The following is a 115343-nucleotide window of genomic DNA, read 5'->3' on the forward strand; positions in this document are numbered from 1 at the left end:
CATGAACCGATATTAGTTAAGGAAAAAGAACAGCTTGCAGAAGAGAAACGATTATTAAAACACGAGCTGTCAGGCTCCTTCAGTAAAAGAGATACCGATCAATTAATCGAGTTAGAGAAAAAACTGGCAAGAGTATTGGAGAAAATTCGCCTAAAAGAGATGCAATTCGTAAAAGAGGCGAAAATCATTGGTACGACATTGGCTAAAGCCGCAAATGATGAAACGGTTTATCAAAAGGAGTATGATCTGGTTATCTTGGACGAAGCAAGTATGGCTTACGTACCACAGGTGGCTTTTGCAGCAGCGATATCAAAACATATAATCGTTTGCGGTGATTTCAAACAATTGCCACCGATTGCTTCGGCACGTGATTCCCTCGTGAAACTTTGGCTGAAAGAAGACATCTTTCATCGGGCAGGTGTCGCTCAGTCAGTGGAGGAAGGGGAACTTCACCCTCATTTATTCCTATTGAAAGAACAGCGCCGCATGCATCCTGATATTTCAGCATTTACTAATCGTGTCGTCTATAACAATTTTGTCGGTGATCATGAAAGTGTTTCAACTAGCAGGGAGAGCATAATGGTGGCTGAACCTTTCGCCAATAAGGCAGCAGTACTTGTCGATACCAGCTTATCTGGGGAATATTGCATCACTGAACGTACTTCTCACTCGCGAATGAATCTTTGGCAATTACTTTTATCTTTTCAACTGATTCATGAGGCCTATGTTGGCGGGGCAAGGTCCATTGGTTATGTGGCTCCTTATCGTGCACAGTCAGACTTGATGGAAAAATTATTGGATGATTTATATGAAAAAGAACGGCAAACATCTGATATCATCGCTGCAACTGTACATCGTTTCCAGGGTAGTGAACGTGATATGATGATTTTTGACTCAGTTGATAGTTATCCGCAAAACAGGGCGGGAATGCTATTGACTGGAAGAGAAAGTGAAAGGCTGATAAATGTGGCGATAACAAGGACAAAAGGGAAGTTCGTGCATGTTAGTGACACTTCTTTTGTTAATAAACACGTTTATCGCAGTAAAACCCTTCGTCAGCTTGTCGATCATCAAATTCAAAATGATCAACTTGTGGCAAAGAAAGACATTGGGAAATGGGTTAACCATCAGCACCCGAAATTACGGTGGATGCATGCCCGGAAATTGGGGGATTTTTTAGAAGATATCGAATCCTCAAAACAAGAGATCGTTATGGCAGTGCCTGATTTGAACAGCCTGTCAGAAGAATGGCAGCAATATTTGATGAAACGAAACCCCGAAGTGAAATTTACGATCATTTCATCAAAAAGAAATCCTGATGTCATCTCAAATCAATTCATTTGTTTGCCCGTTTCCTTTTCATTTTTTATCTTGGATAAACGAGTTATCTGGTTAGGTTTGCCTGTTGAGGCGAATGATCGGGTTCAGCCCCCTTTTTTAGCGGCTCGCTTGGATTCGCCAATAATGGCTGATGAATTACTATCTCAATTCAAAAAAAGTGAATAGTACTTTGAAAGACCCTATTTTCAGGGTCTTTTTGTCATAACGTGTATATTCCTTAAAAGACCTCGTAAGAATATAGGCTAATTGTGAGTTACATACGAATATAACATATTGAAACAATAACCTCGCTAGAATATATAATACACTCTTACTCTCAAATCTCGTTTTAACTCCTAATAAAATCAGCTAAAGGCTGCAAACTAAAATATCCAAGCAAGCTTTTTAAGCGACTTTCGATTGGTTATGTTTTACCATTATGTTACGAAAGAAAAGAGGGGGCGCAAAAATGAAGCTAAGCATTTTAGATCAATCACCAATTGCAACCGGTCAAACAGCTCAAGAAGCATTGCAGGCATCACTTCAACTTGCACAGGAAGGAGACAGGCTTGGTTACAGCAGGATCTGGTTAACTGAACATCATGACCTGCCGGGACTAGCCTGTTCCGTTCCGGAGGTTTTGATCAGCTACATAGGTGCACAAACAAAAAATATTCGAATTGGATCAGGTGCAGTGCTGCTTCCGCATTATAAGCCATTTCGGGTAGCAGAGACCTATAATATGCTTGCCACTCTTTTTCCAGGCAGGATTGATATGGGACTGGGGCGTGCTCCTGGGGGATCTGCCGAAGCTACGATGGCATTATCCGATAATTTTCTGCAGAATGTTTACAAAATGCCTGAACTAGTTAAGGAACTGTTGCATTTTCTAAGAGATGATTTTCCGACAGGCCATTTGTTTACAAAGACCTCTGCTGCTCCTGTCCCACAGATTTCTCCTGAACCATGGATATTGGGAACAAGCGAAAAAAGTGCAAAACTTGCTGCAGAGAATGGTACTGCATACGCATTTGGTGAATTTATGAGTGAAAATGATGGAATGCAAAGTTTTCAGCAGTATCGAGAACACTTTCAATCAAAAGGAGTGCTTAAGGGGTCAAAAACGATCGTTGCTGTTTCGGCCATATGTGCAGAAACCGAGGAACATGCGAAAGAAATCGCTCTTAGCGAGACACTATGGAAAATTCAAAGTGGTCATGGGGAAAGAAAACAGGTACCAAGTATAGAAGAGGTAAGGGAACATGTTTGGAGTGAAAAAGAAATAGTACAGAAGGAAACTATGCAAAAAAAACTGATATTTGGTACACCTTCTCAAGTGAAGTCTCGCCTTTTGGAAATTCAGGAGGCATATCAAGCAGATGAAATAATGATCATAACCATCACTCATAAGTTGGAGGATAGGCTGAATTCGTATCGATTGATCGCTAGGGAACTACTGAACAGCTAATCACTTCGAGCATTTTGTGTGCATTTTTTCTGCATTTTCTATATGATGGCTTTGCGTCCTTTTAAACATAAATAAGAGAAAGAAGTTGAAGATATGAATGCTGATCACCATGCAAAAAAACTTAGCGACATTTCTTATTCCGTTCTGGACCTGGCTTCTATTGTCGAGGGTGGTACAGTTTCGGGAGCTTTTAAAAATACAGTCGAATTGGCTAAACATGCGGAGCAATGGAATTACAATCGTTTCTGGGTTGCCGAACACCATAGCATGCCTGGGATCGCAAGTTCTGCAACGTCAGTGCTAATAGGGTATGTTGCTGGAAGGACAGAAAGAATTCGCGTGGGTTCAGGCGGCATAATGCTACCGAATCACGCACCACTGGTTATCGCAGAACAATTTGGAACATTGGAAGCAATGTATCCTGGTAGAATAGATTTGGGGCTTGGTCGTGCTCCAGGAAGCGACCAATTTACTGCCATGGCACTCCGGGGCGATGTGCGAAATAACGGTCAGGATTTCCCGGAACAATTGGCACAGCTACGGAGTTATTTAGATGCAGATTCAAAACATAATCGAGTCCGTGCCATCCCTGGTGAGGGACAGGACATCCCGATTTGGCTGCTTGGGTCTAGTGGTTTCAGTGCAGCATTATCAGCACAGTTAGGTCTGCCATTTTCTTTTGCAAGCCATTTTTCCCCTGAAAATACTCAACCAGCTTTAGCTCGTTATCGCAATAATTTCCAGCCATCAGAAGTTCTGGATAAACCGTATGTGATGGTAGGCGTCAATGTTTTTGCAGCTGATACATCTGCAGAAGCGCAAAGGATTGCTACATCTTATCAACAGCAGTTCTTGAATTTGATACGGAACACGCCTGGTCAACTTGCTCCTCCAGTTGATACGATGGAAGGCATTTGGACAGAATATGAAAAGTCCATTGTCATGAAACAGCTGAATGCTTCGATCATAGGAAACAAGGAAGAGGTAAAAGAACAGTTGCAGACCTTTTTAAATGAAACACAGGCAGATGAAATGATAATAAACTCTGCCATATATGATCAGGATGCACGCCTTCGTTCTTATGAAATCATTGCAGAAGTTACTGGAATGAAATAAGTGTCAATGAGCTTGCAGATGATGTGTCTGCAAGCTTTTTTATAAAATACATAACGATAGACCTATGAAAAAGGCAGGAGAGAAGAATGAAACGAGAAGATCCTATATCATTAATATTTCACTTCACTGATAAACAAGGAGACAGCAAACCGCTATATTTTACGAACCCGAAAGAAGTGTGTATTGCCCATTCAATCGATGAAGTCCTTCCTCAATTTCAAAAAGTCCAGGAAGCGATTGAACAGGGATATTATGCAGCAGGATATGTTTCGTATGAAGCGGCACCTGCTTTTGAAAAGTCTTTTAAGGTAAAAAACGGAGCCACAATGCCTTTATTATGGTTCGGGATTTTTGAGAATCCGGAAGAATTACCGGAAAAAATGCCCGGTACTTTTCAATTGGCTGATTGGAAATCCGAAACGGATTCAAAAACCTATCATTCAGGATTTGAAAAGATAAAGTCCGAAATCGAGATAGGGAATACGTATCAGGTGAATTATACTATGCGTTTGCAATCCATGTTCGAAGGGGACGATTTTGCCTTTTTCGAACGCTTAAAGAGAGCACAACGATCGAACTACAGTGCTTATTTGAATGTGGGAACACATCGAATACTCTCAGCTTCCCCCGAGTTATTTTTCCGTTGGGAAGATGATCAGCTAATTACCCGACCTATGAAAGGAACGGTGAAGCGGGGAACGACACTAAAAATGGATCAGGTCAATGCAGACTGGTTAGCAGCCTCAGAAAAGAATCAAGCTGAGAACTATATGATTGTTGACCTGCTCAGAAATGACCTGGGTATGATTGCAGAACAAGGAAGCGTAGAGGTTCCAAAACTTAAGGAAATTGAAAAATATCCGACCGTATGGCAGATGACATCCACGATAACAGCTAAAACGAAAACAGAAACAACAATCATTGATATATTCAAGGCGCTTTTTCCATGTGGATCCATTACAGGAGCACCTAAAATAAAAACGATGGAAATCATCTCTGAAATAGAGAATTCACCGCGTGAAGTGTATTGCGGTGCAATTGGATTCATCACTCCGGAGTCCGAAGCTGTTTTTAATGTGCCGATTCGTACGGTTGTAATCGAAAAGGGGACAGGTAAAGCTGAGTATGGAGTAGGCGGTGGAATCACTTGGGATTCTGAGCTATTGGAAGAATATGACGAAGCCTTTTTAAAGGCCAAATTATTGACTGTGGAAAGGCCCGCTTTCGAACTTTTGGAATCGATGAAGCTCAGCGATGGAGAATATTATTTGTTGAATGATCATATCGATCGAATGAAACAATCTGCTGATTACTTCAATTATCGGTTCCCTGAATTGGATCTTAGAGATCAACTGCAAAAGTATGCGGATTTAAATCAAGGAACAGTGCAAAAAGTAAGGGTATTACTTAATGAAAATGGGGATTTTGAAGTATCCGGACAAGCAATCAAGCCCCTCGATTCAGAATTAAAGGTCATCGTGGCTGAAACTCCCATATCAAGTGGAAATCCATTTCTTTTTCATAAGACGACGAATCGTGAAGTATATGAAAGTTTTCAAAAGTATAATCCTGACTTCTATGACGTTCTGCTTTGGAATGAAGAAGGAGACATCACGGAATTCACGAATGGAAATGTTGTGGTGAAGATAAATGGGGACCTTTATACCCCTCCGGTTGAATCAGGTTTACTTGCTGGCACTTTTCGAGAGGACTTAATAAGGAAGAAGGAAATCAAGGAAAAACTAATTTCAAAGGCTGATCTTAATATGGCTGAGGAAATTTGGTTTATTAATAGTGTGCGGGGGAGATTAAAAGTACATTTAACATTCTAAATGGATATGTAGTGCTGAAAAAGAATAGTTAGATATGCATAGCAATTTGTTGAGTTATAGTTGATGATGAAGGCTAGATATCCATTACTAAAAAAACTATGGAGATGGATGAAGTCTTCTTGGTGAATCCAGATTACGGTTCTAATCAGGAAAACACAGTCGTTCAAGCAGAACATGGCTGAAGACAGCTAGGATAGGTTTGCAGATTTTATCGTTGAGGCTTTTCCCGAAACCAGGCGGATGGAGGGGATCATTGAATCACCATTAGCAGAGATTCCTTCCATGCAATAAAAGGTCTTCGGAATAAGTTTCAAAATTGATGACCCCCATTCTAAGCTGTAGCTACCATACAGGATAGTGGGTTATTTGAACTGCTCTGAAAAAAGGGCTGAGATAGAGGGGTATTTTTTAGAGCTTTCTGCTCTCGCAGGTGCATTTGGTCCCGTCCAACTTTTGTCACATTTGGAAGAAAGGGAATATCTTATGAAACAAAAACTGTTGGATAAAATGAACCAGTCCACTCATATCATTTGGACGACATACGGCAGCATGGTACCAAAAGCTATGATGGGACAATATTTATCTAAAAGATAAAAAAATGTCCAAAGTGTTGATTTTCTCAGTTTAAAGACAAAAGGGTTTTGGAATGGTCTCATTCCGAAACCCTTTTGATTTTTTTATTGGATTTGAAGCAGGTTGGAATGAATAAGCAAATTGTTTTGTACGTTCGTATTTGTCGCACTTACGTATCAAAACTTTTTTTTGAAGTGGTCTTTACGGTCTTCGTTCATCTTATTTTGGAGTTTTTGATAAGCACCCGTTTCTTCTGATCAATCCGCTTTTCAAATTTACGCTTATTCCATTCGCCTTCAATTGTGTGGAATCAACGAAAACGTGTTTCTGTACCAAGTAGCTGTATCTCTTTAGCACTCTTTAAAGTGACGCTCGTAGTTTTTACAGAAGAGAAACTTTATCATGAAAGCCGGTACCCAAAACAAGCGATAGGCTTTGTCCGTATATATCTCTTTATTGGCCTTAGACTCCTTCGGGAAAAGTGCGTCCAAGGGGAGACCCCACAGGCGCAAAGGCGCCATGGAGGCTGCCTACCGCCCATGGAAAAAGCGAGCGTTTGCAATGGAAATCAACGTTCAAATAGAACAAGCCATAAAAAAACTGTAGGCAAACTCGATTTTCAGCGAGTTTGTCTACAGTCTGAGAAGATCACAGTCGTGAACTTTTTGTTCTTTATAAACCCCATGAGTTCAATAAAAGGTGAATCGCTTTTTCCAATTCAGATTCTGGGATCCCTGCAAAGCCCAATATGATTTTGGGAGGATGTTCGTCAAATTTTTCAATTGAATATGAGGATAAGCCATAAATTTTAATATGGTGTTCGTTTGCCTTTTGAATGAGTGTTTGCTCATCCATGCCGTTCTTCACGATCAGGACGATATGTAAACCTGACCGCTCACCAATGATGGATATTTGTGAATGGGGCTTAAACAAATCGATCACTTTATCCAACTTGCGCCGGTATACTTTCCGCATCCGGTTTAAATGCTTTTCGAAATCCCCTTCCTTCATGAACTGTGTCAATACATGTTGATCAATCCTTGAAACGGTAGAATGGTAAAAAGATAATTCCTGTTGATGCCTTTGTAACAACGGAGCGGGAAGAACCATATAACTGATCCGAATGGAAGGCATCAATGATTTGGAGAATGATCCTAAGTAAACCACCTTTTCTCCAGCATCCATACTTTGTAAGGAAGGAATTGTTTTTCCACTATAACGAAATTCACTATCATAATCGTCTTCGATTATATAACGGTTTGCTGCTCCTTGAGCCCAGTTCAACAATCGCGTCCTTCTGTTAACGGAAAGGATCGTCCCATAGGGAAAGTGATGGGATGGCGTGACATACACTACGTCGATATTTGAATCTTCAATTGGGTTGACCTTTACACCTTCCTCATCAATTTGCAGGGGATGGACTTCATTAGGGTAGCTTCGTAAAATCCGGTGTATCAAGTGATAACCAGGATCTTCTACACCATATATCGTATTTTTATCGAAAAGAAGGACAAGCTGCTGCAATAAAATTTCCATTCCTGCGCCAATGATGATCTGTTCAGGGACACATTGAACACCACGTGCATGATACAAATAATGCGCAATTTCACACCGCAATTCATATTCCCCTTGGGAATCGCCCAGTAAAAGCAAATCTTGATGTGATTCATCGATTTTATTTTTTGTATATTTTCGCCATTTTTCAAATGGGAAGTTTTCCGTGTCAATTTGGCTGGGATGAAAATGATACAGCAACTCCCCTTCAGTACGATTCATTTGTTCCAAGGAAACTTGGTTCGTTTGCGTATACTCCAAATCTTCGTACGTTTGAATATAGTACCCTTTTCTTGGTATGACTTCAACATATCCTTCAGCAGTTAACTGTTCATATGCAGTTTCGACAGTATTTTGACTGATCTGAAGGAACTCTGCCAATTTACGTTTTGAAGGCAGCTTTGTACCAAAAAGAAGACGGCCATCAATAATCTCTTTTTTAATATGTGAATATAATTGTTCGTACAAAGGTACATCACTAAACCGATTTAAATCGCATGAAAGCATATTCATTTTGTTTCCACCTTTTTAGATAAAATATACTGAACCTATTAAATTTATTAAAACTGACACTTTCAATGCGGTCAACATTTTTTTATACTAAGCCTAACAAATCTAAAAAATGCAAATATTAGGGGGAAGAGAAATGGAAAAATTATTAGGAACTGAAACAGTAAAAAGAGGAATGGCACAAATGCAAAAAGGTGGCGTAATTATGGACGTCATTAATGCCGAACAAGCAAAAATCGCAGAAGCATCTGGTGCTGTTGCAGTTATGGCATTGGAAAGGGTACCTTCAGATATTCGTGCTGCTGGTGGAGTAGCAAGAATGGCAGATCCGCGAATTGTCGAGGAAGTAATGAATGCTGTTTCCATACCTGTCATGGCTAAAGCAAGAATTGGTCATATTGTAGAATCAAGGATCCTGGAATCAATGGGAGTGGATTATATCGATGAAAGTGAAGTGCTGACTCCTGCTGATGAAGAATACCATATTCTAAAAAGTGATTTCACAGTTCCTTTCGTTTGTGGTTGTCGTGATTTAGGTGAAGCTGCACGCCGTATTGGCGAAGGAGCATCGATGCTTCGTACAAAAGGAGAACCAGGAACAGGGAATATTGTGGAAGCTGTGCGTCATATGAGAAAGGTACAGTCACAAATTCGTAAAGTAAGTATCATGAGTGAAGATGAATTAATGACAGAAGCAAAAAATATTGGTGCCCCTTTTGAAATTTTAAGAGAAATCAAACGGACAGGTAAATTGCCGGTAGTTAACTTTGCAGCTGGCGGAATTGCCACTCCTGCAGATGCAGCACTGATGATGGAATTGGGAGCAGATGGCGTATTTGTCGGATCTGGTATTTTTAAATCGGATAATCCAGAAAAATTCGCATCGGCAATCGTTCAAGCGACTACATATTTCACTGATTATGAATTGATAGGCCGATTGTCTAAAGAGTTGGGCAGTGCAATGAAAGGAATTGATATTTCCAAACTAGCTCCAGCAGAACGGATGCAGGAACGTGGTTGGTAATATGATAACGATCGGTGTTTTGGGATTACAGGGTGCAGTTGAAGAACACTTGAACCAAATCAAAGCTGCTGGCGAACAAGCAATCATAGTAAAAAAACCAGAACAGTTGGAAGAAATCGATGGCTTAATCATTCCAGGCGGAGAAAGCACTACGATGAGAAAACTAATGGATCGATACGGATTTATGGAACCAATTAAAACTTTCTTCGAAGATAAAAAACCTATTTTCGGTACATGTGCGGGGATGGTATTGGCGGCCAATCACTTGACTGGTGATGAGGATGCCTATCTTGAACTAATGGACATTTCCGTGAAAAGGAACGGATTTGGACGTCAACGGGATAGTTTCGAGGCCGATCTTTCAATCGAAGGATTGGATGAACCATTTAAAGCTGTTTTCATCCGAGCGCCATTCGCGGAGGGTATTGGAGAAGATGTAGAAATATTGGCAGTATATGAAGAGAATGTTGTGGCTGCGAGACAAGAACATGTCCTTGTCAGTGCGTTTCATCCAGAATTAACAGGGGATGATCGTTTTATGCAACTTTTTATTCAAATGGTAAAGACATCTATAAATAAAGCTGAATTGAAAACCTGCTAAACATCATAAAGCTGTCCTATTATTAGGACAGCTTTTGTATGCTCCTATCCAAAAAGGGTACGATAAAAATAAATATATTGCTTGAATTTACCATTCGATAAATCTATACTAAATAAGTGAGTGGTCACTCACATATTTAGTATAGATCATTGAAGAGGACCATGTCGTTGTAGCATATATTAATGAAAAAATGGAGCGGGATACTCGTTTTAATCAAGGTTATAAAGAATGCAAGAGATATGCGCGGAATAATAATGTGCCCTGAAGCGATTGCAAAGTCTGTCTATCTTAAAAAACGGATATGATCAGTTGAAGCGTAGTCATGGTTGATGATGGCTATGCATCTTATACATGATTTTTTGGAAAAGAAAACATTTCATAGACACTCTTTTCTACAAATGGGATCTCTCAAAGATCAAAGGTAATAATGACCGTTAAGTACCATATAAGAATAATGAAAAAATGATGGGTGAAACGGATTTATCTTTTTAAAAGAAGGTTGATATTTTTGAAAAAAGGGCAGCAAACTAAAGAACGTATCATTAATGTAGCCCGGACTCTTTTTGCCACTAAAGGTTTTGATATGACCAGGACGAATGAAATTGCCTCTGCGTGCAATGTTTCCGAAGCTACTATTTACAAATATTTTGTTAGTAAAAAAGATTTACTTTTGGCTACAATTACACCTAATGAAAAAGAAGAGTCTGAAGAAGGGATCAGCCATCTATCTACAGATGATCTTATGGAGAATCACGTTTCCACAATGATAAAGAAAATTCTTGAAAATAAAGAACAGTTTTCAATATTATTCAGGGAAACACAACTCGATCAAGATATTTCAAAACAATATATTGAACAAATTTTTAAGCCGAATGCCAAGCATCTTGAAATACAGAGGAGAATAGATAACGGAGAGATACAATATATCTCTGATATCACCCTATTTAATGTTGGGATTATTTCTTTTACATTGGCATTATCAACTCATAATGAGATCCATCACCAGAAAAAGGAACCATATTTTAGTTCTGAACGAATCAATAGCATTGCTCAGCTTTTAGTTTATGGTATCCATGGAAAATAAAATCATACATAATGAAACGGTCATATTAAAGGCATGGGGATCATGCCACAAATATGACCGTTTTTTCGATTAGGTAGCAATCAAGCAAGCTGATGAACTGGTGAAATCCGTGCCAATATCAATAAACTGGAGTTTAAGATTTGACATATATTTTTCAGACTATTACGATAAATGCATGCTTCATGAAAAGCTATTTAGAGAATTCTTATCAGGAAATCATGCAAAATAGGGGGATAAATATGAGCGATATCGTAATTTTATCAGGAAGCCCAGCGATTCCATCAAGAACGGACATTTCACTGAAACATATTCAATCATTGGTTGAAAAAGAAGGGTTTACCACGGCATATTTCTCAATTACGGATTTTTCAGCAGATGATTTATTCCAAGGGCGATATAATAGCGAAGATATTTTAAAGCTTTCCGAAAAAATTTCAGGAGCTAGAGGAATTATTATTGGTTCACCGGTATATAAAGCTTCTTACACAGGTGTGTTGAAAGCCTTGATTGATTTGCTGCCTGAAGGAGCTTTTAAGGGAAAGCCTGTGCTGCCAATTATGATTGGTGGAAGTAACAGGCATCTATTGGCAATTGACTATGCACTTAAACCATTAATTTCTATATTAAAAGGTGAGCCGTTGCAGGGCATCTATTTTGTAGATAAGGAAATTGATAAACAGGATCCGGAAAGTCCTATTAAGGATATGAATTTAGTTGATCGCGTTCAGAGTCAGGTTCAAGAATTTGTAGAAGCGATTCAGATAAGGAATATTTGAGTGTTTATACTTTAAATGATTGCCAGAATTGTAAAATAGACTCATTTTTTTGGAGGATTTCTCTAAAAAAATGAGTCTATTTTCATATGAAAAAGAACATATAATTACACGTGGAATAGTGTGTATAATAATAACAGTTCATCCATTTTATAAATCCAAGTTACTTTATAAGAAAACTCCATTGACAAGGAATAAATTTATGTTAATATTTAAAATAATAAAACTTATCCAGAGCGACGGAGGGAATTGGCCCTTTGAAGTCCAGCAACCTGCATGATGGATGCAAGGTGCTACATCCAACAAAATGTTGATCATTTTGGAAGATAAGGTAAAGAATATTTACCTAGGAATCTTTCCATCATGGAAAGATTTTTGTTTTTGAAAAAATCATTGGTAAACCATAACAATGTAAGGTTGTTTGGAATTATATAAATTTAAGAATTCAATTAATCAGCGGTGAAATAAATGATTCGCGGATTTTCTTAAAGGAGGAACAGGTTTGGAAAAAGAGAATCAGCTTGAAGAAATATTTGAACGACTTCAAGAAATGCTTCATTCAATGAAATATGGGTCCATCACACTAATTGTCCAGGATGGTAAAATCATTCAAATGGAAAGAAATGAAAAGCTGAGAATTAAATAAGGTATCTGCTGACTAGAAAAACTAGAGGCGTGTTTAACTAATATATAGAGAGTATTGGTTAAATTCGTCTCTTTTTCCTAGAGTCATATAAACTTGAGAAGATTACAGCGGATATTGATCACCAGTTACTCTAACCAGTGAAACATACTGCAAGTTTTTAGAGGGGGCAATAAAGTTGGCTGCATTAATAAACTATGAAAATTTCAACACTGAAGTTTTACCTGCTTTTCCTGAGGATAGTGAGACAAAAGGGGCTTTGGAAGTTCTGCAATGGGCAAATGAACAATATGGCAATAAACTCATATATGCATGTAGCTTTGGAATTGAAGGAATAGTCCTTACGGATTTATTGGCAAAGGTCAATCCTTCGGCCAAGATTGTTTTCCTGGATACCGATGTTCATTTTGAGGAAACTTACCAATTGATCGACCAAGTGAAAAAGCGATATCCAAAGCTTTCCATAGAGATGAAGAAACCTGCATTGACGCTTGAGGAACAAGCAGCGGAATTTGGAGATGAATTATGGCTGAATGATTCCAACAAGTGTTGCAATATCCGTAAAATCATTCCGCTTACCGATGTGCTATCAACGGCGACAGCTTGGCTTTCAGGACTGAGGCGGGAGCAATCAGAAACAAGGGCTCTTACCGAGTATGTCAATAAAGATAATAAATTCAAGTCAGTTAAGATATGTCCACTCATTCATTGGACATGGAAAGATGTTTGGCGTTATGCGCACAAAAATGGACTTCCATATAATATCCTACATGATAATGGATATCCGAGCATTGGCTGTAAAACGTGTACGGCACCAGCCATCAGTGCAGAGGACTTACGCTCAGGCCGTTGGCAAGGGGCTCAAAAAACAGAATGCGGATTACATTTATCTTAAATAAATAGAAACCATAGGGGGAAATTAGCATGACAACCAGTTTACCGCACGGAGGAACATTAATTGATCTTTGGGAACCAAAATATGATTTTAGTAAAATAACAAATTCAATCGAAATTGATGAAATTGCTTTAAGTGATCTTGAATTGATAGGCACTGGTGCCTACAGTCCGATTAAAGGATTTTTCACAAAAAGTGACTATGAGGCAGTTGTCAAGGATATGAGGCTTAGCAGCGGTCATGTATGGAGCATACCGATTACACTGCCGTTAACCGAAGAATCTGCAAAAACAATCACTATCGGAGAAGAAGTAAAGTTGAATCATGAAGGTGAAACGTACGGAGTTCTCCTTGTTTCCGATATTTTCACTCCTGATAAACAATTGGAAGCAACTTTAGTATATCAAACGGATGATGAGAAGCATCCAGGTGTGAAAAATTTATATAACCGCGGAAATGTATATGTTGGTGGAGAAATAAAATTAGTTAAGAGAATCGAGCGTCCGTTATTTCAAGATCATTATTTGGATCCTGTTGAGACAAGGAAAGCTTTTGCAGAAAAAGGATGGGAAACGGTTGTTGGATTCCAAACGAGGAACCCTGTTCACCGTGCACATGAATATATACAAAAGACAGCACTGGAGATTGTCGACGGTTTATTCTTGAATCCTCTTGTAGGTGCCACAAAATCCGATGATATTCCAGCAGATGTACGAATGGAGAGCTATAAAGTTCTGCTTGAAAAATATTATCCTAAGGATCGCGTCTCCCTTGCCGTTTTCCCTGCTGCAATGCGTTATGCAGGACCGAGGGAAGCCATTTTCCATGCGATGGTCCGTAAAAATTATGGTTGCACCCATTTTATTGTCGGACGTGATCATGCAGGTGTGGGCGATTATTATGGCACATATGATGCTCAAAAAATCTTTGGGAATTTTAACGCTGATGAGTTAGGGATCACGCTATTATTCTTTGAACATAGTTTTTATTGTAAAGCATGTGGCAATATGGCTTCTGCTAAAACTTGTCCGCATGGTAAGGAAGACCATGTCATCCTCTCCGGTACGAAGGTTAGGGAAATGTTACGTAATGGTGAAATTCCTCCAGCTACCTTTAGTCGTAAAGAAGTCATCGAGGTGTTGATCAAAGGTCTAAAGAAGAATGAAGTTTTTAACTAAATAGTTTCAAATTGAAGGAATGAAGTAAGAGGGGGATAATAATGAATAAAAATACTAACGTAACTTGGCATGAATCGTCATTGACCAAGGAACTTCGCCGAAAACAGAACGGTCATGAGAGTACTGTTCTATGGTTCACAGGACTGTCTGGGTCAGGGAAATCAACGATTGCGAATGCAGTGGCTAAGGAGTTATATAACCGGAATATTAGAAGTTATGTTTTGGATGGGGATAATATCCGTCATGGTTTAAATAAAGATTTGGGTTTTTCTGAAGAGGATCGAACAGAAAACATTAGGCGGATCGGTGAGGTTTCCAAGTTATTCGTGGATAGTGGACAGTTCGTATTAACCGCTTTTATATCACCTTTTCGGGCAGATCGCCAGATTGTGCGTGATTTACTTGAAGACGGGGAGTTTATTGAAGTATACATAAAGTGTCCAATCGAAGAGTGTGAAGTGCGGGATCCAAAAGGTCTTTATGACAAGGCGCGTAAGGGAATCATTAAAGATTTTACCGGTATCGATTCTCCATACGAAGTACCTGAACAGCCAGAAATCATTTTAGAATCCGACCAATACAGTATTGAAGAGTGTGTTGAACAGGTAATCGGTTATTTGACATCAAAGAAAGCGATTTAATCAAGGAGGAAATGTAATGGTTTACGAGAAATTTTGGTCGGAAAATCCACTAATCGCTAAAAATAAAACGGAAATCTGGAAATTGGAAAAAGACGGATTGAAGATATTTGATGATATTCCACATTACGCTGAAAATGGTTTTGAATCCATCCCTAAAGAGAATTGGGATATGTTCAAGTGGGCAGGTCTATACTTGCAACGGCCAAAAGAAGCCGGTTATTGGATGATGCGTGTCGTTATTCCCGGAGGTATCCTGACATATGATCAACAGATAACTCTAGCTAACATCGCTAAAGATTATGGGAGGGATGTATATGACATTACAACCCGTCAAGCCATTCAATTCCACTGGTTGACCATCGAACAAGTCCCGGATATCTTGAATCGTTTGGAAAAGGTTGGAATGACTACGGCCGGTGCATGTGGTGATATCACACGTAATATAATCGGGAATGCATTAGCTGGTCTCGATCCTGACGAACTTTTTGATACACGCGATGTACTATATGATGTATTTGAGTATTTCCGCCTTAACGAAGACTATTCAAACCTTCCAAGGAAATATAAAATGTCCATTAGTGCTAATATTCACAATGCTTCCAATGCTGAAATCAACTGTGTCTCATTCAATCCAGCTACTAAAGTAATTGATGGAGTAACGGAAGTTGGTTTTCACGTAAAAGTGGGGGGTGGGCTATCCTCCGTTCCGATGCTGGCAGAAGAACTTGATTTATTCATTTTACCTGAAAAAACAGTCGAAGTGGCGGCCGCCATCACGACGATATTCCGTGACTTTGGGTACCGTGAAAAACGTCATCGCTCGAGATTGAAATTCCTTGTAGCTGACTGGGGTCCTGAACAATTCAAGGAAAAATTACTGGAATACACCGGTCCGCTTCCTGAAAAAGGAGAAAGTGCAGTAAAGGGATGGAATGCAGGTTATTTCTACGGCATCCATAAACAAAAGCAAGAAGGACTCAACTATGTTGGAGTCAATATTCCAGTTGGTCGTCTAACTCCAGACGAAGTTATTGAGTTTGCAGAACTTGCTAAAAAATATGGAAATGGTGAAATCCGCAACTGTAATTCTCAAAATCTAATCATTCCCAATGTGCCGGATGCAAAACTTGAGGAATTAAAACAGGAACCCATCTTTGAAAGATTTCCTTATCAACCAAAAAAATTCATTGGTTATTCCGTATCTTGTACAGGCATCGAGTATTGTAACCTTGCACTCGTCGAAACAAAAAACAGAATGAGGACCATTTCTGAAACACTTGATAAGGAAATCGATCTGGATGTACCAGTAAGGATGCATATGGTAGGTTGTCCTAATAACTGTGGTCAAAGAGCGATTGCCGAAATAGGACTGCAAGGCATAAAAATGAAAAACCAGGAAAAACAGATGGTGGAAGCTTTTGAGATATACATCGGTGGTACCCTGAATGAGGGCGGTAAGTTTAATGAAAAACTTAAAGGGAAAGTGGAGGCTGAACAGCTCTATTATGTTCTGAAAGAACTTATCCTATTTTTCAAAGAAACAAAGCTTCTCTCCGAAACCTTCCTAGACTTTGTGGAAAGGGTAGGGAAAACAGAGTTACAAAGCAAGCTTGATGATATATTAGAAGAAGTGGCCGTATAATAGGGAAGGTAAGCTATTTATGAATCTATATCGTTTTGAAGTCACGATCAATGAAGAACCAATCCATGTCATCATTGTCGCCGATTCAGATGAACAAGCGTTTCAGCTTGTTGATATTGAGCTGGAAAAGCATTATTTGAAAATGCCGGCAGTTGATGATATCTCTTTATATGAAAAAAAGAAAATTAAAAATGGAGCAGGTTTCGTTTTAGCGGAATTCGAAACAATTCTCTAAGGGAGGGCAGGTTGCAAAAATGGGAAAAGTCTATCTAGTAGGAGCCGGTCCCGGAGATCCAGATTTAATTACATTAAAAGGATTAAAATGTATTCAAGAAGCTGATGTCATTTTATATGATCGACTTGTCAATAAGGAACTGCTAAATTATGCAAAAGACGGCGTGGAATTGATTAATTGCGGTAAACTGCCAAATTATCATTTGTTGCAGCAAGAAACGATCAATCGATTCTTAGTCAAATTTGCAAAAAAAGGAAAAGTCGTCACCCGATTGAAAGGTGGCGATCCATTTGTCTTTGGACGAGGTGGAGAGGAAGCGGAAGCCCTTGCCAAAAGTGGTGTGAGCTTTGAAATCGTACCAGGAATTACGGCTGGAATTGCTGCTTCCGCCTATGCAGGAATTCCAGTTACCCATAGAGACCACGCTTCATCCTTCGCGATTGTTACCGGTCATCGAAAAAAGGATGAAGAGGATAATATCAAGTGGGAGTCCCTGGCAAAAGGGATCGATACATTAGCCATTTACATGGGAGTAAAAAACCTGCCATATATTCAAGGGAAACTTTTGGAGCATGGTAAAAGTCCAGAAACCCCTGTAGCTCTTATTCACTGGGGGACATTAAAAACGCAAAAAACGGCTGTCAGTACATTGGCTAAGGTATTGGAAACGGCCAATGACGAACAGATTTCCAACCCTTGCATGATAGTAGTGGGCGATGTCGTTCATTTACGAGAAAAAATCAAATGGTTTGAAGCAAAACAAGCCGAAAATTTGTTGGCAAATGAGGCCTATTAATGGAAGCCATTTTATATATTTGTCATGGCAGCCGCGTTAAAGAAGCTTCAGCCCAAGCCATTGATTTTATTAAAGTTTGTATGGAAGCACAGCCAAATGCCATTCAGGAGTATTGCTTCTTAGAATTGGAAACTCCTACGATCAAAGAAGCTTACGAAAGATGTATACAACAAGGTGCGACTAGAATCATTGCCATTCCAGTTCTATTGCTAACTGCTGTACATGCAAAATATGATATTCCGGTCATTTTGAACAAAATGAAACAACGGTACCCAAATGTAGTCTTGAAATACGGAAGACCAATAGGTGTCAGTGAAAAAATGGTTGACATTTTAGTGGAACGGTTGGAAGAAACAAATGAAAAGGTTACGGAGGATTCATTGGTTTTATTGGTTGGAAGGGGCAGCAGTGATCCCGATGTAAAACGGGATTTAGGTCAAATTGCGGATTTACTAAGGAACAGGTTACCAAAAAGCAAAGTGGAAGAATGTTATTTGACCGCTGCATCACCAAGCTTTGCAGAAGCATTGGATATTGCAGAGAATTCTCAATCAAACCAAATATTTATCATTCCGTATCTATTGTTTACCGGTATCTTAATGCAGTCCATCCAAAGCAGTTTGAAGAAAATCCAGAAAAAGGGAGAACAACAAATCATACTTTGCCGTTATCTGGGTTATCATCCAAAGATTGAACAAGCTATATCGGAACGAATTCATGAAGTGAGTGGGGAGGAAGCTTATGTATCCAATTACGCTTAATATTGAAAACAGAAAGTGTGTCATCATCGGCGGTGGTAAAATAGGTTACTTTAAAGCTGGCCCCTTAATAGAAGCTGGTGCTGAAGTGACAGTCGTAAGTCCTGAGATATGCGAAGGATTTCAACGGTTGGAAAAAGAAGGGAAAGTTCATATTTTACTTAGAGAAGTGGAAAAGTATGACTATAAAGATGCTTTTTTAATCATTGTTGCAACAGATTCTACTGAAGTTAATGAACTAGTGTATGAGAATGCATCTCAAAATCAATTGATCAATGTAATTAGTAATCATGAGCTGGGTAATTTTCATATACCAGCAACATTGAATAGGGGTATGCTTTCCATAAGCGTTTCTACTCAAGGTGCAAGTCCGGCGCTCGCAAAAAAAATCCGGAATAACTTAGGGGACATGTATGATGAGTCATATGAAGAATATCTTGAATTTCTTTTCGAAGCAAGGATGATCATTAAAAAGGGTTCTTTTTCAAAAGAGGAAAAATCTAAGTTGTTGAGAGATTCCATAGAGGATATTTATAAATATTCATATAAAGAAAGATATCGTTTTTTAGCCAGGCTTTTGCCAGTAGAAACTGAATAAAATCATTGGGCTGATCAGAAAAACTGAAGGCACCTAACCAACATGTGTTTCACATTGGTTAGGTGCCTTTTGTGTCTGAAATGAAATCTGAATGTTCTTTTCAGGCAAACTGAACCGCCATCCGGATCTATGATATCAAGGTTCTATTTTAGTGAAAAAAGGGGAAGGTCATGAAAAAGTTAATCGTTTTAGCCTTTATCGGGTTTTTAGCCCAATTAATCGATGGTTCACTTGGAATGGGGTATGGAGTGAGTTCCACTTCCCTTTTGTTGACATTTGGGATTGCCCCTGCAGTAGCATCAGCATCTGTTCATTTATCGGAAGTAGTTACGACAGCTGTGTCAGGAGCATCCCACATAAAGTTTGGGAACGTGGATAAGAACATGGTCTACCGTTTGATCATTCCAGGTTCGGTAGGCGCTTTTGTAGGTGCATGCTTCCTGAGCAATCTGCCTGCCGAATTAGCTAAACCGTATATTGCCATATTTTTATTTGTTCTGGGGGTATACGTTTTGTTCCGCTTTTTATTTATTTTTAAACCGTCAAAGGAAAATGAAACCGTAAAACCATTAACAGCGAAACAATCCATTCCATTAGGACTTTTTGCAGGTTTTTGTGATGCAACAGGCGGAGGTGGTTGGGGCCCGATCGCAACGCCCGTTTTATTGTCGAAAAAAGGCATGACTGCTAGAAAAGCCGTAGGGACTGTAGATACGAGTGAATTTGCCATTGCCTTTTTCGGAAGTCTCGGTTTTATCATTTCTCTTGGATGGGAAGCGGTCAATTGGCTTTGGGTAGTAGCATTGATAATAGGTGGTGTGGTTGCCGCACCAATCGCAGCTTGGCTCGTCAGGATGCTTCCTGCTCAACTAATGGGTGTCTTAGTAGGTGGCTTCATTATATTAATCAATGTTCGAACACTATTAACTGCATGGGTTCCGGTTGAATCCCATATATATATCTATACTGGTATTGTGATTTTTTGGATTTCGGGAATCCTTTTTACCATCAATAAGATGTCCACAGCAAAAAAACATGGTCATATCGAACAACAGCGGAATGCCTCCTAAAAACCGAGGTGTACAGTGGCAGCTTTTATGTAAATAATCATAGGTTCATAGAATACCTACGAGAAAAGTCATTTAATGAAAGGTTTGTAAGTGGGTTCCTAGATTCGTTTCATAGATAGAATCCCTATAGTTCCTAATATAGATCATAGCAGTGTTAGATCATATTGATATTTTTCTCGCTTTTTGGCTGTCTTGAAAATGGAGAAACTTCTGCCGCTAGTTTCTATATAGCTTTATTCTCCTAATAAAGCATGAAAAGCTCCCCTATCCTAAAATCAGCACAACTTTATCTATCCCATATATGGAATATGCAGCAGGACCATTAGTTTATGGCCTGCTGCTGTTCAAATGATTGAATTGTACTTTCATATAATTCAATAAGCGGTAATATGTTTTTTTTACTATCGAATTGTTTTACTACCAACTTTCTTAAATCCTTGCCTGTTTGAACACCGGTATTTGATTGATGAAGGTTGCGTAAGTCCTGATATAGAATGGCTTGGTTACACGTTTGTTTTGCCGCGTGATCCCCAAAGTAGCACTCCCACGCTTGTTGAAAATTATTCCCATCTACCGTTCCGAAGTAGCCGTGATTTCCACAAGAAATGATGGGTTTTTCGCATGCCATTGCTTCCAATGCCACTCTCCCCGTACCAACGACATAGTCAGCAAATGCATAATAGTCCCTTACATTCTTTTGTTCCCCAGTGAAATGAATGAATTCCTCCTTACATGAAGATTGGATACTTGCTGCCATATTCTTTATATCCTTGAGTTGGCTACCGTCACCGACGATGATTACATGGAGATTGGAAATATCGTTTAATTTTAAATCCCTGCAAGCTTTGATTAAAAGCATACAGATTTTTGCTTTATGACGAGTTATCCTGCTACAGTAAACAATTACTTTAGCATTCAGAGGAATATTCATTTTTTTTCTTAATTCCAATGAAGGGGAAGGGGAAAAATCGGTAATATCAATTCCATTAGCAATTACTGATATATTCTTAGGGAAAAAAGGCTGAATATATTTTTTCACCGGTTCACTTACGGCTATCGCGGCATCTGTAAACTGTAAGACACTTCTAATCTCCCAATCAGGGAAGTATGTCCCGTGAAGTGTGAAAACGAACGGAATATTGGAGATTTTCGCTGCCTTGGCAGAGATGTGGCCGGAAGTAATCTGGTGACCGTGCACTAGTGTTATCCGTTCTTGACGTATTAAATCAACTAGCCCTTTTAACAATAGAGATTCCGTCTCTGGTTTAAGTGTTAATGTGGCGGGGAAATTCATTTCATGAATGGTACATCCCGTTTCACGTAATCGACTTATCATGCTTCCATTTCCAGTAAGTACCGCTGTGTATATCCCTCTAGACTGTAATTCCTTCACAAGACTTAGCACATGCGTTTCCGTTCCACTTACATCCATTGTATCTAACACCATCAGAACTCTTGTGGCCTTCATGATATCTTACCTATTAGGCAAAATTCGTCCGATTCATGAAATGAATGTACTTTTATTTGAGTTGAACCTTTTTTAATGAAGAATTTAGTGAGGGCATCTTGAACCATCCCATTTATTAAGGCGCAACCATTATTACCGTCCGCATAATCTGTTGGAACAATGCTTTCGTAATCCTTTATTCGTTTATATGTCACCATTATCATCACCTCAACCGTATCATATTCAGTTCTTTAAGAATTGGACATGGTTTTGTAAAACCTTCAAATATAAATTCAAGTAATGAAAAAAAGGGTGGTTTAGTCCAAGCCAAAAAGATAAGACATCAATATACTACTTTTGAAGCTATATAAGAAAGGAGCAGCAAATATCAAGATCCTCAAAGAAATCAAGTGACTCTAGTGGATCAGGGAATTCAAGAAGATCGAATCTAGGCAAAAATCGAAGCACAAATCCAGACTGAAAATTCATTTTTGGTTTGATCCATACCAGCATTCACATTTTCGATCGAGAATGAGTTCATTGCTGTATTAAAGAAAAGAAAGGGGGACCGAAAGGAAGATTAGAAAAAGAAATGCGAGCATTAAGGTAAAGAAATAAAATAGACAATCAAAAAGGTGGTAAAAAAATGAGCAACGAGAAGCAAAGTGAGAAGCAATGTACAAACAATACCCCAGACTATCTCTTCTATAAATGGCTTGTTGAAAATGGTCGTCCGGGGAGACCTGGAACTCCTGAAACAGGTGAATCGTATCATGATTTAAAAAAGGTTTTAAAAGAATTAATAGGAAGAACAGTAACGGTTTCCACTGATTTTGCCCCAGTGACCGGGATCTTAAGTGCTATTGAAAAGGATTATATCGTAATTAGCGAAGCCATCGGAACTGTTGTATTTGTTCCACTAAGAGAAATCAATTCAGTTAGAGAGCCTATATAAGGAGGAGAAAGCATTGTTATCTAGTATTTTTTATAGACAATTAAGACATTACATTGGAAACACGGTCACAGTGGCTACGGGCAGTGATTTATTTGAAGGAGTGTTACACGCGGTAACCGACGAAATCATTCGAATAACAGAATCGGCCCCAGGTTATGAAAATAATTTGGATATCATTACCATCCCGTTAGATAAAATAAAATATGTTCGCGTAGATAACGCGCAATAGTTTATATGAAGAAGCAGCCATCTATCAGGTGGCTGTTTCTTATGTTCATTATAAGTCAATATTTCAATGGTGTTAGAACTTTTTTCTTGTATATAAGCGTAAGGTACTGAGAAATGGTGGAAAAGGTAGTTAAATATTTTTCAGTTTTGTACAATAATTAGATTAGGGATTAGAAAAGGAGTTAAAAAAATGAAGGGCATACCCGATCATATAAAGGAAAATCTGGAAATATTATTTGTTGGATTCAATCCAAGTATCCGGTCAGGAGAGACAGGTCATCATTATGCGAATCCTAACAACCGTTTTTGGAAAATCCTCTTCGAGTCAGGGCTGACACCAAGGAAATATCACCCAACTGAGGATTCTTCATTACTGGATTTAGGTTATGGTTTTACAAATATCGTTTCCAGGCCTACAAAAGGTGCTGACGAAATCACAAAAAAAGAGTACATAAAAGGAAGGAAGCAGTTAAAAAGGAAAATTGAAAAGTATGAACCTAAACTTGTCTGTTTCGTAGGCAAGGGGGTTTATCAGGAATATCGGCAATTACGTAAAGTCGCATGGGGGCTGCAAGAAGATCCTTTATCAAAAAGGAGCATGGAATTCGTTGCCCCTTCATCCAGTGGATTAGTGAGAATGCGGATAGAAGAAATCATTGAAATATATAGGGAGTTGCCGATTCTGCTCCACAAGTTGGAATCCCGTTAACGGAATTTATTAAAAGATGAGATGGATCAGGATAAAGCTGAAAGGAAAAGTGGTGGCATATCCGAGGTCATTATTTAGGCCACATTTGGCCCTCTCCAAGTCCATTTGCAATGGACTGCGTTAAGGAGACTAAAAAATTGTCGATACATGCGATGCTTGCTTTCGCTACCGTGTATGTAGACTGTAGACAAACTCGATAATAATGAGTTTGTCTACAGTTTTTTTAGGTTTTTAAAATTTGACCGTTGATTTCCACTCCAGGCACTCGCTTTCCGCGGGCGGTCCGGGAGCCTCCTCGGCGCCCTGCGCCTGCGGGGTCTCCCTTGTACGCGTATTCCCGCAGGAGTCTCGCACCTTCCGTTCCAAACAACTTTGTATGAGATAGAACTCCTTTTGCCTACAAACTCGATAATAATTGATATTGTTATAGACTTATTGAGTGTATGTAAAATTTGACCGTTGATTTCCACTCCAGGCACTCGCTTTCCGCGGGCGGTCCGGGAGCCTCCTCGGCGCCCTGCGCCTGCGGGGTCTCCCTTGGACGCGTATTCCCGCAGGAGTCTCGCACCTTCCGTTCCAAACAACTTTGTTATAACAGTTAGATAGAAATCCTATTTCCTACAAACTTGATAATAATTGATATTGACTACAGTTTAATTGAGTTTTTATAAAATTTGAGCGTTGATATCCGCTCCGGTGACTCGCTTTCCTAGGGAGGTCAGGGAAGCCTCCTCGGCGCCGTCACCCTCGGACGCGTTTTCCCCGCAGGAGTCTTGAACACCCGTTCCAATCAACTTTGTTTTAACAGTTAGTTCTTTTGCATACGGTCTTTTTTGTTTTAAATAGAAGCATTAAAACTTGTGGTGATGGAGATGGTAAAAAAGCAAAGAAACGATAGAGCGTATATTCGCAGTTGCAAAAGAAAAGCATCTTCACAAGCTTCTAGTTGAATCAGTTCAAATTGGCTAGGCATATAACGCTTTTTAATGAACATTGGAAGCTTGATTATCAAAAAGGGCAGTGATTACATAAACTAGGGTGAATGAACTTCTGAAACGTCAGTTTAGCTTAACTGAATTGAAAGCGCTTCTAATTTAAAATGAATGAACCAACGTTTAGAAAACGGCAGTCTGTCAACAATGGGAATAAGCAAGTAACTATGGAGGTGTTCAATTAATGAATATAAATGGTGCCCTAGAGGTTCTTGATCGTATGCGGCTTCCTAATGGTGCGTACACTGCGAGCGTTTCCAATGATTATAATTATGTCTGGATAAGGGATGTCGTTTATACAGTATTGCCTTTTATAAATGACCCATCCAATCGTTATGAGAAAGCATATCACGCTTTATTCGACTTATTTCAATCCTATGAGTGGAAGATAGATATTCATACTGAACAGAAACCGCAATATCTATATGAATATATCCATGCCCGATACTCCCCTGAGCTGAAAGAGCTGCCTGATGAGTGGGGGCATGCTCAAAATGATGCGGTAGGTGCCTTTTTATGGGGTGTTGGAGAAGGATACAGGCATGGGAAAAGAGTGATAAGAAATGAACGTGATTTACAAATCGTTCAAAAGTTGGTCAATTACTTGGAATGCCTGCATTATTGGCAGTCGGAAGATAACGGAATGTGGGAGGAAAATGTCGAAATTCACGCCTCAAGCATCGGTGCATGTGTCGCTGGTCTGAATTCAGTCAAGATGCTGGTCAACGTAAAGGAGGAACTAATTAAAAAGGGAGAAGAAACACTCCGTTTCCTACTTCCAAGAGAAAGTTACTCAAAAGATACGGATTTAGCTCTTTTATCCTTAATTTATCCTTATCGACTCGTCGATCGAAATATTGCGCTTAAAATATTGAAGGATGTCACAGAGCGGCTTGAGAGAACAAACGGCTGTATACGATATGAAAAGGACCTTTATTATAATGAAGGCCAAGAGGCGGAATGGTGCTTCGGACTTCCGTGGTTGGGGTTGTGCTATCATGAACTTGGTTTAATGAACAAAGTAAAGGAATATATAGATAAAACGAAAATGATCATTCCAGAAAATTGGGAAGTCCCTGAGTTATATATTGGAGGCAGTAATATTCCTAACAGGAATACTCCCTTGGCATGGTCCGTCTCTTTATCTTATTTATTCTTAACGAAAACTCACATGATTCGCAACGAACAAGTAACATGAAGTATTCATACTGGATTACGTAGAGCTCTTCCTAAAAAATAGGGAGAGCTTTTATTGAAATAACATTATTTTTACATAAAATGGCTATTTTTCTCAAAAAAATGTTTTAATTTTGAAAAAAACGGGCATTTATTACAATAACTTCACCTCCATTTGAAGGATTAACATCATTTTCACCGAATATATATAATAACTGGGGAAGGATGGTTAAAATACTTTCGAGTTCATATTTATGGAGGGGTTTTATTGAATACAATTATCGACCAGCTACAAGAGAACTATCCAAGCGATTTTGATTTGTTTTTATTTCATGAAGGCACCCTTAATGAAAGTTATAAAATGCTTGGGGCACACATTGTAACATCATTAGGTAAAGAAGGAGTAAGATTCGCCGTTTGGGCCCCCCATGCCAAGCAAGTCTCAGTAGTCGGTAATTTTAATGATTGGGACGGAAAAGATCATGCGATGAAACGGATCGAGCGTTCAGGTATCTGGGTGTTGTTCGTACCAGGATTACAAGAAGGGGAACTTTATAAATACGAAATACATACACCTGGAAATAAACGTATCCTTAAAGCCGATCCATATGCCTTTTATTCGGAAGTCAGACCAAAAACAGCCTCGATCATTAAAAGGCTGGATAATTTTGAATGGCAAGATTCGAAGTGGATAGCTGATAGGAAAAAGGAAAATATTTATCATAAACCCATGTCCATTTATGAAGTGCACCCCGGTACATGGAAACAGACGGAAAGCGGTGAATTTTACTCGTACCGTGATTTAGCTGATAGATTAGTTGATTATGTGATTGATAATAGTTTTACACACATAGAAATAATGGCCATAATGGAACACCCATTTGATAAATCTTGGGGATACCAGGTTACGGGCTATTATTCTGTAACTAGTCGTTACGGTTCACCGGAAGATTTTAAGTATTTGATTAACCTTTGCCACCAGAATGGCATAGGTGTCATCTTAGACTGGGTTCCAGCCCATTTTTGTAAAGACGATCATGGACTTTCCCGTTTTGATGGTACCCCTCTTTATGAACCAATCGATCATAACAGAGCAGATCGGCCGTTATGGGGGACATATAACTTTGATTTCACCAAACCGGAAGTGGTCAGTTTCCTAATATCGAATGTAATGTTTTGGATGGATGTATACCATGTTGATGGGGTACGTGTCGATGCTGTATCGTCAATGGTTTACTTAAATCATGACAACCCTTTGCCGGTCAAGCTAAAAAACCAGTTTGGCGGTGAGGAAAATCTGGAGGCCATACAATTCTTGCAAAAACTTAATGAAGTGGTTTTCAAGAAATATCCCAATGCATTAATGATGGCTGAAGAAGCAACAGATCGGCCACTTATCACTTCACCTACCGATATAGGCGGTCTAGGGTTTAATTACAAGTGGAATATGGGATGGACCAACGATATCCTGCGATATATGAAACTTGAAACTGGTGAAAGGCCATATCACCATAGTCTCTTAACATTCTCATTTTTCTATGCTTTTTCAGAAAATTTCGTATTACCCTTTTCACATGATGAAGTAGTTCATGGCAAGAGGTCTTTATTAAATAAGATGCCTGGTGACTATTGGCAGAAATTTGCGAATTTGCGTTTGCTCTTTGGATATTTCATGACGCATCCTGGAAAGAAGCTTCTCTTTATGGGCGGTGAATTTGGCCAGTTCATAGAATGGAAAGATGAGGAACAATTGGATTGGCTGCTGTTGGAATATGAATCTCATGAAAAACTGTCCTATTACTTCCGCACCCTACAGAAATTTTATAGAGAAACTTCCTCCTTGTGGAGACTTGATCATGTCCAGGAGGGTTTTGAATGGATAGATCCAAACAATAGTAGTCAGAGTATCATTACCTTTATGAGAAAAGGTAAACGCAAAGGCGATTATTGTATTGTGGTCTGTAATTTTTCTGCACAGACTCATACTCATTATAAAATTGGTGTACCATCTCAGGGGAAATATATTGAGGTGTTCAATAGTGACTCAGCAGCTTTCGGAGGATCTGGTCAGGTGAATGAAGAACCCATTAATGTCAAAAAAGAAGCTTATCATAATCAACCATTCAGTATGGAAATAACTGTACCTCCACTAGGCATTTCGATCTATATGAAGCAAACAAAAAAAAGACGGGGGAGAGTGAACGAATAGTGGGAGCGAAAAAATGGATAGCAATGTTATTGGCAGGAGGCCAGGGTTCAAGGTTAGGTGAATTAACCATTGGTTTGGCAAAACCAGCTGTTCCCTTCGGCGGTAAATATAGAATCATCGATTTTCCATTAAGTAACTGCACTCATTCTGGTATTGATACGGTTGGGGTACTGACCCAATATCAGCCATTAATTCTAAATGATTATGTTGGGAACGGTAAAGCTTGGGATTTGGATTTGGATGTTGGCGGAGTTTCCGTTCTTCCCCCTTATCAAGGGAAAGAAGGCGGTGAGTGGTATAAAGGAACGGCAAATGCCGTTTATCAAAATATTCAATATATTGATAACTATGATCCGGAACATGTGCTGATTCTCTCTGGTGACCATATTTATAAGATGGACTACAGTAAGATGCTGGATTATCATATCGAAAAAAATGCAGAGGCTACCATAGCTGTCATTCAAGTGCCATGGCAAGAAGCAAGTCGTTTTGGAATCATGAATACTAATGATGATGATAAGGTCACCCAATTCGACGAAAAACCAAAATATCCAAAAAGCAACCTCGCTTCCATGGGTGTTTACCTTTTCAATTGGAAGACTTTAAGGCGTTATTTAATAAACGATGAAAAAGATGCAACTTCTTCTAATGATTTCGGTAGCAATATCATTCCAAAAATGCTTGAAGATCGAAAAAAGCTATATGCTTATCGTTTTAATGATTATTGGAAAGATGTTGGTACGGTCGAGAGCCTTTGGCAGGCCCATATGGATTTATTGGAGGAAACGCCAAACTTTCAGTTGGATGATCAGCAATGGAAAATTTTTGCCCGTAATGCAAATCATCCTCCGCAATATATTTCATCAGATGCTGAGGTTAGTCAGTCGCTTATCAATGAAGGGTGCATGATACATGGTAAGATTGAACATTCTGTTTTATCCTATAATGTACAGGTGGGCTATGGCTCAACCATAAAAGATTCAGTCATCATGCCTAATGTTACGATTGGTGAAAACGTTCATATAGAAAGAAGCATCATAGCCAGCAATTGTATTATTGAAAATGGTGCCGTAGTTGGTAATTCAGCGGTTACATCCGATATTACTTTAATCGGCGAAAATCAAACCATTATAAATCCAAACAAAAAAAAGATTACTCTTAACTAGAAAAAGGGGAAGATGCTATGGAAAATGTGTTGGGTATTATTAACTTAATCAATGAAAAACAACATTTAAAAGAGCTGACCGCTCACCGTAATGTAGCATCTGTGCCATTTGGTGGACGCTACCGTTTGATTGACTTTACGATGTCGAACTTTATAAATGCAGATGTATCAAAAGTAGCCGTTTTTCCAAAAGAAAAATATCTTTCAGTTATGGATCATCTAGGTTCAGGAAAAGAGTGGAACCTAGATCGGCGGTCAGGAGGATTACACATCTTGCCACCGATCCATCCGGATGAAAAAGTAACAGGAGATATGAAGCAATTCTATGATCACCTTAGCTTTTTCGAGCGGGCAGAGGCAGATACTGTCATCATTTCCCCTGGATGCCATGTGTGTAAATTGGATTTTAATGAAGTGCTTGATTACCATAAAAAACATAAAGCGGATATCACAGTCGTATATAAGGATTATGTAGGGGAGCTAATTGAAAAACCAATCTATAACACCTGCTCAGTAGATTCCGATGAAGATATCACGGACATTAGCTTTTATACCATTCCAAAACCTGGTGACCATGTTTGTTTAGAAACCTTTGTCATTAGTAAAGCCCTATTGGTGAACTTGATCAAAAGTTGTGTTGCCAGTGGAGAATATGACTTTTTGAAAGATGCTGTGAAAGCCAATCTCCATCGTTTTACAGTCAAAGGATACAATTTTACTGGAGATATGCCATTCATCCATTCCATTGAAAGTTTTCATTCCAGTAATATGAATTTCTTGAACCCTACGGTCATCCGTTCTTTCTTTGGTGATACATGGGATGTTTATACTAAGATCAAACATGAAGCACCGACAAAATATTCACGATCTTCAAAGGTTACCAATTCTTTGATAGCGAACGGTTGTGTTATTGAAGGAACTGTCGAAAACAGTATCCTCTTCCGAGGGGTGAAGGTGAAAAAGGGCGCGATCATAAGAAATAGCATCATCATGCAAAAAGGTGAGATTGAAGAGGATGCTATAGTAGAAAATATCATAACTGATAAAGAAGTGAAAATTACGAGTGAAAAAACAGTCATTGGTTTGAAACAGCCGACTGTAATAAAAAAAGCGGAAGTAATTTAATAGAGGAGGTGCGGCAATGAACGTTGTATTTGCTGCTTCAGAATGCGCCCCTTTTATAAAAACGGGAGGGCTCGGAGACGTAATAGGCGCGCTCCCGAAAGCGCTAAAAAAACAGGGAGTCCATGTAAGTGTCATCCTACCTAAATATGGGGATCTTCCTGACCATTACAAACAAGAACTGAAGCATATGACGAGTATCGAAGTTCCAGTTGGCTGGCGCCAGCAATTTTGCGGGATAGAAAAACTTGTTGCAAACGGAATTACATATTACTTTTTGGATAATGAATATTATTTCAAAAGACATGGGAGTTATGGTTTTTTCGATGATGGCGAAAGATTCGCATTCTTTTCCCGTGCGATATTGGAGGCTTTACCCTATTTAGAAGAAAAGCCGGATATCATTCACTGTCATGATTGGCAAACCGGACTTGTCAGTGTATTACTGAAAGCCCATTATCAAAATCATCCTTTCTACAAGGATATTAAAACGATATTTACCATACATAATTTACGCTATCAAGGAGTTTATTCTAAATCTGTTTTAGCAGAATTACTGGATTTGAGTGAGCTATATTTTAATATCGATGGTCTTGAATTCCATGGAAATGTCAGTTATTTGAAAGCAGGCTTAGCCTTCTCTAACATAGTCACAACTGTAAGCCAAAGTTATGCAGAAGAAATTCAAAGTCCCTATTTTGGGGAGAATTTGGATGGTTTTTTACGGAAAAGAAATGGTGACCTTAAAGGTATAGTCAATGGAATTGATTATGATGAATATAATCCTGCCGCAGATGAATACCTTGCAGTTCCTTTCGATACCTATGAGGGGAAGATGGAGAATAAACGTCAGTTACAAGAATCGTTGAATCTTCCAGTCAATGATGGCATTCCGGTTATATCGATGGTGACCAGGCTAGTTGATCAAAAAGGAATAGACCTTATCCTCCATGTTTTCCATGAAATGATGAACCAAGGAATACAATTCATTCTTTTAGGAACTGGTGAAGAGCAATATGAATCAGCTTTTCGTCATTTAGCTGAGCAGTATCCAAATCAAGTTTCGGTAAATACATATTTTGATGAGGGTTTAGCTAGGCGCATATATGCAGGATCTGATTTATTTCTGATGCCATCGCAATTCGAACCGTGTGGCATTGGCCAACTTCTGGCGCTGCGTTATGGGACTCTGCCATTGGTGAGAGAGACAGGTGGACTTCGTGATACAGTCATCCCCTATAATCAATTTACTGGTGAAGGGAATGGCTTCAGTTTTACGAATTATAATGCACATGACATGCTCCATACAATTGAACAATCTGTTGGGCTCTACAAATTCCAGCCGAAGAGATGGAGGAAGCTGACCGAAAATGCAATGAAGTTGGACTTCAGTTGGACATCATCATCCTTAAAATATATGGAGCTTTATGAAAGCTTGACTCCTGTATTGAAGTGATAATTGGATAGGCATTACACAAAGCACTTGCGAAAATAAGCCTTCGCGAGTGTTTTGTTTTTTTACCATCAAATATGGGTATATGTATAGATATATATAAAATATTGCTGTGTAGGAGAATGAAAAGATGAAAAGAAGAAGAATGGAGTTCGTATTTTTATTTATTTTAATTGCTGCAGTGTATATGATCCTATTTACTGAAGTTAGCTTCGACGTGAAGCTATTTTTTATTGGATTATATATTTTTGTTATGTTTATTACGCTGTTTTCACTCATGCTGGAAAACAGATTTGCTCACGAAACGCTTTTATGGATGTATGTGCTTTTGTTTATTCCGGTATTTGGATATATGTTTTATCTATTTTCTGGTCAGCTCTATTTAAAGGGGTATTTGTTTCAAAGCAAAAGGAAAAAGGACCGGGAAGAATGGAAGAGTCTTGTCACGCATGTAACTTCACCAGATTTATCGTTCTTGAATAATCATCAGCAATCATTTGCTGATTTTGCCAAAAATGCATCTGAGACGACCATAAGTACATCATCGCAAACAGAAGTTTTGAAAAATGGCAATGAAACATTTACAGAAATCATTAAGCAGTTAAAAAAGGCTGAAAAATTCATCCATATTGAATATTATATTTTTAGATCGGACAGGCTTGGAACGGAAATTATAGATATCCTGATTGAAAAAGCAAAAGATGGTGTGGAAGTTTTATTCATTTTTGATGCCGCCGGCAGTTTAAGCCTTTCAAATAATGAAGTTAAGCGAATGAAAAATGCAGGGATAAAAGCTTATCCATTTTCCCCCTTGAAACACGGTTTTTTCAATCAAAAGTTTAATTTCAGGAATCACCGAAAAATTATCATCGTTGATGGCGAAATTGGCTTTGTCGGAGGTTTGAACGTAGGTGAGGAGTATTTAGGAAGAAATAAAAACATTGGATTTTGGAGAGATACACACATGGTCCTTAAAGGGGAAGCTGTATATATGCTTCATACTGTTTTCCTTATGGATTGGGAATATGTCAGCGGGGAAGGTGTATTGCAAGAACGTCCGGAAATTAAAAATAAAATCGAAAAAGGGGATGGAGCTGTACAGGTTGTAGCAAGCGGACCGGATACACAACAGGGAATCATGAGTGATTTTTACTATTCACTTATCACTAGTGCTACTGAATCAATCTGGATTGCAAGTCCATACTTCGTACCTAACCAAGCGATTAAAGCGGCAATCAAACATGCCGCCATAAAGGGGATACAAGTTAGACTTATGGTTCCGGCCGTAAATGATGGTTTTTTAACCCAATATGGAAGTCGCTCCTATTTCGGTGAGCTACTTCAATTCGGTGTAGAGGTATACTCATATAAAAAAGGTTTTTTACATCAAAAGCTTATCATTGTTGATGGTGATACCGCTTCTATAGGTACGGCAAACATGGATATGAGGAGTTTTCATTTGAATTTCGAAGTGAATGTCTTTCTTATGGGAACACGTTCCATAGATGACCTTGTCAACCATTACAAAGAGGATATGAAGGATAGCGACAAACTGGATCCAATCATGTATAACAATCGCGGGCTGCTTGAACGTTCAAAAGAATCATTTGCCAGGTTGTTTTCGAATGTACTCTAATGGGAAAAATACAAGAACAATAGTATAGTTGATATGTAATGAAATCATCAGTTTGCTATAAGGAGAATAAGAGAGATTATGAAATTGGTTTCCTGGAATGTTAATGGAATTAGAGCGTGTGTTAAAAAAGGGTTTTTAGATTACTTTAAAGAAGTGGATGCCGATATTTTTTGCCTTCAAGAAACTAAGCTGCAAGAAGGACAAATTTCGCTTGAATTGGAAGGATATCATCAATATTGGAATTATGCATTGAAAAAAGGATATTCCGGTACAGCCATATTCACTAAGGAAAAACCACTTTCAGTGAAATATGGTGTAGGAGGGCAGGATGAGGAACCGGAGGGAAGAATCATAACCCTGGAGTACGAGAAATTTTATATGGTGAATGTTTATACACCCAATGCCAAAAGGGATTTATCGAGACTTGATTACCGGCTTGAATGGGAAGATGAGATGATTGCTTACCTTAAAGGACTGGATAAAGTGAAACCAGTTATCTTTTGTGGCGATTTAAATGTCGCACACCAGGAAATCGACTTGAAGAACCCAAAACCTAATATTGGGAATTCCGGTTTCACTACTGAGGAACGCGGGAAGATGTCTGAATTACTTGATGCAGGTTTTATCGATACGTTCCGCCATTTTTATCCGAACCAGGAAGGTGCCTATACTTGGTGGTCTTATATGAGTAAAGTAAGAGAGCGGAATATTGGGTGGAGAATCGATTATTTCATTGTTTCAAAACGTTTGTCTGATTCTCTAATAGAGTCTAACATTCACTGCGATATAATGGGCAGTGATCATTGCCCGGTTGTCTTGGAAACAAACCTTTAAAATCGAATAATTTCGGTTAAATGGGGATACTATTTGTTATCCATATTCAACAGGAGGTTAGATTATGAACACATTCATCGTGAGCTTTCATCAAGAAGATAATGTAGACACCATGCAAGTGCAAAAACTGACGGCAGCTGAGTTTGAAAAAACAACATCGCGTGGATTTCGCAGATTATTCGAATTGGATACAAATATTGGGTATTTCGTCTTTTTTGATGCAGAAGATGATGAGGGGGATTTATCTCATCTAGTTTTACAGTATGAAGAAGATAATCAAGATCCAAGTGATTGTTACTCCTTTTCTAAAAATGATTTTTATGAATTCATGGCCCTTTATTTACAAGGCATGGATGAAGATGAAGCGGAAGATGATGAAGATGAGGACAACGAAGAGTATGGGCCAATCCATCATCTTGCCCATTTGATGTTTCATATTGTCGAAGAAGGAAAATCCGTAAAGCCGTAACGGCCTTGTGATGTGATGAAAGGTACTTGTGAGCTTTGTAACAGGATTGAGATTGAATTGACCGTTCATCATTTAACACCTAGAGAGGAAGGCGGCAGCCATTTACCAATCGCCTATCTCTGTAAATCTTGTCATAAACAGATACACGCCTTGTACTCAAACCGAGAGCTAGCCATCCGACTATATAACGTAGATTTGCTAAAAGATGATGAATCATTAAAAAAATATGTAAAGTGGATTAAAAAGCAACCTGCAACGAAGGCAGTCAAGTTAAGAAAATCAAAAAACAAATAAAGGCAAAAGCCCATCTTTAAAATGTTGGACTTTTGCCTTTTATTTTAGCTTGCTTTATTTTTCAACCGGTCCAGTAAAAATCCTCCTTTAAAATAACGGGGTTCATATGAAATGATAAAGGCCTTAGGTTCAAACTTTTCAACGGTTGCTATCAATTCTTGTTCTCGGTTTCGTTTTGTCAAGATCTCCATCCGATAACGGTTGCTATCCCTGCCCTCGCCCGTATAAAGAGTGACACCAAATCCGTTGTTCCTCAATGTATCAACTAACTGTTCATTTTTGGTTTGAGTATTAACGGTTACATTAATAAAACCGATGGCGAGTTTTTGCTCAATTTTCGTACCAAAAATTATTCCGATTCCAAAACCGACTGCATATACAACCATGGCGAGTATGCTTTGGTCACCGCCAAATACTAGGGATAAACCAAAAACGTATATTAACATTTCTGCGATACCCAGTATCGAGGCAAGTATGGTAATATTTTTTACTAAGAAAATGGTTCGCAGCGTGTAAATCGGAACATAAATAAGTTGCAATAGTAGAATCAGAAGTATTTCTTTCAATTGAGCACCTCACCAATATCTTCCAGTATTATTAGATGTTTCATCTTGGGTTATGTTCATTCCATAAGTAACATCTTCCATAATCTAACCACATTATAATAGGAGAATTCAATGGGGAATATTATGTATTTTTTGTGTCATATCCATGAACACAGAATTAAAATAATATAAGATTTTTCAATATTCTTTTTTTTATTAATTTGGTATCATTATCCTTATTAATTCATTTGGGGGAATGATGATGTTTAATTATGATGGGCGGATATTCAAAGCTAAAGTCAATTCAGAGAATGGAGAAGTGTCAGGAAATACTACCTTTCATTATTCACAAGAAGGCTCTATTCTTACAGCAAGTTATCAGGGTGGAGAGATTGTTAAAGGGACATTAATAGGGCTTGTCAATAAGGATGAATCTCTAGAATTTAGGTATAATCATATCAATGAAAAAGGTGAAATTAGAGGAGGCAGCTGTCTTTCCACGCCAGAAATGTTGCCTGATGGAAGGATACGCTTGCATGAAAAATGGAAATGGTCAGATCTCGAGCAAAGTGAAGGGCATTCCATCATTGAAGAAATAATAAAATAAACTATTAAAGAGAGGCTTGATGACAATTACTACTATTTGTTTAGTGCGGCATGGTCAAACCGATTGGAATGCCCAGGGGAAATTGCAAGGACAGACTGATATTCCATTAAATGAACTAGGAAAAATACAGGCACATCAATGTGGTGAATTTTTGTCTAAAGAGGATTGGGATGTAATTATTTCAAGCCCACTAAAAAGAGCAAGGGAAACGGCAGAAATCATTGCCCATTATATTGATGGTACGGTGATTGAAAAAAATGAATTCATTGAAAAGAATTTTGGCGTCGCTGAAGGGTTGACAGCAGCTGAAAGGGAAGAGAAATACATAGATAAAGCATATCCTGGTCAGGAAAGCCAGGAATCCTTACGAAACAGGCTGATGAAGGGGCTCCAAGAAATTCAAAAAGAGTTTCCAAAGAAAAGAGTTATACTTGTTGCACATGGCGCTGTGATTCATTTTATTTTACGGTTGATGTCAAACGAGTCAATCGTATCCACCGAAATGCGATTGTTTAATGCATGTTTGAGTACGATTAGATTCGAGGCCGATTCTTGGATCATAGATGACTTTAATCAAGTAACTCATTTATCATAGTTAAAACCCCAAGAGATAAAATGAGAATTAAATGAATGGATATTTTGCAGCAGCTTAAAAAGGAAAGTAGGAAATCATGACTAATAAGACGGCATTGGTTTTAGGGGCCACTGGCTTGGTTGGTACCCAGCTGGTTAAAGAGATAAACAACAGCGAAATCTATAAGGAAGTCCACTTGTTGACAAGAAGGAAAATGGAATGTAAAGAACCCAAATGCAAAGTACATATTGCAGACTTCGATAAATTATCAAACTATGCCGATTCATTTAACGTGACCGATGTTTTTATTTGTTTAGGCACAACAATCAAGAAGGCTAAATCGAAAGAAGCTTTTTGTAAAGTGGATTTTGAGTATGTTATTGAAGCAGCGAAAGTAGCAAAAACATCCAATGTTGAGAAATTACTCGTCATAACAGCAATGGGGGCAAATTCCAAATCAAAGTTTTTCTACAGTCGTGTAAAAGGCGATGTGGAAGGAGCACTGCAACAACTAGAGATGAATTCTGTACATATATTTCGCCCTTCCTTACTTCTTGGCGAACGAAAGGAATATAGGGCCGGTGAAAAGATTTCCGGTATGCTTAGCTCCTTTACTAAATTTCTTTTTGTTGGCCCTTTACGTCCATATCGTGCCATAGAAGCAAAGAATGTAGCTGCTGCAATGTATGCTGCCGCCCAAACGAAGAACCTCGGGTATCACTATTACAATTCTGATGAAATAGAGAAACTTGCACAAGGAGTTTCTATCTAACCGAAAAACAAAGTGGAGTGGAACGGGTGAACGAGACTCCTGCGGGAATACGCGTCCAAGGGAGTGGAAATCAACGTTGGATTCAAGATAGTTTGAATACAAAAGGGGTTTTATCTATATTTCTAAAACAAAGTGGAGTGGAAATCTAATTTTTATTAACCCTCAAAAAAACAGTAGGCAAACTTGATTTTCATCGAGGTTGCTTACTGTCTGAAACGAGTCTCCAATAGGCTCGTTTTTTTATATAAAAGCAAATTTTCATGCCCGCTAAAAGGAAAAAGGGATTCGTGTTAGATGCGTCTGTCAGCGGAGGAACATTTGGAACTGAAAAAAGGAAATGGAGTGTAAAAGCAGGTGCGAACGAGAAACACTTGTAAAAGTCAGAAAGCCAATTAAGCCTATCAATTGTTTGCTGTTATTCTTCCAATAAGGGGTACAAATTCTATGGAGCAGGATCTAAAGTGATTCGTTCTCCTAATCTTCCGGATGAAACTTGATTGTAATAAGGAATTCCACTACAATTTGTAGTGGGGTGATAAAAGATGAATATTAAAAATTTTAAATATGATGAAGTTGGACTGAATCGTTTCTTTGGTCCATTGGAAGCCAATATTATGGAATATTTATGGGAAAACAATGAACAGAGTATTAAATCGGTACAGCAGTCTTTGGAGGTTGACAAGCCTATCAATTTTAATACTGTAATGACAGTCATGAATCGTCTAGTTGAAAAAGGCATACTTGGAAAGAGGTCTGAAGGAAGGCTTTCACTATTTCGCCCTGTGCAGTCTAAAGCGGAGTTTTTAGAAGAGCAGTCAAAGAAACTGACTGAGAATTTGCTGGATGAATTTGGGGGTGCCGTCATTAGCCATATGCTTGATGCCATGAAGGACGCCGACCAAGCTTTAATTGAGAAATTGGAACAAAAAATTAAATCGTTAAAAAAGGATAAATTATAATGTGGAAGAAAAAGTCTTATTTTGTGATAAGTCTGAGTCTTTTAATTGCCTGTGTAGTATGGAGCCAAATGGGCGCGTTTTTGGTACACATCTTTTTTGGGGTGAATATTAAAGCTAACTTTTTTAAATTTTGCTTTAGTCTATTCAAGGAAGGGTCAGTATACTACTTTGTGGTCATCACACTGATCAATATATTGATATCCTATAGTATTTTGAGCACCTTATTCAAAATAGCAGAGCAATACCTCCTGTCCAGAAGGTTTAAACAAAAGCTTTTTATCCATAAAAACGTTGAAAAAACAAGATCTATAAATGAAACATTCAAACAGGTCAACAAAGATATTTTAGTTGTGAATGCGGATCAACCTCTTGCGTTTACCATCGGTTTCAGACGACCTTTCATTGTTTTCAGTACTGGCTTAATCGAATTATTGGACTTTGACGAGCTACAGGCAGTAGTAGAGCATGAATCTTATCACCAAAAAAAATATGATCCATTGGTCATCTTTATTTTACAGGTGATCGCACATGCATTATGGTTTGTCCCACTAACAAAATGGTGTTATGAAAATCATAAAATCATAAGTGAATTATTAGCCGATGAACACGCCATACATAAAACGGGGACTGAATTAGGTATAAGCGCTGCTTTGTTAAAGCTAATTAAACATGGTTGCTTTGATAAATCCGCTCCTGTCCTTGTACACTTCTCGAATGAATCAGTTAACTATAGACTTCAGCAATTGGTTGATCCTCAAAGAACAATTCCTTTGAGGGCTGATATTACCACGATTTCTGTATCTATATATGTTTTGATTATTCTATTGGGAATATCTATAGTGATTGTCGGATGACTTTCACTTGATTTTTTTACAATTTTACACTACACTTTGTAGTGTAAAATATAATAAAAGGAGATGTAAAATGAATAAACAAGAAATCGGTACCTTTTTATTAAGAGTAATGTTGGGATTTACATTTTTGATGCATGGTTTGTCAAAATTCCAAGGTGGTTTGGGAAACATTTCTGGATGGTTTCAAAGTATAGGTATTCCGGGATTCATGGCGTATGTAGTGGGTACAATTGAGTTGGTTGGAGGAATTGCTTTAATTTTTGGTCTCGGAACAAGAATAATTTCTGTCCTCCTTATATTCATTATGGCTGGTGCTATTTTATATGTGAAATTACCAGCAGGCTTTATGGGAAATGGAGAAGGTACAGGATTCGAACTAGACCTCGTTCTAATGATAATTGCACTTCACTTAGGCTTAAATGGAAGCAGCTTTCTATCTATAGACTCTAAGTTACCAAATCGTAAAAGAGGACAAGTTTCAGATAAAATGGCGAGTTAATAAGATTAAACATCGTCACATGGCATTTCCAGCGATAATTTGTACAATAGAAAGAGGCTTATGATGAGCTCAGGCCATCATTAAGCCTCTTCGTTTGTATATTATTTAACATTAGGCTGAAACTATGGATTAAGGAATATTGGGAACTCCGTTAGTAACAACATTTTTCTGGGGAAAATAGTGAGGTTCTTTCCAATTCTCTAGAAGACCAAGATGTGTTGGTATCGCTCCAGTTGATCTTAAGTAATCATTTCAAGTTGATCTGAAAGCTTCCATATCAACTCAAGTTTTAATCCTTCTATTTTTTTAAAACTGTAGGCAATATGAGTTTTATCTACTTGTTCAAACAAAGTGGATTGGAACGGAAGGTACGAGATTCCTGTGGAATACGTGTCCAAGGGAGACCCCGCAGGCGCAAAGTGAGTGCACTACACTCCAATCAACGGTCATATTTTTAAAAGCCTAAAAAAACTGTAGACAAACGCCATTATTATCGAGTTTGTCTACATTATGGGATAACCGCCTTGATTAGGCGGTTATCCTGATGGGTTTTTATTCCATTTAAAAAAGTCATAATTGAATCAGAATACATATTTATTTAACAGGAAGCTGAATATGAAAGGTAGTTCCTTTTCCAACGACACTTTGTACTGAGATATTTCCTCCATGTTTATGTATCGTTGTAAATACTTGCGTTAGGCCTAAACCTGTTCCTTCGCTTTTGGTGGAAAAGAATGGTGTTCCTAGCAGCTTTACCTTATCTTCAGATATTCCAACTCCTGTATCACTCACTTTTATATGAATCTGTCCACTTTTATAATAATGTTCAATTCTAATTTTCCCCTTCCCTTGAATCCCCTCAATCGCATTCTTCATCAGATTAAAAAAGGCTTTCAGAAATAAATTTCTCTTTCCAAATACTTTTTTCTCTGAGTCTCTTAAATCCCATTCAATTTCCACGTTATAAAGTTTTTCTTGGAATAAAAATAAAACAGAGGTTAATTCCTTACATAAATCAATGGGAACAAAAGGTTCCTCATGTAAATCAGGTTTAGAAACATGTAATAGGTTTTCCAGAGTCTCTAATGCTTTTTCTAATTCAGCTTCCATCGTATTGATATAAGGATGAGGCTGGGATTCTTTTAAAAGCTGTAGAAATCCCTTTACTGATGTAAGAGGGTTTTTAACTTCATGAACAATTCCAGCCGCTATTTGGCCAATTGAGGCTAATTTTACTCTTTCTTTCAAAAGAGTCTCTGTTCTTTTACGATCTGTAATGTCTCGAATAATGACTTGAGTCAAGATCATGTCTTTTAAATAATAAGGGGCAGCCGTTATTTCAATATCAATAACCTCTCCATCGCTACAAATCATTTTTTGCTCCGCCCGTTCTACTATCTCTTGCTTTTGAAGGACCCTTTTTAATCGTTCTTTACAACCAGCATGGATATCTGAGGGGAGAAAGTCATACAAGTTTTTATATAAAATGTCCTCAGTAGAAGCAAACTTTAGCAATTCCAAACAAGCTCTATTACAGTAAACGATTTTTCCTTCTTGACTTACAATCCAAATCGAATTGAGTGAATACTCTATCAATTGATGAAAATCAATGTCAGTTGCTTCAATTTTTAATCCCAAGTAAATCACTCCGTTTTCTTATTTACCATAGTATATCAGGAAATATCCTTAACTTGAATACAAATTTTACGTAGTGATTTTATAATCATGTGAAGAAATCCCTTTCATATACCTCGAGAATCTCGAAAGCTACTTAGTTTATAAACTATTTTTCTAAAAAAATAGAACCCCATTTATGATCGTTTATGTTGTATTAATCATTTTAAGTAGTAATATGATTTAGGTACGAACGTTAAGGAGGCACAACCATGAAACAAATTTCTCGAACAAATACAGCGTTACTGCTGATATTTCTTGTAACTGTGTGGGGCGTCAATTGGCCATTATCTAAAATGGCTCTTTACTATACACCCCCGATATTATTTGCGGGAATTAGAACTGTATTGGGTGGTCTGATTTTACTGATTTTTGCACTACCGAGATATGAAAGACTTCGGTTTAAAGAAACATGGCATTTTTACCTAATTTCTGCTTCTCTTAACATTATTCTCTTTTACGGCCTTCAAACGGTAGGTCTGGGATATGCACCAGCAGGATTGTTTTCGGCCATTGTGTTTATTGAGCCTGTTATACTGGGGATATTCTGTTGGGTTTGGTTAGGGGAATCGATGTATGGATTAAAAATTATCGGATTGATTCTTGGCTTCGCAGGAGTTGCCATTATAAGTGCAGGAGGATTTACAGGAGATGTTTCAACAATTGGAATCATTCTTGCCCTTGGCTCGGCATTATCCTGGGGATTAGGTACTGTTTTTATTAAGAAAACAGGTGATCGTGTTGATTCAATTTGGATGGTTACGTTACAACTTATTATGGGAGGGCTTTTTTTATTAAGTGTAGGTACCAGTGTAGAAAGCTGGTCAAATATTAAGTGGGAAATGCCGTTTATTGTAAATTTACTCTTCATCTCTATCTTTGTAATTGCATTTGGGTGGCTGGCATTCTTTACACTTGTAGGTTCAGGAGACGCGAGCAAAGTAGGTTCATTTACGTTCCTCATCCCCCTGATTGCGATCCTTTGCAGTTCAGTTATGTTGCATGAAAATATTACACTAAATTTATTAGTTGGTCTTTTATTTATTTTGATTAGCATTTTGTTTGTCAACATAAAGCTAAAATCAAAAAATATACCTGACTCCAATTTTTAAGATAAAGGCAGTTTTCTAGTTAAGTTAATAAAAAAAGCGTACACGGTACGTCTTTGTTTTTTTGGAATGGGAATAGCATTGATAAAATTAATAGTATTGAGATCCGATATTAAGAGTTTTTGTGAACTTGGAGGCGTCACTTTAGAATTAATTTTGCACATATACCTTTAAAACCCAGCAACCTTCACATGAGAAGGTTGCTGGGTTTCTTAATTATTTGCATCCAAATTATTTATAGAGCTTATCGAATCCAACTAGTAAAAAAGAGACTGCTCATTTTTTAGAAATCACGTCCTTTAATGGAATAACTTGATTTTATCCTCATTCTAAAATATTTCATTAGTTCAACTAACTCACTTCTTTAGTTTCATTATGCTTGGGAGGAAAGTGGTGCAATGCCTTATCAGATTCCCCGACCTAATTTGGTACTAATAGACAGTTCTAATCATATTCTTATAAAAGAAAACAATAAGAAGGGGTGCAAGTCATTTGATAAAAGTTAAGGTTGGTTTACGGCCTATTGTAAGTAAGTTAAATTTACCAACTGTTTTGAAAACAACTATACTTCCAGGTGACTCAATTGAAAGATTATTTATTGCAACCCAGGTAGGAGAGATCTTTTACATAGGAGACGGAGTTATAAGGACTTTTTTAGATATTCGCCCGCGAATCCTAAAACTAGGTGTTTCTGGTGGCGGTTATGATGAACGTGGATTGCTAGGGCTAGCATTTCATCCCGAATTTTATAATAACGGTCTGTTTTATCTTCATTATTCAGTAGCTGGAACACAAGGACCAGGTGCTCTTTCTGAATCTATTAATCCTAACCCGTGTGATCCTAGAACTTTAAACCTAAGGTGGATAAATAGAGAAACTTATTTTGATCATATTGATACAGTTGAAGAATGGATTTTACAATCGAATGGTCAACCCCAAAAACGACGGACATTACTTAACTTAAGAAGACCATTTTCAAATCATAATGGGATCAATAGTTTAAACTTTTCACCTGAAACAGGAAAACTTGTTTTAACAACCGGAGATGGTGGATCAGGCTATGATCCATTTAACTTAAGCCAGGATGATCTAGAAATCGCTGGCAAAATAATTGAAATTGATGTAGGTAAGAATATATCCATCAATAATCCACCCATTGTCTCACGTTTTAATGAACTTCCCACAACTATTCAGGAAACGCTCATGGTAATGGCTAAAGGGGTTCGAAATATACCAGGCATTTCATTTCAAAGGTTTTCTAATCAGTATATAAAATATGCGGGAAATGTCGGTCAGGATTTGGTCGAGTCGATTTTTTCATTCGTTCATTATAAACCAATACCGGTTACTCAGCTTATTCAAGCTTCTATCATGAATTCTGAACCTGACAAAGAAGGATTTATTAACTTTGGCTGGCGAGGTTGGGAAGGTGCTTTTCCTACTTCGATTATAAGAGGCTGCACTGAAAATCCGACTTTGGATGAGAAAACAATTGCTTATTACAATGAAGCAGTAGCACTTTCAGAAAGTCGTCTTCAGCCTTTAACTAGCTATTTTCATAAAGATACCAAAACCGGTAAGTTTGAAGGAACTGCACTTACAGGAGTGCAAGCCTATATGGGGAAAAGAATCCCTGGTTTAACAGGAAGCGTTGTGTTTACCGATCTTGCCCGGAAAGAATCTCAACTTCAGGTTAGAGGGGCTTTAGCTTATACCACCGTAATACCAAATGGTGAACAAAATGATTTTAGTGTGATACAAACTAATTATGATTTTGGGTCTCAATCAGCCTATTATGTTAGTTTGGGAACGAATCTGAATCAAACCAAATTATATTTAGCGGTTTATGGCTCTATGAAAGTGACTGATTTTAACCAAGGCAAAGTTTTTGAAATCGTTCCATGAAACATAACGATCAACTACTTAATCTTGATAATTTTCTTACATGGATTTAATGAATCGAAATTTAAACCAAGTGATGGAGAATCACTAAATGATAATCATTTTTAATCTTTTAAAAAGGATTAAAGCAATTTCAACCCATAACCAGCTATAACTGAAAGCAAACAAAAAGCCAATTGTAAGAAATGAAAAGGAAACAGGGGCGGCTGGACCTAAAATTGGAAAGTGAAAAATAAATATTAGACAAATAATTCCTATCATTAAAAGAATTGCACCGGTAGCGATAATACTTAATCTCTTCCTAAAAAAGTAAAAAGATACCCCTATGCCAAGTCCTAACAATCCTGTTGTAAAAGGAAATACAATTAGTTCAGTTGGCTGTAGGATGAATAACAACATAATTGTAAGAAAGTAGGACATTACTCCAATTGGAATGGAAAACATGGAACATAACAGAATAGGTGCAGTGGCTAGCGGACTTAAAAAATATCCGATTCCTGGTAAAAAGCCAGCAGCAGACTGTAGAATAGCAGCAATACAGGCAAAAATAGACCCTAAAATGAGCTTCATCGTTTTTTTATGTTTATTGAATATTATTTGAGATAAACGAACCTCATCAGAAATAGGATTAAAAAAATACACCTTTCCACCTCATTCTATATGGTTTATACGTTACCATACATAATATTATATTTACCATTTATTAGAGGTGGAACAATTATTAATAATCCAAACATCAATATCCTGTGTAATGAAAAATCTCTCTAAAACTTAACCGATCATACAAGTAGGGGAACGTCTGTTTGTTGGGCTGTTATGATGTTGTCTGGGTAATAATAAGTAATCTCCTTTGCCTATTAAAAAGACAAGGCCTAATTGGCCCTGCTTTTTATTTGACCATTACTTTTCCAACCATTCCTTCTTGGAAATGGTACCGGCATATCAGGTCATATGTACCTGGCTGATTCGGTTTCACGGTAATGTTTCTTTCTTGACCTGGCTGGACTTCGGCGTCAATTCCGAGCTTTTCCAGTGTGAAAGTGTGCTTTTTCTTCCCTTTGTTTTTCAATATCAACGTTTTGCTTGTTCCATTCGGAATAGTGATGACTTTCGGATTAAAGTAATCATCGTTCAACTCGACCTCAATCGATTTCTCCGTCTCCACTGGCTGAGTTACAACAACGGATTCGGCAAATACGCAGAGTGAGCCTAGAGTTGTCACAACTACAACCATTGCAAGCACAACGACCAATCCTGTTACCCACTTTTTCACAGACATTCGCATTCCCCCCTTCCTTAAACACTATTTTTTTCCAATTCATAAAATATTATTACTATAAATTTGGTTGCAACGTGCTTTGAAAAATAGTAACTTTTTTATCTGAAACAGTGAAAAGAAAAAGATCGACTCAAATGACGATCTGTTGGAATCTATTCTTATGCAACTGAACTGCCCGTTTGCTCAAATAAGTGTGTTCAGAAAAGGACGAGTTTTGGAACAAATCATAACTTAAATATGATTAGGATTAAAAAAATATTTATAAGGATTGATTGATCTTGAGTGTGAAAGAACCGCTAACCTCAGAACACAGAAAGGAAATTCTGGACCTTATTCATTTATCAGAATTTGAATTTACTTCTTATTAGAGTCGATAGGTCTAGGATATTGATAGTATGAATCGTCATAGAAGAGACCATAATCGTTTGGGGTCCGAACTTCAATTATGCCATCTTAGATACCCTGGTTGTACTGAAACTAATATGTTAGAAATACCGATAACCTTATTACATGTAGTTAAACAAATTGATGTAAATCAACTACAAAGAGGCAGTGCATTCAATAGATTAATCTATGCAATAGTGTATGAAATACGGGCTATTTAACTGAAGGGACAAAGGAATTCAAGAAAAATAAAGACCTAAAAGAAGAATGACTTCCACATATTTTACCTCTAGGGTGGGAACATATTAATTTTCTTGCAGAATATGAATTTGACTCAAATAGATTACCAGAAACTAAGACCCTTAAATGAAAACTAATCTGCAACTCTTAAGTAATTACTAGATGGGAAATGTGAGAATACTATCACAATTTTCTTCTTTAACTGTTTTTTAAGTAAAAGATAGGAGATTTCACTTAGGTATCTTTATTTGTTGAAATAATGAGACAAGATAATCGAACAAAAGGGAACTTTCACCTTCCAGTTATTTAATATGTTGGAGGGAAGAGGCGGTAAAATATAAAAATATTATGTAAATCTAAACTGGATTTCTCTACTAGGGAGACGAGCATGGACTTAAGTTACGGTGCAGATGAATAGAGTACGAAGTAATAGCAGAAGTAAACATCTTGCAAAAGGCTGAAATCGACAAAAAAGAATATCATAAAGCAAGACAGAAGACTAAAATCAAAAGAATTTCGTCAGTATATCGCAAATTCTTTCTAGAAGTCTATGATACTCTAAATAACGAACAGTCACCAAAAAGGGGGTTTTTTAATCAAATCTTATTTTAAGGCATTAAATATTTTAAAAATAACCTCGCCAGAATATACATACAAACCATATTAAGCAGTTAAGTATAAATCATATTCTTTCGTGAGGAATTTTTCAATAAATTAATCAAAGATGAACTCCGGATGGAAAAAATTAGTTTTTTAAAGGGGAATTTAATCTTTTGTTGAAATGAATATCATGGGCAATTTTAGCAGCTCGACCAATTGAAACCGCTTGCAACAATATATCAAACATCATCAATCTTGATCATCGTAGGAGAATATATGATATTTTCACATTGAAGTACTTAACAAAATCATTATATGATGGAGGTAAACCTATGATTAGTACAATGATGATCAATAAGGATAGTTCACGTTCGTTTCTAACCGAGGAACATTTATTTTTTAAGCAGTCATTTCGTGATTTTCTAAACAAGGAAGCTGTCCCATTTTATGATCAGTGGGAAAAAGAGGGGGGAATACCTCACTCTTTTTGGAAAAAGCTTGGGGACAACGGGTTTTTATGTCCTTGGATTGATACAGAATTTGGTGGGTTAGGAATCGATTTTGGATATTCAGTTGTATTGGCAGAAGAATTGGAGACAGTTGGAAGGGATTTAGGGGGAATATCACTGCATTCTGATGTTGTGGCCCCTTATATATCATCATTCGGTACAATTGATCAAAAGCAAAAATATTTACCGAAGTTCATTACAGGAGATTTGATTTCTGCCGTTGCAATGTTAGAGCCAGGCTTGGATTCGGAATTAGCGAATATCCAAACCACAGCCATTAAGAAGGATGGATATTATATCGTCAATGGGGCCAAAACATGTATCACAAATGGCTTTAAAGCGGACTTAATGATTGTAGCATGCAAAACTGCCCTTGATGATGTTCCTTCTTATGACGGGATTAGTTTGTTGCTCATTGACAACGATACACCAGGTTTTTCTAGAGGTAGAAAGTTTGAAAAAGGTGGTCAGGTTAGCTCAGACACAGCAGATCTATTTTTCGATGATGCAATAGTTCCTGTTGGGAACCTCCTTGGGGAGGAAGGAAAAGGTCTTTCATATATCATGCAAAAACTTCAGCAGGAAAGACTTATGTGTGCGATTCAAAATATAGTGACAGCAAAAGACATGTTCCACTTAACAATGAACCATATAAAAGAACGAGAAGCATTTGGAAAGAAAAAAAATCAATGTAAAAATATACAGTTTACCATTGCAGAAGTAGCAACCGATATTCAATTGGGCAGAACGTTTATCGATGATTTGATCTGTAAACATATGGATGGGGAGAATATCTTCACTGAAGTATCGATGGCAAAGTATTGGATCACGGAGATGTCCAAGCGAATATCTGAAAAGTGCATGCAGTTACATGATGCGTACGGAACTATGAGTAACTATAAAATTACACGAAAGTATCGAGATATTCCTGTGACAACCATTTATACAGGTTCGGATGAAATCGTGAAAATCCTCATCACCAAAAATATCGGGTTTTAATTCATTTTTTCTAATAGAAAACAATTAACTATTCCTATCCAATTTATCATGGTAATCGCTGTTTATAGAATAAGGTTAATATAAAGCGTCCAATTAAAAAATCTTAACAAGACAAGGATTTACAAAAACCCTTTAAAAAATGGGGGAATCATCCTATTTTGAGACTACCTTTATCATTATGAGGTAGTTTTTTTATTCCATATATTCAAAATAATTACAAAGGACTAGTTTTTTTATTAAAAAGGTTTAATCGATTTATCATATGGGTAAAAGAGACTGTGCATATAATAGCGAAATGTATTTGTAAAATTTGTAATTGTATGCGAATGATGGAGGTGCTTATTGTGTTAAAAATCGAAAACGTATCGAAAATCTATAAGGGAGGAAAGAAAGCTGTAAATGACATATCATTGGATATTAAAAAAGGGGAGTTCATTTGCTTCATTGGTCCGAGTGGCTGTGGTAAGACAACGACAATGAAAATGATTAACCGTCTAATTGAACCATCTGAAGGTAAGATTCTAATAAACGGTGAAAATATAATGGATAAAGATCCAGTCGAGTTAAGACGACAGATCGGGTACGTAATCCAGCAGATCGGACTTTTCCCTCACATGACGATTCTTGAAAATATCACCCTCGTTCCAAAACTCCTTAAATGGAATGATCAGAAGAAAAAAGAACGTGCACTAGAATTGCTTCAGCTAGTTGATATGGGTCCGGAATACTTAGAAAGGTATCCCTATGAATTGAGCGGCGGGCAGCAACAAAGGATAGGCGTCCTCAGAGCTCTTGCTTCCAATCCACCTCTCATTTTAATGGATGAACCTTTTGGAGCGCTAGATCCGATCACCCGAGATGCCCTTCAGGAGGAATTTAAAAATCTGCAACGCACACTTAATAAAACGATTGTTTTTGTTACCCATGATATGGATGAAGCCATTAAACTAGCCGACAGGATCGTTATATTAAAGGCTGGTGAAATCGTCCAAGTGGGAACACCGGATGAAATCCTCAGAAACCCAGCCAATGAATTCGTTGAAGAATTCATCGGGAAAGATCGATTGCTTCAAACGAGACCTAATGTTGAGTTGGTTGAACAAATCATGAGTCGTAATCCCATATCCATTACAGAGGAAAAGTCACTCACAGATGCTATTACGATCATGCGAGAGAAAAGGGTCGATTCTTTACTGGTGGTCGATGAGCAAAATGTTCTGAAAGGGTTCGTAGATGTAGAAACGATCAGTGAATATCGGAAAAAAGCTAAATTTATCAGTGAAGTCATCAATACTGAAGTCTATTCAGTGAAACAAGATACCCTAATCCGTGATTCCGTTCAGAAAATATTAAAACGGGGATTCAAATACGTGCCGGTAGTTGACCAGAATAAACATTTGGTCGGAATTGTCACCAGGGCAACATTGGTCGACATCGTATATGACAGTATATGGGGAGAGGAAGAAAATCAAATGGCTGAAATGGCTGAAATGTTCTAGGAGGTGTAGAGATGGAAACATTGCTCGTTTTTTTACAAACGAATTGGCAAGAATTGATTTATAAAGCATGGGAGCATTTATACATATCCATGATCGCTGTGTTCCTTGGAATAATCGTCGCAGTACCACTTGGCATTATGTTGACTCGAATGAAAAGGAGCGCCTCCATTATAATTGGAATTGCAAATATTATGCAGACGCTGCCGAGCCTTGCAGTTCTCGCCTTTTTCATTCCTTTCCTCGGTGTCGGGAAAACACCCGCAATTATTGCGTTATTTTTCTATTCTGTTTTACCCATACTCAGGAATACATACACAGGCATCAAAGGCGTAAATGAAAATCTGCTGGAATCCGGACGTGGCATCGGGATGACAAGCTGGGAGAGAATTCGTCTGGTTGAATTCCCGCTTGCGCTCCCCGTCATTATGGCTGGTATCCGAACGGCTTCCGTTTATTTGATTGGATGGGCCACCTTGGCTTCTTTTATTGGAGGCGGAGGACTTGGCGATTACATTTTTATCGGTTTGAATTTATACCAAACAGAATATATCATCGCAGGTGCCGTTCCCGTAATCATCATGGCTATCCTTGTGGATTATGTATTCACGATCATTGAACGAAAAGTCGTACCAAAAGGGTTAAAAGGTATGAAGGATGTTGCTTGAGGAGGGATACCATGTATAAAAAAATAAGAAGTTCAGTTTTAATCGTCCTGATAGTTTGTTCATTAATCATCAGCGGCTGCTCCTTGCCTGGGTTAGGGTCATCTTCCGAAACGACGGTAAAGATTGGTGCTCAAAGTATGACCGAATCCGAAATCCTGGCGAATATGATTGCTCAACTCCTTGAGCGGAATACGGAACATGATACGAAAATCATCAAAAATTTAGGGTCGAATTTCGTTCAGCAAAAAGCGATGGAGAGCGGTGATATAGATATAGCCGCCACACGCTATACGGGAACGGACTTAACGAGCGTTCTTGGACAAGAAATTGAAAAGGATCCAGTAAAGGCAATGGAGATTGTTCAAAGGGAATTTAAAAAACAATATGAATTTAAATTTTTTGATTCTTATGGCTTTGATAATACATATGCCTTTACGATTTCAAATGAATTGGCAGAGAAAAAAGGTTATCAGAAAATATCTGATTTGGAAAAGGATGCCGATCATTTAAGGTTAGGTGTCGATAGCGCTTGGTTGAAAAGAAAAGGGGATGGCTATCAAGGGTTTGTCGATACATATGGTTTAGAATTTGGGGAAACGTATCCGATGCAGATTGGACTGGTATACGATGCAGTCAAAAATGGGCAGATGGATATTGTCCTTGCATATTCCTCAGATGGCCGGATTAAGGTGAATGATTTGAAGCTATTAGAAGATGACAAACAATATTTCCCTCCCTATGATTGTTCTCCAGTCGTTACTGAAGACTTATTGGAACGGTATCCGGAGATAGAAGATGAACTTAACAAGTTAATTGGCGAAATTAATACCGAAACCATGCAGGAATTGAATTATGAAGTCGATGGAAACTTGAAAGAACCATCGGTCGTAGCAACGGAATTCCTCAAAGCACATAAATATTTTGAATAAATGGGAGGTGCAAACTAATGGAAACTTTACAACAGCTGGGAACTTATTATTCCCAAAATTGGATGTATGTACTTACAGAGTTTTATCGTCACTTTTTAATGTCCGCTTATGGTGTATTATTTGCAGCAATCATAGCGATCCCGGTAGGCATTTTCATCGCAAAACATAATAAACTGAGTAAGTGGGTATTTTCGATCACAAATGTCATCCAAACTACACCAGCATTGGCTCTGCTTGCTCTACTTATGCTAGTGATGGGATTAGGAACAAGTACTGTAATTTTGTCATTGTTTTTATACTCCTTGCTGCCAATCATGAGGAACACGTATGTCGGAATTATAAATATAGATCATGCGTATTTAGAATCCGGTAAAGCAATGGGCATGACGAAGTTCCAGTTATTAAGAATGGTCGAACTGCCATTATCCCTATCTGTCATCATGGCTGGTTTACGTACAGCGCTTGTTGTGGCAATAGGAGTAACTGCCGTTGGTACATTCGTAGGTGCAGGCGGTCTCGGGGATATCATTGTCAGGGGAACCAATGCTTCAAATGGGACTGCAATCATACTAGCGGGAGCAATCCCGACGGCTTTGATGGCCATTCTGTCAGATCTTTTACTCGGTTGGCTGGAACGAGTGCTTTCACCGATAAAAAAGAAAAAAATTCATACAGTCTAAACAAAGCACGACAGAAAAAAAGCCATTGCATGTTTCATGCAATGGCTTTTTTCTAACGTATTTTTAGCGAAAATTTCTAGTACCATTAGAAATTGGAAGTTGAACTTATCCTGTCTTGTTTTTTATATTACAAAAAGGGTAACTATAAGGGTAGTCGTAAAAAAAATATAAGGGGAATCGATCATGAAACTAACACCGGAGCAACGAATTGAACTTCATGGATTTAATAATCTTACGAAATCTTTAAGCTTTAATATGTATGATATTTGTTATACAAAAACGAGGGAAGAGAGAGAGGCTTATCTTGATTATATTGATGAACAATACAATGCGGAGAGGCTTTCGAAGATTTTGCATAACGTTTCCGATTTAATTGGAGCGCATGTTTTAAATACGGCCAAGCAGGATTATGTCCCACAAGGCGCCAGTGTAACCATACTTGTTTCAGAAGGTCCTGTCGTTGAGGTACCTACTGGGACTTATGAGGAATCACCAGGGCCTCTACCTGATAATGTGGTCATGCAACTGGACAAAAGCCACATAACTGTACATACATACCCTGAATTTCATCCAAATGAAGGCATTAGCACCTTCAGGGCGGATATCGATGTCTCTACTTGTGGTGAGATTTCTCCGCTTAAAGCCCTTAATTATCTCATACATTCCTTCGATACTGACATTATCACGATCGATTACCGTGTAAGAGGGTTTACCAGAGATAAAAATGGCCGGAAATTGTTTATTGATCATGATATTAATTCGATTCAAAACTATATCCCCGAAGAAGTAAAGGGGTTATATGACATGATAGATGTAAATGTATATCAGGAAAATATATTCCATACGAAATGTAAACTAAAAAGGTTCGATATTAATGATTATTTATTCGGTTATACCGAGGAAAAACTAAATACAGAGGAACGGCAGGAAATAATAGAAAGGCTTCAAACGGAGATGGATGAAATTTTTTATGGTGCAAATGTTCCCCATCCATTAGAGAAAAACAAGCATCCCTAATAAGGGGATGCTTGTTTAGCTAATGTTAATTTAAATGGAAAACCAGGACCAATCCATACCCGAGGCATGTTAATAGAATAGAGCCTATCAGCCCTGCGACAAAAGGTTTTCCGCCATATTTCTTAAAGGTTACAAGGTCAATATTCAATCCTAGTCCGGCCATTGACATAGCCATGAGGATATAAGAAAGCATAACAAGCTTTTCGGCTATAGACTCAGGAACAGCACCTGAGGAATAGAGAGCGCTCATGAATAAAAATCCAAAAATAAACCAAGGTATCTGAATGGATTTCCAAGAAGATTTCTTTCCGTTATCCCGGGATCGCTCTTTCCAATTCATGATGAATCCAATTATCATGGCAACAGGGATAAGTAGGGCCACTCTTGTTAACTTGACCATGACAGCTAAATCCACTGCCTCATTTCCCCCTGGTGCTGCTGCCGCGATGACGTGAGCAATTTCATGGAGTGTCGCACCTGAAAATATACCATATCCATTATTGGATAACTCCAATAATGGATATAGGATCGTATAGCCGAAAGTGAAGGTTGTACCTAATACAGCAACCGTCGCTACAGCTATTGCGGTATCTTTTTCTTTTGCTTTTATTTGAGAGGAGATTGCCAGGATGGCAGCAGCTCCACAAATTCCCGTTCCGCAAGCGGTCAATATGCCTAGCTTTTTCTCAACTTTAAATAGGCGCGTCAGTCCATAAACTACTAATATAGCAAATACAAGACAAATGGCACCAACCGAAAATGTTTTCGGACCGGCATTAAAAATATCCTTTAAGTTCAAGCGCATTCCTAATAAGATAATGCCCATTCTCAAAAGTACTTTACTTGAATAATTTGTCCCTGCAACGGCGTAAGCTGGGACGCCAATTATCGATTTCCAAACAACACCAATCATTATCGCAATGACTAACTGTCCCATTATATGAAGAAATGGAAGCTCAGCTAAGTATTTTGCTGCAAGTGCAATTAGCAAAGTCAATGCTATTCCTTTTGTAAATCCAAGTTTTTTTGTTTTAACGTTTGTTTGTTCCAGTGTGATCACTCCATCAATGTTGATGCCTTAACTTTAATGCTTAATTAAAAATAAGTGAAATATATTTTTGCTATATCAATGATTACTCCTACTTATGATAAAATGAATCGCATAGGTAAATAGGGAGGTAACTATGGATCCGTTAAAAGTATTCGTAACCGTAATCGAACAGAAAAACTTTTCAAGAGCAGGGGATATTCTGAACCTGTCGCAGCCAGGAGTCAGTCTTCATATAAGAAATCTGGAAAACGAGTTAGGAACGAAATTAATTTATCGTTCCCCCAAACAAGTACAAATAACAGAGCCGGGAAAAATTTTGTATAGACATGCAAAGCAAATGCTTAATCATTATGAAACAGCAAAAAGAGAAATAAATGAATTTAATAACGTGGTTAGCGGAACGATGAAAATTGGGGCAAGCTTCACGATAGGGGAATATTACCTTCCAAAAGTTTTAGCAGAATATGCAGCTCAATATCCGCTGGTGGACATACAAATCATCATCTCGAATTCTAATGAAGTCATCCAAGGGATACGTTCCAATCAGATTGATATAGGTTTGATTGAAGGGGAAACGGATTATAAAGATATCGATGTCATCCCATTCATGAAAGACGAAATGATTGTCGTCGTTCCTCCAGTCCATCCACTTTCACAGATGGATATTATTGAGGGTGCCATGCTGCAAAACCAAATATGGATACTTAGGGAGCATGGATCGGGAACTCGTACATATTCGGATAAACTACTGAGCAGCCTGGAGCTAAGCATCAAGCGAAGCTTTATTTTCACCAGTATCCAAGGAGTGAAAGAAGCGGTGATGGCAGGACTTGGCATTGCCCTGTTATCCAGATTGACTGTACAAAAAGAATTGAAATCCAATGAGTTGAAAACCTTTCATGTGAAAAATGAACCCATTATCAGACCTTTTTCCATCGTGAAAAAGAAAGACTTTGAAGCATCAAAAGCCATGGAGTTGTTCTTAAGGAAGGTCGAAGAATATGCGATAAAAGGGCCCTCCTAAAAAAAACCTAAACATTTGCTCATCCTTTCATAATGAAGAGGGTGGGCATTTTTAATGACGAAATATTTTTAAATTTAATGAAAACGTCGAAAGTATTTTGGAATATGTCAATCAATAAGCTAATTTTACGTATTTTCACATTATTGCAAACATATAAATTAAATAGGTAATCTCCAGGAACTTTAAAGTCCCTGTTTGACTATTCCTGATATTAATAATCTTAAAAGGAGCAACCACATTGGCTATAGAGGAGCAGAAAGATAAGCGGATTTCTGTTTTCGACAGGATTATAGGATTCATGCCAAAATTTTATGTGATAGGAACCATTTTAATTTTTGTATATACGCTAGTAGCGATGGCTCATTTAGGTATCCAAACTTTGAATAAGCCAGAGGAAGCCGTGGGTCCTGCCACAAATCCTCCAATTTCTCAGGGCTTTGAATATACATTGATAACATTAATCATCGAACCGATCGTAACGTCTGAATTTTATCAAATCATCTTTAACACTTTATTTCTTTACCTTGTTTGGATACTGCTTTTCCTATTAGCACCGATTGCTTTTTACCGATTAAAGCACTTTAAGTTTTTTAATATCGAAATTGAAATTGAAAAACAAGATGCAGCCGTTTATGAAGTATTCAGCATGAGCAGTTCGAAAATGAAATTTGCAGCGTATTTAACTTCTGAAGAATATCAATTGGAGATATCAGAGGAAATTGCCAATAGCAAGGATTTTAAATCACCCTTAATCTATACACTGGACAGCGCAGTGGACTTTTATTCCAATCAATTGGGACTTACCTTCACTTATGATATATATACCTTGAACCAATTCAAGAAAGCAAAACTGCCTAAATCCATTAAAGCGATGCTTGATAAGTCGATCCAAACTGGAGATCCATGCATCACGAACAAAAGTAACAGTGATAGTGAATATTACAAGAACTTCCTCCTGCATTATTTTGAGAACATGGATGGGAAATTTGTCACCGTCCTTAATAGCTATCAAACGGAATTTGATACGTTCGATAAATCACTACTCAAGATCCTGCAAAATGTCATATACGATTACTATCTTCAGTATAACTATATTTATGAAGTAAGCGAGAAGATGGAGAAGAATGAAGAGATTTCCCAAAGTAAATAAAAAAACCACCCTACAAGTGGTTATTTTTTTTGGAAAGATGATTGTTAATTATATTCTGGACAATTACATTATTACCAATGAGCTCAGACGATTTCTTTACGTGTTGTTCCCGAAAATCCATGTTCTTTATTTTCTTAGACTTTTTCCCATTTTTAAAATTATTGAAGGCATTTAAAAAGGCTATCTGAATCACTCCCCTTATAGATTAGTATATTCATATTTTGGATAAAATTTCATGAAAACCCCCATTTTATTAAAAAATGTTAATGTGGTTTCCTTTATGATGTTCCGCGTTCAATATAGTATGAAAAGATGATTTCCGAAAAATAAAATAAATGTCAATAAAAAAGGAAAATCAAAATATTCATAAAATTTATTTGTTGTATATTGACAGTTGATTAACTAAGGTGGTACTTTATACATAGGATGTTCTTTATAAAGAACAAACTTTGAAAGGTTACAAGAATTATGGTTAGTGAAGTTCTTTTTTAAGTACAAATCTTGTGATTTATTTTATCATGAATGTTCACCGGCAGGAGGAGAAAAATGAGCGCAATCGCTGGCCTCTATCATTTAAACCAAGAACCGATTAATCTCCATCATGGAGAAATATTAATGAAATCATTACATAAATTTCCCGCCGACAGCATTCAAATATGGAATGATGAGAGAGTCCTATTTGGCTGTCATAACCAATGGATTACCCCTGAGTCGGTGAATGAAACTCTGCCGTTTTATGATTATGCGAGACAGCTTGCCATTACTGCCGACGCAATCATTGATAATCGGGAAGAATTATTTGTACGATTACAGGTTAAGAATTCTGACCGACTGAATATGACGGATAGTCAATTAATTCTGCTTGCCTATTATAAGTGGGAAGAGGAAACACCAAAGTATTTAGTGGGTGAATTCGCTTTCATGATTTGGGATCCAAAACAACGTAAATTGTTCGGAGCTCGTGACTTTTCAGGAAGTCGCACTCTTTATTACTTTAAAAATCAAGATAAATTAGCATTTTGTACAACAGTTGAACCGTTGCTTAAATTGCCATATATAGATAAGAGGTTGAATGAGGAGTGGTTATCGGAGTTTTTGGCCATTCCCATTAATGTTGAATCAGTAGATTCCTCTTCAACCGTTTATCAGAACATAAAACAGATACCCCCTTCACATTCAATAACGATCCTTGATGGAAATATAACGTTTTCACGGTATTCCTTTATTAAAAACGAAGTAAAGCTAAAGTTAAAGACCAATGAAGAATATGAGGAAGCTTTCCGAGAAGTTTTCGATAAAGTAGTGAGATCCAAATTAAGGACCACATATAATATTGGTTCACATTTAAGTGGTGGACTAGACTCAGGATCCGTCGTTAGCTTTGCATCCAAGGCTTTAAAGGAGCAAAAAAAACAGTTATATACATACAGCTATATACCAGTTGAGGATTTTGTTGATTGGACATCCAAAAGTAGAGTAGCTGATGAAAGGCCTTTTATTTCTTCTACTGTTGAATATGTAGGAAATATCAAGGATCACTATTTGGATTTTAAAGATAAAAGCCCTTTATCAGAGGTGGATGATTGGCTTGATGTACTTGAAATGCCTTATAAATATTATGAAAATAGTTATTGGCTAAAAGGAATTTATGAGCAGGCAGCACAAGAAAATATCAGAGTGCTTCTTAATGGTCAAAGAGGGAATTGGACCATATCATGGGGCCATGCTTTAGACTATTTAGCTAGTTTATTAAGGCAGTTTAAATGGTTTCATTTATACAAAGAAGTATATTATTTCAGTGAAAATCATGGAGTGAACAAATCAAGAGTTATGACAGCGGTAAGAAAAAAAGCCTTCCCACCATTATCTTCAGCGGAAGCACCGTATCCTATGTTAATCAACCCTGAGTTCGCAAGAAGAACAAAAGTATTTACCAAATTAGAAGAACACAATATTGATGTTGAAGGTATTATCAATACAAATGCATTTGCGATGAAAAAAACGCAATTTGAACAATTATACTATTGGAATATAAACGGTAATATTTCTACGAAGCTATCGTTAAGGCATTCTATAGCTGAGCGTGATCCAACCAACGATCTTCGTATCATCCAATTTTGTAATTCCGTTCCTGAATCACAATACGTCTTAAATGGTCAGGATCGCTCCTTAATTAGAAGAGCCACTAAGGGTTATCTGCCTGATAAAGTTAGGTTGAATGATAAAACCCGCGGGATCCAAGGCTCTGATGGAATTCATAGAATGGCATCATCGTGGAGATCATTTATAGATGAAATGCATAGTCTCAGTAAAGATGAAGTCATGGCTGAATTTTTAAATATGGATGAAGTTAAAAAAGCACTTACTAGCATCGAAGAAAACCCCCTACCAGAAAGAGTATTTGATGATGATTTCAGGATATTAATGCGAACCTTAATCGTTTCACGATTTATAAAAAAACATTTTTGAAGGGAGGTGAAACGATGAAAAAAGAATGGAAAAAACCAAAATTAGAAATACTTAATGTTAATTTGACAATGGCTGGACCAGGACGGAAAACTCCGGATGCGGTTCAACCAGATCCGGATGATCCGGTAAAATTTAGTTAAGTTTAATTTAGAGGATTTAAGCCCTTACACCTTGTAAGTGTAAGGGTTTCTTTTGAAAACAGTGATGATATGTTTGGAGTGAAGAAGAATGCTGAGCACGGAAAAAACATATACGTATACCACATTTGGGTTAATTGCAGAAAGTGTACTTCCCCTTCCTGAATTAGAGAAATTGACAGATATTGAAAAGGAAGCCGATATAACGATTAAAAAGAAAGATTTATCAAATGTTTGGTCAAAAATAAATCCTTTAATTCGTACAGGTTTTGTCGTTGAAGGAAATCGTGTAATGTTCGAAGTGCCGGGATTAGCTGTTTTTTCAATAGAAGATGGGAAATCCATTACGTTTTCAACTTACGACAGTGATAAAGATGATAAGATTCGGCTTTATATTTTAGGAAGCTGTTTAGGAATTTTGTTGATGCAAAGAAAGGTATTACCACTGCATGGAAGTGCAATAGCCATTGAAGGAAAAGCCTATGCTTTTATTGGTGAATCAGGAGCTGGCAAATCTACTCTAGCTTCCTCTTTCGTAAATAAGGGGTATAAACTTTTAAGTGATGATATAGTGGCTATATCTATTACGGAGCAAAACCAGCCATGGGTTACTCCCTCTTATCCACAACAAAAGTTATGGCAGGAAAGTTTAAACGCTTTTGGAATGAATTCAACTGAATACCAACCTTTATTCGATAGAATGACAAAGTTTTCGATACCAGTACAAGCTGATTTCTATAACAAACCATTGCCACTTGGAGGGATATTCGAGTTAGCTGGAGCAGATATAGTTTCGATAGATTTACAACCTATTGAAAAGCTTCATCGATTTCAAGTAATGCTCGAGCATACCTATAGACGATCTCTAATTGAAAGGATGCAGATGATGGATTGGCATTTCAAGATTTGTGCAAAGTGTATGAATTCTGTGCCAATTTATCGATTAAGTCGTCCAGCCTCATCATTCACAGCCCACGATCTTGTAACCACGGTTCTAAGTGTAATCAAAGGAGAGAAAAATAAATGATTAACGCATCAGTACTATCAAAAAATAAAGTAATTACTCAAAATCAAGGAAATATTGTTAGTGATATGGATGGGGAAATAGTCATGCTAAGCATTGAAAAAGGGAATTATTATAATCTGGGTGTTCTTGGTGGGGAAATTTGGAGTTTAATTGAAAAACCAATTACCATTAGTGACTTACTAGATAAATTGATGTCACAGTATGACGTCAGTCAACAAGAATGCGAAGAAGAAGTGTTATCTTTTTTAAGTGATTTATATAATGAGGGGTTAATTATCTTACTAGCTGATATTTAAGCATTTATATTCCAGTTTATATAGGGGCAAAAGATGAATCATTATAAAAAAATTAACACGTTCATATCATTTAATAGGAGCATGAAAGGGTTATTGCTTGAAGCTTTATTTTTTTTAGCAGTGGGCCGTATTTTTAAATTGTTTCCATTTATAAAGAGTGCCCGATTCCTGGGAAATCACATGGAAGAAACCAGTCATTCTTTAAAATATTTAGATAAAGAAGTAATAAAGAACATTTCCGATGCCATACATATCATGAGCCGTTATACATTCTGGGAGAGCCAATGCTTAGTTAAGGCGGTAGCTGGAATGAAAATGCTTGATAGAAGAGGAATGGAAAGTACAGTTTATTTTGGCACGGCAAGAGATGAAAAAGGTGATTTGATTGCTCATGCTTGGTTGCGGTGTGGACCGTATTATGTTACGGGCGCAGAAGAAATGGGTAAATTCATAGTTGTCGGGAAATTCGCTAAAACAAAAAAAGCTTAAAAAGAGGGAATTAAATGAATGACAAAACCATTTTCGATTCTTCAAGTATATCTAATGAATTAAAGTTTTTATTGGATTGTCTGAAAAATGAAACAAATAAGCAGGTTCCAATTAATGTTGAACAAAACCTTGATTGGAATTTGTTTTTGAAACTAGCCAGGCATCATCGGGTTTACCCACTTATATATACAAAACTAAAATCCGCAAATTATATTCCTGCACCTATCACTCAATCGATGTCGTACGATTATCAAAAAAACACCTTTAAAATGTTAAAGCTAAGTGGAGAAATCGAAAGAATTTCCCGAGTTGTTTTTGAAAATGAAATTTCGACGCTTTTTTTAAAAGGACCTATACTGGCAGCTGACTTATATGGAGGTATATCCCAAAGGACGTCAAGTGATGTTGATATTTTGGTCAATATCGATGATCTAAAAAAGATTGAGACTCTTTTAATTCAAATGGGATATGTAAAAGATGAATATATACAAACCGTATTAAATGATTGGAAGTGGCGCCATCATCATTTTGTCTATTTTCATTCTGAGAAAGAGATTAAACTTGAAATTCATTGGCGTTTAAACCCAGGACCAGCAAAGGAACCAACTTTTAATGAATTATGGCAAAGAAAAAAGGTTAGCTCACTAACTACTTCATATCCGATATATTGTTTAGGGAATGAAGATCTCTTTTTATTTCTAACTTCACATGGGGCACGTCATGGATGGTCACGCCTTCGCTGGTTAGTGGATATCGACCGACTTTGCAAAAAAAAATTGGATTGGGATAAAATAATTAGCCTGCTTAAAAAATATCAATATATGCATGTTGCAGGTCAAACATTAGTCCTGACTTCCCAATTGTTAAATACACCGATAAACAAAGAAGTAAACCATCTTACAACAGACTTCCGTTCCAATCGATTGGCGCAAGATGCACTATTTTATATTCAACGATTCATTAACCTTCATGATGAACCACTATCTGAAGAGATTGCAAGTTATCATAAAAAGCATCTTTTTTCACTCATGTCATTTCAGAATAAAATGTTATTCATCCTCAGTTTTCTTCATCCTTATTTTGAGGATACAAAAACCTTGCCGTTGCCGCAAAAGTTCCATTTTTTATATTTTCCTTTACGGCCTTTTTTATGGTTTTGGAGAAAAACGAGAATACGAAATGTCATAGGAGGATAAGATGAAACAGCTGTGGTTCTTTTTCAAAAGGCTATACACGTTCACAGGGAAAATACTCTTTATCAATATGCTAGGAATGGTCATTGTTAGCTTAATGGACAGTGTAGGCATTCTTTTATTAGTTCCAATGATTAGTGTTAGTGGAATAATAGATATAGATCTATCAAATAATCTTCCTTCCATGCTCTCATGGATAGTCGAGATACCTAAAAAGATAAGCCTATCCATTATTTTAGGTTTTTATATTGTTTTAGTGATTCTCCAAAACATCCTTCAACGAAATCTTACAATACGTGATGTGAGAATGCAGCAAGCATATATCAGTCATTTAAGGATTGAATTGTATCAGTCATTATTACATGCCAACTGGGAGTTCTTCATTAAAACACGGAAATCGGATTTAATAAACGTCATGACAAACGATTTAGCACGAGTTAGTGCAGGAATTAATTTAATCTTACAATTATTAGCCTCAGTGATTTTTACTTTCATTCAAATTGGAGTGGCGTTTTGGTTAGCTCCGAAAATTACAATATTCGTTTTGGTTGCAGGTTTGATCCTAGCCTTATTTTCAAGGAAATTCATCCGAAAAGCTAAATCATTAGGAAGTAGGACGTCTCAATTAGCACTCAGATATTTAGCCAGCGTTACCGACCAATTAAATGGAATAAAGGATATAAAAAGCTATCATTTAGAGAAATCACATGTAAATTGGATCAGTTCTTTAACGAAAGAAATGAATGACGAGCAAGTCGAGTATATTAAATTAAACACAAAATCTCAATTATCATATAAAGTATCATCTGCCTTATTAATCGCATCATTCGTTTTTTTATCCATTACCCTTTTTGCTGCTCAACAGGAAGAACTTTTACTCATTATCCTTATTTTTTCAAGGTTATGGCCTAGATTTACAGCCATTCAAAGCAATATGGAAAATATATCTTCAACTTTACCAGCTTTCAAATCCATTCTGAAAATAGAAGGTGATGCGAAAGGCCATAATGAGGCTTTCATTCTTGAGGGAATCAAGCCAATTGTCATCGAACAAAAACTAGAATGTCAGGATCTTTATTTTCGTTATAACAAAACTGAAACAGACTTTACACTGCAAAATATCAATATAGCAATACCCGCTAATAAGATGACGGCTATCGTCGGTCCATCCGGGGCAGGTAAAAGCACATTAATCGATCTAACAATGGGCCTTATGCTCCCTGATGCGGGAGAGATTCAAGTTGATGGTAAAAAACTCTCTAGACAAGATTTAATCGGTTTAAGGAAATCAATAAGTTATGTTTCCCAAGATCCATTTTTATTCAATGGAAGTATAAAGGAGAATATGCTTTTAGTCGATCCGAAGGCAAGCGACCAACAAATATGGGAAGCGTTAGAATTTTCTGCCGCCGCTGATTTTGTTATTAAATTGCCTCAAAATATAGATACGGTAATTGGTGACAGAGGGATTAGGTTATCCGGGGGCGAACGACAGAGACTAGTTCTAGCAAGGGCTATATTACGTAAACCATCAATTCTGGTTTTGGATGAAGCTACCAGTGCCCTTGATAACGACACGGAAGCCAAAATTCAAAAAGCTATCGAAACTTTACAGGGACGTATGACCATCATTGTCATTGCACACCGTTTAAGCACCATAAGGAATGCCGACCAAGTCATCGTACTAGAAAAAGGAGAAATTTTGCAAAATGGTGATTATAGTGAATTAGCTAAAGAAAGAGGATTATTTAAACAATTGCTAACAAGAGAAGTGGATACGATAAATTCATGGAATAATTCTAAAATAAAAGTAGATAACTAGTTGACTCGTTCTTTATAAAGAACTAAAATAAGGATATATTCATAGGAAAATTAACACATAAGAGGAATGATACAGTTTTACATCCATGTTTGTAATATCGTTGTTCTTAATAAAGAAAAGTAAGTTGAAAAAGGTGGTTCAATGACAAATTACTCAAAAAGGAACTTTGAAAATCAACAACCTGCCAAAGAGATAAATGTAAAAGAACTGATCGGAATCATTAGTAGGCGTTTCTGGATCGTCATTATTGTCACACTATTATTCATACTGGCAGGATATTTGAAAACTTTAACAACAACCACACTTTACCAAGCATCTACGAGAATTATTATTGAAGCCAATCAAGATAAAATGAAAACTCTTCAAGTCATAATAAAAGATACTACAGTTTTACAGAAAGTTATTGATGAAATGGAATTATCACTATCTCCAGAAGCATTGGCTGGGGCTATTAACGTAACCAGTGTAGAGGAATCAGAAGTTGTCAGTATCAGCGTCACATCATCCAATCCTTATACAGCTGCCGAGATCGCCAATACGACGGCAAGAGTATTTAAAAATGAGGCTCCAAATATAGTGGACTTTAAAAAAATACGAAATTTGTCCCCGGCCAAGGTTAACTTAGTGCCCATTAATGGAGACAATAATGGAACAATAATAAAAAGCGGAATTATAGGTTTATTTTTGGGCATCGGGCTGACATTTTTATTGAATTCATTGGATTATACAATTCGTAACGAGCAGGAAGTAGAGGATATCATCGGCTTTCCTGTTATAGGACATGTATCAAAAATGAATAAAAAGAATTCGAATGTCAGTAAAAACAATATTAAAAAAATTAAAGAAGTGCAACAAGCTAAACATTCAAAAGAAACAAGAGCAGAATTGTGAGGCGGTTAGAATGACGATGAATAAACAAAAAATCGGAGAAAGACTAAAGAAAAGGAATCTTGTAGCTTTTTCAAGTCCGGATTCTTTAATCTCCGAACAGTATAGAACGATTCGAACAAATATTAAGTTTTCCTCCGTATCGAAAAAACGGAATATCATCATGATAACCTCGCCAACATCTGGAGAAGGTAAATCAACCACTGCTGCAAATCTGGCTGTTTCAATGGCCCAAAACAAAGAAAAGGTTTTACTGATAGATGCTAATTTAAGAAATCCTGCCATTCACTCGATTTTTAAGATTCCAAATAAAGTAGGATTGACAAATATTTTATCTGATTCAAATTTCTCATCTCTTGATAAGACAGTATACAGAACGGGAATGGGTGATTTAGATGTTTTGACAAGTGGCCCTATCCCCTTCAATCCAGGCGAAATAATGGGGTTGCCAGTCATGCAGGACTTCCTTTCTAAGTGTGAAGAGAATTACGATATTGTTCTGATAGACTCCCCATCAATATTGGAGGTTACTGATACAAAAATCTTGGCCAATTATTGCAATGGGATCATTCTCGTGTTCAATAACGGCAAAACGGAGTTAAAAAAAGCTTTAGCTACAAAAAGAATCCTTCAATTTGTTGAAGAGAAGATTGTAGGAGTCATTTTAAACGAAAATCCGGAAAATCGGTTCACCAATTTATTGAAGAGAATTCTATAAAGACGAAAAATTTTTTGTAGCTTCGTTCTTTATTGCGAACAAAGCTAAGGTTAATAAAGTATTTGGTGATGTCTCCTTGCCATTATAAACGGAGGCACTCGATCATGCTGTGGGTTGAATAGACCTTAGACGCCAGTCGTCAAGAGTGTGGGGTGAGGGAGGGTTAAATGCCCTAAATTCTATTAAAGTGCTAATGAATGCTGCCCTTTAACAGGACTTCATTCATTAGCACTTTATCATTGAAATCCATTTAATTAAAACAAAATAAATTGATCCTACAAGGGGGGGGGAATTTTGACTTATCAGCAAAGACTTTCACTGTTTATATTAATAGATTCATGCATCGTCCTATCAGCCATTTTTTTGGGCCGATTTCTAGTGGATGCCAGCATTTATGTTTTTACTATTCCTATCGTGCTCAGCTCTGTTACGATTCTCCTCAGCCATCATATTTTTGCGATTACTTTTCATCTATATAAAAAAGCGTGGGAGTATGCGAGCATTGGTGAGTTAGCCATTATATTCAAAACTGTAACGGCATCAATTTTTATTACATCAATCGTACAGGCACTCCTTTTTCATGATGTTTATTATCGTTTATTGGCAGTAACTTGGCTGCTTCATATGCTATTGATTGGCGGATCAAGATTTTGCTGGAGAATGTATAGAGACCAATACTTAATAAAATATGAAAATAAAAAAAGAACGTTAATAATTGGGGCAGGATCAGCAGGTACAATGGTGGCCCGGCAATTATTGAAAAATAATGATGTTGATTTATTACCTGTAGCATTTATTGATGATAACGCACGAAAACACAATCTTGATATATTGGGAATCCCGGTAGTTGGAGGAGTGGGCAAAATTTCCAGGAAAGTTGAAGCATTAAATATCGATCATATCATCATTGCCATTCCTTCGTTGAACAAACAGGAAATGAATCGAATATTTCAAGAATGTGCAAAGACAAATGCTAAGACTCAAATCCTTCCGATGTTAGAAGATTTGTTAACAGGAAAGCTTTCAGTCAATAAATTTAGAGACGTACAGGTTCAAGATCTTCTTGGTAGAGAACCTGTAGAGCTAGATATCGACATAATTTCAGAATATGTAACGGAAAAGGTCATCTTAGTCACTGGGGCGGGTGGTTCGATTGGATCCGAGATTTGCCGCCAAATTTCTAAATTTAATCCATCAAGGTTAATTCTACTCGGTCATGGTGAAAACAGTATTTATACGATAGAAATGGAATTAAAAGAAACATATAAAAACAGTAAAATTGAGTTTTTAACGGAAATAGCTGACCTTCAAGATCCTAAAAAAATGTTGGCTGTTATGGCTGAATACCAACCAGATGTCGTTTATCATGCTGCAGCACATAAACATGTACCATTAATGGAGCGAAATCCTGAAGAAGCGGTGAAAAATAACCTAATAGGTACCATGAATGCAGCCAATGCGGCAAGTTGGAACGGTGTAAAGACTTTTGTGATGATATCCAGTGATAAGGCAGTCAACCCTACCAGTGTTATGGGCTCCACAAAAAGGCTGGCGGAAATGACGATTCAACAAATTAATAGAGAGAGCAAAACGAAGTTTGTAGCCGTTCGTTTTGGGAATGTGCTGGGGAGCAGAGGAAGTGTCATCCCGCTATTCACCAAACAAATTGAAAAAGGCGGCCCAGTCACAGTGACACATCCTGATATGATTCGTTATTTCATGACGATCCCTGAAGCTTCAAGGCTTGTCATTCAAGCGGGGGCGTTAGCACAAGGCGGTGAAATTTTTGTCCTTGATATGGGCAACCCAGTGAAGATTGTAGATCTCGCTAAAAACTTGATTAAGCTCTCCGGACATTCTGAAGATGATATATCAATAGAATTTACTGGAACTAGACCAGGTGAAAAGCTATTTGAAGAGCTATTGAATCAAGATGAGATTCATGAAAAACAAATTTATCCCAATATTTACATAGGTAAAACAGGAAAACTTTATGCAAAGGAAATTGAGGATATAATAAACAGCTTTTCAGGTATGGATAAAGAATCACTGCGGAAAATACTTGTGGATCTGGCGAATGAACGTGTCACTGCACCTCCCCTTGTGCCAGTTTCAAACTAGAAGATATTTAAAGCACGAATCATAAAATGTAAACAAGGAACAGGATATCGAAAGGATAGTGGATGATGGAGAAGAAAGTCCTATTTTGTGCAACGAAGGATTATCATTTTGAAGCGTTTCACCTGCCATATTTTAAATGGTTTAAAGAGCAGGGGTATAAAGTTCATACAGCAGCACATGGTGATTTGAATCTCCCATTCGTTGATAAAAAGCACGTTATTCCCATTCAGAGGTCTCCATTTAAAAAAGAAAACATTATGGCATACAAAGAACTGAAGTACATCATCGATAACAATAATTTTCAAATCATTCATTGTCATACGCCAATGGGGGGAGTTCTAGGCAGACTTGCTGGTCGGAAAGCGAGAGAACGTGATACAAAAATGCTTTATACGGCACACGGCTTCCATTTTTTCAAAGGCGCTCCTATCCTAAACTGGCTGGTCTACTATCCAATTGAAAAATTTTTAGCAAGAATGACAGATTGTTTGATTACGATTAATAATGAAGATTTTCAACTTGCCATACAAAGTAACTTTAAGGCACAGGAGATTACTCATATCCTTGGAGTTGGAGTTGATACAAATCAATATCATCCTGTTTCCACAAATGAGAAAACTGAACTAAGGTTACTAAAAGGGTATTGTGAAGAGGATTTCCTTATGTTTTATGCTGCCGAGTTCAATAAAAACAAAAACCAGCAGCTATTGCTTCGGGCTTTTTCCTTGATTAAAGATGAGGTTTCAAAAGCAAGGTTACTATTGGCCGGAGATGGACCTTTATTAGACGAATGCAAGAAGCTTGCTGATTCTTTAGGAATTAGAAATCAGGTTGATTTTCTTGGGTTTCGGAAAGATATTGATGAATTATTGAAAATCAGTGATCTCGCTGTAGCGTCAAGCTTGAGAGAAGGACTCCCGGTAAATATCATGGAAGCAATGGCTTGTGGGCTACCAATAATTGCTAATGAAAATAGAGGCCATAGGGAGTTGGTCTACAATGGGCAAAATGGGTGGTTAATTAGGAGGAATGATGAAAAATCGTTTTCTGAAAAGATCATTAAGATTGCTGGAAATATGAGTATGAGAAAAATGCTTGGTGAAAGTAGCCATAAAATGGTGGAAAGAAAATATAGTACAAAAAAAATCCTGGAAGCTAAAAGCGAACTTTATAAATCATACATGGAAGATACGGAGGAAAGAGTATGGGGAATCCACTAAGAATCCTGCATGTTGTCGTCAATATGAATAGGGGTGGAGCGGAAACCTTGATCATGAACTTATATCGCAATATGGACCGCACAAAAATTCAATTTGATTTTCTTACATCCAAAGAAGGCGTATTTGATAATGAAATCGTAAGACTTGGAGGTAAGATTCATAGAATTCCTTATATTTCTGATGTAGGGCACTTTGCATATAAAAAACATTTAGATGGATTCTTTAGGGAAAATCATTCCTATAAAGTCGTTCATGCCCATATGGATAAAATGAGCGGAATAGTTCTTCAGGCAGCTAAAAAAGCAGGAATTCCAAAAAGAATTTCACATAGCCATAACACTCAAAGTGAAGGAGGCCTAGCTTCCAGAATTTATAAATGGTATGCAGGGACATTGATCCTGCCCAATGCTACAAATTTATTAGCTTGTTCTAATCAGGCAGCACAGTGGTTATTTAAAGATAAGACAAATACTGCGAATATTTTAAAAAACGGCATTGAATTTCAATTATTTTCTTTCTCGACTGCGACAAGAAGTAAAGTGAGAAATGAATTAAATATCGAAAGTGATGCATGTGTTTTAGGACACGTGGGAAGATTTGCTCATCAAAAAAACCATGAGTTTTTGATTGATATCTTTGCAAATTTTATTAGCGAAAAGGAAAATTCCTACTTGATTTTAGTCGGAGATGGACCATTGAAACCAGAAATTTCAGCAAAAGTTAAAGCTCATAAATTAGAAAAAAAAGTTAAATTCCTTGGGATACGGAGTGATATAAATCGAGTCCTACAAGCCTTCGATGTTTTTGTCTTTCCTTCTTTACATGAAGGATTGCCAGTTTCCCTTATCGAAGCTCAGGCAGCTGGACTGCCGTGTTTAATCTCGGACCAAATATCCAAAGAGGTAGATTTGGGTATCAATCTAATCCGATTTTTACCTATTGATGATAGTACAGTATGGATTTCCCATTTAATGAAATTGACCTCCACCAATATGAAAAGAAGTATACAACCGGATTCATTATCCAAACAGGGATATTCGATAAATGAAACAGCCAATGAACTAAAAGATTTTTATCTATCAATGTCAGGATGATTCATATGAAAACTTTAACCGTGTTTACACCAACCTATAATAGGGCTTATTGTCTCGAAAAATGTTATCAGAGCTTAGTACGTCAAAACAATAAAGATTTTATTTGGTTAATTATTGATGATGGATCAACAGATCATACAAAAGAAATGGCCAGTCAATGGATTCAGGAAAAGAAAATTGATATGAAGTATTACTGGCAAGAAAATCAAGGAATGCATGGTGCTCATAATACAGCCTATAAACTGATCGAGACGGAATTGAATGTTTGTATAGATTCAGATGACTTTATGGCGGATGGGGCAGTTGAAAGTATCCTTTCTTTTTGGAGAAAGCATGGTAATGCCAATGTAAGTGGAATAGCAGCTCTGGATGCGACGATCGATAACCAAATCATCGGAACAAGGTTACCTGAGAAATTAAAAAGTTCTACATTATTTGATCTCTATAACAAATATGGTGTAACAGGAGACAAGAAATTGGTTTATCGAACAGAATTGACGAAGCAATATCCCTATCCTGTTTTTAAAAACGAGAAGTATGTTGGCCTTGCTTATAAATACTATATGCTAGATAAGCAATACGAAATGTTACTGATGAATGAAGTACTGTGTCATGTTGAATACCTTCCTGATGGATCCTCTCGAAATATGTATAACCAATATCTTAAAAATCCTAGGGGTTTCTCATTTTACCGGAAAGAGCTTATGAAGTTACCTTTTGGAGGAAAAATTTTCAAATATAAGCAAGCCATTCATTACGTATCTAGCAACCTACTAATGAAAAACCCGAAACTGTTCATTGAAACACCTAAGAAAGCACTCACGGTTTTGGCCTTTCCATTAGGCATACTTTTATATGCTTTCATCATTAGTAAAACTAGGACTAGGTTAATTGAAAGGAATTAATGATAAATGACCATACTTTGGATCAATCTTGCCATCGTATTTATTTTTTCATATTTAGGTAGGTATTTTTCAACATATTCACTTATCACACCGACTGGATTATATGGCTTTAAACCAAATAAGATGTTGGTTTTTTTAGCTGTTATATGTTTAGTTTGTGTTTCGGGACTCAGGACAAATATTGGAGATACTTTCAATTATAAAAATATTTATATTGAAAATGACTTTACTTGGGAGTATATATCTTCACAAAAGGATATGGGATTCGGCATTCTGCAGATGTTATTAAAGCAATTCTCGGATGACCCTCAGATCTTGATTTTTACAACTGCTATGGTCACAAATGTTTTAATTGTCATGGTTTTATATAAATATTCACGACTTTTTGAACTAAGCACCTATGTATATATTACAGGTGGGTTGCACTTAGTATCAATGAATGGAATACGGCAAGTACTTGCAGCTGCCATTATTTTTACAGCTACCAAATATTTATTAAACGGAAATTTTGTAAAATACTCATTAATTGTTTTAATAGCATCTACATTTCATCAGAGCGCACTTATCCTTATACCCATTTATTTTTTAGTTAGAACAAAAGCATGGACAAAATCCACTCTTGCCTGGTTATCTTTTTCGGTCATTGTTGTATTGGGTTACGAGCAATTCTCTTCCCTATTATTTTCAGCTATAGAGGACTCCCAATACAGTGACTATTCTAAATTTAATGAAGGGGGAGCTAATATACTGAGAGTAGCAGTAAGTGCTGCTCCCTTGATTATTGCCTATTTAGGTAAAGATAAACTTCGCGAAATATTTCCAAAAAGTGACTATATAGTGAATATGGCATTGTTGGGTCTGATTTTTATGATTGTTTCAACTCAACAATGGATATTTGCAAGGATTTCCATTTACTTTAATTTATATCAACTCATTCTGATTTCCTGGCTTATTGAGCTATTCAGTAATAAAGATCAAAAACTATTATATTATTCGATACTTGTTTTATTTTTGGTTCTTTATTTTTATGAAAATGTTACCAGTTTGAATATTTTGTATAAAAGTGATGTTTTAGAAAGCTTATTTTAATAGTGGGGAGGCTATATTAGGTGAAGAAATCAAAGTCCCCAAATAGAGTTTTACATATTGTCAGTTCAATGGATCGTGGCGGGGCAGAAACCATTATTATGAACATTTATAGGAATCTGGACAGGGAAAAGGTTCAATTTGACTTTGTTACACATTCAAATAAGAAAGAAGATTTCGAAGATGAAATAATAAGATTAGGTGGAAACTTGTTTAAAATACCAAGCTTAGGAAAAGTTGGTCCAATATCCTATCTTAAAGAACTAAATAGAATCATGTCTTCCCATCCATACCAAGCTGTTCATGCCCATACGGATTATCAAGCAGGCTTTCCAGCATTAGCAGCAAAAATTGCTGGTATTAAAATAAGGATCTGCCATTCACACAGTAATAATTGGGCAAAAGGAAACCATTTTAAAGAAAGATTTACGCTTAAGGCCCTTCAAACAATCATGAAAATTTCTGCCAATAGATTTTGCGGATGCAGTCCTGAGGCGGCTCAATTCATGTTTGGTAAACAAAGAGTAAAAAATGGAAAAGTCACGATATTAAAGAATGGAATAAATGTAAACGACTTTGCTGAAACAAATATAAATAGTAGGGATAGTATCATTAGAGAGTTTGGCTTAAGCGAAGATGTAAAAATCATTGGACATGTGGGGAGGTTTTCGGATTCGAAAAACCACCTTTTTATTTTGCATTTTTTTAAAGCGTTATTAAAGAAAGATAAAAGTTTTATGATTCTTTTAATAGGCGATGGACCATTGAAATTGGAAATAGAGAAAAAAGCAGCAGCTTTAGGTATTAAAGACAGGATAAGGTTTTTAGGAGTAAGAAAAGACATTCCTAGATTAATGAAAGCTTTTGATGTATTTTTATTTCCATCTATATTTGAAGGCTTTGGAATTGCCGCTTTAGAAGCACAAGGATCAGGGACACCTTGTATTATGTCAGATACTTTATCCAAAAGTATCGATATGGGCTTAGGCTTAACATCCTTTATTAGTTTGCAAGAACCTCTTGAAGTATGGTGTGAAGAAGTAATTAATTCCTTATTGATTGCTACCCCTGACACTGAAACGATTAAAAGAAGAATATCGACTAATGGATATGATATACAGGGGAATGTTAGGGATTGGTTAAAGCTATATGAAGTATCTTGAAAAAGAGGTCTTTAGAATGAAGAAAAAGATATTGATTACATCTTTTGACTTAGCAATTGGAGGAGTCGAAAGAAGTCTAATAGGATTGTTAAATCAAATCGATTATGCTAAATATGATGTCGATTTATTATTGTTTAAACATGAAGGTGAATTCCTCTCATATATCCCGGACGGTCCAAATTTATTACCGGAAGAACCATCGTATACAACCTTTAGAAAATCCATTCAACAAATAGTAAAAGAGGGTTTTTACCCTATTGCTATCTCTAGAGTCATCGCCAAGTATTCAGGAGTATTTCATGGAAAAGTAAAAAAGGTTGAAGAACCAGGTTATTTATCCATTCAGTACGGTTGGGAGCTAACTACCCGTCATTTGCCAAAACTTAATAAGGAATATGATGTGGCCATAGGATTTTTATGGCCACATCATTTTATCGGGGATAAGGTCAAAGCCAAGAAGAAAATCGGCTGGATTCATACCGATTATTCCAATATTTATGTGAATAAGAAAATAGAGAAGAAAATGTGGAGGAAAATAGATGATATCGTAGTGGTTTCTGAAGAATGTTCACAAACATTTTTAGATGTTTTTCCTGACTTCAAGGAAAAAACAACGGTAATTGAAAATATTCTTTCCCCAGATTTTGTTAGAGAACAAGCGAAGGCAGATATTCCAAAAGAAATCAGTAATCTACCTGGAAAAACCATATTAGTAACAGTGGGACGTTTAACACATGCAAAAGGATTAGATGAAGCAATAAGAGCTTGTAAGAAATTAATAGACGAGGGATTTGACATTCAGTGGTATGTGGTGGGTTATGGACCTCTCGAAAACGAGTTAAGAAACTTAATAATGAAATTAGGCATTGAAAAGCAATTTATTTTATTGGGGAAGAAAACCAATCCATATCCATATATTGCAGCTTGTGATATATATGTTCAACCTTCACGTTATGAAGGTAAAGCAGTAACAATACGTGAAGCACAAGTGCTAGGAAAACCAGTTGTGATTACCAATTTTCCTACCGCTAAAAGCCAAGCGGAGAATGGGTTTGATGCTTTAATAACAGAGTGCGGTCAGAATGGAATTGCCAGAGGGATTGCAAAAATGATTGTAGATGATGAATTTAGGGGGGCAATAGTATCGAACGTACTTTCAAAGGATTACGGCAATGAAAATGAAATCAATAAAATCTATGGATTAATCAACAATTAAATTTAAATGAAGGCGAGGTAATCCATAAATGGCAATACTGGTCACCGGCGGAGCTGGTTTCATCGGCAGCCATACATGCATAGAGCTCTTGAATGAAGGCTATGAGATTATTGTGGTAGATAATTTTTCTAATAGTAAACCAGAATCGCTAAATCGTGTTTGTGAAATAACAGGAAAATCCATCATGATTTATCACTTGAATCTTTTAGATTTGGAATCTTTAGAAAAAGTGTTCCTAGTCAATCAAATTGAAGCAGTTATCCACTTTGCCGGACTAAAAGCAGTAGGTGAATCCATTAAAGATTCTCTGAAATATTATAAAAACAATATCACCACTACCATTATAATTTGTGAACTTATGCAAAAATATAATGTTAAAAAATTGGTATTTAGCTCTTCTGCCACTGTATATGGGCTCCCGGATACAGTCCCAATAACAGAAGGTTCTCCCGTACAGGCTATAAACCCATATGGCAGAACAAAATTAATGATAGAGGAAATTCTTCAGGACTTATATATATCTGACAATGAATGGAGCATTACGATCCTAAGATATTTCAATCCGATAGGTGCACATGAAAGTGGGTTGATTGGTGAAGATCCCAGTGGTATTCCGAATAACTTAATGCCATACATCACTAAAGTAGCGGTAGGCCAATTAAAAGAACTTCAAATTTTCGGGAAAAGTTATTCGACAGTGGATGGTACAGGTGTCAGGGACTATATCCATGTAGTTGATCTTGCAATTGGACATGTACTTGCACTCGACAAAACGCTAAAGACATCCGGAGTTAAAATTTATAATCTTGGAACGGGAAAAGGATATAGTGTGTTAGAAGTAGTATCAGCATTTGAAGCAGCTACCGGAGTGAAAATACCCTTTAAAATTACACAACCCAGGACAGGTGATGCTGCCATTTGCTATGCAAATCCATCAAAAGCAGAAAAAGAATTAAACTGGATTGCAAAGAAAAGCATTCAAGATATGTGTGAGGACTCTTGGAGGTGGCAATCACGTAATCCTAATGGGTATACAAAGAATGAAGAATTGGAAAATCCCCGCTTGATCCGAAGCGAGGTTTTTTTAATGCCAAAAAATTAGAAATATGGGGATAAGGATGAAGTCAGAAAAAATTACATTGGAAAATTTTAAAGATATTTTATTGTACGCCTATAATTTGGGTAATGAATCAGAAGTTATGAAGGCATCTATTTTAATAGAAGAAATCAAGCAACAGTTAGTAATCACAAATTGTAAATAAAGAATCCCGGAAGTGAAAACATGAAGAGAACATTTGATTTACTAATTTCAATTATTTTGCTAGTTATCCTTAGCCCAATAATATTGATAATAGGAGCTTTAATACAGATTAATCTTGGAACGCCCATTCTTTTTAAACAGATGAGACCAGGACTAAATGGAAAGCCATTTATTCTCTACAAATTTCGTTCCATGAAGAATGAAAAAGATGCACATGGCAGACCACTACCTGATCACCAAAGATTAACTGGATTTGGAAATGCACTTAGAAAGTTAAGTCTAGATGAATTACCGCAGCTAGTGAATGTTGTCAAGGGAGATCTTAGCTTGGTCGGTCCACGGCCATTATTAATGGAATATCTTCCATTATATACGGACGATCAAGCTAAACGCCATCAAGTTCGTCCTGGCATTACTGGTTGGGCACAAGTAAATGGGAGAAATGCGATATCATGGGAAGAAAAATTCAAATTAGATGTTTGGTATGTAAATCATCAATCATTTTTGCTCGATGTCAAAATATTATTATTCACGATCGTAAAAGTGGTTAGATCTGAAGGAGTAAATTCAGAGAAAAATGTAACGATGATTCCTTTTAGGGGAGAAGACAATAAAGAAAGAGAGGAGCAGGGATGAGAATTGTCATAGTTGGCGAAGGTGGGCATAGTAAAGTCATTAAAGACATCATTGAATCTATTAAAGAATTCGAGTTACTTGGATATCTAGACGACAAGTATCAAGAAAAACTTGTGAAAGATCAGCTTTTTTTCGCACCTCTTTCAACTGTATCTCATTTATTAGAACATTTTACGGACTTAAAATTCATTATTGCAATTGGTGATAACTACGTACGGAAAGATATTGTTCATAGATTAAAAATACCAGCATCATTTTACGTAACATTAAAACACCCATCATCGATTATTAGTTCTAGTGCACAAATAGGTGTAGGCACTGTTATTATGCCAAATGCGGTCATTAATGCTGACGCTAAAATTGGACACCACTCAATCATTAATACTGGCGCTGTGATTGAACACGATAATGACATAGGAAATTTTGTTCATATATCACCCCATGCCACATTAACTGGTGCCGTAAAAGTAGATGAAGGGACTCATATAGGTGCCGGTTCTACACTGATACCAAATGTGAATATCGGAGAATGGTCCGTGATTGGTGCTGGGGCTACTGTGATAAATAACATTCCATCTCATAGTTTAGCTGTCGGAACCCCTGCCAAGAGGAAAAAAATAGGTATAGAAGGTGTGTAGAGTGTTAAATGCAACAAGTAAAAAAAGAATTTTACTTTCATCCCCCCATATGAGCGGAAATGAAGAAAAGTATATTAAAGAAGCATTTGAAACAAATTGGATTGCTCCATTGGGACCAAATCTTGATGCTTTCGAAAAAGATATAGCCAAATATGTAGGAGTCAAAGAAGTGCTTGCAGTCAGTTCTGGAACTGCCGCGATTCATTTGGCTCTTTCTTTATTGGGTGTGAGAAAAGGTGATACTGTTTTTTGCTCTAGTCTTACCTTTGTGGCAACCGCAAATCCGATTCTTTATCTAAATGCAAAACCTATTTTCATAGATTCTGAACCAGAAACTTGGAATATGTCTCCTAACGCTTTAGAAAGAGCGTTAAGAGAAGCTGCTAAAGCCGGAAAACTTCCTAAAGCCGTCATAATAGTTAATCTATACGGTCAACCGGCTAAAATGGATGAACTATTAACGATTTGTAATCAGTATGAAGTTCCGATCATCGAAGATGCAGCCGAGTCATTAGGTGCCACTTATAAAGGAAAAGCGAGTGGAACATTTGGGGAATTCGGAATTTACTCATTCAACGGAAATAAAATCATCACAACCTCTGGTGGGGGAGCGGTAATTTCTAACGATACTAATGCAATACATCGAGCTCGGTTTTTAGCTACACAAGCAAAAGATGTTGCTCCTCATTATCAGCATAGTGAGGTTGGTTACAATTATCGAATGAGTAATATTCTTGCTGGAATTGGAAGAGGTCAATTAGAGGTATTGGGGGAAAGAGTAAAAGCCAGGAGAGATGTTTATGATCTTTATTATCAGCAATTGGCTGATTTACCTGGATTAAAATTCATGCCCGAATTAGAAAATACCCGTTCAAACAGATGGTTGTCAGCATTGACCATAAATGAAGCTGAATTTGGAATTTCCATAAAAAAATTACTGCAGGCTCTACAGGAGGAAAATATTGAGGCGAGACATGTTTGGAAGCCGCTACATATGCAACCTATTTTTAAAGGGTATCTCTATTACCCTCATGATGGAGAAACGAATGTTTCAGAACAGTTATTTTTTACAGGAATCTGTTTACCATCCGGATCAAACATGACTCGAGATGATCAAATGAGAGTGATCGATTCAATTAAAAATGCAATAAATGAAGGAATGGATAACACCCATCCATCCTTAGGGAATCCAGTTGGAAATGGGTAAAAACGAATGAAGAGGTAATCAAATGATTGGAAAAAATATTGCAGAATTGCGTAAGAAAAGAGGATATACGTTATCTGAACTGGCTGAACAGGCAAATATATCGAAGTCTTATCTAAGTAACATTGAGCGTAATCTCAATCGAAATCCCTCACTACACGTAATGGAAAAAATTGCGCACGTATTGAATGTTGATTTTGTTTCACTACTAAAACAAGAGACTACAAAGGTCGCTCCAAATTATTTAGAAAAAGAATGGATTGAATTTGTTCAAGAACTAAAAAGGAATGGTCTTGAGAAAGAACAGATTCCTCAGTACAAACCATTAATTGATTTTATAAAATGGCAAAATAACACATCCAATAAATGAGATAAAGCTTTCATAAAAGTTAGGTGGTTACAATGATAATGTTACCGAAAGTAAGTGTTATTGTACCTATTTTCAACGTGGAAAAATACTTAACAAGGTGTATTGATAGTATCGTAAATCAAAGCTTCATTAATCTTGATATTATATTAGTTGATGATGGTTCACCTGATAACTGTGGAAAAATCGCAGATGATTATGAAAAAAAGGACTCCAGAATACAAGTAATTCATAAAAAAAATGGGGGACTATCCGATGCTAGAAACTACGGGATGAGAATAGCTACAGGTGAATTAACTATTTTTGTAGACAGTGATGATTGGTTAGAACTTACTATGATTGAAGAGCTTGTCCGTACGAGTTTAACATTTAAAGCAGATATAGTTCAATCTGCCTTTTATTATGCCCATGAAGATCATTTAATTTTTGATAATAGATATTTCACCAAAGATGCCCCCCCATTAATATTAGACAATCAAGCATTAATGGCTGAGTTAGTCATTAATGAAAGAGTAAAGAATTTTGCATGGGGAAAGCTGTATAGGACCAGCCTTATAAAGGATATACCTTTCAAAAAGGGCGTTTTATTCGAGGATGTATTTTGGGCTCATCATGTTATGCAGCGAGTCAATTCTTATGTAATTGTTCATAAACCCTTGAGTTACTATTTTCAAAGAGAGGACAGCATCGTTGCCTCTTATACCACAAGGAACTTGGATATTATACAAGGGTTAAAAGAAAGACATAGTTTTATAGAAGAATTTTATGAAAACTTGGCCAATGATTCGTACCAATCTCTTCTAAAGAATATTCTTATTCATTATAATCTCCTTTTAGCTAACCGATCAAAAGACAAAGGCGGATTGTTAAGGAAAGATCTTCAAAACTATTTAAAGACTCATTATCGTGAAATTAATGAAGCTGTTTCATATAATCGCCAATTACAAACTCAATTACATCTTTTTAACATACACCCTTATCTGCATACTTTATATTTGGCTGTAAACAAATTTTATAGATTGACAGGGTTTCATACAAAGTCTCCTAAACTAGAACGTATAAATTTATCAAATAACATAAAGGGGATTCCTGAATAATGGGTACACTATGGCTAGTTCTAAAAAAAAGAATCACTTTTCTTCTTATTCATTTATTAAATCTGCTTCCTGTTAAAAAAAACAAGATATTTCTTTATAGTTATTATGGCAGCCAATATGGGTGCAACCCTAAATATATAACTGAATATATACTAAAACATTACCCTCATGATTATTTCGATCTAATCTGGGCTTTTAATGACTTAGAATCTAAAACAGAGATAACAAACATCAGAAAAGTCAAAACCATGACTTTTAAGTATTTTTATGAATTATGTACTTCAAAGGTCATCATAACTAATTATAGAACTAATGAATTCTTCATAAAAAGGAAAAATCAATACTACATTCAAACTTGGCACAGTTCCTTAAGGTTAAAACAAATTGAAAAAGACGCTGAAGAAAATTTATCAGAACAGTATATTCAAATGGCTAAAAAGGATTCTTTAAAATGTGATTTATTATTATCCGGGTGTCACGATAGTACGGAAATTCTCAAAAGAGCATTTTGGTATAATGGAGAAATTTTCAAAAAGGGTATACCAAGAAATGATTTCCTTATTCATTTTGATCCTAAACAAAAACAAGGAATATTGACCAAACTAGGCATTCCAGAAGGAACTAAAGTAATTTTATATGCTCCTACTTTCAGAAAAGGCAACAGCACTGAAATGTATAACCTTGACTACTCAAGTACCCTGAAAACTTTGAAAGAAAAGTTCAGTGGTAATTGGGTTTTTTTAGTTAGACTACATCCTCATTTACTCTCTGAAGCGCATAAATTAATAAAGGGTGAAAATGTTATGGATGTAACAGCATATGACGATATTCAAGAACTATTATCTATATCGGATATTCTTATTTCGGACTATTCATCCATGATTTTCGACTTTTCAATCACGAAACGTCCCTGTTTTTTATATGTGCCAGATTTATTGGAATATACAAAAACGGATCGAGAACTGTACTATGACATTTCGGATTTACCGTTTATAAGCGCAGTCAATAATGCTGATTTAAATAAGGGAATTTTACAATTTAATACTGAAATGTATGAAAACGAATTGAGCAGCTTTCTAGAACGAATTGAAACATATGAAGATGGTAAAGCAAGTGAAAGTTTATTAAATCATATAGAAAAAATTTGTTTTAACATACCAGGAGGGAAAATTGATGAATCAATACAAAATAGGATATACAACAGGAGTGTTTGATTTATTTCATGTAGGGCACCTTAATATTTTAAAAAAAGCAAAAGAAAACTGTGAATACCTTATTGTTGGAGTAAGTACAGATGAACTTGTGATGGAATATAAAAATAAACAGCCTGTAATCCCCCATAATGAAAGAATGGAAATTGTAGCAGGTATAAAATATGTAGATAAAGTAGTTTCTCAAACGAATCGGGATAAATTTACTGCATGGGAAAACCTTCAATTTAATCGAATGTTTGTAGGGGATGATTGGAAAGGTGACCCTCTATTCAATGAAGTGGAAATTAAATTTAAACAGGTGGGTGTAGACATCATCTATTTCCCTTATACGAAGGGAGTCTCCACATCAATTGTCAAAGATAAAATTAAACTATAGGAACTGAGAGATGAATTCGTAAATGAAACCATTAATTAGTGTAATTGTACCTATTTATAACTCTGGTAATTTTCTAAGGGAATGTATAGAAAGTATACTTTCACAGTCTTTTATAAAACTCGAACTTATTCTAGTAAATGATGGCTCAACGGATCAAAGTGGAGATATATGCGACGAATTTGCTGTTATTGATTCAAGAGTAAAAGTTATTCATCAAAAAAATGGTGGAGTCAGCATTGCTAGAAATTCTGGATTAAACATAGCTAATGGTAAGTATATAGGATTTGTTGATAGTGATGACCGGATCGATAAAAATATGTATAAGGTACTTTATCAGTTATGCGTAGAAACAAATAGTGATATTTCTGTTTGTCAATTAGGAAGAGAGATAGATGGGAATCTAATTAATAACAATTCAATTAAATTTATCAAAGAGATGGAAAATTCTGAAGCAATGGAAGAACTTTTTAAAGGGGTCCTGTTTAGATTCTCTTTAGTTAACAAGCTATTTAGTAAAAGTTGTTTTGATAATATCTTGTTCCCAGAAGGAAGGATTTATGAAGATTTGTCTGTCACCTATCAGCTTTTTGCAAAGAGTAAGTGAACAGTTTATACCAACTATATTGGGTATACCTATGTAAAAACTGAAAACAGCATTCTTACATCGAAGTTCAGTAAAAAAAGACTCGACGCATATGTAGCCTGGTATGAAATTTTGCCATTTATGAAGAAAAATTATAAACAATTTTATAACCTAGTAATCTCTTGTTATGTATATTGGTGTGTTGATAATATTTTTTATATTCTGAATCAAGTTGAAAACAAAGATAATAAAGAAGCTTATTTAAGAATTATTAGAGAAAGTATAGCAATAAATTCAAAAGAGGTAATTATGAATGATTCATTATCATTAAAATATAAATATATTCTATTATTATTCTATTTTAATGAAAATTTATTGAGTATATCACATGTAGTCAAAAAAAAGATTTTCAAATAAAAATAAGAAACTATATTCTAAAAAGCGAAGTGAAAAAAATGAAAAAAAACCTCCTTTTTGTAATTGATTCTTTGGATTGTGCTGGTGCAGAAAAAAGTTTGGTTACCTTGCTTTCACTTCTTGATTATTCAGAGTACTCGGTTGATTTAATGCTTTTTGCCCACGAAGGTATTTTGAAAGACTTGGTTCCGTTAGAGGTGAATATTTTAAAGCCGCTTACTTATACGGAGTTTTCAAATTTAAGTCTTTTATCTGCATTCAACTTTTCAGTCAAAAAATTAAATTTCAAGATGATTGCAGCCCGATTAAAATACTCGTTTAATATCAGAAAAAAAAGTTATAATAATCCGCAAAAAGCAAGGCTTTTTTGGCAGGCTATTAGTCCTGTCATTGAGAACAATACTAAAGATTATGATGTTGCAATAAGTTATGCACAAGGAATTCCTACCTTTTATGTTTCAGAAAAAGTAAAAGCTAAAAGAAAACTTGCATGGGTAAATGTAAGTTATCGATTAGATGAAAATGAAAAAAAATTTCAACAGAAATACTATGATCAATTTGATAAAATAGTTGCTGTTTCTGAATCTACAAAAGAAATTTTTAATGAAACATTTGATCAATATACAAACAATACAGAGGTGATTTATGACATTAATAATGCTGATTTCATTATGAAAATGGCGGATATAGGTAGGAGTTATGATGATCAATTTGATGGAATTAGGATACTTACCATTGGAAGGCTCGCTCAACAAAAAGGCTATGATATCGCAATGGCCGCTTGTAAAAAACTAAAAGAGGAAGGGATAAACTTTAGATGGTATGTTTTGGGGAAAGGACCTTTAAGAGAAGATATTGAAATACAGATTGAAAGGGATGGTTTAATGGATCATTTCAAATTACTAGGGGTTGAAGCAAATCCATACCCGTTCATTAAAGATGCAGATATATATGTACAAACATCAAGATTTGAAGGATTTGGCCTAGCAATAGCCGAAGCAAGAATGCTAAATGTTCCAGTGGTCACAACTCGTTTTGATGCAGTTTATAATCAAATGGTGGATGAAAAAAACGGTTTAGTAGTGGATATGAATGCTGATGGAGTTAGGGAGGGAATCATGAGATTGATTAATGAACAGGATATAAAAGAAAAAATCATTGATTATCTCAAAACTGAAAAAAAAGGGAATCGAGAAGAAATTGAAAAAATCAACCAATTAATCGGATAAAACTCATCAAAAAAGGGAGCCATCCAATGAAAAAGATATTATTTATGGTAATCAATATGAATGTTGGGGGGACTGAAAAAGCTTTACTTAATATGGTTTCAGCATTCCCTAAGGATAAATTTAAGATTACCATTTTAATGTTGGAGAAGCATGGTGATTTTTTGAACTATGTACCTGAAGGAATTCGAGTAGAATACGTCAAGGGATATAAAAATATAAAACCTTCAATTATTGAACCTCTTCATTCAGTTGCTTTACGGCATTTTAAAAAAGGAAACCTCATTAAAGCCAGTATTATATTACTTTTTTACTTATCTTCAAAGCTAATGAAAGAAAAAAGTTTATATTATAGATATATTTTAAGAGAATTACCAGTTATACAACAAGAATATGATATAGCGGTAGCATATGCAGGACCTATGGATTTCATAAGCTATTATGTTACTAATAAGATAAAGGCGAAAAAAAGAATACAGTGGATTCATTTTGACGTTAACAAAATAGGATTTAATAAATTTTTTGCATCTAAGATTTATATAAAATTCGATAAAATATTTGTTGTTTCTGAGGAAGGAAAAGAACGTTTATTGAATAAAATTCCTTCTTTAAATAAAAAAACGGACGTTTTTTCAAATGTGGTTTCACAAGAGTTAATCGAATATCAAGCTGAAGAAGATAAAGGATTCAGGGACACATTTGATGGTATAAGAATTTTAACAGTTGGAAGACTTTCATACGAAAAAGGCCAAGATATAGCCATTCAGGCATTAACTAAGTTAATTCATAATGGATATAAGGTAAAGTGGTATTGTATTGGGGAAGGAAATTCAAGAGTCAATTATGAAAAGTTAATAAGAGATCGTAATGTTTCTGATAATTTTAAACTTTTAGGTTCCACTCCAAATCCTTATCCATATATTAAAGATTGTGATATTTATGTTCAACCTTCTAGACATGAGGGTTACTGTATCACTCTCGCTGAAGCTAGGTGTTTAAACAAACCCATCATAACTACGGATTTTACCGGTGCAAAGGAACAAATAAAAAATGGAGTTACTGGTCTTATCGTTAATTGTGATGCAAATGAAATATATAAGGCGATTGTCAATTTGATAAATGATCCTGTTTTAAGGAATGAACTAACCAGAAACTTAGCAGGTGAAAACATTAATACAAATAATGAAGTGAAAAAAATAGTCAATATGTAATAAAAAAATTTCAGGATTTATTTTGAATTGGATGGAAGGTACATACAATGAAAAATCAATTAAAAGCAGGTGCAGGTTTATCTTATGTTGCACTTTTCCTTAACATCTTCATTTCTATAATTTACACTCCAATAATGTTAAATCAACTTGGTCAATCAGAATATGGCTTATACAGTTTAGCTAGTTCAGCAGCGGGTTATATTGGAGTATTGAACTTTGGTTTAGGAAATGCTGTAATAAGATATACAGCAAAATACAGAGCATTAAATGATGAAGAAGGTTGCTCCAATCTTTACGGTTTATTTTTCAAAATTTATATGACTCTTGGAGTAATAGCGTTAATTGCAGGTATTTTATTAACTTTAAATTCAGATTTGATTTTTTCAGATACTTTAAATGAAGAAGAGATTAATAAACTTAAATTACTAATGGGAATCATGGTTTTTAACATATCTACAGGTATTGGGCTAGGTGTCTTCAGCGTAATAGTATTAGCACATGAAAAGTTTGTTTTCCAAAAATTGATTGTGATCGCTTCTTCACTCATAACCCCACTAATAATGTTACCCCTTTTATTTATGGGATATGGTTCCATAGCAATGGCAATTGTGACTACTGTCTTAAATTTATTATTTATAGTACTTAACATGTATTATTGTTTCAAAAAACTAAGAATTAAAATATCTTTCGGGAAATTCGATTCCAAATTATTTAAGGAGATTATTATTTTTTCTTCTTATATATTCTTGAATTTAATAATCGGACAACTATATACATCTACCGATCAAGTTATTCTTGGTATTTATAGTGGTACTGTAGCGGTGTCTGTTTATGCTGTCGGAGCATCTTTTACTGGGTACTTCTCTGGATTCTCATCAGCTATATCGAATGTATTCTTGACACGTGTTTCTGGAATGGTTATTAAAGGAGTATCTAATAAAGAAATATCAAACCTATTTATAAGGATAGGCAGGATTCAATATATAATCATTTCTTTTGCCTTAAGCGGCTTCATTGTATTTGGAAAAGAATTCATAAACTTATGGGTCGGTAAAGAATATAGTGTTTCATATACCGTTGCATTAGTTATATTAGTACCTATGATTGTTTCTCTAATTCAGGGGATGGGTGGAGTGATACTACAAGCCAAAAATATGCAAGGTTTTAAATCAATAGTTAATATTTTCATTGCAATAGCAAATGTTATTATAAGTATTATATTAGTTCAATTTTGGGGAGTTATTGGTTGTGCTATAGCAACTGGCATTGCTTTTACTTTAGGAAATATTATTATAATAAATATTTTTTATTGGAAAAAAATCAAATTGGACATACCGAAGTTTTGGGTTAATATTCTTTTTATGAGTTTCCCACTTTTCATTAGTATAATATATGGTGCCACAATTAATAACTTAATAATAGCTAACTTGTGGATAGTTCTAATAGTGAAAATTATTGTATTTTCAATTCTGTATATTTTATGTATGTGGTTTACTGGAATGAATAAATATGAAAAAAGTCTAATCATAGTGCCAGCCAGAAATTATTATCACAAGTTTAGGTTAAGGGTTAAAAATCAAGCCACTTAAATTAAAAGAATGCGGTATTATAATGGAGTAAAAAGTCAGGCAATTATAAAAAACTATATACAAGGGAGAAAATATGAAACTTGCATTTATATCTGATATTCATGGGAACGCAATAGCATTAGAGGCAGTATTGGCAAATATTAAAAAACACGATGTAGATAAAATTTATGTTCTTGGTGATATCTGTTTCCGTGGGCCTGAACCTAAACGATCACTCGATTTAGTCCGCTCTCTGGAGACAGATGTAATAAAAGGGAATGCAGATGAATGGGTTGTTCGGGGAATAAAACAAAAAGAAGTACCTGTTCAAGTATATGAAACAATGAGTTCAGAAGTCAATTGGACAAGGTCTAAACTGAACACTAAAGATCATGAATACTTAGGAAATTTACCAACAAATCTAAATATCGAACATGAAAATTATAAAATTCATGCATTTCATGCAACTCCAGATGACTTATTCGAAGTTGTTTTGCCATCAGAAAATGATGAAATTATAAATGAAAAATTAATGAAAAATAGTTCAGCCAATATATACATTTATGCTCATATTCATAAACCATACATCAGATATATAGATGGTAAGTGCATTATAAATATTGGTAGTGTAGGTTTACCATTTGATGGACTAAGAAAATCATCATATGCATTACTTAATATTGAAAAAGATAGTTTTCAAACATCTATCATTAGAGTTGATTATGATGTTCAGGAAGTTATTCAACAGTATCAAATTTTGGATTATCCTAATAAGGAATTAATGAGCAGTATTGTGTTGAATGGGAAAATTTAATCATTAAAGTATTAAAAAAAACGTTATGTAAAAAAAATCCATCTAATACAAGAGAGATGGATTATTTTTTTATATCTCGAGTTCAAATAATTATTAAAAATTCACCTTGGTGAACACCCCATCGAATAAAACCCGTTTTGATTAATATGGAGCTTGGTTTAAGAAAAGAATTATCAAAGTTAATTAGGAACCAGAACTCCATTAACAAAATTATTTAGTTTAACATGATTAGAATTAAGCTTTATTTGTACATTTTGAAGAACATTATCTTTGAAGACTAAGGGGACAGACGGAGATTTTTCTGCATAGACGGCGATAAGAGAATTAGTGGATATAAATTTATTATTCGTAATTAAAACAGTGTCAGCAACTAGGGTATTTACTAGCTCTATCATTCGGCCAGTAGACGACGCAGGATAATTAAACGTATTATTATGAAACTCTAAGTTCCCCCAAACCCCACTTAGATAAAAAGCATTAGACTTCCCAGCCAAATAGCTGTTACTGATTTTAAAATGGTCTACTTTTGATGATGGGCCCATGTAGAATTGATAATAGCCATCCCATTCAAAGTAACAATTATGAAAATCATAAACTGACTTGGCAGCTAAAGATCCTACACTTATACGACCAGCATTGACAAATTTACACCCAGTGTAAGTACCAGCTGGTAGTCCGGTCACCCTATTTTCTCGATGTTTAATATTTATAAATGTAATATTGGTGAAATTCCATCCATAGGTGCCACTTGGAATCACAGTGAACGCTTCCATCCCATTTCCTTCAAATACACAATTAGATATATTTTGAGGTTCGACACTAAAAATTAAAGGTGCACCAGGATTTATAGAGGCTGTGTAAAAATCTTCATCGTATAGAAATTTACAATTATTAACTTGGGCTACGTAGGCTTTCTTTTTATCAATGGATAAAGGACTGTTATGAAAGAAGCAATTATCTAATAGAGCCTCTTTATCTCCTAATAAAAGTAATCTACAATTAAATAAGTGATTATCAGAAAAGAGTGTATCGCCAGTTAAACGGGGTCCCGCATCGTGAAAAAAGTTATTATTCACAATTGCCTTGTTTACACCAGAATTTATCGTGAATATTCCTAGCTTAATTTTATTATTGGTAATGCTCACATGACGCCCTGAAACAGCAATAATGTTATAACTGGAATTCTCGTATATGTTATTCCCATCTATATATATATATTGGTTCAAGTCATAACCATCTTCGATATCAATAGCTCCACCTGGGGCTGTCCCACTAATATGGTGAATCTCACAGCCTCGGATATAACAATGCTTAGCACCACAAATAGCGGTTCCTAATCTTCTACAATGATGTAAATTGCAATTATCTATATACACATGTTTAGGGAATTCCGGAGTTCTAACAACAAGTGTGTTCCCACTTTTTGAGGGGACTGTACTTTGATGTAAAACTGCTTTCGCATAACTTGCGCCAGAGGGGATTTCTACTTCATCAAAAAAGTGTACGTTCGTTACAGAAGATAAAAAAGTGTCATTACCAGAATAAAAAATTACATCATATGTGTCAGTTGTTATTTCATTACCAATGCCACCATAGCTGTCTCCATATAGTCCGAAATAACCTGTGTTCAATATCTGGTTGACGATCGGCAGCTTGATAGTTGTACGTACTCTCTTTGAGTCATTCACCAAAGTCCCATTAGCGGTATTTATTCCACCGCTCTCCAAGTTTCCTTGAATTGAGGGGTACCCACCGCCAATACCTCCATAAGAAGCAACGGCAATGATTGCATCACCGGTCGTATTATAAATTTCCAGGTTATCTAGAGTAATATAACGAACCCCTTGTTTTAATTCAATACCCACACCAAACTCATGGGTCCCACCACTAGAGTAATTATGTGTGTAACGATCACCTTCAATTTTTCCGTTTGTTATCCGTGCATATTGCTGCTTATTTTTAAGGGAGATTATTGCATATCCAATCAAGCTATTATCTCTGATCCTCAAAACTGATCCGCCTAAATTAAATGTCATAAAACTTTTTGGTTGAATGGGATTGTTTTCATCTATTAAATAGACGCCTTTTGGTAATACAAATTCTATATATCCTTCTTGTGCTGCCCAGTCTAATGCGCTATTTATACCTTTGGAAGTATTGACAGGGTCAGTATTATTATTTTTCACGTTCCATCGGTCCAATTCTAGTACATATGAGCTTTCCATAAAAATTCTCCTTCATTTAAAAGAATTAGACTTCTCACACTTTATTTTTCATAGTAATTCGAGAAATCCTTACAAAGCTTCGATTAAAGAATCTATATGATTATGATATTCATCATTGGACAAGATGTAAGGGCAGAAGTTATCTGTTTTTTATATCATTTTTCAAGTTGTATACTTAAAAACAAATAGCTGAAGAGTTAGGGGGAAAGATGGAGTAGCTGGAAGATAAAAAAAGATAAATATAAAAATATTGCACAAAAAAACCGTAAAGATCTTTAGAGAGATCTTTACGCGCTTTTTGATATTTACTTTACAATTAATCAATCAAGGAACAAAAACTCTTACCCAGCATCCATCTATATATTGAAATTCCCAATGTCCCGTTGCAGAAGAGATCGCTGTTTCAAAGGTAACGTTTTGATGGTGCAATACTTTAGGTGCTACGTAATTCTTTTTTACTTTGATTGGCTTATCCATTTAAATTCCTCCTATTTATTTGGAACATGAACATGTTCCTTTGTTAAAATCATATATATTGATCTTTTCTTTATTGCCAGCATTGTCAACGCTGTAGTATTCCAATGTGTGTGTTTTTTCGGCAGTGACATCAAAAGGTTTTGTATAGATTTGCCATATGCCCCCGTTTATTCGGTATAATGTTTCTTTTATTCCAGATTTATCATCTGAGGCATTGTAGGTAACCGTCAAGGCTATTACATACGTATTCTTGTCGTTAAAAATAGGAGTCATTTTATTTTTCGTGATCGGTGGTATCGTATCCGGATCGACAACTGTTATGATAGCTGAGTCTGAAAAGCTACCTTCTTCGGTTGTGACTGTGATGGTGGCTTGACCTATACCGACCGCATGGACAACTCCGTTAACAACGGTAGCTACACTAGGATCTGATGTAGTCCAGTTTACATTTTGGTTTGTTGCATTGGTTGGATTTAGCTTTGCTGTTAAACTTTGATCTGCATCTTCTAGATTGAAGTTCAGGCTTTTAGGATCTAGAGATACACTTACTACTGGGGCTGTGACAAAGACAGTAGCTATATCCTTGAATCCGCCATCTTCCGTTGAAACTGTGATGATGGCTTTACCTGGTCCAACAGGATGGACGACACCGTTATCAACGGTGGCTACACTTGAATCTGAACTCGACCAAGTAACATTCTTGTTGGTTGCATTAGATGGTAAAACCGTTTCTGTTATTCTCTTATCTTTTCCGCCAACAATAAGCTCAAGTGTGTCAGGGTCAACCGTTACTCCAGTAACCGGTACGGTAACAGTAATAGTTGCTGAAGCTGTGAAGCTGCCATCTTCCGTTGAAACTGTGATGATGGCTTTACCTGCTCCAACAGGATGGACGACACCGTTATCAACGGTTGCTACACTCGAATCTGAACTGGACCAAGTGACGTTTTTGTTGGTTGCATTGGATGGTGAAATTGTTCCTGTTAAAGTTCCATCTTTTCCACCAACAATCAAGTCGAGCGATGCTGGATCAAGTGATATACCCGTAACAGGTATGGAAACATTAACAGTTGCTGAAGCTGTGAAGCTGCCCTCCTCCGTGGTAACAGTGATGATGGCTTGGCCTGGTCCGACAGGGCGGATGATACCATTATCAACGGTGGCAACACTTGAATCTGAGCTTGACCAAGTGACATTCTTGTTGGTCGCATTGGCTGGTGACACCTCGGCGTTTAAAGTTTTATCTTTACCGCCACCTGTTAGATTCAAGGAATCCGGGCTAATGTTTACACCAGTCACTGGTACTGTCACGGTCACTTTAGCTGTTTCCTGGATTTTTCCATCTTCTGTAGAAATAGTGATGGTAGCAGACCCTGGACCTACTGGATGGACTATTCCATTTTTAACAGTTGCCACATTCGAGTCGGATGTAGTCCATATTAAGTTTTTGTTGGTTGCATTTGATGGAGTGATGGTCGCAGTTAAGATCTCATCTTTTCCACCAACATTCATGTCTATATTCTTCGGATTAAGTGATAGACTCTCAACAGGTACTAGTTTACTAGCACAAACGGTCACTAAGGACCAATCTAACCGCCCGTTGTTTGTAAAAACCTTTATTATGGCGATTCCTGGGCTCACGGCGTGAACCGTCCCATCTGAAACGGTAGCTACTCGTGGGTTAAAAGAAAACCAACTAAGCTTCTGATTTGTCGCATTCTCCGGTATGACTTTTGCTGATAATTGCGCTTCTTTATTAACAGTTAGATTTACTAGTTTCGGATGTAACGTAACACTTTTTACGGCAATATCTGGATCACATACTATCACTTTCGTTCTCGCCTTAAAATTCCCATCTTTTGTCGTGACGGTAACGGTTGTTGTACCCGGACCTTTCGGATGAACTATACCGCTGTTAGAAACCGTGGCGACTTGAGTGTTTGATGAAGACCAAGTCACTTGCTTATTTGAAGCATTAAAAGGTTTGATCGTTTCAACAAGTTCTACATCTTTATCATTAACATTCATTTTTATAGTCTCTGGAACTAGAGAAATCCCTGTCACATGAACAGGTTTACTGCCTTTTCCACCTCCATTTGTCGCATATGCCTGCGAGTTGCCCACTAGGTATAAAAAAAGGAGGGCAATCGTTAAAATTGTGAGCGTTTTAAAATTCCTTGCAAATGACATGAAATTTCCCCCTGTATTAAATGTTTATAATTGCTTAATCTACTTTGAAATCGCCTCCTTTTCACACATGTTGCCTTTATTTATAAAGAATAAGTCTAGAAAAAACAGGATGTTGGTAGTGGTATGTTTTCCTCACTCATTCGATACATCTCATTTTTGTAGTATTTACTAGAACTAAATACCCGACTTTTTTCAGAATACCACCGTTCTTCATAAAGAACAATATGAGTTTATGAAAAATAAATGAAATCAGTAGAAGTAATCAAATAATAAGGGAATGTATGAGCTTTCTTGTGCGTTATATTCTTATATTTTTAATTCAGGGAGTTGAAAATGTTCTTTAAAAAGAATTAATAATGAATTATAATAGCGTGTGTAGGAGTATTATCCTAATGTTGGATATTCTGTTTAAGCATTTTCGGTCGTTTATTAAAGGGGAGAAAGGAAGCTAACTATGAAAATATTCCACACTAAAATAGGGGATCATTTCATTCAATTTGAAAATGCTCCCGAATATATAAATGGGATGTTCCGAGAATTGGAGGGCACAAACGATCGGCCTGACCTTACCGTAACAATCCAGATGGACTTTGGATCACCTTTTGTGAACTATGAAGTGAAAGAAGAGAGGCATGCTGATAGAATTTATTTTCGAAGGTCTGATTACCTAGTGGAAGTAGATGCAGAATATCAATATGCAGAGATTTCTGCTTATAATGAGTTGGCTTTAAAGCATGCATTAATTAATTTATACAGTTCGTTCATTGTATACCATGAATGGGGGCTGCTACTTCACTCTTCTTGCGTAATAGAAAATGGTAAAGCTCATATTTTTGCAGGTCATTCTGGTGCTGGAAAATCAACGGCAGCAAAATTATCTTATCCGCGTACCCTTCTTTCGGATGAAGCAACCATTTTAAAAATTTCATCCGAAAAAATAGAAGTATATAATTCGCCATTCCGAAGTGAAATCCTAGCTGCTGGGAAAGAAGAAATTTTCCCATTAGGGAGTATTCAAGTCTTGCATCAGTCTCTTCAAAACCAAAGGGAAATACTTACTAAATCGGATTCGCTTATAACAATGATAAACAAAGTGTTTTATTGGTCAGATCATCCAGCAAATAAGAAAGTGATTCTAGGGATGTTAACGGAAATGGTTAACCAGGTACCGATATATAATCTCTTTTTTCAGAAAAACGATACATTTTGGGAGTTGATTTCGTAATGGTCCAATATATTCAAAGTAATCATGTAGAGGCCACGCAACTTGGTGATGAATGGATTATTTTACATACTGAAAAATTCACAGTGACAAAGCTAAATGAAATCGGTGGGTTTTGCTGGGGGTTTTTAAACCAAGCACAAACAGTGGACTCCTTGATTCAGACATTAACTGATCAATATATAACGGCAGAGGAAATAGCTAAAGATGACATAGAGTCCTATTTATTGGAGTTATTACAGTTTGAATTGATTCAGCATGCTATTTGACAAGGAAATTGTCGAATTATTTAAGATGACACTGAAAAAAGAGGGTTCCCTTAATTTACCTGCACAAGGAAGTAGTATGTATCCTTTTATAAAGGAAGGGGATATATGTAACTTTAATGAATGCAATCCTTTTCATTTAAAAAAAGGGGATGTTGTTTTGTTTTACACTTCATCGAATCGATTGATTGCCCACCGATATTATAAGGAAATGAAAAGTGAACAGCAACGGGGGTACCTTTTCAAAGGAGATACTAACGTAAGCTTTGATCACACAGTACAACTGGAACAATTGGTTGGTAAGCTGGTTTATGTCCAAAAACGGCATTCCAAACTTCATGTTTCTGGTTTTCTAGCAAAAACGTGGGGTGGATTAATACTTACATTTCCGTTTTTATCGAGGGTGTTACGAAAGTACTTAAATCTACAAGCAAGAGAAAAGGGGAGGCTTTCCCATTGAATCCAACGATATTACAGGTATTATTTGAATCACAAGTAAAGTTGCCAATTGGCTCTGAATATTATTGGCAACTTCTAAATGAAATAGAAAAATCGAAAATTCATCCGCAAATATTGTTCCTAATGAAAAAGAATGGGAGGTTTGTGGATACTCCAGCATTCTTTCAGCAGGCAATACATGAAAAATTCCAAAGTATCCTTTATCAAAATATGTTGATTAAAAACCAAACAGGTCAAATTTTGTGTGAATTTGAACGTAGTGAAATAGATGTCATTCCATTAAAGGGAACTTCTTTTTCTGAAAAACATTTCGGCCATCTTGGGGCACGGCCTACGTCTGATATTGATTTACTAATAAAAGCCGATTACATTGAGCAGGCAATTGAAATCGTTAGAAGAACAGGGTATACACAAAAGGAGAAGCAAGTACCCTATCATTTTCATTCTTCATTCAGTAAAAGCCTTCCTGAATCGAAAGTACCTTTAACCGTCGAGCTTCATTGGGATATTTTAAAGAAATATACTGCCAATTTGGAAATCAGCGAGTTTTGGAAAGAAGCATATCCCATCAATGATTCATCTTATGTGAAACAACTTTCCGATTACCATCTTTTTTATATGATTTGTCTCCATGGGTGGCGGCATAACATGGATTCATTAAAGTATTTTATTGATATTATACACCTACTTATGAACCTGGATATTGATTATAAAAGATTAATAGAGGATGCAAAGCGCCACAAAACAAAAAAAAGAATCATCAGGACTTTATCGATTGTTTATGAGCAGTTACCATTTCTGCATTCCGTAAAAGAGTTTACCTATAATATTCCGACCCTATATAACCAAAGAAATTCCACGATTAAAAAGTATGCGGACTTCATTGATTATTCTTTCCTTAGTTTTGATTCACCAAAACATAGTATGATCGAGTTTTATCAATTGTTATCCTCCAAAAACTAAACCGGCCTAGTATACGATACTTTCACTTTTTTTCAAATATTGATAAATCCTGCATTTTTTTAATTAGAATTAAAGAAATTCCATCAAAAGTATTGTATAGTTATAATAAAGAATTCGAACAAACATTCGTTTCTTTGAGGCAAGATGACTTCAATAGTGGAACAGGAGAGAGACAGTGAACGGTACAGCACACATGGCAATAGGGGCAACGGTTGGATTCTTAACGGCAAACACATTACAAACCGATCCAACTACCACTTTATTTTTGGTTGGGATAGGGGGCGTTTCAGGCCTGATGCCAGACATGGATATTGATGGGAAGTTAAGTAATAGGATTACCTTTTCACACAAGTTTATCCGAACGTTAGCGCAAACGATTGGGATTCTATTGATTATTTATAGTGTATTAGAAGGTTTCGAAAAGGAAAAGTGGATTGGTGTAGGGGCAGGAATTGGAATGATCATAATATCCTCATTCATTACACAAAGGCATATGCTGACCCTGACTGGATTAGGGGTTTTAGGTGTCGGAATATCCTTACAGGAAAACTGGTTATGGCTGTTAGGCATTTATATTATTCTAGCATCCTTTACACCTCATAGAAGTTATACACATTCGATTGTCGGCATCGCTTTCTTTGGCATCATTGCTTTTCAATTTCAAGCTTCCCTTGAGATTGAAGGAATTTTCACTACTTGTATATTAGGATACATAAGCCATTTAATCGCTGACATGAAATTTTTACCTTTTAATAAGCGAGGAGTAAAGTTATTTTTGCCATTTTTCTCAAAAGAATTTTAACAGTGGGTTCCAGTACCACTGTTTTTTTATTTGTTAATCTTTGCTAGTTTTGAAAATGATACTTAAAAGTAAATTGAATTAAAGTTGTTTATTCATACCAAAATTCGACTTTTTTTTAGTTTTTATATGGTCATTCTTCCTATATCTACTAAATGTAACATAATTGTAAAGTTCCTGTGATGCGATTGATATAGCTTTTCAAGTATATTAGGTTTAGCAGATTACATCAGGGGGTAAAATATTTTGTTGAAGAAAATTGTCGTCGGATTGTCATTAGCTATAATGCTTGCTTTGGTATCTTTTGCAGGGGACCAAGCGGAAGCAGCTTCATATCATACAAAAGCGATTAAAGTAGCCAAAAGTGAATTAGGTACAAAATATAAAATGGGTGGCATTTCCTCATCAGGTTTTGATTGCTCAGGCTTAGTGAAATATTCATATCAAAAAGCTGGCAAGAATCTACCAAGGACAGCTGCTGATATATACAAAAAAGGAACAAAGGTTAAGACCTTACAAAAAGGTGACTTAATGTTCTTTGCACCAAATAAAGCTAAAAAACCCACACATGTGGCAATATACATAGGTGACAATCAATTCATTCACTCTTCTTCATCAAAAGGAGTGTCATACGCTAAAACCAATAATAGTTATTGGAAGCCAAAGTTTATTGGAGCAAAACGCATTTAATAGAAGGAAAGCATCTTTATAGTAACGAGTATGAGACTTCATGAAGTCTCTTTTTTTTGTTTATAAATAAGGGCCGATGAGACATGATCAACATTAACCATATTTGTTAGCTCTAAGACACCTTGATGCAATTAAGTAGAAGAGTGTATGTTATGATTCGTCCTCAAAGGGGTAATCAGTAAAAGAAGACATACATGGAATCTTTTTATTTGACTGGAAATAGATAGTTTAATATGATTAGCAAACCAATCCGGATGTTTCATGAATTTACCTATCCTAATTGGAATTAAGAAAATGCCTAATTTCTTTATGGAAAAAATTCCAGTTCAAAATTATTGAAAGTCAAAGAAGGTCAATGTATAATAAAGTCAGAAAGTCAAAGAAGGTCAAAGTTTTATTGTGATGTAATAATTTTAAAGGAGGAGTACTACATGCTTTGTGAAAAATGCCATGTAAACCACGCTAATATTAATGTTCACCTAAATATGAATGGTCAGGAGCATGATGTGAAACTGTGCTCCACTTGTTATAAAGAAGAGACTAACAAACTTGGAGCAGCGATGGGGGGAATGAATACTGGGAAATTCCAATATAATGGATTCCAAAATTCATTCAATCCATTTAATTATAATGAAGTGCCTCAACCGGATTCTGTTCAAGACGAAGAAGAAGGATTGCTTGAGGAGTATGGACGCAATCTGACCGATGCCGCGAAAGCAGGACTTATTGATCCAGTTATCGGCAGGAATGAAGAAATAAAACGAGTCATAGAAGTTCTAAATAGACGTAATAAAAATAATCCTGTTTTAATTGGTGAACCTGGGGTAGGTAAAACAGCCATTGCTGAAGGGTTGGCTCTGGCCATCGTTGAAGGTTCAGTACCTGTTAAGTTACGAAATAAATTAGTGTATATGCTTGATATCGCGTCACTTGTTGCGAACACTGGAATTCGGGGGCAATTCGAAGAACGGATGAAGCAGTTGATCGGTGAATTACAGGAAAGAAAAAATGTCATTTTATTCATCGATGAAATTCACCAAATTGTCGGGGCTGGTTCAGCAGAAGGATCAATGGATGCTGGAAATATCTTAAAACCAGCGCTTGCTAGAGGCGAGCTTCAACTTGTCGGAGCGACTACATTGTCTGAATATCGAAAAATTGAAAAAGACGGAGCACTTGAACGTCGCTTTCAGCCCGTTCAGGTCGATGAACCGACCACAGATGAAGCACTTGTCATTTTACAAGGATTAAAAGAAAGTTATGAAGCATATCATGGGGTCACTTATAGTGAGGAAGCCCTAAAAGCTGCAGTAGAACTTTCAAACCGCTACATTCAAGATCGTTTTCTCCCTGACAAGGCGATTGACCTGATGGATGAGTCGGGTTCTAAATTGAACTTGACCATAGAAGACGGTCAGGAAGAAGATATGAAAGAGCGTCTTGCCCAAATCTATAAAGAAAAAGAACGGGCACTAAAAGAAGAAGCATATGAAAAAGCGGCGGTTCTGCGTGATGAAGAAGTAAAATTGGAAAAGTCCTTGCAAGCTGGAGAAAATTCAGTCAAACCAATCGTTACCGTCGAGGATATCCAAGTCATCATTGAACAAAAAACCGGTATACCTGTAGGTAAGTTACAGGAGGATGAGCAAGAAAGAATGATTCATCTTCAAGCGGAACTTATGAAAAAAATCATTGGTCAGGAAGAGGCCGTTAAAAAGGTTGCAAAAGCCGTCCGCAGAAGTCGTGCAGGGCTAAAATCCAAAAACCGTCCTACCGGTTCTTTCCTTTTCGTTGGTCCAACTGGAGTAGGTAAAACAGAATTGGCAAAAACCCTTGCAGAGGAATTGTTTGGAGAAAAGGAAGCGATGATTCGTCTTGACATGAGTGAGTTCATGGAGAAACATAGTGTTTCCAAATTAATTGGTTCACCTCCTGGATACGTTGGACACGAGGAAGCAGGACAACTAACAGAAAAAGTTCGTCGTAAACCTTACAGTATTATTTTATTAGATGAGATAGAAAAGGCACATCCAGATGTTATGCATATGTTCCTGCAAATTCTAGAAGATGGGCGGTTGACGGATAGTCAAGGCCGAACCGTTACTTTTAAAGACACTGTGATTATCATGACAAGTAATGCTGGTGTCGGAGAAAAACAGAAAGTAATGGGATTCGGTACAAGTACAGCCGTGGAAGAGGCGTCCATTCTTCAGTCGTTGGGCAGTTTCTTCAAGCCGGAATTCCTGAACAGATTTGATAGCATCATTGAATTCTCAGCATTGAAGAAGGAAGATCTTCTGCAAATCGTTGATATCATGATTTCTGAGCTTGACGAAACACTTTCTGCACAAGAATTAACATTAGTCGTGACAGATGAAGCAAAACAAAAACTGATTGAATTAGGATACCATCCAACATTCGGGGCTAGACCCCTTCGTCGAGTCATTCAGGAACAACTCGAAGACGGCATCACCGACTTTATCTTTGAGCAGCCTGAAGTGAAGAACTTTACTGCAATTGTTGAAGATAACCAGATGAAAATTATTAAAACACCATAAAGAGTACTAGAAATGCCTCCAAGACCGTAAAACTGTTATGGAGGCATTTTTTTATCTTTTTTAGGGTTTTCCTGATTATCTTGATTTTTCAGAGGCCTATAATAGGTTAGAAATTAAGGGAAACAAATTGATTCATTCCAATTCTAATAATCCAGAAACGGATTTCGGAATTTTCTCCATAATTTTTCGTGCGAATGTTTTTAAGCGTCATTCCGGTGGAATCATAGGTATAGGGGATCAAATAGTGTATGATAAAGCCTATTCTTAACAAGGTATATGAAAAAATATATTAAATAAATTCCTGTTTTGGAATGGGAATTTCAATGGAGGAATGACCTATTAATGATTCACTTTCTTATTTTGAAGAGGAAAATACCAATAATCGAAAACCTACTGATAAAGAAATGGAAAATCAGTTGGAATCCCTGCCTACAGCCAATATTCATTCACTAAACCCGGCAGAATTGGATCAGCTATATTTCTTTGAAGGAAAAGACTTAGGAAATTCCTATCATAAAGATAAAACGGCATTCAGGTTATGGTCCCCCGTTGCATCTGAAGTTAAGCTTGTCACTTATGAACATTGGGATGATTCCAATGGAATGGAAATTGAAATGGATCGTTCGGAAAAGGGAACCTGGACAGTTGAATTAACCGGTGATCAGGATGGATTGATTTATACATACAAGGTGAAAGTCGGAGAAATCTGGAGTGAAGCTGTAGATCCTTATGTTCGTGCAGTCACTGTCAATGGAGATAAGGGAGTCGTGATAAATTTAGCGGACACGAATCCACAAAAGTGGACCAGGAATAAACCATCGCTCGGAAAAGCAGAGGACATCATCATCTACGAATTGCATACCAGAGATTTGTCGATTCATCCTGAAAGTGGAATTCAACATAAAGGAAAATTCTTAGGAGTCATTGAAAGTGGCACTAAAGGCCCGAATGGGGTGAAAACGGGTCTGGATCATATTAAAGATTTAGGTGTAACCCATGTTCAATTCATCCCCATATTCGATTTTGCTACCGTCAATGAAAAAAAATTAAATGAACCGCAATATAATTGGGGATATGATCCTCAAAATTATAACGCTCCTGAGGGTTCTTACTCGACTGATCCCTACCAACCAAAAGTAAGGATCCGGGAGTTGAAGGAAATGATCCAAGGCTTACATGATCAGGGGCTGCGTGTGATCATGGATGTGGTATACAATCACGTTTATTCGGTGGCTGATTCAAACTTCAATAAACTCGTACCCACCTACTTTTTTCGCTATAACGCCGATGGTACATTATCAAATGGCACTGGTGTTGGAAATGACACGGCCTCTGAACATAAAATGATGCGTAAATTTATCGTTGAATCCGTCACCTATTGGGCGAAAGAATTCAACCTCGATGGCTTCCGTTTTGATTTAATGGGGATTCATGATGTGGATACGATGAATGAAGTGAAAAAAGCACTTGTAGAAATTGATCCCACCATCATTGTTTTAGGAGAAGGCTGGGATATGAATACCCCATTAGCCCAAGATCAAAAAGCGAATCAAAAAAACGCACGTAAAATGCCTGGCATCGCACATTTTAATGATACAATCCGGGATGGGTTAAAAGGATTCGTGATGAACGCGCATGATAAAGGATTTATTAATGGGAAGCCAGGTATGGAGGATATTATAAGAAAAAGTATCGCTGCTGGATTGAAATACGATGATCATATTGCATCTTATCAAAAACCAGATCAAGTCATCAATTATGTTGAAGCGCATGATAATTTCACCTTATGGGATAAACTTAACATCACGAATCCGGAAGCAACAGAAGATGACCGTAAACAGATGCATAAATTAGCTTCCGCCATTGTCTTACTGTCACAGGGCATACCGATGATTCATGCTGGACAAGAATTTATGCGCACGAAGGATGGGGATGAAAACAGCTATCAATCATCTGACTGGGTTAACCGTTTGGATTGGAAAAGAAGAGCGGAGTTTGATCACGAAGTCGAATATATGAAAGGGCTCATTTTGCTAAGAAAAAACCATTCGGTTTTTAGATTAAGTACACCCGAAGAAATCGAAACGCATTTACAGTTTCTCGATTCCCCATCGAATGTCGTTGCATACACTCTACTTGCAGATGATTCAAAAATCGCAGTGATTCATAATGCAAATTGGGACGCGATAAGCATTACTCTTCCCCAAGAAGGGAATTGGTCCGTATTAGTGAATGGTCAGCAGGCGGGTCTGGAAGAAATCGAAAGGTTAAAAGGGGGGCGTATAACAGTTCCCGCTTTAAGTTCATTCGTTTTAAAACAAATTTGTAATTGATGATATAAAAGTTGAAGTGAGTGAATACTTTCACTCACTTTTATTTTTAGTTCATTTACCAGAGAATCAACGATTGTATAAAGCAAATGAAACAGCGGATATAATAAGGCCGACCTCCAGGAAGTCATACGGATCAAAAATACACAGTAAAGGCGGAAGAGCGAGAACGTAACTCCAGTTGGATCTGGATTGCAGCCGGAGTTTCCCTTGTAACCATTCCACTTACCTTATCGAAAAGAAAGGTACCTTGACCGTTTCGTATTCGAAACTGTAAAGACGCACACTTAATAAAAGCCGATGATTCCTAAATTAGGAAACATCGGCTTTTTCCTGAATTTAGGATTTAGCTAGATGAGTAACAATAACGAATTCATGCTAGGGGATAATATCAATATCTCTCTCATTACATATATTTAACATAATTACAAATAATAAAGCAAACATTAGTGGAACGAACAACACTTATCAAAGAGGAGCAGGAAAGTGCGAATAGGACGTTTTCATAAAAAGTCTGAAGAAAAAACTACAACAAATAATCATATAAAAGTAAACACCTTATCCGACGTGGTGAATGAAAATGTAGTGAGATTAATGAACGAGCTCGGGCACAGTTCAGATCTGTCAATTCGAATGATTGAGTCTCCACACCATAAACCGGTACAAGCAGCTGTAATCCACCTTGACGGATTGGCTGATGGTAACATCATTAATGAAAACATCGTGGTTCCATTAATACAGTGGTTTAAAGAAAATAATCAAACATTGATAGAGATGGAAGAACGGGCAAGTCATATTTTAACGGTATCTCAAGTAACCGTAAAAGAAAGTTGGCAGGAATTTATATCAGCAGTTTTGACAGGAGATACGGTTGTATTGTTGAATGGCAGTACAAAAGCATTCATCGCCAGTACGAAAAGTCAGCCATCCCGTGCGATAACTGAGCCGACAAGCCAAACGGTGATTAGAGGACCAAAAGATAGTTTTACTGAGAATTTAAGAACCAATACGTCATTAATTCGAGCTAGGGTTCAAAATCCTGATGTACGTTTAGTAAGCTTGAAAGTCGGAAGTATCACACAAACGGATATTGCTGTCATGTACATTCAGGGAATCGCGGATGATAGTATTGTGGAGGAAGTCAAAAAACGCGTACAGGGCATTGATATTGATGGAGTACTTGAATCTAATTATATTGAGGAATTGATTCAGGATGATGGATTGACGATTTTTCCCCTTCTTTTGAATACGGAACGGCCTGATGCAGTTGTAGGGAATTTATTGGAAGGGCGAATCGCCATCATCATTCAAGGAACTCCTTTTGTTTTAATAGTCCCGGCGTTGTTTTCGCAATTTTTTCAATCTCCGGAGGACTATTATCAAAATCAATACATCAGCTCCTTTTTAAGGATGTTAAGATTTGCAGCCTTTTTTCTATCGATGTATGCATCCTCTATTTATTTGGCCCTAATTACTCATCACCAGGGGCTTATCCCTACAACTTTAATCGTTAGTTTAATGGCACAAAGGGAAAATGTTCCTTTTCCAGGAATTGTCGAAATACTGGTAATGGAAACGGCCTTTGAGATTTTACGCGAGGCAGGAATTCGGATGCCAAGAGCGATCGGGCCAGCTGTATCAATTGTAGGCGCACTTATTTTAGGGCAGGCAGCTGTTGAAGCGGGATTTGTGGGAGCGGCAGTGGTTATCATAGTAGCCATTTCTGCAATCAGCAGTTTTACACTGCCGAATACCAGTCTAGTTAATGTGACACGTGGAATTCGATTTATGTTGATTTTTATTTCAGCATTCATAGGCTTATATGGCATATTGCTTTTCACTTTATGTATCTGGCTTCATATGAGCAGCCTGAGGTCAATTGGTGTACCATATTTTGCACCATTTGCTCCATTTCGTTTCAAGGAGCAAAAAGATGGTTTTTTTCGATTCCCACTACCATCACTATTAAAAAAACCATCAAGAAAATAAAACTCGGCTAAAAACGATTGGGGATGAAAAATGAAAATTAATATTTCGCTTTTATGGATGGCAGCCATTTGCTTATTGATTTCAGGGTGTTCAAATTATCGGGAATTAAACGAGCTTGGGGTCATTATAGGGATGGGAATCGACCATAACGATGATCCAAAAAACCCATACAAAGTAACCTATCAAGTCATTAATCCAAGCGGGCTAGCCCAAACCAGCACTTCCGGAGGTAAAGGTCTTGCTGTCATCAACTATACTGTAACGGCAAAAACGATAGTTGAGGCTTTTGCAAAAGCATCAGCCATTATTCCTAGAGAAAACAATATTTCACACCTTTCTCTCATTATTATCGGGGAAGAGTTAGCACGAAATGGTATTGATTTATTATTTGATTCTGTCGATAGAGGCAAAAATCAAAGGGTAAGTGTCCCGATCTTTATTGCTCGCGGGAAGACTGCAGAGTATTTGTTTGGTGTAATTGAACCACTTGAAATTACTCCAGGTAAAAATATCATTACCACAACTAAAAGTGAGCAAAGCGACTATGGATCCACTAATGAAGTGTTATTATATGAAACCATTTCAGCACTTACGAGTGAAGGGAAGGATGTATCACTTCCTGGAATCAGTATAAGGAATGATTCAAAAGAGGCAAAGCAATTAAGCAATTTTGAGACGACTGCCCCGGCTTATATAGAGGCAAAAGGATTAGCCCTATTTAGAAAAGGAAAAATGGTGAGATGGCTTGATGGAGAAACGGGCAGAGCTGCTCAGTTTGTGACATCGGAAATAAACAGGACAGATGTTGTGATACCCTGCAGAGAGAAGGGAAATGTCACGATCACGGTAATTAGAGCAAAAAGCAAAATGAAAACCAAAATCCACCATGAAAAACCTGTCATTCAAACTAGTTTGAATGTGATGGGAGAAATGATGGAAACATCTTGTGGCCTGGATATGAGCAATCCGAAGTTGTTAAAAGAGTTCGAAAGAAAAATGGAAAATGATCTAAAAAAGCAAATTAAAAGGACGATTAGAATCGCTCAAAAAGAAAAGTCTGACATTTTTGGTTTTGGTGATGCCTTGTCACGAACAAACCCGGATTATTGGCGTCTGCATAAAAAAAATTGGGATAACCTATTTTCTGATGCGGAGATATCTATGAAGATAAACGTTGACATTATTAATTCCGGAATGAGAATGGAACCTTATAAATCGAAATAAAAAAATGAGGAGGTGAGGAGAGATTGCCTAAAATAAAAATAGATGGAGTTCAGTTATTTTGTATGATGGTCATTTTTATGTTTGGCAGTAATTTACTGATTGATATAGGAAAAGGGGCCAAGCAGGATGTCTGGATTGTGAATCTCTTATCAACTCTTTTTGGGTGTTTACTGTATTTCGTGTATATTTCATTATTTAAAAAATACCCTGACTTACCGATGACCGGTTATGTCCGAAAAATTTGGGGTAAATATTTTGGCGGTTTATTCAGTTTTTTCTATATCATCTATTTTGTTTATCTGGCATCAAGAGTGTTACGGGATTTTGAAGAATTATTAATTAGCTCCACTTATAGACGCACTTCCATTATAACGCTGGGGATATGCATGATACTTGTTTTAATTTATGGAGTTCACCTAGGGGTAGAAGCATTTGCACGTGTTACATGCTTATGCTTTGCCATTATTATCGTGACCCTTTTGATTCTAAACATTATGTTTGTACTAGGAGGATATACAAAATTGGTAAACCTTCAGCCTGTTTTAGGCAATGGATGGGGAAAGGTATGGAAAGAGTTGATTCCTACTGGTATCACTGTACCTTTTGGAGAATTGATTACGTTCACGATGATTCTTCCGTATTTGAATAAAAAGAGCTCTGCCGTTAAAGTGGGCCTTTTTGCGATAATTATAGGTGGCGTTTCTTTAACTCTTAATTCGATCATTCTTTTGTCTGTATTGGGTCCAGAGGCGGTATTAAGGTCAAATTTCCCTGCTCTTACAGCTGTCAGTTATATAAATATCGCTGATTTTATAGAAAGACTGGATTCGTTCATTCTTGTTTTAATGATCATTTTAGGTTTCATTAAGATATCAATCTTTTTCTTTTGTGCCATTATTGGCGCTGCGGACTTATTTCAAATGAAACCTTCCCCTGTATTCATTTATCTGGTTGGCGGTGTTATTTTCTTCTCTTCGCTTATGATTGCACCTAGCTATCAGGCTCATATAGATGAAGGGTTAAAAGTCGTCCCTTACCTTTTGCACCTACCATTACTCATTGGCGTTCCCATTTTATTATTGATTACGGCATATATAAAACAAAAAATGAAACCAGCAGTTTCATGAAGAGGGAGTCTGCCGGTTTTTGACGGCTGAGAATACGATCAAACATAAATAGATTATGGTGAATGAAATGAGCAGAAAGTAATCTTCTCCACGAGCTACTATCAAATATTGTTTGATGCTATAGAAAGAGTGCCATATATTTAAGCCCTGCAGTCTGTCAAGGAGTATAATAAGTAAATACGTGCCTAACAAAATTAACAATGATGGTAGCGCTCTCATGACAATATCACCTCATTCTTTTTTCTTAAAGTGTGGTTAATACTTTAAAAATATGCACGAATTCGTATTAGGTTATGTGGTCTGGATACTTGATACTTGCCATTTTCAATCCTTATTATGTTGGAACCTTATGCTTGTAGAAATGCATTCCATGCCATAAAATGGGAGTATCAAATGGATCAAGGAGTGAATAAATGAAACTTAAATTAATGACCATGACTTTGGGGATCTGCTCTTCTTTAATACTTTCAGGTTGTTCAAGTGAAAAGGAAAGTGTTGTTCAAAACGAAAACAGTCATGAAGGACATTCAGAACATACAGTATCCGGAGATCTTCAAGAGGAGACCAGCAGTAAGGAAATAGCACCGGATTTCTTAGCCGAAAAACCAGAAGATATGAAGACAATCTATTTAGCTGTTGCTCAAAACAAAGATTTACTGGAAAAAATACCATGTTACTGCGGTTGCGGGGAGTCAGCTAACCATAAAAACAATTACGATTGTTTCATCCATGAAAATAAAAAAAATGGGGAAGTGGTTTGGGATGACCACGGGACGAAATGCGGGGTTTGCTTAGAAATAGCTGCACAATCCATATTGGACTTGAATGACGGTATGAGTATCAAAGATATCCGGAATAAAGTCGATGAAAAATATAAAAGTGGATATGCCAAACCAACACCAACCCCTGGAGTGTAAGGACAAAAAAAGAAATGAAAGACTAGCGTGAAAATGATAATTAGGAAAATGGCTTTTGACCGATATTCATTCGGGAAATGCCATTTCTTCATTTCTTGGAGTGAAGGATTCTTTCACACATATAATATTGGTTAAAATAGGGAATGCTTCCATTAAACATTAAACCATAAAGGAGATATCACTTTGACATTAATCCGCCTTGGTTATGTAGCCATGAGTACTCATGTACCAAACTGTTCCCCATCCCAAACGATGACATTTGCTCAGTTTTCAAAAATTAAAGACAGAGATGCAGCAATAAGAAAACTCGAACGTATTTCCATTTCCAATCTGCATAATTGTTGGCGGTTACTGATTCATAACGAAGCCAATAATATTCAGTTTTTTAGGCTTTCATCCAAACTCATTCCTCTAGCCAATCATTCGGAAATTCCAGAATGGGATTACATAGATCCAATTTCAGAAGAACTGGACAAATTAAAAACCTTCATTTCCAATCACACAGAAATAAGAATAGATTTTCACCCAGATCATTTTGTCGTTTTGAATAGTTCTCATATCGATATATTGAAAACATCATTAAAAACGTTAAAAATGCATCATACTTTATTACAAAAAATGGGGGTGGATCCCGAGCACCGCTGCGTACTGCATGTTGGCGGAGGCTATGGCGAGCATGTGCAGGCCTTAGAACAATTTATCCATAATTGGGGCTTGATACCTGAACCGATTCAAAGAATGGTGATTCTCGAGAATGATGACACGACCTATACTTTGTCGGAAACCCTTTACTTATGTGAGAAATTGGGGATACCAATGGTATTTGATTATCACCATTACTTAGCACATCAGTTACCAAGCGAAGAATGGAAAGATCATTGGGACCGAATATTAAATACCTGGAGGAATTCCAAACTACCTCCTAAAATGCATATCTCAAGCCCAAGGTCGGATAAAGAATTTCGAGCACATGCTGACTATGTGGATCCAAGTATGTTCATGGAATTTTTACAACATATTAAAGGAAGCTTACCGCAATTGGATTGCATGATTGAAGCGAAGCAAAAGGATGGGGCACTTTTCCAATTGATGGATCAGCTGAAAGCTTACAAAGAAATAGAGATCATTGATGGTGCCAGTTTTTATATTCATTGATTCGCTGGATAACAAAAATTTGATAAAGAGAGTTGGATTAGATTCTTTATCAACAAAATTAGTTTACATAACATTATTATTGTTGAGTAATTGTGGTTATTTCTCAAAGGAAGTGGGAGTAAGGGTTAGGCGATCTTGCATTAATAATTTCTCGTAAAAACTAAATACTATTATATTCCTCTTCATAATATGTTTACACCCACAATCCTCAAAATTTATTTCAACGTACGTATAAGTTACTCTATTTATTTTTCAGTGGATGGTATAAAAGACTACCTGAGTACATTCACACACTTCATCACCCAGATTTTGATATACCTGATTAGTATCAGGAGAGAAAGAGATGGCATCTCCTTTCTGTAAGGTGCAACTTTCCCCGCCTATTTCTATGGTTAAAGTGCCAGAATGTACGGTTATTGATTTTAGTCCCTCAATAGGAGAGGACAAATGTGTACAACCTGGTAGTAGGCGAATACGATATGTTTCAAACGGAACACCTGGTGAGGCAAATGTATTATGAGCTTCAAAAAGATCGTTATATTCTTGAAACTTTGGTTGCTCCTCTTCTCGAAGAATTTTAATAGAAGGATTTCTTACAAGAAATGAACCGAACGGAATTTGTAGTCCAGCAGCTATTTTCCACAGTATAGCCACAGTTGGATTTGAGCTGCCTCGTTCAATTTGCCCTAGCATAGGTTTACTAACACCAGTCAGTCCAGCAAGGTCGTCCAAGGATAATTTACGTTGTTGGCGATAAAAACGTAATCGTTGACCAATTTGAATTGATAAAGTTTTTTTTTCCATATATATAGCCCTCCGCGTCTTGATAGGTATTGATTGTATGTTATATGATATATTAAAGATGTTATAAAATACAATGAAAGGTCCATCAATATTAGCTTTATAGCTTTGCATAAGCACCACCACTATTATAAGTTAATCTATTTACACTGCGATGGGTTGCGGAACGAAGTCATGAAGTCGGTCAGTAATTATCGCAAAATTCAATCAATAATGTCGTGATTATTTTGTCATTTCGGTGACAGCAAATCACCATGATTCATGGACTTTGTGTAAGTTTATATTAGTTAAAATAGAGGAGACCAAATAATGAACACATATTTAATTGCAGGCAGACAAGCAAGCAAAGTATGGTAGCTAAAAATGTATGCGCTCCCATAATATTTACATTTGAACTAGACTTTAAGTGCGGAATCATTATAGTTCGTGGGAAAGCAGGCCGTTAATATAAGTGCCCTGAAAGATGCATTGGACAGTTCGATATAAAATGAAATCGAATAGATCTTTGCCGAAGACTCCCGGTATGTCTTTTTCTGCATGGGAGTGTATTCTAGCATTTATACCTTTAAATAAAAATTCTGAATAATTAAACAAGGGAGGGTATGAACCATGAGTTATACAATGACGGAGTTGTTTACAGGACAAATTGCGCGTTTGCAACGAACATTTACTGAACAGGACGTAAGACTTTGTAAGGAATTAACTAGAGACTATAGCCCAGTATACGGACTGAATGAAGATATATGGAAAAGTTACTATAGTCAACCAATTGTACCTGGCTTGTTGACAGAAGGGTTAATTACTCAAGTCATTAGTGAAAAACTCCCTGGAAGTGCCTGTATTTTGCTACAAAAGGAATTGGTTTTTTATCATCCGGTGTATGTAGGAGACGTTATTACTGTGGAGTTGGAGATTATTGATTTAAATTTGAAGAGGAACTGGGTTACCCAAAAGGTTACCTGTTACAATCAGGCTGGTAATGAAGTAATCAAAGGACAAGTTGTCATTTTTGTTTTATCCAATGAGAAAATGGATAGGTGATCAAAATGAAGAAACTTAATCTGATAGACCAAACCGAAGACTGGGGCTTTATTGAAGTTGATGAGGGCGGATTATTGATCGATATTAGTTCGGATTTTTGTGAAAATTTTCTGATTGATAAAAAAGATTGGTTAGGAGCTTATGCAAAGGAAGTTATCCAAGGAACCCATTACCGTAAGCATGCGAAGGTATTATTTGGAGTCGTTTTTGGATATTCATGCTTAATTAGAGTAATGAAAATGAAAGAACATAAGATTTATCGGGTGATTGTCCGTCAAGAAGATGTTGATCATTATGAAATGGTTTCGTTTATGAATTCTCTAGATATCTTAAAAAGGAAGAAAAAGTCAACAGGTCAGAATCGATATAGTTTTGAAGAGATTATCGGCGAAGGTTCGGCGATTGAGCAGATTAAAGAGTTGGCAGCCCGTATCGCAACAAGTAATTCTACTGTTTTATTGACGGGAGAAAGCGGAACAGGGAAGGAATTGTTTGCTCAAGCGATACACGGATTAAGCACGAGAAAAAATAATCCTTTTGTGGCGGTGAATTGTGCTGCTATCCCGGATGAATTATTTGAATCGGAAGTTTTCGGATATGAGCCAGGAGCGTTCAGTGGTGCGAAAAAGGAAGGGAAACCAGGGAAAATCGAGATGGCCCAGCATGGTACTCTTTTTCTGGATGAAATATCAGAACTCCCATACCAAGCCCAAGGAAAACTTCTTCGTGTATTACAGGAAAGAGAAGTCGAACGACTCGGTGGAACAGGGAGTAAAAATGTCGATATTCGGATTATCGCCGCAACAAACCGGGATTTGAGAACGCTTGTTCAGGAAGGGAAGTTCAGGCAAGATTTATTTTATCGATTATACGTCTTTGATTTGAAAATTCCATCACTTCGGCAAAGAAAAGAGGATATTATTCCATTAGCCCACTTTTTCATCGAACATTTTAATGAGAAATTTGGTGTTCACGTAAAATTCATCGATTCTAAGCTACAAGAGAGGTTATTAAGTTATGATTGGCCTGGTAATGTACGTGAATTAAAAGCCTATATTGAACGCGGAATGAATTTGGTCTTGGGAGATACTCTCATGATAGACGATTTACACATTTCACCTAATGTGTCTTCAGATGTAATAAAAAGAACGCCGACTCCCATTCAAAGTTTAGAAGAGGAAGTAAAGTGCACGGAAATCAACGCAATTCAACGTGCATTACAAGAAGCGAATGGAGACCGAACTTTGGCTGCACAAAAACTAAAAATACATCTTGCTAGCCTTTACCGTAAAATTGCAAAATATAATCTAAAATAATACGTTTACCAAACGGTAAAAACTCACATGCTTTAGTCATTCTCCTGAAAGGACCTGGTATGAAATCCAGTAAAATCAAAGGATTTCGTGCCGGGTCTTTTCATTTTTTGTGATCGATTTGAGTCTTATGGGACAGTCTTTTTGTATTCGTGATTGTAGTCATGACCATAAATAGTTTGCTTTAACATCCGTAAATGTCTGAATGTTCTAAATTAATAAGAGTGGAAAGTGTCACGTTACCTTCTATATGGTGCTTGTTGGTATCTTTTCGCAAATATACTTCGCAAATTTGCGAACGATATCACTTTTGCGAATTCGAACGAGGAAGGAATGCTATTTTTCCAGGGGAACAAGTTGGCACGATACTTGCAATAAATAAAGTAAGGGAAGGGAGGAATTATATTGTTAAACTTTTCATTTACAGAAGAACAGGATTATTTTCGAAAGATGCTAAAAGAATTTGCAAAGGAGGAGCTGCTTCCTAATTATACAAAGTGGGACAGAGAGGGGATTACGCCAAGGCATTTATGGAAGAAGCTGGGTGAGATAGGTGTCAATGGTCTTCGAATTCCGGAAGAGTATGGTGGAACCGGTGCAGATTGCGTGACAACTGGAATAGCTGCCGAAGAAATTGGAAGAGGTGATTTCAACCTTACCTATTCTGTTATGTTGAATGGATTAATTGGAGAAATTATCAATAATCATGCACGTGAAGAGCTTAAGCAAGAATGGCTTCCAAAAATTGCAAGTGGCGAAAAAATTGTTGGTATTGCTATAACTGAACCATCGGCAGGTACAGATGCTGGAGGAATAAAGACAACAGCAGTACATAAAGACGGCGTGTATGTTCTGAATGGAGAAAAATCTGGAATTAGCGTAGCGACTGTTGGTGATGCATTTCTTACCTTTGCAAAAACAAATCCTGAACTAGGGAACAGAGGAATTAGTGCATTTATCATTCCAGCAGATCTTCCCGGTGTTGAATGTAAAGCATATGAGGATATGGGGAATATTCCAATAGGCAGGGGATCTGTTTATTTAAATGAAGTTAAAGTACCCGAAGAAAACTTAATAGGCATGGAAAATAAAGGTTTCTCTCAAGTGATGAATGGGTTTGATTTAAGTCGGTTGTTAATCGGATTGCAATGTGTGGGTGCTGCAAGCCAAAGTCTAGACGAGACGATCGAACACGTGAAAATGAGACATTCTTTTGGCAAACCTTTAGCAACCTACCAAGGGGTATCATTTCCAATCGTTACGCACTTTACCCAATTAGAACTAATAAAGTGGCAGGCATATAGGGGTCTCTGGCTTCGTGATCAAGGGTTAAATCACTCAAAGGAATCAGCATCTGTCAAATGGTTAGGACCAAAATATAGTGCGGATGCAATTCATGAATGTTTATTGTTAAATGGACATTATGCTTATACGAAAGAGATGCCGCATGAGCAACGGTTGCGTGATGTAATTGGCCTAGAAATTGGTGATGGAACAGCACAAGCTAATCAAATGGTCATTGCAAAAGATATCATTGGAAAAGAATTCCGTTCCTATTAATCTAGGGCCGCCTTTTTGATAAAAACAATAGATTGCTATTCTAACTTCCAAAGACTAAAAAGGGAATTTACAAGGGCTGAAGTAAAAAATGGAATTTATTGTAAAAATTCGGATCGTGGAGAAGGTTCGCTGTATAAATGAACAGGTCATTAAAGGAAAAATTATTCTTAAACTACTTTAATAATGGAGGGATTCAAAATGAAACAAACAGATACTATATCTGAAAAAACAGATGGAATTGGCAAATTGACAGATATTATCTACAAAAAAACCAATGGAATTGCAAAGATTACGATCAATCGACCGAACGTTTATAATGCATTTCGGGCAAGAACGATTAAAGAGTTAATTTGGTCGTTCCGTGATGCATGGGACGATAATCGAATTGGTGTGGTTGTCTTAACTGGAGCAGGAGAAAAGGCATTTTGTGTCGGTGGGGATCAAAAAGAAAAAGGAGATGAAGGTGGATACGATTATTCTGGAGGTTTAGGTGGTGGAATGGGCTTAGAAATTGAAACATTACATCAAACGATTCGCAATATACCGAAGCCAGTTATTGCTGCTGTTAATGGATTTGCGATTGGCGGTGGACATGTCTTGCATGTAATTTGCGATTTGACTATTGCTTCAGAATCAGCAAAGTTTGGACAAAGCGGACCGAAAGTAGGCAGCTATGATGCTGGATTTGGTTCTGCCTATTTAGCAAGGGTTGTTGGGGAAAAGAAAGCAAGGGAGATCTGGTATTTATGTGAACAATATACGGCACATGAAGCAAAAGAAATGGGTCTAGTAAATAAAATCGTTCCTGCTGAACAATTACAGCAAGCAGCAGAAGAATGGGCTGGGAAAATTCTCGAAAAAAGTCCGACTGCACTTAAAATGCTTAAATACTCATTTAATGCTGATAGTGCCAACATCCAAGGGATTTCACAGTTATCGATGGGTAGTTTAGCCATGTTTTATAACACAGCAGAATCAGAAGAAGGAAAAAATGCTTTTCTTGAAAAAAGACCAGTAGATTTTAAAAAGTTCCGAAGATAAAAAGGGGGCTAGATGCTGTGAAATTGGAAACGATTTTGAGTAAGGAGTATATCGAAAAATATCAATCTATTTGGCCAAATAGAACGATTATTGATTATTTAAATGATGCAATAACAAAACATCCAGAGAAAATGGCCATAATTGATAAAAAGAGCCGCTATACGTATAGGGAGCTTGGTAAACTTGTGGATCGGGTGGCATTAGGCTTGCTTGAAATTGGTATAGAAAAAAGAGATGTCATCTCGTTCCAACTGCCTAATTGGAGCGAGTTCATTATTCTGCATTATGCGGTAACAAAAATTGGTGCCATTAGCAACCCTCTCATTCCGATTTACCGTGACCGGGAAATTGGCTACGCGGTCGGAATGGCAGAGTCGAAAATGATTGTTGTTCCAGGTGAATTTCGTGGGTTTAATTACCCGGCGATGATTGAAAGGTTAAAACATCAGTGGCCAAGTATGCAACATGTTTATGTGGTTGGGGATAACGTACCAAAAGAAATGAAACCGTTTTCTGAATTGATTGATCAACCGTGGGAAGAGAGAAAAGATCCTGTTATTCTGGACAAAATCACCCATGATCCAAATGACGTGACGGAAATAATCTTTACGTCTGGAACGACTGGAAATCCAAAGGGAGTGCTGCATACACATAATACGCTCTGTGTTTCCACGAATTATTGGATTGATCGCTTACGCTTAACATCTGATGATGTCATGTTCATGGCGTCGACATTTGCCCATCAAACTGGATTCGGTTATGGCGTAAGGTTGCCGACACATATTGGTGGAACAGGGGTTTACCAGGATATTTGGAAACCAAGTGAATTTCTTAATTTGATAGAAAAGGAGAATATTACATTTACAGCTGGTGCGACACCATTCCTGCAAGATACAGTTCAACTTAAGAATCTTGATCAATACAAGATTGATTCACTTCGTATCTTTGTTGCATTAGGAGCTCCAATACCAAGAAATTTGGTCAAAGAGGCGACAGAAAAAACGTCCATTAAAATTTTGTCTGGCTGGGGACAAACCGAAGATGGCTTGGTCACTTTGACAAGAATTGAAGATCCAGAAGAAAAGCTGATTGAAACGGATGGTATTCCTTTTCCAGGTATGGAGTTAAAAGTAGTTGATAGTAAAGGGGGAATTTGTGAACCACATGAAGAAGGCGATTTGCTTGCTAGAGGTCCTTCCTTGTTTGTTGGCTACTTAAAACGATTACAGGAAACCCTTTCGGAATTTCATGAGGGTTGGTTTATGACAGGTGACCGTGCTGCGATGGATGAAGATGGTTATATCCGAATTTGTGGACGGAGTAAAGACATCATCATCCGTGGCGGGGAAAATATTCCTGTCATGTATATCGAAAATGTCCTGTATGAGCATCCAGATATATCTGATGCCCAAATTGTTGCCGTTCCGGATCCGCGTCTTCAAGAAAAAGCATGTGCATGCATCACCATGAAACCAGGGAAAATGCTATTGACAATGGAAACTATGAAGGAATTCCTATCAGAAAAAGGGATCGCAAAACAATATTGGCCAGAACATCTCGAAATTTTCGAGGATTTCCCTCGTACGATGAGTGGGAAAATTCAGAAATTCCATCTCCGGAAAATGATGGACGAGAAGTTAAAAGAAAAGATCTAAGCAAGTTATCGACAGAAACAATCAAATTTGAATAAATCGGGAGGAAAAATGATGAGTCAACGAGTAGCATTTATTACCGGTGCAGGTAGAGGGATTGGAAAAGAGATCGCGATAACATTAGCTTCAAAGTCCAATAAAATAATCGTTACAGACATCAATATTGAAAATGCTCAAGAAACGGTTTCTATTTTAGAAAACGAAGGGGCGGAAGCACTTGCTGTATATTGCGACGTCACGAAGTTAGAAAGCGTACAAGAAGCAGTCAAAGCATCCGTTGATCGTTTTGGACGAATTGATATTTTAGTGAATAACGCAGGATGGGATAAGATTGAACCTTTCTTAAAAAGCGAACCAAGCACATGGA

General features: G+C 36.7%; 106 protein-coding genes, 1 pseudogene and 1 riboswitch (2 of these 108 cut by a window edge). Of the genes and pseudogenes, 96 read left to right on the forward strand and 11 right to left on the reverse strand.

What is annotated here, in order from left to right:
• The 4 genes from ACQKMH_RS08920 to pabB form a co-directional block, all read left to right on the forward strand.
• Positions 1-1506: the 3' portion of an AAA domain-containing protein gene (locus ACQKMH_RS08920; RefSeq protein WP_427587026.1), read on the forward strand. 741 nt of this gene lie to the left of the window's left edge; 1506 of the gene's 2247 nt are visible here — the last part of the coding sequence; its start codon lies off the left edge, out of view; the stop codon is at positions 1504-1506.
• 283 nt (positions 1507-1789) lie between these two features.
• Positions 1790-2788 (forward strand): LLM class flavin-dependent oxidoreductase, encoded by a 999-nt coding sequence (locus ACQKMH_RS08925; protein ID WP_427587027.1) that lies wholly within the window; start codon positions 1790-1792, stop codon positions 2786-2788.
• Between the two features lie 93 nt (positions 2789-2881).
• Positions 2882-3904, forward strand: coding sequence for an LLM class flavin-dependent oxidoreductase (locus tag ACQKMH_RS08930; protein WP_427587028.1), 1023 nt, complete (start codon positions 2882-2884; stop codon positions 3902-3904).
• A gap of 86 nt (positions 3905-3990) precedes the next feature.
• On the forward strand, positions 3991-5736 hold the full coding sequence (pabB, locus tag ACQKMH_RS08935) for an aminodeoxychorismate synthase component I (protein WP_427587029.1): 1746 nt from the start codon (positions 3991-3993) through the stop codon (positions 5734-5736).
• A gap of 1245 nt (positions 5737-6981) precedes the next feature.
• On the opposite strand, the gene ACQKMH_RS08940 is transcribed toward pabB, so the two are convergent.
• Positions 6982-8376, reverse strand: a complete 1395-nt coding sequence (locus ACQKMH_RS08940) for a PLP-dependent aminotransferase family protein (protein WP_427587030.1) — start codon at positions 8374-8376, stop codon at positions 6982-6984.
• Positions 8377-8509: 133 nt separating this feature from the next.
• Here ACQKMH_RS08940 and pdxS point away from each other — a divergent pair, with 133 nt between their 5' ends.
• The 14 genes from pdxS (at position 8510) to ACQKMH_RS09010 (ending at position 20311) form a co-directional block, all read left to right on the forward strand.
• Positions 8510-9397: a pyridoxal 5'-phosphate synthase lyase subunit PdxS gene (pdxS, locus tag ACQKMH_RS08945; protein ID WP_427587031.1), complete on the forward strand. Its 888-nt coding sequence runs from the start codon at positions 8510-8512 to the stop codon at positions 9395-9397.
• A gap of 1 nt (position 9398) precedes the next feature.
• Positions 9399-9998, forward strand: a complete 600-nt coding sequence (gene pdxT / locus ACQKMH_RS08950) for a pyridoxal 5'-phosphate synthase glutaminase subunit PdxT (protein ID WP_427587554.1) — start codon at positions 9399-9401, stop codon at positions 9996-9998.
• A 508-nt stretch (positions 9999-10506) separates the two neighbouring features.
• Complete coding sequence (locus tag ACQKMH_RS08955) at positions 10507-11082, forward strand: TetR/AcrR family transcriptional regulator (protein WP_427587032.1); 576 nt, start codon at positions 10507-10509, stop codon at positions 11080-11082.
• A gap of 239 nt (positions 11083-11321) precedes the next feature.
• Entirely contained in the window at positions 11322-11858 is a 537-nt protein-coding gene (gene ssuE / locus ACQKMH_RS08960) for an NADPH-dependent FMN reductase (RefSeq protein ID WP_427587033.1), read from the forward strand.
• Between the two features lie 221 nt (positions 11859-12079).
• A riboswitch (SAM riboswitch) is annotated at positions 12080-12188 on the forward strand.
• 169 nt (positions 12189-12357) lie between these two features.
• Positions 12358-12501 (forward strand): YezD family protein, encoded by a 144-nt coding sequence (locus ACQKMH_RS08965; protein ID WP_427587034.1) that lies wholly within the window; start codon positions 12358-12360, stop codon positions 12499-12501.
• 187 nt (positions 12502-12688) lie between these two features.
• The gene (locus ACQKMH_RS08970) at positions 12689-13393 is read left to right on the forward strand and encodes a phosphoadenylyl-sulfate reductase (RefSeq protein WP_427587555.1); all 705 of its coding nucleotides are present in this window, start codon (positions 12689-12691) and stop codon (positions 13391-13393) included.
• Positions 13394-13422: 29 nt separating this feature from the next.
• Positions 13423-14571 (forward strand): sulfate adenylyltransferase, encoded by a 1149-nt coding sequence (sat, locus tag ACQKMH_RS08975; RefSeq protein ID WP_427587035.1) that lies wholly within the window; start codon positions 13423-13425, stop codon positions 14569-14571.
• A 41-nt stretch (positions 14572-14612) separates the two neighbouring features.
• On the forward strand, positions 14613-15212 hold the full coding sequence (gene cysC, locus ACQKMH_RS08980; protein WP_427587036.1) for an adenylyl-sulfate kinase: 600 nt from the start codon (positions 14613-14615) through the stop codon (positions 15210-15212).
• A gap of 16 nt (positions 15213-15228) precedes the next feature.
• Positions 15229-16854, forward strand: a complete 1626-nt coding sequence (locus ACQKMH_RS08985; RefSeq protein WP_427587037.1) for a nitrite/sulfite reductase — start codon at positions 15229-15231, stop codon at positions 16852-16854.
• A gap of 19 nt (positions 16855-16873) precedes the next feature.
• Positions 16874-17089, forward strand: a complete 216-nt coding sequence (locus ACQKMH_RS08990; protein WP_427587038.1) for a DUF3906 family protein — start codon at positions 16874-16876, stop codon at positions 17087-17089.
• A gap of 19 nt (positions 17090-17108) precedes the next feature.
• Positions 17109-17885, forward strand: a complete 777-nt coding sequence (cobA, locus tag ACQKMH_RS08995; protein ID WP_427587039.1) for a uroporphyrinogen-III C-methyltransferase — start codon at positions 17109-17111, stop codon at positions 17883-17885.
• Complete coding sequence (locus tag ACQKMH_RS09000; RefSeq protein WP_427587040.1) at positions 17885-18646, forward strand: sirohydrochlorin chelatase; 762 nt, start codon at positions 17885-17887, stop codon at positions 18644-18646. The genes cobA and ACQKMH_RS09000 overlap by 1 nt, the downstream gene beginning before the upstream one ends.
• A complete protein-coding gene (locus ACQKMH_RS09005; protein ID WP_427587041.1) occupies positions 18627-19241 on the forward strand; it encodes an NAD(P)-binding protein in 615 nt (204 codons plus the stop codon). Before ACQKMH_RS09000 ends, ACQKMH_RS09005 begins: the two co-directional genes overlap by 20 nt.
• Before the next feature lie 170 nt (positions 19242-19411).
• The gene (locus tag ACQKMH_RS09010; protein ID WP_427587042.1) at positions 19412-20311 is read left to right on the forward strand and encodes a sulfite exporter TauE/SafE family protein; all 900 of its coding nucleotides are present in this window, start codon (positions 19412-19414) and stop codon (positions 20309-20311) included.
• A gap of 322 nt (positions 20312-20633) precedes the next feature.
• Here the strand turns inward: ACQKMH_RS09010 and ACQKMH_RS09015 are convergent, their stop codons facing one another.
• Entirely contained in the window at positions 20634-21779 is a 1146-nt protein-coding gene (locus ACQKMH_RS09015) for a glycosyltransferase (RefSeq protein ID WP_427587043.1), read from the reverse strand.
• 625 nt (positions 21780-22404) lie between these two features.
• On the opposite strand from ACQKMH_RS09015, the gene ACQKMH_RS09020 reads away from it, so the two are divergent.
• From ACQKMH_RS09020 to ACQKMH_RS09075, 12 genes are all read left to right on the forward strand, one after another.
• Positions 22405-22713 (forward strand): DUF2642 domain-containing protein, encoded by a 309-nt coding sequence (locus tag ACQKMH_RS09020; RefSeq protein ID WP_427587044.1) that lies wholly within the window; start codon positions 22405-22407, stop codon positions 22711-22713.
• Positions 22714-22726: 13 nt separating this feature from the next.
• Positions 22727-22942 carry a hypothetical protein gene (locus ACQKMH_RS09025; RefSeq protein WP_427587045.1) on the forward strand — a complete coding sequence of 72 codons (216 nt, stop codon included), beginning with the start codon at positions 22727-22729 and terminating at the stop codon, positions 22940-22942.
• A gap of 189 nt (positions 22943-23131) precedes the next feature.
• Complete coding sequence (locus tag ACQKMH_RS09030; RefSeq protein WP_427587046.1) at positions 23132-23650, forward strand: mismatch-specific DNA-glycosylase; 519 nt, start codon at positions 23132-23134, stop codon at positions 23648-23650.
• 1176 nt (positions 23651-24826) lie between these two features.
• Positions 24827-25840: a glycoside hydrolase family 15 protein gene (locus ACQKMH_RS09035; RefSeq protein ID WP_427587047.1), complete on the forward strand. Its 1014-nt coding sequence runs from the start codon at positions 24827-24829 to the stop codon at positions 25838-25840.
• A 246-nt stretch (positions 25841-26086) separates the two neighbouring features.
• A complete protein-coding gene (glgB, locus tag ACQKMH_RS09040) occupies positions 26087-28027 on the forward strand; it encodes a 1,4-alpha-glucan branching protein GlgB (RefSeq protein WP_427587048.1) in 1941 nt (646 codons plus the stop codon).
• A complete protein-coding gene (locus ACQKMH_RS09045) occupies positions 28027-29193 on the forward strand; it encodes a glucose-1-phosphate adenylyltransferase (protein WP_427587049.1) in 1167 nt (388 codons plus the stop codon). Before glgB ends, ACQKMH_RS09045 begins: the two co-directional genes overlap by 1 nt.
• 17 nt (positions 29194-29210) lie before the next feature.
• On the forward strand, positions 29211-30317 hold the full coding sequence (gene glgD, locus ACQKMH_RS09050) for a glucose-1-phosphate adenylyltransferase subunit GlgD (RefSeq protein ID WP_427587050.1): 1107 nt from the start codon (positions 29211-29213) through the stop codon (positions 30315-30317).
• Positions 30318-30333: 16 nt separating this feature from the next.
• Positions 30334-31770, forward strand: coding sequence for a glycogen synthase GlgA (glgA, locus tag ACQKMH_RS09055; protein WP_427587051.1), 1437 nt, complete (start codon positions 30334-30336; stop codon positions 31768-31770).
• Positions 31771-31897: 127 nt separating this feature from the next.
• Positions 31898-33403 (forward strand): cardiolipin synthase, encoded by a 1506-nt coding sequence (cls, locus tag ACQKMH_RS09060; RefSeq protein WP_427587052.1) that lies wholly within the window; start codon positions 31898-31900, stop codon positions 33401-33403.
• A gap of 78 nt (positions 33404-33481) precedes the next feature.
• Complete coding sequence (locus ACQKMH_RS09065) at positions 33482-34237, forward strand: exodeoxyribonuclease III (RefSeq protein WP_427587053.1); 756 nt, start codon at positions 33482-33484, stop codon at positions 34235-34237.
• A 64-nt stretch (positions 34238-34301) separates the two neighbouring features.
• The gene (locus ACQKMH_RS09070; protein WP_427587054.1) at positions 34302-34706 is read left to right on the forward strand and encodes a cytosolic protein; all 405 of its coding nucleotides are present in this window, start codon (positions 34302-34304) and stop codon (positions 34704-34706) included.
• Between the two features lie 15 nt (positions 34707-34721).
• On the forward strand, positions 34722-35000 hold the full coding sequence (locus tag ACQKMH_RS09075) for an HNH endonuclease (protein WP_427587556.1): 279 nt from the start codon (positions 34722-34724) through the stop codon (positions 34998-35000).
• A gap of 44 nt (positions 35001-35044) precedes the next feature.
• Here ACQKMH_RS09075 and ACQKMH_RS09080 read toward each other — a convergent pair whose 3' ends face one another.
• The gene (locus ACQKMH_RS09080) at positions 35045-35566 is read right to left on the reverse strand and encodes a DUF2179 domain-containing protein (RefSeq protein WP_063233682.1); all 522 of its coding nucleotides are present in this window, start codon (positions 35564-35566) and stop codon (positions 35045-35047) included.
• Positions 35567-35807: 241 nt separating this feature from the next.
• Between ACQKMH_RS09080 and ACQKMH_RS09085 the strand changes: the two genes are divergently transcribed.
• The 7 genes from ACQKMH_RS09085 to ACQKMH_RS09115 all read left to right on the forward strand — a co-directional run bounded on the left by ACQKMH_RS09085 (position 35808) and on the right by ACQKMH_RS09115 (position 39810).
• A complete protein-coding gene (locus ACQKMH_RS09085) occupies positions 35808-36152 on the forward strand; it encodes a n-acetylglutamate synthase (RefSeq protein WP_427587055.1) in 345 nt (114 codons plus the stop codon).
• A 19-nt stretch (positions 36153-36171) separates the two neighbouring features.
• Positions 36172-36747: a histidine phosphatase family protein gene (locus ACQKMH_RS09090; protein WP_427587056.1), complete on the forward strand. Its 576-nt coding sequence runs from the start codon at positions 36172-36174 to the stop codon at positions 36745-36747.
• A 76-nt stretch (positions 36748-36823) separates the two neighbouring features.
• Entirely contained in the window at positions 36824-37498 is a 675-nt protein-coding gene (locus ACQKMH_RS09095; RefSeq protein ID WP_427587057.1) for an NAD-dependent epimerase/dehydratase family protein, read from the forward strand.
• A gap of 26 nt (positions 37499-37524) precedes the next feature.
• Positions 37525-37647 (forward strand): hypothetical protein, encoded by a 123-nt coding sequence (locus ACQKMH_RS09100; protein ID WP_427587058.1) that lies wholly within the window; start codon positions 37525-37527, stop codon positions 37645-37647.
• A gap of 393 nt (positions 37648-38040) precedes the next feature.
• On the forward strand, positions 38041-38457 hold the full coding sequence (locus ACQKMH_RS09105) for a BlaI/MecI/CopY family transcriptional regulator (protein WP_427587059.1): 417 nt from the start codon (positions 38041-38043) through the stop codon (positions 38455-38457).
• A complete protein-coding gene (locus ACQKMH_RS09110) occupies positions 38457-39311 on the forward strand; it encodes a M56 family metallopeptidase (protein WP_427587060.1) in 855 nt (284 codons plus the stop codon). Before ACQKMH_RS09105 ends, ACQKMH_RS09110 begins: the two co-directional genes overlap by 1 nt.
• A gap of 70 nt (positions 39312-39381) precedes the next feature.
• Positions 39382-39810 carry a DoxX family protein gene (locus tag ACQKMH_RS09115; RefSeq protein WP_427587061.1) on the forward strand — a complete coding sequence of 143 codons (429 nt, stop codon included), beginning with the start codon at positions 39382-39384 and terminating at the stop codon, positions 39808-39810.
• A gap of 594 nt (positions 39811-40404) precedes the next feature.
• Here ACQKMH_RS09115 and ACQKMH_RS09120 read toward each other — a convergent pair.
• Positions 40405-41448 carry a two-component system sensor histidine kinase NtrB gene (locus tag ACQKMH_RS09120; protein ID WP_427587062.1) on the reverse strand — a complete coding sequence of 348 codons (1044 nt, stop codon included), beginning with the start codon at positions 41446-41448 and terminating at the stop codon, positions 40405-40407.
• Positions 41449-41696: 248 nt separating this feature from the next.
• Between ACQKMH_RS09120 and ACQKMH_RS09125 the strand changes: the two genes are divergently transcribed.
• Both ACQKMH_RS09125 and ACQKMH_RS09130 read left to right on the forward strand, forming a co-directional pair.
• A complete protein-coding gene (locus tag ACQKMH_RS09125; protein WP_427587063.1) occupies positions 41697-42596 on the forward strand; it encodes a DMT family transporter in 900 nt (299 codons plus the stop codon).
• 489 nt (positions 42597-43085) lie between these two features.
• The gene (locus ACQKMH_RS09130) at positions 43086-44498 is read left to right on the forward strand and encodes a PQQ-dependent sugar dehydrogenase (RefSeq protein ID WP_427587064.1); all 1413 of its coding nucleotides are present in this window, start codon (positions 43086-43088) and stop codon (positions 44496-44498) included.
• 84 nt (positions 44499-44582) lie between these two features.
• Here the strand turns inward: ACQKMH_RS09130 and ACQKMH_RS09135 are convergent, their stop codons facing one another.
• Positions 44583-45137, reverse strand: a complete 555-nt coding sequence (locus ACQKMH_RS09135) for a hypothetical protein (RefSeq protein WP_427587065.1) — start codon at positions 45135-45137, stop codon at positions 44583-44585.
• Positions 45138-45384: 247 nt separating this feature from the next.
• Positions 45385-45774: a cupredoxin domain-containing protein gene (locus ACQKMH_RS09140; RefSeq protein ID WP_427587066.1), complete on the reverse strand. Its 390-nt coding sequence runs from the start codon at positions 45772-45774 to the stop codon at positions 45385-45387.
• A 395-nt stretch (positions 45775-46169) separates the two neighbouring features.
• On the opposite strand from ACQKMH_RS09140, the gene ACQKMH_RS09145 reads away from it, so the two are divergent.
• The 7 genes from ACQKMH_RS09145 (at position 46170) to speD (ending at position 53296) form a co-directional block, all read left to right on the forward strand.
• Positions 46170-46379: a DUF4158 domain-containing protein gene (locus ACQKMH_RS09145; protein WP_427587067.1), complete on the forward strand. Its 210-nt coding sequence runs from the start codon at positions 46170-46172 to the stop codon at positions 46377-46379.
• 951 nt (positions 46380-47330) lie between these two features.
• On the forward strand, positions 47331-48506 hold the full coding sequence (locus ACQKMH_RS09150) for an acyl-CoA dehydrogenase family protein (RefSeq protein ID WP_427587069.1): 1176 nt from the start codon (positions 47331-47333) through the stop codon (positions 48504-48506).
• A gap of 344 nt (positions 48507-48850) precedes the next feature.
• Positions 48851-50005 (forward strand): betaine/proline/choline family ABC transporter ATP-binding protein, encoded by a 1155-nt coding sequence (locus ACQKMH_RS09155; protein ID WP_427587070.1) that lies wholly within the window; start codon positions 48851-48853, stop codon positions 50003-50005.
• An 11-nt stretch (positions 50006-50016) separates the two neighbouring features.
• Positions 50017-50670, forward strand: a complete 654-nt coding sequence (locus ACQKMH_RS09160) for an ABC transporter permease (RefSeq protein ID WP_427587071.1) — start codon at positions 50017-50019, stop codon at positions 50668-50670.
• Between the two features lie 11 nt (positions 50671-50681).
• Complete coding sequence (locus tag ACQKMH_RS09165) at positions 50682-51599, forward strand: osmoprotectant ABC transporter substrate-binding protein (RefSeq protein ID WP_427587072.1); 918 nt, start codon at positions 50682-50684, stop codon at positions 51597-51599.
• A 17-nt stretch (positions 51600-51616) separates the two neighbouring features.
• Complete coding sequence (locus ACQKMH_RS09170; protein WP_427587073.1) at positions 51617-52279, forward strand: ABC transporter permease; 663 nt, start codon at positions 51617-51619, stop codon at positions 52277-52279.
• 183 nt (positions 52280-52462) lie between these two features.
• Positions 52463-53296: an adenosylmethionine decarboxylase gene (speD, locus tag ACQKMH_RS09175; protein ID WP_427587074.1), complete on the forward strand. Its 834-nt coding sequence runs from the start codon at positions 52463-52465 to the stop codon at positions 53294-53296.
• A 25-nt stretch (positions 53297-53321) separates the two neighbouring features.
• On the opposite strand, the gene ACQKMH_RS09180 is transcribed toward speD, so the two are convergent.
• Entirely contained in the window at positions 53322-54347 is a 1026-nt protein-coding gene (locus tag ACQKMH_RS09180) for a YeiH family protein (protein WP_427587557.1), read from the reverse strand.
• Positions 54348-54480: 133 nt separating this feature from the next.
• Between ACQKMH_RS09180 and ACQKMH_RS09185 the strand changes: the two genes are divergently transcribed.
• The 31 genes from ACQKMH_RS09185 to ACQKMH_RS09335 all read left to right on the forward strand — a co-directional run bounded on the left by ACQKMH_RS09185 (position 54481) and on the right by ACQKMH_RS09335 (position 86977).
• A complete protein-coding gene (locus tag ACQKMH_RS09185; RefSeq protein ID WP_427587075.1) occupies positions 54481-55371 on the forward strand; it encodes a selenium metabolism-associated LysR family transcriptional regulator in 891 nt (296 codons plus the stop codon).
• Between the two features lie 238 nt (positions 55372-55609).
• On the forward strand, positions 55610-56521 hold the full coding sequence (locus tag ACQKMH_RS09190; protein WP_427587076.1) for a hypothetical protein: 912 nt from the start codon (positions 55610-55612) through the stop codon (positions 56519-56521).
• A gap of 546 nt (positions 56522-57067) precedes the next feature.
• Positions 57068-58990 (forward strand): asparagine synthase-related protein, encoded by a 1923-nt coding sequence (locus tag ACQKMH_RS09195; RefSeq protein ID WP_427587077.1) that lies wholly within the window; start codon positions 57068-57070, stop codon positions 58988-58990.
• Between the two features lie 14 nt (positions 58991-59004).
• Entirely contained in the window at positions 59005-59130 is a 126-nt protein-coding gene (locus ACQKMH_RS09200; RefSeq protein ID WP_427587078.1) for a paeninodin family lasso peptide, read from the forward strand.
• Between the two features lie 88 nt (positions 59131-59218).
• Entirely contained in the window at positions 59219-60154 is a 936-nt protein-coding gene (locus ACQKMH_RS09205; RefSeq protein WP_427587079.1) for an aldolase, read from the forward strand.
• Complete coding sequence (locus tag ACQKMH_RS09210; RefSeq protein ID WP_427587080.1) at positions 60151-60450, forward strand: lasso peptide biosynthesis PqqD family chaperone; 300 nt, start codon at positions 60151-60153, stop codon at positions 60448-60450. Before ACQKMH_RS09205 ends, ACQKMH_RS09210 begins: the two co-directional genes overlap by 4 nt.
• Positions 60451-60483: 33 nt before the next feature.
• The gene (locus tag ACQKMH_RS09215) at positions 60484-60939 is read left to right on the forward strand and encodes a lasso peptide biosynthesis B2 protein (protein ID WP_427587081.1); all 456 of its coding nucleotides are present in this window, start codon (positions 60484-60486) and stop codon (positions 60937-60939) included.
• A 14-nt stretch (positions 60940-60953) separates the two neighbouring features.
• Positions 60954-62135 (forward strand): nucleotidyltransferase domain-containing protein, encoded by a 1182-nt coding sequence (locus ACQKMH_RS09220; RefSeq protein WP_427587082.1) that lies wholly within the window; start codon positions 60954-60956, stop codon positions 62133-62135.
• Position 62136: 1 nt separating this feature from the next.
• Entirely contained in the window at positions 62137-63954 is a 1818-nt protein-coding gene (locus tag ACQKMH_RS09225) for an ABC transporter ATP-binding protein (protein ID WP_427587083.1), read from the forward strand.
• 141 nt (positions 63955-64095) lie between these two features.
• Positions 64096-64845 carry a YveK family protein gene (locus ACQKMH_RS09230; protein ID WP_427587084.1) on the forward strand — a complete coding sequence of 250 codons (750 nt, stop codon included), beginning with the start codon at positions 64096-64098 and terminating at the stop codon, positions 64843-64845.
• A 16-nt stretch (positions 64846-64861) separates the two neighbouring features.
• Positions 64862-65560 carry a CpsD/CapB family tyrosine-protein kinase gene (locus ACQKMH_RS09235; RefSeq protein ID WP_427587085.1) on the forward strand — a complete coding sequence of 233 codons (699 nt, stop codon included), beginning with the start codon at positions 64862-64864 and terminating at the stop codon, positions 65558-65560.
• Positions 65561-65854: 294 nt separating this feature from the next.
• A complete protein-coding gene (locus tag ACQKMH_RS09240) occupies positions 65855-67681 on the forward strand; it encodes a polysaccharide biosynthesis protein (RefSeq protein ID WP_427587086.1) in 1827 nt (608 codons plus the stop codon).
• A 62-nt stretch (positions 67682-67743) separates the two neighbouring features.
• On the forward strand, positions 67744-68901 hold the full coding sequence (locus ACQKMH_RS09245) for a glycosyltransferase family 4 protein (protein WP_427587087.1): 1158 nt from the start codon (positions 67744-67746) through the stop codon (positions 68899-68901).
• The gene (locus ACQKMH_RS09250; protein ID WP_427587089.1) at positions 68886-69995 is read left to right on the forward strand and encodes a glycosyltransferase family 1 protein; all 1110 of its coding nucleotides are present in this window, start codon (positions 68886-68888) and stop codon (positions 69993-69995) included. Before ACQKMH_RS09245 ends, ACQKMH_RS09250 begins: the two co-directional genes overlap by 16 nt.
• A 5-nt stretch (positions 69996-70000) precedes the next feature.
• On the forward strand, positions 70001-70900 hold the full coding sequence (locus ACQKMH_RS09255; protein WP_427587090.1) for a glycosyltransferase family 2 protein: 900 nt from the start codon (positions 70001-70003) through the stop codon (positions 70898-70900).
• A 6-nt stretch (positions 70901-70906) separates the two neighbouring features.
• On the forward strand, positions 70907-71989 hold the full coding sequence (locus ACQKMH_RS09260) for an EpsG family protein (protein WP_427587091.1): 1083 nt from the start codon (positions 70907-70909) through the stop codon (positions 71987-71989).
• 20 nt (positions 71990-72009) lie between these two features.
• Positions 72010-73149 (forward strand): glycosyltransferase family 1 protein, encoded by a 1140-nt coding sequence (locus ACQKMH_RS09265; protein ID WP_427587092.1) that lies wholly within the window; start codon positions 72010-72012, stop codon positions 73147-73149.
• A 16-nt stretch (positions 73150-73165) separates the two neighbouring features.
• Positions 73166-74365 (forward strand): glycosyltransferase, encoded by a 1200-nt coding sequence (locus ACQKMH_RS09270; RefSeq protein ID WP_427587093.1) that lies wholly within the window; start codon positions 73166-73168, stop codon positions 74363-74365.
• 28 nt (positions 74366-74393) lie between these two features.
• A complete protein-coding gene (galE, locus tag ACQKMH_RS09275; RefSeq protein ID WP_427587094.1) occupies positions 74394-75467 on the forward strand; it encodes a UDP-glucose 4-epimerase GalE in 1074 nt (357 codons plus the stop codon).
• A gap of 180 nt (positions 75468-75647) precedes the next feature.
• Positions 75648-76262: a sugar transferase gene (locus ACQKMH_RS09280; protein ID WP_427587095.1), complete on the forward strand. Its 615-nt coding sequence runs from the start codon at positions 75648-75650 to the stop codon at positions 76260-76262.
• Positions 76259-76900, forward strand: a complete 642-nt coding sequence (locus ACQKMH_RS09285) for an acetyltransferase (RefSeq protein WP_427587096.1) — start codon at positions 76259-76261, stop codon at positions 76898-76900. Before ACQKMH_RS09280 ends, ACQKMH_RS09285 begins: the two co-directional genes overlap by 4 nt.
• Before the next feature lie 49 nt (positions 76901-76949).
• Positions 76950-78107, forward strand: a complete 1158-nt coding sequence (locus ACQKMH_RS09290) for a DegT/DnrJ/EryC1/StrS family aminotransferase (RefSeq protein ID WP_427587558.1) — start codon at positions 76950-76952, stop codon at positions 78105-78107.
• Positions 78108-78129: 22 nt separating this feature from the next.
• Positions 78130-78474 (forward strand): helix-turn-helix domain-containing protein, encoded by a 345-nt coding sequence (locus ACQKMH_RS09295; protein WP_427587097.1) that lies wholly within the window; start codon positions 78130-78132, stop codon positions 78472-78474.
• A 38-nt stretch (positions 78475-78512) separates the two neighbouring features.
• Positions 78513-79568, forward strand: coding sequence for a glycosyltransferase family 2 protein (locus tag ACQKMH_RS09300; protein ID WP_427587098.1), 1056 nt, complete (start codon positions 78513-78515; stop codon positions 79566-79568).
• On the forward strand, positions 79568-80782 hold the full coding sequence (locus ACQKMH_RS09305; RefSeq protein ID WP_427587099.1) for a CDP-glycerol glycerophosphotransferase family protein: 1215 nt from the start codon (positions 79568-79570) through the stop codon (positions 80780-80782). Before ACQKMH_RS09300 ends, ACQKMH_RS09305 begins: the two co-directional genes overlap by 1 nt.
• On the forward strand, positions 80742-81158 hold the full coding sequence (locus ACQKMH_RS09310; protein ID WP_427587100.1) for an adenylyltransferase/cytidyltransferase family protein: 417 nt from the start codon (positions 80742-80744) through the stop codon (positions 81156-81158). The genes ACQKMH_RS09305 and ACQKMH_RS09310 overlap by 41 nt, the downstream gene beginning before the upstream one ends.
• Before the next feature lie 22 nt (positions 81159-81180).
• On the forward strand, positions 81181-81762 hold the full coding sequence (locus ACQKMH_RS09315) for a glycosyltransferase (RefSeq protein WP_427587101.1): 582 nt from the start codon (positions 81181-81183) through the stop codon (positions 81760-81762).
• A gap of 434 nt (positions 81763-82196) precedes the next feature.
• On the forward strand, positions 82197-83387 hold the full coding sequence (locus tag ACQKMH_RS09320) for a glycosyltransferase (protein ID WP_427587102.1): 1191 nt from the start codon (positions 82197-82199) through the stop codon (positions 83385-83387).
• Positions 83388-83413: 26 nt separating this feature from the next.
• Positions 83414-84595 carry a glycosyltransferase gene (locus ACQKMH_RS09325; protein ID WP_427587103.1) on the forward strand — a complete coding sequence of 394 codons (1182 nt, stop codon included), beginning with the start codon at positions 83414-83416 and terminating at the stop codon, positions 84593-84595.
• A 47-nt stretch (positions 84596-84642) separates the two neighbouring features.
• Positions 84643-86184: an oligosaccharide flippase family protein gene (locus tag ACQKMH_RS09330; RefSeq protein WP_427587104.1), complete on the forward strand. Its 1542-nt coding sequence runs from the start codon at positions 84643-84645 to the stop codon at positions 86182-86184.
• Between the two features lie 73 nt (positions 86185-86257).
• Positions 86258-86977 (forward strand): metallophosphoesterase family protein, encoded by a 720-nt coding sequence (locus ACQKMH_RS09335; protein ID WP_427587105.1) that lies wholly within the window; start codon positions 86258-86260, stop codon positions 86975-86977.
• A 179-nt stretch (positions 86978-87156) separates the two neighbouring features.
• On the opposite strand, the gene ACQKMH_RS09340 is transcribed toward ACQKMH_RS09335, so the two are convergent.
• The 3 genes from ACQKMH_RS09340 to ACQKMH_RS09350 form a co-directional block, all read right to left on the reverse strand.
• A complete protein-coding gene (locus tag ACQKMH_RS09340; RefSeq protein ID WP_427587106.1) occupies positions 87157-89202 on the reverse strand; it encodes a right-handed parallel beta-helix repeat-containing protein in 2046 nt (681 codons plus the stop codon).
• Positions 89203-89526: 324 nt separating this feature from the next.
• Positions 89527-89679: a hypothetical protein gene (locus ACQKMH_RS09345; RefSeq protein WP_427587107.1), complete on the reverse strand. Its 153-nt coding sequence runs from the start codon at positions 89677-89679 to the stop codon at positions 89527-89529.
• Between the two features lie 15 nt (positions 89680-89694).
• The gene (locus tag ACQKMH_RS09350; RefSeq protein ID WP_427587108.1) at positions 89695-91869 is read right to left on the reverse strand and encodes an Ig-like domain-containing protein; all 2175 of its coding nucleotides are present in this window, start codon (positions 91867-91869) and stop codon (positions 89695-89697) included.
• A gap of 454 nt (positions 91870-92323) precedes the next feature.
• Here ACQKMH_RS09350 and ACQKMH_RS09355 point away from each other — a divergent pair, with 454 nt between their 5' ends.
• From ACQKMH_RS09355 to uvsE, 13 genes and pseudogenes are all read left to right on the forward strand, one after another.
• Positions 92324-93094 (forward strand): hypothetical protein, encoded by a 771-nt coding sequence (locus tag ACQKMH_RS09355; protein WP_427587109.1) that lies wholly within the window; start codon positions 92324-92326, stop codon positions 93092-93094.
• A complete protein-coding gene (locus ACQKMH_RS09360; protein ID WP_427587110.1) occupies positions 93094-93360 on the forward strand; it encodes a PqqD family protein in 267 nt (88 codons plus the stop codon). Before ACQKMH_RS09355 ends, ACQKMH_RS09360 begins: the two co-directional genes overlap by 1 nt.
• A 76-nt stretch (positions 93361-93436) precedes the next feature.
• Positions 93437-93817, forward strand: a complete 381-nt coding sequence (locus ACQKMH_RS09365; protein WP_427587112.1) for a S24/S26 family peptidase — start codon at positions 93437-93439, stop codon at positions 93815-93817.
• Positions 93814-94779, forward strand: coding sequence for a nucleotidyltransferase family protein (locus tag ACQKMH_RS09370; RefSeq protein WP_427587113.1), 966 nt, complete (start codon positions 93814-93816; stop codon positions 94777-94779). Before ACQKMH_RS09365 ends, ACQKMH_RS09370 begins: the two co-directional genes overlap by 4 nt.
• 175 nt (positions 94780-94954) lie before the next feature.
• Positions 94955-95581, forward strand: coding sequence for a metal-dependent hydrolase (locus ACQKMH_RS09375; RefSeq protein WP_427587114.1), 627 nt, complete (start codon positions 94955-94957; stop codon positions 95579-95581).
• Between the two features lie 243 nt (positions 95582-95824).
• The gene (locus ACQKMH_RS09380) at positions 95825-96268 is read left to right on the forward strand and encodes a C40 family peptidase (protein ID WP_328104183.1); all 444 of its coding nucleotides are present in this window, start codon (positions 95825-95827) and stop codon (positions 96266-96268) included.
• 431 nt (positions 96269-96699) lie between these two features.
• A complete protein-coding gene (locus ACQKMH_RS09385; protein WP_427587115.1) occupies positions 96700-98826 on the forward strand; it encodes an ATP-dependent Clp protease ATP-binding subunit in 2127 nt (708 codons plus the stop codon).
• Positions 98827-99287: 461 nt separating this feature from the next.
• A pseudogene (gene pulA / locus ACQKMH_RS09390) lies at positions 99288-101159 on the forward strand (type I pullulanase); the annotation flags it as partial.
• A 483-nt stretch (positions 101160-101642) separates the two neighbouring features.
• Positions 101643-103145, forward strand: a complete 1503-nt coding sequence (locus ACQKMH_RS09395; protein WP_427587116.1) for a spore germination protein — start codon at positions 101643-101645, stop codon at positions 103143-103145.
• A gap of 30 nt (positions 103146-103175) precedes the next feature.
• On the forward strand, positions 103176-104369 hold the full coding sequence (locus ACQKMH_RS09400) for a Ger(x)C family spore germination protein (RefSeq protein WP_427587117.1): 1194 nt from the start codon (positions 103176-103178) through the stop codon (positions 104367-104369).
• 23 nt (positions 104370-104392) lie between these two features.
• On the forward strand, positions 104393-105496 hold the full coding sequence (locus ACQKMH_RS09405; RefSeq protein WP_427587118.1) for a GerAB/ArcD/ProY family transporter: 1104 nt from the start codon (positions 104393-104395) through the stop codon (positions 105494-105496).
• 413 nt (positions 105497-105909) lie between these two features.
• Positions 105910-106413: a PCYCGC motif-containing (lipo)protein gene (locus tag ACQKMH_RS09410; protein ID WP_427587119.1), complete on the forward strand. Its 504-nt coding sequence runs from the start codon at positions 105910-105912 to the stop codon at positions 106411-106413.
• A 183-nt stretch (positions 106414-106596) separates the two neighbouring features.
• Positions 106597-107568 (forward strand): UV DNA damage repair endonuclease UvsE, encoded by a 972-nt coding sequence (gene uvsE / locus ACQKMH_RS09415; protein ID WP_427587120.1) that lies wholly within the window; start codon positions 106597-106599, stop codon positions 107566-107568.
• Positions 107569-107820: 252 nt separating this feature from the next.
• Here the strand turns inward: uvsE and ACQKMH_RS09420 are convergent, their stop codons facing one another.
• Positions 107821-108372 (reverse strand): helix-turn-helix domain-containing protein, encoded by a 552-nt coding sequence (locus ACQKMH_RS09420; protein ID WP_427587121.1) that lies wholly within the window; start codon positions 108370-108372, stop codon positions 107821-107823.
• Positions 108373-108978: 606 nt separating this feature from the next.
• On the opposite strand from ACQKMH_RS09420, the gene ACQKMH_RS09425 reads away from it, so the two are divergent.
• From ACQKMH_RS09425 to ACQKMH_RS09450, 6 genes are all read left to right on the forward strand, one after another.
• Entirely contained in the window at positions 108979-109410 is a 432-nt protein-coding gene (locus ACQKMH_RS09425) for a hypothetical protein (protein ID WP_427587122.1), read from the forward strand.
• A 5-nt stretch (positions 109411-109415) separates the two neighbouring features.
• Entirely contained in the window at positions 109416-110726 is a 1311-nt protein-coding gene (locus ACQKMH_RS09430) for a sigma-54 interaction domain-containing protein (protein ID WP_427587124.1), read from the forward strand.
• A 402-nt stretch (positions 110727-111128) separates the two neighbouring features.
• Positions 111129-112283: an acyl-CoA dehydrogenase family protein gene (locus ACQKMH_RS09435; protein WP_427587125.1), complete on the forward strand. Its 1155-nt coding sequence runs from the start codon at positions 111129-111131 to the stop codon at positions 112281-112283.
• A 198-nt stretch (positions 112284-112481) separates the two neighbouring features.
• Positions 112482-113324, forward strand: a complete 843-nt coding sequence (gene menB / locus ACQKMH_RS09440) for a 1,4-dihydroxy-2-naphthoyl-CoA synthase (RefSeq protein ID WP_427587126.1) — start codon at positions 112482-112484, stop codon at positions 113322-113324.
• 17 nt (positions 113325-113341) lie between these two features.
• Positions 113342-114979 (forward strand): AMP-binding protein, encoded by a 1638-nt coding sequence (locus ACQKMH_RS09445; protein WP_427587127.1) that lies wholly within the window; start codon positions 113342-113344, stop codon positions 114977-114979.
• 51 nt (positions 114980-115030) lie between these two features.
• Positions 115031-115343: the 5' end (the start) of an SDR family NAD(P)-dependent oxidoreductase gene (locus tag ACQKMH_RS09450; protein ID WP_427587128.1), read on the forward strand. Its footprint extends 434 nt past the window's final position; the window shows 313 of its 747 coding nt (coding positions 1-313); the start codon lies at positions 115031-115033; the stop codon falls past the right edge of the window.

The organism is Peribacillus sp. NPDC097895 (assembly GCF_050277555.1).
Classification (GTDB): Bacteria; Bacillota; Bacilli; order Bacillales; family DSM-1321; genus Peribacillus.

Excerpts from the sequence above, each read along its gene's own strand:
- ACQKMH_RS08925 (WP_427587027.1), top strand. The coding sequence starts at position 1,790 with ATGAAGCTAAGCATTTTAGATCAATCACCAATTGCAACCGGTCAAACA.
- ACQKMH_RS08930 (WP_427587028.1), top strand. The coding sequence starts at position 2,882 with ATGAATGCTGATCACCATGCAAAAAAACTTAGCGACATTTCTTATTCC.
- pabB (WP_427587029.1), top strand. The coding sequence starts at position 3,991 with ATGAAACGAGAAGATCCTATATCATTAATATTTCACTTCACTGATAAA.
- ACQKMH_RS08940 (WP_427587030.1), bottom strand. The coding sequence starts at position 8,376 with ATGAATATGCTTTCATGCGATTTAAATCGGTTTAGTGATGTACCTTTG.
- pdxS (WP_427587031.1), top strand. The coding sequence starts at position 8,510 with ATGGAAAAATTATTAGGAACTGAAACAGTAAAAAGAGGAATGGCACAA.
- pdxT (WP_427587554.1), top strand. The coding sequence starts at position 9,399 with ATGATAACGATCGGTGTTTTGGGATTACAGGGTGCAGTTGAAGAACAC.
- ssuE (WP_427587033.1), top strand. The coding sequence starts at position 11,322 with ATGAGCGATATCGTAATTTTATCAGGAAGCCCAGCGATTCCATCAAGA.
- sat (WP_427587035.1), top strand. The coding sequence starts at position 13,423 with ATGACAACCAGTTTACCGCACGGAGGAACATTAATTGATCTTTGGGAA.
- cysC (WP_427587036.1), top strand. The coding sequence starts at position 14,613 with ATGAATAAAAATACTAACGTAACTTGGCATGAATCGTCATTGACCAAG.
- ACQKMH_RS08985 (WP_427587037.1), top strand. The coding sequence starts at position 15,229 with ATGGTTTACGAGAAATTTTGGTCGGAAAATCCACTAATCGCTAAAAAT.
- ACQKMH_RS08990 (WP_427587038.1), top strand. The coding sequence starts at position 16,874 with ATGAATCTATATCGTTTTGAAGTCACGATCAATGAAGAACCAATCCAT.
- cobA (WP_427587039.1), top strand. The coding sequence starts at position 17,109 with ATGGGAAAAGTCTATCTAGTAGGAGCCGGTCCCGGAGATCCAGATTTA.
- ACQKMH_RS09000 (WP_427587040.1), top strand. The coding sequence starts at position 17,885 with ATGGAAGCCATTTTATATATTTGTCATGGCAGCCGCGTTAAAGAAGCT.
- ACQKMH_RS09005 (WP_427587041.1), top strand. The coding sequence starts at position 18,627 with ATGTATCCAATTACGCTTAATATTGAAAACAGAAAGTGTGTCATCATC.
- ACQKMH_RS09010 (WP_427587042.1), top strand. The coding sequence starts at position 19,412 with ATGAAAAAGTTAATCGTTTTAGCCTTTATCGGGTTTTTAGCCCAATTA.
- ACQKMH_RS09015 (WP_427587043.1), bottom strand. The coding sequence starts at position 21,779 with ATGAAGGCCACAAGAGTTCTGATGGTGTTAGATACAATGGATGTAAGT.
- ACQKMH_RS09020 (WP_427587044.1), top strand. The coding sequence starts at position 22,405 with ATGAGCAACGAGAAGCAAAGTGAGAAGCAATGTACAAACAATACCCCA.
- ACQKMH_RS09030 (WP_427587046.1), top strand. The coding sequence starts at position 23,132 with ATGAAGGGCATACCCGATCATATAAAGGAAAATCTGGAAATATTATTT.
- ACQKMH_RS09035 (WP_427587047.1), top strand. The coding sequence starts at position 24,827 with ATGAATATAAATGGTGCCCTAGAGGTTCTTGATCGTATGCGGCTTCCT.
- glgD (WP_427587050.1), top strand. The coding sequence starts at position 29,211 with ATGGAAAATGTGTTGGGTATTATTAACTTAATCAATGAAAAACAACAT.
- glgA (WP_427587051.1), top strand. The coding sequence starts at position 30,334 with ATGAACGTTGTATTTGCTGCTTCAGAATGCGCCCCTTTTATAAAAACG.
- cls (WP_427587052.1), top strand. The coding sequence starts at position 31,898 with ATGAAAAGAAGAAGAATGGAGTTCGTATTTTTATTTATTTTAATTGCT.
- ACQKMH_RS09065 (WP_427587053.1), top strand. The coding sequence starts at position 33,482 with ATGAAATTGGTTTCCTGGAATGTTAATGGAATTAGAGCGTGTGTTAAA.
- ACQKMH_RS09070 (WP_427587054.1), top strand. The coding sequence starts at position 34,302 with ATGAACACATTCATCGTGAGCTTTCATCAAGAAGATAATGTAGACACC.
- ACQKMH_RS09075 (WP_427587556.1), top strand. The coding sequence starts at position 34,722 with ATGAAAGGTACTTGTGAGCTTTGTAACAGGATTGAGATTGAATTGACC.
- ACQKMH_RS09085 (WP_427587055.1), top strand. The coding sequence starts at position 35,808 with ATGTTTAATTATGATGGGCGGATATTCAAAGCTAAAGTCAATTCAGAG.
- ACQKMH_RS09090 (WP_427587056.1), top strand. The coding sequence starts at position 36,172 with ATGACAATTACTACTATTTGTTTAGTGCGGCATGGTCAAACCGATTGG.
- ACQKMH_RS09095 (WP_427587057.1), top strand. The coding sequence starts at position 36,824 with ATGACTAATAAGACGGCATTGGTTTTAGGGGCCACTGGCTTGGTTGGT.
- ACQKMH_RS09105 (WP_427587059.1), top strand. The coding sequence starts at position 38,041 with ATGAATATTAAAAATTTTAAATATGATGAAGTTGGACTGAATCGTTTC.
- ACQKMH_RS09110 (WP_427587060.1), top strand. The coding sequence starts at position 38,457 with ATGTGGAAGAAAAAGTCTTATTTTGTGATAAGTCTGAGTCTTTTAATT.
- ACQKMH_RS09115 (WP_427587061.1), top strand. The coding sequence starts at position 39,382 with ATGAATAAACAAGAAATCGGTACCTTTTTATTAAGAGTAATGTTGGGA.
- ACQKMH_RS09125 (WP_427587063.1), top strand. The coding sequence starts at position 41,697 with ATGAAACAAATTTCTCGAACAAATACAGCGTTACTGCTGATATTTCTT.
- ACQKMH_RS09140 (WP_427587066.1), bottom strand. The coding sequence starts at position 45,774 with ATGTCTGTGAAAAAGTGGGTAACAGGATTGGTCGTTGTGCTTGCAATG.
- ACQKMH_RS09145 (WP_427587067.1), top strand. The coding sequence starts at position 46,170 with ATGAATCGTCATAGAAGAGACCATAATCGTTTGGGGTCCGAACTTCAA.
- ACQKMH_RS09150 (WP_427587069.1), top strand. The coding sequence starts at position 47,331 with ATGATTAGTACAATGATGATCAATAAGGATAGTTCACGTTCGTTTCTA.
- ACQKMH_RS09160 (WP_427587071.1), top strand. The coding sequence starts at position 50,017 with ATGGAAACATTGCTCGTTTTTTTACAAACGAATTGGCAAGAATTGATT.
- ACQKMH_RS09165 (WP_427587072.1), top strand. The coding sequence starts at position 50,682 with ATGTATAAAAAAATAAGAAGTTCAGTTTTAATCGTCCTGATAGTTTGT.
- ACQKMH_RS09170 (WP_427587073.1), top strand. The coding sequence starts at position 51,617 with ATGGAAACTTTACAACAGCTGGGAACTTATTATTCCCAAAATTGGATG.
- speD (WP_427587074.1), top strand. The coding sequence starts at position 52,463 with ATGAAACTAACACCGGAGCAACGAATTGAACTTCATGGATTTAATAAT.
- ACQKMH_RS09185 (WP_427587075.1), top strand. The coding sequence starts at position 54,481 with ATGGATCCGTTAAAAGTATTCGTAACCGTAATCGAACAGAAAAACTTT.
- ACQKMH_RS09195 (WP_427587077.1), top strand. The coding sequence starts at position 57,068 with ATGAGCGCAATCGCTGGCCTCTATCATTTAAACCAAGAACCGATTAAT.
- ACQKMH_RS09200 (WP_427587078.1), top strand. The coding sequence starts at position 59,005 with ATGAAAAAAGAATGGAAAAAACCAAAATTAGAAATACTTAATGTTAAT.
- ACQKMH_RS09205 (WP_427587079.1), top strand. The coding sequence starts at position 59,219 with ATGCTGAGCACGGAAAAAACATATACGTATACCACATTTGGGTTAATT.
- ACQKMH_RS09210 (WP_427587080.1), top strand. The coding sequence starts at position 60,151 with ATGATTAACGCATCAGTACTATCAAAAAATAAAGTAATTACTCAAAAT.
- ACQKMH_RS09215 (WP_427587081.1), top strand. The coding sequence starts at position 60,484 with ATGAATCATTATAAAAAAATTAACACGTTCATATCATTTAATAGGAGC.
- ACQKMH_RS09220 (WP_427587082.1), top strand. The coding sequence starts at position 60,954 with ATGAATGACAAAACCATTTTCGATTCTTCAAGTATATCTAATGAATTA.
- ACQKMH_RS09225 (WP_427587083.1), top strand. The coding sequence starts at position 62,137 with ATGAAACAGCTGTGGTTCTTTTTCAAAAGGCTATACACGTTCACAGGG.
- ACQKMH_RS09230 (WP_427587084.1), top strand. The coding sequence starts at position 64,096 with ATGACAAATTACTCAAAAAGGAACTTTGAAAATCAACAACCTGCCAAA.
- ACQKMH_RS09235 (WP_427587085.1), top strand. The coding sequence starts at position 64,862 with ATGAATAAACAAAAAATCGGAGAAAGACTAAAGAAAAGGAATCTTGTA.
- ACQKMH_RS09245 (WP_427587087.1), top strand. The coding sequence starts at position 67,744 with ATGATGGAGAAGAAAGTCCTATTTTGTGCAACGAAGGATTATCATTTT.
- ACQKMH_RS09250 (WP_427587089.1), top strand. The coding sequence starts at position 68,886 with ATGGGGAATCCACTAAGAATCCTGCATGTTGTCGTCAATATGAATAGG.
- ACQKMH_RS09255 (WP_427587090.1), top strand. The coding sequence starts at position 70,001 with ATGAAAACTTTAACCGTGTTTACACCAACCTATAATAGGGCTTATTGT.
- ACQKMH_RS09260 (WP_427587091.1), top strand. The coding sequence starts at position 70,907 with ATGACCATACTTTGGATCAATCTTGCCATCGTATTTATTTTTTCATAT.
- ACQKMH_RS09270 (WP_427587093.1), top strand. The coding sequence starts at position 73,166 with ATGAAGAAAAAGATATTGATTACATCTTTTGACTTAGCAATTGGAGGA.
- galE (WP_427587094.1), top strand. The coding sequence starts at position 74,394 with ATGGCAATACTGGTCACCGGCGGAGCTGGTTTCATCGGCAGCCATACA.
- ACQKMH_RS09280 (WP_427587095.1), top strand. The coding sequence starts at position 75,648 with ATGAAGAGAACATTTGATTTACTAATTTCAATTATTTTGCTAGTTATC.
- ACQKMH_RS09285 (WP_427587096.1), top strand. The coding sequence starts at position 76,259 with ATGAGAATTGTCATAGTTGGCGAAGGTGGGCATAGTAAAGTCATTAAA.
- ACQKMH_RS09290 (WP_427587558.1), top strand. The coding sequence starts at position 76,950 with ATGAGCGGAAATGAAGAAAAGTATATTAAAGAAGCATTTGAAACAAAT.
- ACQKMH_RS09295 (WP_427587097.1), top strand. The coding sequence starts at position 78,130 with ATGATTGGAAAAAATATTGCAGAATTGCGTAAGAAAAGAGGATATACG.
- ACQKMH_RS09300 (WP_427587098.1), top strand. The coding sequence starts at position 78,513 with ATGTTACCGAAAGTAAGTGTTATTGTACCTATTTTCAACGTGGAAAAA.
- ACQKMH_RS09305 (WP_427587099.1), top strand. The coding sequence starts at position 79,568 with ATGGGTACACTATGGCTAGTTCTAAAAAAAAGAATCACTTTTCTTCTT.
- ACQKMH_RS09310 (WP_427587100.1), top strand. The coding sequence starts at position 80,742 with ATGAATCAATACAAAATAGGATATACAACAGGAGTGTTTGATTTATTT.
- ACQKMH_RS09315 (WP_427587101.1), top strand. The coding sequence starts at position 81,181 with ATGAAACCATTAATTAGTGTAATTGTACCTATTTATAACTCTGGTAAT.
- ACQKMH_RS09320 (WP_427587102.1), top strand. The coding sequence starts at position 82,197 with ATGAAAAAAAACCTCCTTTTTGTAATTGATTCTTTGGATTGTGCTGGT.
- ACQKMH_RS09325 (WP_427587103.1), top strand. The coding sequence starts at position 83,414 with ATGAAAAAGATATTATTTATGGTAATCAATATGAATGTTGGGGGGACT.
- ACQKMH_RS09330 (WP_427587104.1), top strand. The coding sequence starts at position 84,643 with ATGAAAAATCAATTAAAAGCAGGTGCAGGTTTATCTTATGTTGCACTT.
- ACQKMH_RS09335 (WP_427587105.1), top strand. The coding sequence starts at position 86,258 with ATGAAACTTGCATTTATATCTGATATTCATGGGAACGCAATAGCATTA.
- ACQKMH_RS09340 (WP_427587106.1), bottom strand. The coding sequence starts at position 89,202 with ATGGAAAGCTCATATGTACTAGAATTGGACCGATGGAACGTGAAAAAT.
- ACQKMH_RS09345 (WP_427587107.1), bottom strand. The coding sequence starts at position 89,679 with ATGGATAAGCCAATCAAAGTAAAAAAGAATTACGTAGCACCTAAAGTA.
- ACQKMH_RS09350 (WP_427587108.1), bottom strand. The coding sequence starts at position 91,869 with ATGTCATTTGCAAGGAATTTTAAAACGCTCACAATTTTAACGATTGCC.
- ACQKMH_RS09355 (WP_427587109.1), top strand. The coding sequence starts at position 92,324 with ATGAAAATATTCCACACTAAAATAGGGGATCATTTCATTCAATTTGAA.
- ACQKMH_RS09360 (WP_427587110.1), top strand. The coding sequence starts at position 93,094 with ATGGTCCAATATATTCAAAGTAATCATGTAGAGGCCACGCAACTTGGT.
- ACQKMH_RS09365 (WP_427587112.1), top strand. The coding sequence starts at position 93,437 with ATGTATCCTTTTATAAAGGAAGGGGATATATGTAACTTTAATGAATGC.
- ACQKMH_RS09385 (WP_427587115.1), top strand. The coding sequence starts at position 96,700 with ATGCTTTGTGAAAAATGCCATGTAAACCACGCTAATATTAATGTTCAC.
- ACQKMH_RS09400 (WP_427587117.1), top strand. The coding sequence starts at position 103,176 with ATGAAAATTAATATTTCGCTTTTATGGATGGCAGCCATTTGCTTATTG.
- ACQKMH_RS09410 (WP_427587119.1), top strand. The coding sequence starts at position 105,910 with ATGAAACTTAAATTAATGACCATGACTTTGGGGATCTGCTCTTCTTTA.
- ACQKMH_RS09420 (WP_427587121.1), bottom strand. The coding sequence starts at position 108,372 with ATGGAAAAAAAAACTTTATCAATTCAAATTGGTCAACGATTACGTTTT.
- ACQKMH_RS09425 (WP_427587122.1), top strand. The coding sequence starts at position 108,979 with ATGAGTTATACAATGACGGAGTTGTTTACAGGACAAATTGCGCGTTTG.
- ACQKMH_RS09430 (WP_427587124.1), top strand. The coding sequence starts at position 109,416 with ATGAAGAAACTTAATCTGATAGACCAAACCGAAGACTGGGGCTTTATT.
- menB (WP_427587126.1), top strand. The coding sequence starts at position 112,482 with ATGAAACAAACAGATACTATATCTGAAAAAACAGATGGAATTGGCAAA.